Origin of the sequence: Pseudonocardia benzenivorans CB1190 (genome assembly GCF_000196675.2) — a bacterium.
Classification (GTDB): Bacteria; Actinomycetota; Actinomycetes; order Mycobacteriales; family Pseudonocardiaceae; genus Pseudonocardia; species Pseudonocardia benzenivorans.
Genome location: NC_015312.1, coordinates 1,709,015 through 1,822,705, shown reverse-complemented (window position 1 = coordinate 1,822,705; position 113,691 = coordinate 1,709,015). Strand labels below are relative to the sequence as shown.

Sequence of the window (113,691 nt, the reverse complement as noted above, 5' to 3'; positions counted from 1 at the left end):
CGTTGCCGATCGAGGGACTCGACGTCGACCACGTGGTCGCCGAGGTCGAGTTCACCGACGGCGGGCCCGCCGCGCACTTCCAGGTACTGGCCGCCTACCGCACCGACGTCGGCGGCGAGCTGGAGCACGCCACCATCGGGGCGCTCGGCGGCCGCATCGTCTACGACGGGCTGTGGGACCCGGCGGTCACGAAGTGGCTGTACGAGGCGGTCCGGAACGGATGCACGGTCGGCGACCTGCGCTTCGTGCCGGAGCCCGGCGTCGAGCTGGCGCCGGGGCCGCCGGGGCGGGTCCTCGGGGTCGAGCAGTCCAACACCTCCGTCGTCTACGGCGAGCGGTCGATCCTCAAGCTGTTCCGGCGCGTCGCCGCCGGCGGCAACCCCGACCTCGAGCTGCACCGCGCGCTGCGGGCCGCGGGCGGGACCGAGGTCGCGACGCTGCAGGGGGCGGTCGAGGGAGTGCTGCACGGCGAGGTGGCCGTGCTCGGGATGCTGCAGGACTACGCGTCGAACTCCGCGGAGGGGTGGGCGATGGCGCTGGCGAGCGTCCGCGACCTGCTCGCGGAGGCGGACCTGCGCGCCGACGAGGTCGGTGGGGACTTCGCCGCGGAGGCCAACCGGCTCGGTCAGACGATCGCCGTGCTGCACGGCGATCTCGCCCGTGCGCTCGGGACGGCCGAGCGCGACACCGCCGAGGTCGCCGCCGCGATGAGGGCACGGCTGACCGTCGCCGCCACCGACGTCCCGGCGCTGGCGCCGCACACCGCCGCCATCCGGGCCGTCTACGACGAGTTCGCGGCACTGCCCGGTCCCCTGCCCGCCCAGCGCGTCCACGGCGACCTGCATCTCGGGCAGGTGCTGCGCACCCCGCTCGGCTGGCTCGTCATCGACTTCGAGGGCGAGCCCGCGACACCGCTGGAGCTGCGGGTGCGGCCGGACTCGCCCCTGCGCGACGTCGCCGGGATGCTCCGGTCCTTCGACTACGCCGCGAACCACCAGCTGCTCGACGCCGACGCGACCGAGCCCGACCCGCAGCGCCAGTGGCGCGCGGCGGAGTGGGCCGAGCGCAACCGGTCCGCCTTTCTCGACGGCTACGCGGTCCGCTCCGAGACCGACCCACGGGCGCAGGCGCTGGTGCTGCGCGCGTACGAGCTGGACAAGGCGGTCTACGAGGTGGTGTACGAGACGCGCAACCGCCCGACGTGGGCGCCCATCCCGCTGAACGCGATCGTGCGCATCCTTGCGCCGTCGACGCCGCGGATTGATTCCGTTCCGTAGCGGATCTCGGCTGTTCGTCACTCTTACGGCAGTGCCGCACACCTATCTCCGCAAGGGGTGTAACACTGCGTGGGCCTTCGGCGCTGAAGGGCCCGGATGTCCGGACGGAGCTCCCCACCGTCCGGCCGCCATGCAGTAGGAGGACGTGTGCACGCTGTTGCCGCCGACGTCGTCGGCGCCGACGTCGCGCTGCCGCACGCCCGCGCGCCGCAGCCCGCCGCCGGGGCGGACGGCTCCCCATCGGGTCGCCACGGCGACCTGACCGACGCCCTGGCGGCGGCCCGCGCGGGCGACGAGAGCGGCTTCGTGACGCTGTACCGCGACCTGCAGCCGCGGCTGCTGCGTTACGCGACGGCGTTGGTCGGCAACGACGCCGAGGACGTCACCGCCGAGACCTGGCTGCAGATCGCCCGCGACCTCCCGCGCTTCACCGGCGACGTCGACGGGTTCCGCGGCTGGGCCAGCGCCATCTGCCGCAACCGCGCGATGGACGTGGCACGGTCACGGTCGCGACGACCGGTGACCCCGACCGACATCGACGTCCTCGCCGAGCGGGCCGGCCCGGACGACGCCGCCGGCTCCGCGCTCGAGGCCATGTCCACCCGTGAGGCCATCGCGCTGATCAGCGAGCTCCCCCAGGACCAGGCCGAGGCGGTGCTGCTGCGCACCGTCGTCGGACTCGACGCGCCCTCCGTCGCGATGGTGCTCGGCAAGCGCCCCGGCGCGGTGCGCGTCGCCGCCCACCGCGGCCTGCGCCGGCTGGCCCGGATGCTCGACGACGGGCAGTCGCCGCGTCGCCTCGACGACGGGCGGGTGTCGCGTGGTTGACCAGCTGAGCCGGTACCCGGGCGGCAGGGACGGCCGGCACGCGGTGCGCGGGAGTAACACTTCCCGCGGCGGCGGCGCTGAACGCCCCGCCATGCCCGAGACGACACCCCTGCTGCCCCCCGACGTGGCCGAGCTGCTCCTCGACGGAGAGCCGGTCGCGCACCCCCTCGCGCCCCTGCTCGCCGCCGCCCGACGCCCGGGCACCGCTCGTGAGCTGGCCGGCGAGGCCGCGGCCCGGCGCGCGTTCGCCGACGCGTCCCCGATCGCGACGCCCGTCGCCCTGCACGACCCGACCCGTCCCGGCCGGCACCGGCGGGCACGGCTCCGCACCATGGTGACCGCCAAGCTCGTCGGCGTCGCGGCGCTGACCCTGACCGCGGGCGGGGTGGCCGTCGCCGCCACCGGGCCGTCCGGAGGCTGGGCCGGTGACGACGACGCCTACGCCGCCGCACCCGCGGACGCGCCACCGAGCCCGCAGGCGGCCGGACGCCCGCCGGCCGCGGGACACGGTGGCCCGACCGTCCCCGACGCCGCCTGCCGGCCCGTGACGGGCGCGGCCATCGCGGAGCTCGGCCCCGGCTGCGCCGACCCCTCCGTGGGCGACGACCACGACGGGCCGGGTGACGCGGGCGACGACGGCGTCGACTCCCCCGGCATCGACCTGCGAGCCTGGACACCCGAGCGGGCGGGCGGCGTGCCGCCGGCCGCGGCCCGCCCCGGCACGCCGGGGACACCGCCGTCGACCGCACCGCCGGCCACCCGGCCGCCGTCGACCCCGCCCCCCTCGACCACGGCGCCGCCCACCCCGCCGACGTCGACCGACCCGTCCGCGCCCACGCCCCGCAGCGGTTCCGGCACCTCAGGTGGGCACGGCAACGGCAACGGCAACGGCAACGGCAAGTCGAAGCCCGAAGGCGCGCAGTCGTCGACGGGTGGGGCCGGTGCCACCTCCGACAACCGCACGACCTCCTCCCGACCGGCGGGCGCACCGCACAACGCGCCCGCCGCACCGGCCACGGGACAGCAGGCGCAGCACTCCTCGTGACCCCTCGATCGCACGGGCGCCCCCGGACCCCTTCCCGGTGGGACCTACCCCGTGCCGGTCGCCGTCCGTGCCTGGACGGCGAGACGTGGCCGTACCACGGACGCCCCCCGACCGCGGTACGGCCACCCGAACGGCGGCCCCTCCCCGGCCAGCGTGACCGCCCGTGGGGCACTACGGTTCACGGGTGGATCGCGAGGACACCAACACCCGGACGATCGGCGCCGGCACCGCCGACTCCCACGCCCCGGACCCCCGCACCGTCGACCGCCTGCTCGGCGGCGCCCACCACAACCCGCACGGCGTGCTCGGCGCGCACCAGGGTCGCGACGGCACCATCGTGCGCACCCTGCGCCCGCACGCCGACGAGGTGTCCGTGCTCCTGCACGGCGACACCGACCGGTCCTTCCCGCTGACCAGGGTCCACGAGGCCGGGCTCTTCTCCGGCATCGTGCCCGGCGAACCCGACGACTACCGCCTCGCCGTCCGCTACGGCGAGGACACCCACGTCGTCGACGAGCCGTACCGCTGGCTCCCCACCCTCGGCGAGGTCGACCTGCACCTCATCGCCGAGGGCCGGCACGAGCGCCTCTGGGACGTCCTGGGCTCGCACGTGCGCACCTACGACACCGCGTCGGGCCAGGTCACCGGCACCAGCTTCGCCGTGTGGGCGCCGACGGCGCAGGGCGTGCGCGTCACCGGCGACTTCGACGGCTGGGCCGGCTGGGCGCATCCCATGCGCTCGCTGGGCAGCTCCGGGGTCTGGGAGCTGTTCGTCCCGGACGTCGGGGTCGGGACCCGGTACAAGTACCGCATCCTCGGCCAGGACGGCCGCTGGCGCGACAAGGCCGACCCGATGGCCTTCGCCACCGAGATCCCGCCGGCGACCGCGTCCGTCGTCACCGCCACGACGCACGAGTGGGGCGACACCGACTGGATGACCGCGCGCGCAGGTCGGCGCCCGCACGCCGAGCCGATGAGCGTCTACGAGATGCACCTCGGTTCCTGGCGGCCCGGGCTCGGCTACCGCGAGCTGGCCCAGGAGCTCGTCGAGTACCTGTCCGAGACGGGCTTCACCCACGTCGAGCTGCTGCCCGTCGCCGAGCACCCGTTCGGCGGGTCGTGGGGCTACCAGGTGACGTCGTACTACGCGCCGACCGCGCGCTTCGGCAGCCCCGACGACTTCCGCTACTTCGTCGACACGCTGCACCAGGCCGGCTACGGCGTCATCGTCGACTGGGTGCCCGCCCACTTCCCGCGCGACGAGTGGGCGCTCGCCCGGTTCGACGGCGGTCCCCTCTACGAGCACGCCGACCCGCGCCGCGGCGAGCAGCCCGACTGGGGCACGCTCGTGTTCGACTTCGGGCGCCGCGAGGTCCGCAACTTCCTCGTCGCCAACGCGCTGTTCTGGTGCGAGGAGTTCCACATCGACGGCCTGCGCGTCGACGCCGTCGCCTCGATGCTCTACCTCGACTACTCCCGCGCCGACGGCCAGTGGCTGCCCAACATCCACGGCGGCCGGGAGAACCTCGACGCCGTCGCGTTCCTGCAGGAGATGAACGCGACGGTCTACCGCAACCACCCGGGCGTCGTCACCATCGCCGAGGAGTCGACGGCGTGGCCCGGCGTCACCCGCCCCACCCACCTCGGCGGCCTGGGATTCGGGTTCAAGTGGAACATGGGCTGGATGCACGACACGCTCGACTACACGGGGCGCGATCCGATACACCGCAGCTACCACCACAACCAGATGACGTTCTCGCTGATGTACGCCTTCAGCGAGAACTACGTGCTCCCGCTCAGCCACGACGAGGTCGTGCACGGCAAGGGATCGCTGTGGACGCGGATGCCCGGTGACGACTGGAACAAGGCCGCGGGCGTGCGCGCGCTGCTGGCGTTCATGTGGGCCCACCCCGGCAAGCAGCTGCTGTTCATGGGCGGGGAGTTCGGGCAGGTCCGGGAATGGTCGGAGCAGCGGCCGCTCGACTGGCACCTGCTCGAGGACCCGCTGCACGGCGGCATCCGCACGCTCCTGGGCGACCTCAACCGCGCCTACCGCAGCCAGCCCGCGCTGTGGGCACTCGACACCACGCCCGCCGGGTTCTCCTGGATCGACGCCAACGACGCCTCCGGCAACGTCCTGAGCTTCCTGCGGATGAGCGGCACCGAGACCGGCGACGACGGCACCCCCAACGTGCTGGCCTGCATCGCCAACTTCTCGGGCACGCCCAACGAGAACTACCGCGTCGGGCTGCCGTTCGCAGGCCGCTGGCGGGAGCTCGTCAACACCGACGCCGAGGCCTACGGCGGGTCCGGCGTGGGCAACCTGGGGTTCGTCGAGGCGGAGCAGCGCAGCTGGCACGGCCGACCCGCCTCCGCGGTGCTGCGGCTGCCCCCGTCCGGCGTGCTCTGGCTCGTCCCCGACAACTCCGGCGGCCCCGTGCACCGGGGGTCGCTCACGGCCGGGGCCCCGCCCGCGCCGACACCGGTCCGCGAGCCCGCGGTCGTCGCGCCGCCGTCCTCCAGCCGTCCGGCCCCGCTGCCCGCCGCCGATCCCGAGGCGGTCAGCGAGGCCCGCGACATCGAGCCTCCGGCACCCGGCCCGGCCGATGCGAACGGCGGACGCGCGGGCACCGGCGCGTCCGGCCCACCCCCGCAGGGGTAGTCCGACCCGACGGCACGGCGTGGCCGGCGGGCGCGGGCCGATCGCGCGCGAGGGCCGTCCCGGCCGGAACCCGCGCGCGCAGGGACAGCCGACCGGGCAGGGTCGCCTGGCGGGCGCAGGCGCGCCGGCACCCGGCCGACCGCACGAGGGCCGCGCAACGGCACGTCCGGCCGGGACCGGCGCCTCCTGCCCACCGCGCGACGACGGCGACCCGACAGCGCCATGTGGCCGGTGGGCGCGCCGCGCCGGCCCCCGGCCGACCGCACGAGGGCCGCGCACCGGCTGCACAACCGTGCGCCCCGGGCACCCGCACTCGCACGCGGACCCCCGGCAGCCGGCGCGGACTGTCGCGTACGCGGGCGGGGTGCCCGGCGGCCGGACCGCAGGAGCTCGGCTCCGACGGGAATCGAGCCAGGGGCGGATCAGCTCGTCGGCGAGGCGGAGGACCGCTCGGCGGGATCGGGCGCCGGTGCGACGGCGTCCGGCGGCGGTACCACTGCTGCGGGGTTCGCCGCGCCCCCGGGAGGCAGGGATGTGTGCGCGCGCCGGGCCGGGGACGCCGACGACCCGGCGAGCAGCGCCACCCAGTAGCTCAGCAGGATCGCGCAATAGAGGGAGCGGCCGAGCGGGGACCACGGGTCGTCGTCGGCCCACAGCGCGCCCCAGGAGACCGGGATGATCGGGAACGCGAGGAGCACCGCCGACACCGGCCGCGTCCACGCCCGCTCACGGCCGAGCGCGATCAGGACGAGCAGGCCCGGCCACAGCAGCAGCAGGTAGTTGTGCCAGGCGATCGGCGCGGTCAGCAGACCCGCGGCGACCACCGCCCAGGGCGCCGTGCCCGCCGGATCCGCGGCGCCGCGCCCGGCCCGGCGCGCGAGCACGACGAGCGTGAGGACCAGTACCAGGACCCCGGCGAGGGTGCCGACCTCGGACGGCACGCCCATCCGCACCGCGACCCCGGGCAGCGCGGCGTTGTCGACGACGTCGGGCACGGGGGCGGTCAGGCCGATCCGCAGCCACTCCAGGCCGCTCGACCAGCCCGCCGGCACGACCCCGATCAGCGTCGCGACGCCCGCACCGACGATCCCGGCGACGCCCGGCCGCCAGCGTCGCTGCACGAAGGGCAACAGCAGGATCGGCGCCAGCGAGGGCTTGAACGCGACCGCCACGCCGTACAGCACGCCCGCGAGCAGCGGGTGTCCACGGCGCTCGGCGATCCAGCCCGCCACGAGCGCGACCAGCAGCAGCCCGTAGATCTGCCCCAGCACCAGGGTTCCGTGCAGCGGCGAGGACAGCAGCAGCGCGACGACCGCGACCGCGGTCCAGCCCTTTCCCAGCCGCAGCTCGCGAGCCACGGCGAGCACCGCCGCGACGATCATCAGCAACGTCAGCAGCGCCCACAGCCGGTACGCGGTCAGCGCCTCGAGCAGCGCGAACGGCGCGAGCAGCACCGACAACACCGGCGGGTTGAGGTTCGTGAGCTTCGCCGGGGTGTGGTAGATGTCGCTGCCCTGCAACAGCGCGACGGCGGAATGCCAGAACGTGTCGAAGTCCGGGTGCAGCTCGCGCATGTCCGGTGACGGGACGAGCCGCAGCAGCACGTCGGGATGGATGACGGTCAGCGCGATCGCGGTGCCCAGCGCCACGAGCACGAGGACGGCCGCCACCGCACGGCCCAGGGGGATCCGGCCGCGAAGGGGCGACGCCGCCGGGGTGCGGCGGGAGCTGACGTCCGACACGACTCCCGACGGTAGCGGGGCACCGGGACGACCTCGCGCACCACTCCCCCACGACGCCTCGTCGACGATCACAATGAACGGGTGGACCGGGCACGGTGGGGGGCACCCGCGCGGATCGAGCGCTGGGGAGCAGCCGTCCGTGCCCCTCGCCGCCGGACCCCCGCGGAGGGCGCGCGGCGAGGCGCGCGCCGAGGCGTGCAGGTCGTCGCGGGGCTGGCGCTGCTGCTGGCAGCGGGCTCGTGCGTCGGTCCCGCGCCGCCCACCACGGCTGCGGTGTCGACGCCGTCGCCCGCACCCGCCACGTCGGTCGATCCCGCGCTCCCGGGCCTCGGTGCCGACGACGTGACCCGCCTGACGGTCGACGCCCTGCAGGACTACTGGCGCCAGGAGTTCCCACGGGCGTTCGGCACGTCGTGGCAGGACGTGCGGACCATCGCCCCCGTCCACGTCGACGCCGCGGACGCGCCACCGCCCCCCTGCGTGGCCAAGGCCTCCGACCTGCGGGGAAACGCCTTCTATTGCCCAGGCGCCGACGCGATCGTCTGGGACGACGACGTCCTCGTGCCCGGCCTGCGGGACAGGTTCGGGCCGGCCGGGGTCGTCGTCGTGCTCGCGCACGAGTTCGGGCACGCCGTCGAGACCCGCCTCGGTGTCGACGCGCTCCAGCGGTCCGACCCCGCCGGTCACCCGACGATCCTGCTCGAGGCCATGGCCGACTGCTTTGCGGGAGCTGCGATCCGGCACTTCGTGGACGCGACCGCCGCCGGCGGCTCCGCGCTGCCACTGGGCACCGTCGAGCGCGACGCGGCCCTGCGTGCGTTGATGACCTTCCGCGACCCGCTCGGCACCCTGGCCGCGGACACCAGCGCGCACGGCAACTCCTTCGACCGGATCTCCGCCGTCGAGGACGGGTACTCCGGCGGGCCGTCGCTGTGTGCGCGGATGACCGTCGAGAACCGCCAGTTCACCCAGCGGCGCTTCGGATCGGCCGCCGACCGGGCCCGCGGTGGCAACCTCCCGCTGAACCGTCTCGTCGCGGCGGTCTCCGGCGACGCGCGCGGCTGGTACGAGCAGCTCGTGGCGGCCCGCGGGGTGCAGGGCTGGCGCGCGCCGGAGCCGCGGTCGGCCCCGCCCTGCCCGGGTGGTGGGGGCGACCAGGGTCCCGTGACGTTCTGCGCCGACGGCGCGATCGTCACCGACCTGAGCCGGCTCGCCGATCTGGAGGACACGTCGGGCGACTTCGCCGGCGCGACGTTGCTCGCCTCCCGGTACGCGCTCGCGGCGCGGGCCGGCGCGGGCCTGTCGACGACGGGATTCGACGCGGGACGATCCGCGCTGTGCCTGACCGGCGCCTACACCGCCCGGCTGGTCGACCCGACCGGCGGGTTCGGTCTCTCCCCCGGCGACCTCGACGAGGCCGTCGGCATCCTCCTCGACCAGGACTGGGCCGAGACCGACGGTGCCGGCACGGTCGATCCCGCGGACCACGGGTTCGACCGCGTCGCCCGCTTCCGCCAGGGGTTCACTGGCGGCCCGGCAACCTGTGGGCTCTGACGCCACGCCCGGGCGGCGACGGCCGGGCCCGACCCCGCCCCCGGCACCGAATTCCGGGGGCGTTCGACCGTCAGAACAGGACGCGGGCCAGTGCGCGACGTGCCGCGGAGACCCGTGCGTCGTCGGCCGGGTACAGCTCGAAGAGCCCGACCAGGTGCTCACGCACCCGGTCGCGGTCCTCACCGAAGGAGCGCCCGGCCGTCTTCACCAGCCGGTCGAACGCCGCCTCGACCCGGTCGGCCGCGACCTCTGCGTCCGCCGCGGCCAGCTGCGCGTCGACGTCGTCGGGCGCCGCGTCGGCCCGCTCGATCGAGGACGGGTCGGCCGCCTCGGCGCGGGCCAGGAAGCGCACCTGGGCCAGCGCCGCAGCTGCCTGCTCGTTGGCGGGCTCGACGTTGAGGATCGCGAGGTAGGCGGCCTCGGCGGCCGGGTAGTCGCCCGCCTCGAGTGCCTCCTCCGCGGCCGTGAACCGCGGGTCCTCGGGCTCCTCCTCGACGACCTCGCCGTCGCCCTCCTGCCCGGCCCGCTCCTCCGCCTGGCGGATGCCGGGCATCTGCGGCCGGAGAGCCTCGAGCAGCGCCGTGATCCACTGGCTGACCTGCGGCTCGGGCAAGGCGCCGTTGAAGCCGTCGATCGGCTGGCCGCCCGCGAGGGCGATGACCATGGGAATCGACTGGACACCGAAGGCCTGCGCGATCCGCGGGTTCGCGTCGACGTCGACCTTCGCGAGGATCCAGGCTCCCTTGCCCTTCGCCGCGAGCCGCTCGAGAACCGGCGAGAGCTGCTTGCAGGGCTGACACCACGAGGCCCACAGATCGACGACGACCGGCACCTGCGTGGACCGGTCGAGCACCTCGGTCTGGAACGTCTGCTCCGTGACGTCGACGACCCAGGCGCCACCACCACCGGCGCCCCCCTGGGTGTCGGCACCCGTGGAGGCAGCCGAGGCCTGGGCCCGGGCGGCCGCTTCGGAGCGTGCCTTCAGAACGGACAGATCGACGGCGCCGGCCATCGCCGACGACATCGCCGCCGACTGGGCCACCTGACGGGGATCGGGACGTGACACGCCTTTCATCCTGGCACGTCCATACCGACGCGGGGGCGCCCGCCCCGGCTCCCGACCTGCGCGGCCGCCACCGCCGGCCCGGCGCGACCTCATCCGCGGGCCCGCGGCCCGTCCACCACACCGCCTCGGCACCACCCGACCGGCCGGCACGTCGGCCAGCGCACGGCTCGCGCACCGGCCGACGGAGCAACACTGCGCCGCGACGCTCGTTGAGCAGACGGGGAGTGCCGACAGTGACGACGTCGCGACGCCGCGTCGTCGTCAGCCGGCGCCGCCACCCGTGGCCGACACCGACCGGAGGATCAGCATGAGCGAGAGCAACGTCGCCGACCGTCTGCTCAGCGAGGCCCGGAAGCGGACCGCGCAGCAGGAGCGGACCGCTGCGGGCCGCGGGAAGCTCGTCCTGGTCGTCGGCATCATCGCCTTCGTCGCGAGCCCGATCTCGCTCGCGGGCTACGTGCTGGGCGTCATCACGATCGGCCTCGGCATCGCGACCATCCGCAAGCCCGAGCACGCGAAGAACGCGAAGATCGCTCTCGCGCTCGGCGTGGCCGCCATCCTCGTGGCGACGTTCTTCTTCACCCTGCGCATCTCCATGCACTGACGCCGGCAGCACCGAGACCGGCAGCACCGAGACCGGCTGCGGACACTCCCGGGCCGGGTGCACCGGTCCGGGATGCGACCGTGGCCGGGAGCGCGCCGTGCCCCGGCGCGTCAGGTCCCGCCGCCGGCCGCTCCGCCGAGCGCCTGCTCGATCCGGTCGACCTTCGCCGTCAGCTGGCCGGAATAGCCGGGACGGATATCGGCCTGGTGGTTTCTACGGAGCGTCGCAACACTCCCATGATCGTTTAGGGGTTGTGTTGTCTTCGACGCGTCGTGTCAAGAAGGGGCCCGGACGGCGGCCTCAGTCGGCCAAGCGCCAGCGCTTCATGGAGCTGCGCGCCCGCGGCTGGAGCATCCAGGCCGCGGCACGGGAGGTCGGCACGTCCCGCACGTCCGGGGCGAACTGGGCCCGCGGCTACAAGACCTACCGCGACGGGCGGGTGGTCGGGTTCGTGGCGCCACTGGATCGCCTCGCCGTGCGCGAGATCAGCTCGCGCTACTTATCCCAGGACGAGCGTTTCCAGATCGCCGACCTGCGCCGGATGGGCTGGAGCATCCGACGCATAGCCGCCCACCTCGGACGCTCACCCTCGACCATCTCCCGCGAGCTGCGCCGCAACGCACGCAACGACGGCGGCTACCGCCCGTTCGACGCCCACCGCCGGGCCGTGGCCCGCCGAGCCCGCCAGCACCGACGCCGTCTGGACACCAACCACGAGCTGCGAGCCCTCGTTGGAGAGCTACTCGCACAGCGGTGGAGCCCTCAGCAGATCTCCCGTCACCTGCGGGCCCGCTTCCCGGAACTCCCGGGCATGCGTCTGTGTCACGAAAGCATCTACCAGGCGATCTATGAGCCCGGGTCCTCTCTCGTCCGGCCCTCAAGGGTGCCGTCGGTGCATCGATCGCCGCTGCGGACCGGGCGCGATCATCGCCGAGCGCACCAGAAGGTCGAGCGGCGCAGGCCCCGCTTCGCGCAGCCGATGCTGACCATCCACCAGCGCCCGTTCCGACCCGAGGACCGGTCCGAGGCCGGGCACTGGGAGGGCGACCTGATCGTGGGCAAGGACCACGGTTCGGCGATCGGCACCCTGGTCGAGCGCACGACTCGCCTGGTCCGGCTGCTACACCTTCCTCAGCGTGACGCACACACGCTGCACCGCGTCCTCGCGATGAGGATGGGCGACCTGCCACCGTCGCTGCTGCGCTCGATCACCTGGGACCAGGGCACCGAGATGGCGAGACACACCGACATCACCGCCACCCTCGCGGTCCCCGTCTACTTCTGCGACGCCCACGCGCCCTGGCAGCGGGGATCGAACGAGAACACCAACGGGCTGCTGCGTCAGTACTTCCCTAAGCGGACCGACCTGAGCATCCACAGCCCGCGGCACCTCAAGGCCGTCGAGAACGAGCTCAACACCCGCCCTCGAATGGTTCTCGCCGACCGCGCTCCCGCCGAGCTGTTCGCTGCGTTGCTAGCCTCTTCGTCCGAGCCATCGTTGCGACGTTGACTGGAACCCGCCCCTTCAGCACGAGGCTCACCCGCGACGACCGCGCCTGCACCGCCTCGACGGCGCGCTTCACCACGTCCATGGCCTCGTCCCAGGTCTCTGCCTCGATCGTCGTGAACATCGAGGTGGTCTCGTGCGGGAGGCCGGACTCCCGGACCACCCGCACCGCCTCCGCCACCACGTCCGCGACGCTGTCCGATCCACCACCGGCCGGGGCCACACTGAATGCGACGAGCATGGCCGCAGCTTGCCGCAGGGGCCCGGCGCGGGCGAGCGCTGCGGCCGCGCCTCACACCCACGAGACGCCCACGGCGCTCGTCCGCCCACCTGGTCGACGCCCCGGCACGCGTGATCGACGCCCTCGCGGGGATCACACTGCTAGCGTCATCCGTCATGGTGGCGCGCGATCGCCTGCCGTTCGACCCGATCGAGCGCGCGGCGGAACTGTGGGAGCAGCGCATCGGTCCGTCGGGGACGATGGCGGCGGTGACCAGCGTCATGCGGGTCCAACAGATCCTCCTCTCGGCGGTCGACGCCGCGCTGCGTCCCCACGGTCTGACCTTCGCCCGGTACGAGGCGCTCGTGCTGCTGTCCTTCGCCAGGCGGCGGAGCCTGCCGATGCGCGTCATGGGTGAGCGCCTGCAGCTGCACCCCACGAGCGTCACCAACATCGTCGACCGGCTGCAGGCCGACGGCCTCGTACGCCGGGTCCCGCACCCGACAGACCGCCGCGCGACTCTCGTCGAGATCACCGAGGACGGCCTGAACCGCCTGGCCGACGCCACGAAGGCGGTCACCGACGACGACTTCGGCCTCCGTGGCCTCGACGCCGACGAGAGCGCCCAGCTCACCCGCCTGCTCGGCCAGGTCCGCCGGGCCGTCGGCGACTTCGACTGACGAGCCCCGACCGCGCTCCTCATCGCCGCCCCCGCCTGGTCCCGTCCGACCGCCGGGCCTGCACATCGTGCGGTCGGGTGTGCCCGGGACCGAGGCCGGGCCACGCGCGCATCGTGCGGCGCCTCCCCCGTCTGCGCCGAGCGGCGTGGGCCCGACCCGCGCCGTAGCCCGCGACACCGCCCCCGACCGATCCGGCGACAACACACAACGAACACGTCGTCACATCCACGGCAACTCCTCGCCCCCACCAGCACTGCGACCACGACCGAACAGGCTCGTGAACACCTGTCGACTCAACGCTGTTGACACTAGCCCCGGGCACCGACAAGATCGGCGTCGTGGACGTCGAACGGATCGCCGGCACGCTGCGGTCGGAGCGGCTCGCCCGCAGCTGGTCGCTGTCGGACGCGGCGCGCGAGCTGGGAGCGGTCGCCGCCCGGCAGGGCCGGGTCGCGGGGTCGCCCGCCAGCCTGCGGACGCAGCTCTCGCGCTGGGAGAACGGCCGCGTGGCGCCGGACGCCTCGTCGCTCGCCCTGCTCGCCGAGCTGTTCGAACGGCCGGACCTCGCGGCGACGCAGGCCGGGCACGAGGAGGAAGGCTCGGGAGCGGCGCGGCTGCGCTCCGCGGTCGCCCGCGCGGCTGCCGTGGACGACGACGCGGTCGAGGCGCTGCGGGCGCAGATCGTCGCACACACCGGCCTGGACGGGACGCTGGGGGCCGCCGGGGCGGGCGCCGTCGTCGCGGCACAGCTCGAGCACCTCGCCGACACGGTCGCCCACACGTGTGACCCCGCCCGACGGCGGGTGGTCACCGGTCTGCTGTGCGAGGTCGCCCTGCTGGGCGGCTGGCAGGCCTTCGACCAGGACGCACTCGACGTCGCCCACCGCCGGCACCGCACGGCCCACGACGCGGCCCGCCTCGCGGGCGACGACGTCTCGGCGGGTCAGGCCCTCGCGGGCCAGTCGGCGGCGTTGCTCGCCGCGGGCCTTCCGCAGGAGGCCGAAGCGGTCCTGCGCGACGGCCCCGCCGGCGGTCCGGGAGCGGCCTGGGTCCGGATCGCGCGAGCGCAGCTGCGAGCCGCGACCGGGGATTCGGCCGGCGCAGCGACGCTGTTCGACGCGGCCGCCGACGCGGCGGGCGCCCACCGCGGCGCCGTCACCGACGTCGTCTGGCCACCCGTTGCGAGGATCCGCGACGCGACCCTGGCCGCGCACGACGACCGGGCCCTGGACGGCTTGCGCGAGACGGTCGAGGATCCCGACCTGCCCGCGCGCGACCGGGCACGGCTACGTGCGCAGCTCGCGCTCGCCCTGCTCGCCAGGGGGGCCCGCGACGAGGCCGCGGAGCAGGCCCGGCGGGCCCGGGCACTGGCCGACGGGATCGGGTCGCACCGGGTCGGACGGCTGCTCACGCAGGACACCCGATGACCGGCGCACCGAGGTCGAGCAGCCGTCGTCAGCCGGGCTGCGAGCCCAGCGCCTCGATGAGCCGGTCGGCCGCCGCGTACGGGTCGAGCTCACCCCGCCCGACCTGCTCGGCCAGTCGCGGCAGCATCTCCGATCCGCCGAGGTCGCCGATCCGGTCCTGGATCGTCCGGAGGGCGACGGCCTGGATCTCGGCCTCCGCCCGACGCCTGCGGCGGCGAGCACCCTCGCCGCTGCGTTCCAGCCATTCGGCGTGGGCGTCGATGGCGTCGAGCAGTTCGTCGACGCCCTCGCCCCGCGCGGCGACCGTCCGCACGATGGGCCGGGTCCAGGCCTCCTCGCCGGAGCCACCGTCCCGCGCCGCGAGCGAGGCCATGTACCGCAGGTCGCGGACCGTCTGGGCGGCGCCGTCACGATCGGCCTTGTTCACCACGAGGACGTCGGCGATCTCGAGGATCCCCGCCTTAGCGGCCTGGATGCCGTCGCCCATCCCGGGTGCGAGCAGGACGACGGTCGTGTCCGCCAGCGAGACGACCTCGATCTCGGACTGGCCGACGCCGACGGTCTCGATGAGCACCACGTCGCAACCCGCGGCGTCCAGCACCCGCAGCGCCTGCGGGGTCGACCAGGCGAGACCGCCGAGCTTCCCGCGGGTGGCCATCGACCGGATGAACACGCCGTCGTCCGTGGCGTGCTCGCTCATGCGGACGCGGTCGCCGAGCAGCGCACCGCCGGAGAAGGGCGACGACGGATCGACGGCGAGCACGCCGACGCGGCGGTCCTTGGCCCGCAGCGCCGCGACGAGCGCCGACGTCGATGTGGACTTGCCGACGCCGGGGGCGCCCGTCAGCCCGACGATCTGCGCCCGCCCGGTGTACGGGGTCAGCGCCTCGACGACCTCACGCAGCTGTGGCCCGTCGTTCTCGACCATCGAGATCAGCAGGGCGACGGCCCGCGCCTCGCCGCGCCGTGCGCGCGTGACGAGGTCCGCGGGGTCGTGTCGTGGACTCATGGGGCTTGCCGTGAACGCGGCCGCCGGCGGGCCGGAGCGGTCCGGACGGTCAGGAGGCCGCCGGAACGCGCAGGATCAGGGCGTCGCCCTGGCCGCCGCCACCGCACAGCGCCGCGGCACCCACACCGCCTCCACGGCGGCGCAGCTCCAGCGCCAGGTGGAGTGCGATGCGAGCGCCCGACATGCCGATCGGGTGGCCCAGCGCGATCGCTCCGCCGTTGACGTTGACGATGTCCTCGGACACGCCGAGCTTGCGGGTCGAGACGACGCCCACCGCCGCGAACGCCTCGTTGATCTCGATGAGGTCGAGGTCCGTCGGCTCGATGCCGTCCTTGTCGCAGGCCTTCGCAATGGCGTTCGCGGGCTGCTCGTGGAGGCTGGCGTCGGGGCCGGCGACGACACCGTGCGCGCCGATCTCGGCGAGCCAGGCCAGGCCCAGCTCCTCGGCCTTGGCCTTGCTCATCACCACGACGGCGGCGGCACCGTCGGAGATCTGCGACGACGAACCCGCCGTGATCGTCCCGTCGGAGGAGAACGCGGGGCGCAGCTTTCCGAGGCTCTCGACCGTCGTCTCGGCGCGAATGCCCTCGTCCGTGGTGAACGAGACGGGGTCACCCTTGCGCTGCGGGATCTGGACGGGCGTGATCTCCTCGGCGAAGATCCCGTCCATGGTCGCCTTGGCCGCGCGCTGGTGCGACCGCGCGGCGAACTCGTCCTGGTCGGCGCGGGAGAGCTCGTAGCGCGCGTTGTACTTCTCGGTCGACGCGCCCATGGCGACCTGGTCGAACGCGCAGAACAGACCGTCGAGCGACATGTGGTCCTGCATGGTGACGTCGCCGAAGCGGAAGCCCTCGCGCGACTTGGGGAGCAGGTGCGGCGCCTGGGTCATCGACTCCTGGCCGCCGGCGACGACCACGTCGAACTCCCCGGCCCGGATGAGCTGGTCGGCGAGTGCGATGGCATCGATCCCGGAGAGGCAGACCTTGTTGATCGTCAGCGCCGGGACATCCATCGGAATGCCTGCGGCGGCCGCGGCCTGGCGCGCCGGGATCTGCCCGGCACCCGCGGTCAAGACCTGGCCCATGATCACGTAGTCGACGGCGTCCGGGGCGACCCCGGCACGCTCCAGGGCGGCCTTGATCGCGATGCCGCCCAGTTGGGCGCCAGAGAAGCCCTTGAGCGAACCGAGCATGCGCCCCATCGGGGTGCGGGCACCGGCGACGATCACGGATCCGGACACGAAGACCTCCAGCGACAGCGGCGAAGTTTCCCGGGGGACGACGGCCGAGCGACCGGCCACTTGCGCGCCGCCCGGCGCGGACGACCCCCGCCCCCGGCGACCGGACCGGGGCGCGACCAGCAGCCCGGCGACAGAGACTCCGCTCGACAATACCTGCGTCGCACCGAGTCCGTACCTGACGAACAGGAGGATCCGATGAGACCCCCGACACGCGGGTGCGGCGGTTACATTCCCAGGTCATGACAGCAGACAACGCCGGTCTGGGCGCCCTGGTGACCGCGGTCGACCACGTCGGTATCGCCGTCGCGGACCTCGACGAAGCGATCGCCTGGTACCGCGACACGCTGGGCCTGGAGGCCGTCCACGTCGAGACGAACGAGGAGCAGGGCGTCCGCGAGGCGATGCTCGCGGCTCCGGGCGATTCCGGTGCGCAGGTCCAGCTCCTGGCGCCGCTCGACGAGACGTCGACGATCGCGAAGTTCATCGACCGCAACGGTCCCGGCATCCAGCAGTTGGCCTACCGGGTGTCCGACATCGACGCGGCAGGCGCCGCGCTGCGCGCGAAGGGGCTTCGCCTGCTCTACGACGAGCCCCGCAACGGGACCGCGGGATCCCGCGTGAACTTCGTGCATCCCAAGGACGCGGGCGGCGTCCTCGTCGAGCTCGTCGAGCCCGCGGCGGACGCGCACCACTGAGCCTGGCCGGCGGCCGACCGGTTGACGCCGGGACCGTCGACGCCGGCACGCACATTCACGCGGCCCCGTGAGCCTCCCCGGCCGGCCACACCGCCCCGCGACGACCTCCGCCGTCGCGGGGCGCGCTGCACAGCGGTCTCGGGTAGGCCTGCGCAACGGTCGACGTGGCGTGGACCACCTCTGGGGGCCGTCTCTGCCCGGCCCGGTTGTCGATTGGCATAGTTAACAGTAGCTTCGGGATATCAAGCGGCGGACGCATGCCGTCCGACGGACACGACTCAGCCAGCGGAGGCAGGCCGTGGAGCAGATTCTCGAGGCGGTTCTCGCCGAGCAGTACGACGCCGTGGGCGCGCTGCCGGTGCCGGACCACTACCGCGCCGTGACCGTCCACAAGGACGAGCAGACGATGTTCGAGGGCATCGCCACCCGCGACAAGGACCCTCGCAAGAGCCTGCACGTCGAGAACGTCGCGACCCCGGAGCTCGGTCCGGGGGAGGCACTCGTCGCCGTCATGGCCAGCGCGATCAACTACAACACGGTCTGGACCTCGATCTTCGAACCGGTTCCGACCTTCGGCTTCCTCGAGCGCTACGGGCGCACCTCGCCGCTGGCCGCCCGGCACGACCTGCCCTACCACGTCGTCGGCTCCGACCTCGCCGGCGTCGTCGTGCGCACGGGCCCGGGGGTGAACGCCTGGAAGCCCGGCGACCGCGTCGTCGCGCACTGTCTGTCGGTCGAGCTGGAGAGCCCCGACGGCCACAGCGACACGATGATGGACCCCGAGCAGCGCATCTGGGGTTTCGAGACCAACTTCGGCGGCCTCGCCGACCTGGCGCTCGTGAAGTCCAACCAGCTCATGCCGATGCCCGACCATCTGAGCTGGGAGGAGGCGGCGAGCCCCGGCCTGGTCAACTCCACGGCCTACCGGCAGCTCGTCTCGCGCAACGGCGCGGACATGAAGCAGGGCGACACCGTCCTGATCTGGGGCGCCTCGGGTGGCCTCGGCTCCTACGCGACGCAGTTCGCGCTCAACGGCGGCGCCACCCCGGTGTGCGTGGTCTCCTCACCGGAGAAGGCGGAGATCTGCCGGCGTATGGGCGCGGAGCTGGTCATCGACCGCAACGCCGAGGGCTACCGCTTCTGGAAGGACGAGCACTCCCAGGACCAGAAGGAGTGGCGTCGCTTCGGGAAGAAGATCCGTGAGCTCACCGGCGGCGACGACCCCGACATCGTGTTCGAGCACCCCGGCCGCGAGACCTTCGGCGCCAGTGTCTACGTCGCACGCAAGGGCGGGACGATCGTCACGTGCGCCTCGACGTCGGGCTATGAGCACCAGTACGACAACCGCTACCTGTGGATGAACCTCAAGCGCATCGTCGGCTCGCACTTCGCGAACTACCGCGAGGCGTGGGAGGCGAACCGGCTGGTCGCGAAGGGCCTCGTGCACCCGACGGTCTCGCGCGTGTACCCGCTCGCCGAGACCGGGCAGGCCGCGCTCGACGTCCATCACAACCTGCACCAGGGCAAGGTCGGGGTGCTGTGCCTCGCGCCCGAGGAGGGCCTGGGTGTCGTGAACCACGAGAAGCGCGCCCAGCACATCGACGCGATCAACCGCTTCCGCGGCATCTGACACGCGGGCGGCGGCTCAGCGGTAGCGGGCCACCGATCGGCCCGGCGGCCCGGGGCACCGCAGCCGGTCGGACGGCCCGACCCCGCCGGCAACCAGCCCGGCAGCCCGACCCCGCCGGCAACCAGCCCGGCAGCCCGAACCAACGGCCCCGCCGACGACCCGGCTACCGCCCCGCCGGCGACCGCCGGCCGTCGGCGTCGCCGCGCTGATGGGCACGGGCGAGGTCGGCCTGCCGGACACCGCTGCGCGCGGATGACGCCGTGGCTCCCCCAGCCGCTCGGCCCGGCGGAACCCGACACACCACCAACCGGGTACGGGGCCCGGAACAGCGGCCGACGGCTCGGTTCGGGGCGCTCGGCGCGAGGACCACCTCGAAGGGCTGTCGCCCGGTACGGTGACGCCCATGGTCGGTGCCACGGACTCTCCCCGAACCACCACCGCCGGTTTCCGCATCGCCCGTCGCGGATACGACCAGGCCGAGGTCGACGCGCACCTGCAGCGGGTCGAGGCGGACCTGCGCATGCTCGTCGCCGACCGCGATGCGGCAGCCTCCGGCATCCACGAGATCACCCGCGAGCTCGACGTCGTGCGCTCGGAGAACGAGGCGCTGCGCCTGCAGGTGCGCAAGCTCTCCGGTCCCCCGCAGGACGTCCAGGGCATGAGCGAGCGCCTGCGGTCCATGCTGCGGCTGGCGCAGGACGAGGTCGCCGAGATGCGGGCGCGCGCCGAGGCCGAGATCGCCCAGAGCCGTGCCGACATGGAGCGCGACGCCGGGCGCCTGCTCGCCGACGCCCGCGCCGAGGCCGATCACATCCTGGAGCAGGCACGCGCCGCGCATGCGGCGGCGGAGGCGCACCGGGCCGCGGTCGAGGACGACCTCGCCCGCCGGATCGCCACGGCGGAGGCGGAGCTGCGGGCCGCCGACGAGCAGGCCCGGCAGGAGCGGGAGACGCTGTTCGCGGAGTCGGAAGCCCGGCGCAACCTCGTCGAGGAGGACTTCCGGATCGCCATGAACCAGCGTCGGGCCGAGGCCCTCGCCGCATTGACGGCCGAGCGCACGGCCGCGCAGCAGGAGATCGCGCAGCGCCGGGCTGAGTCCCAGGAGCAGGCGGCGACGACCATCGCCGACGCCCAGCGCCGCGCCAAGGGGATCGTCGCCGACGCCGAGGCGCACCTCGTCGAGCTGGTCGGGCTGCGTGGCCGGATCGCCGAACAGCTCAGCGGTGCCCGCGGCCGGATCGACCAACTGCTCGCCATGATCGGTCCGCTGGAGGACGAGCAGGCCACCCTCTCCCGCCCCGCCGGCCCCCTGCTCTGACCAGTTCCCCCGGGGCCGGCGGACGGCAGCCCGGCCGGCCCGACGGCACGCCGAGCTCGACGCCGCGGCCCCGACAGCATGCCGACATCCGCGGCCACGGCCCGACCACACGCCGACCTACGCCGCCACGACCCACCCGCACACCGACCTCGACGGCGCCAGGCCACCGGACTCAACGGCGGCCCGACAACACGCAGAACTCAGCTGCGGCGGCCCGAGAACAACACGCCGAACTCGACACCCGGCGACCCGGCAACACGCCGAACTCGACGGCGGCGCACCAGCGCACCGAGCTCAGCGGCGGCGGCCCGGGCGGCGCCGGTCACGAGCGTTCCAGCACGGCAGGTGCCAGTGCCGACGCTCCCCCACCGAGCCGTACTCCCCCGCCGGCCAGGTGACGACGTGCGGCGTCCCGGGCGGCAGGGTCTGGTCGCAACCGGGGCAGCGGTACTCCTTGACCGAGGCCCCACCGGGGATGTGCCGGACGTGCCAGTCCCCGTCGGTACCCGTCTCCGTCCGGCTGAGCAGCGCCGACCCCAGGGGCCGGTGCGGGACGGCCCACTTCGAGGAGGCCGTCGACGCGGCCCGGCGGGGTCGGTTCGCGCGCGGCACGCCCCCAGGTTACGGGCGCGCCCCCGGCCGCCGGCCGTGACGGGTGCTCAGCGCCGCGCGTAGTCGCGGAACCCGTGACCGGTCTTGCGGCCCAGGCGCCCGGCCGTCACGAGGTGCTCCAGCAGCGGCGCGGGCGCGAACCCGCTCTGCCGGAACTCCTGGAACAGCGACTTCTCGATGGCGAGCGACACGTCGAGCCCGACGACGTCGAGCAGCTCGAACGGCCCCATCGGCAGCGCGCAGCCCGTCTTCATCGCCGCGTCGATGTCGTCGGCCGTCGCGTAGTGCGCCTCGAGCATCTTGACGGCGTCGTTGAGGTACGGGAACAGCAGCGCGTTGACGATGAACCCGGCGCGGTCGCCGCAGGAGACGGGGACCTTGTCGAGCTTCTCGCAGAGCGCGAGCGCAGTGGCGGTGACGTCGGGCGAGGTGGTGATCGTGGAGACCACCTCGACGAGCTTCATCACCGGTGCGGGGTTGAAGAAGTGGAGGCCGACGACGTCGCCGGGCCGCGTGGTCGCGGCGGCGCACTCGACGACCGGCAGCGAGGAGGTCGTCGTCGCGAGGATCACGCCGGGCTTGCAGATCTCGTCGAGCGCGCCGAAGACGGCCCGCTTGACGTCGAGCTCCTCGGCGATCGCCTCGACGACGAGGTCGACGTCGGCCATGTCCTCCAGCCGCGTCGTGGGGGTGATGCGGGCCAGCGCGGCGTCGCGCTCGGCCTCGCCGATCTTGCCGCGCACCACGGCCTTGTCCAGCGACTTGCGCACGGTGGCGACGGCCGCCTCGGCCTTGGAGTCGCTGCGCCCGCGGACGACGACGTCGTACCCGGCCTTCGCGAACACCTCGACGATGCCGGTGGCCATCGTCCCGGTGCCGACGACGCCGACCCGGGCGATCTCGCGCAGGTTCGCGTCGGCGGGGACGGTGCCGGCGGGGGTGTCGGCGTCGGGGACGACCTTGGAGCTGTGCGGCTTGGCGTAGGTGTAGAAGCCGCGGCCGCTCTTGCGGCCCAGGAGGCCGGCGGTGATCATCTGCTTGAGCACCGGCGCGGGAGCGTGCATCAGGTTCCGCGACTCGTGGTACATCGTGTCGAGGATCTCGTAGGCCGTGTCGAGGCCGATGAGGTCGAGCAGCGCGAGGGGGCCCATCGGGTAGCCGCAGCCGTAGCGCATCGCGGCGTCCAGACCCTCACGCGTCGCGTAGCGCGCCTCGTACATGCGGGCGGCGTGGTTGAGGTAGCCGAAGAGCAAGGCGTTCGCGATGAACCCCGCGCGGTCGCCGATGACGACCGGCACCTTGTCCAGCGTCGCGGCGAACGCCCGGGCGTCCTCGATCACGTCGGGCTCGGTGACGACAGTGCGCACCAGCTCGACGAGTTTCTGCACCGGGGCGGGGTTGAAGAAGTGCATCCCCACGACCTTGCCGGGCCGGCTGGTCCGCACGGCGAGCTCGGTGACCGACAGCGACGACGTGTTGGACGCCAGGATCGCCTCCGGGCGCATCACCTTGTCGAGCTCGGCGAGGACGCCCGCCTTGAGGTCGAGGTGCTCGGGCACCGCCTCGACGACGAGGTCGCAGTCCGCGAGATCGGCGAGGGCCGTCGTCGTCGTGATGCGGCCGAGCAGCTCGTCGGCGTCCTCGCGGCTGAGCTTGCCACGCTCGATCGCGCGCGTCGTCGAGGTCTCGAGATGGCTGCGCCCGCGGGCGACGGCCTCGTCGTTGATCTCTGCCGCGATGACCTGCAGGCCGTTGCGGGCGAACACCTCCACGATGCCGGCGCCCATCGTGCCCAGCCCGACGACCCCGACCGTCCGGAACTCCCGTGTCACGCCTGCAACCTCCCACATCGACGAGGGACATGGCTGTCCGGCGCCGATCCTCCCATCCCGGCTGCTCGGGATACCACGCATGTCGCCAGGAACACCCGGCCGGGAGGGTCGCGCACGGGTGCCGGGGTCAGCGCCCCATCCGCAGCCGCGTCATCCTGACCAGGCCCTTCATCGCCGACGCGGGGCGTCGGAAGCTGGTCAGCGGAACGGGCAGCGCGAACCGCTGGCGGGCCACGGCCTGCGGCCGGGTGAACTCGCGCAGGCCGTCGTCGCCGTGGATGCGGCCGAACCCCGAGTCGCCGACGCCCCCGAAGGGCAGCGCGGGGATGCCCGCGAACGAGATGACCCCGTTGACCGCGACCATGCCGCAGCGCAGCCGGCCGGCGATCTCCTCGCCGCGCGCCCCGGAGAACACCGAGGCGCCGAGCCCGTAGCCGGTGGCGTTGGCGCGGCGCACCGCGTCGTCGACGTCCTGCACGCGGTTGACGACGAGCACCGGCCCGAACGTCTCCTCGGTCACCGCGACGCTGTCCTCGGGCACGTCGGCGATGACGACCGGATCGACGAGTCCGTCGTGCACCGGGTCGGGGCCCCCGACCAGCGCGGTCCCGCCCGCGGCGAGTGCGTCGGCGACGTGCCGGGCGACCACGTCGGCCTGCGCGGGCATGGTCATCGGCCCGAAGGACTCGCCCGCCCGCAGCGCCAGGGCACGCTTGGTCACCTCCGCGGCGAAGGCGTCGGCGACCGTCCCGAGCACGTACACGCGCTCGACGCCCACGCACGTCTGCCCCGCGTTGGACATCCCGCCCCAGACGGCGGCGTCGGCGGCCGCGGCCAGATCGGCGTCGGAGTCGACGATCATCGCGTCCTTGCCGCCGCACTCGATCAGCACGGGCACGAGGTTCTCCGCGCAGGCGGCCATGACGCGCTTGCCGGTGGCCGTCGAGCCCGTGAACGCGATCTTGCCGACGCCCCGCGCCCGGCACAGCGCGGCACCCGTCTCGCCGTAACCCGTCACGACCTGCAGCAACGGCGCGTCGGGCACCGCTTCGGCCAGCGTGTCGGCCAGGGCGCGCCCGACACCGGGGGTCAGCTCGCTCGGCTTGAAGACGACGGTGTTCCCGGCGGCGAGCGCGTAGGCGATCGAGCCCATCGGGGTGAACACCGGGTAGTTCCACGGTCCGATCACGCCGACGACGCCGAGCGGCGGGTAGGAGACCGACGCGGCCTGGTTGGCGCCGAGCAGCCCGGCCCGCACGGAACGACGTCCGAGCACACGCTTGGCGTTGCGGGCGGCCCAGTCGAGGTGGTCGACGGCGAGCACGAGCTCCAGCCGGGCGTCGTCGAGCGGCTTGCCGGTCTCGGTGACGATCACGCCCGCGAGGTCGTCGATCCGGTTGGCCAGCAGCGAGCGCCAGGCCGCGAGCCGGGGGAGGCGCCCGTCGAACCCGAGCCCGCGCCACCAGTCCGCCGCGACCGCCGCCTTGTCGACGGCGGCCTGCACGGCCGCGGCGTCGTGCACGGGATGGGTGCCCACGACGTCGCCGGTGCGCGGGTCCAGCGACTCGAAGGTCCGCGGCGCGGCGTCGGTGGCGGTCATTACCCAAGGGTAACCGGATCGCCGCCGGCCGCGCGGGCCGACGACGACCCGCGCGGCCGCGGACGGGAGCCGTCAGCCGAAGGTGATGAGCGGCTTGATGATCCCGTCCTCCTTCGACGTCATCATCTCGAAGGCGCGGGAGATGTCGTCGAAGGCGAAGGTGTGGGTGGTCATCGGCGTCGGGTCGATGCGGCCGGACATCATCAGCTGGAAGAGCCGGCCCATCCGCTCGTTGCCACCCGGGCACAGACCTGTGTGGATGGCCTTGTCGTTCATGCCGAGCCCGAAGGCGTCGAGGGGCAGCTGCAGCGGGGCGGGGTTCTCGCCGTGGTAGCCGATGTTCGACACCCGGCCGCCGGCCTTGGTCACCCGCAGGCACGCCTCGAACGTCTGCGGGAAGCCGAACGCCTCGATCGCGGCGTCGACGCCCTCGCCGTCGGTCATGTCCATGATCTGCTCGACCGGGTCACCCTGGGTGAAGTCGACGATGTCGTCGGCACCGAAGCGCTTCGCGAGCGCCTGCCGTTCGGGCCGCGACTCGACCGCGATGATCCGGCCCGCGCCCATGAGGTTGGCGCCCATCGTGGCGCAGAGCCCGACGGGTCCCTGCGCGAACACCGCGACCGTCTCGCCGAAGTTCAGCCGCGCGTGCTCGGCGCCCATGAACCCGGTGGAGAGCATGTCGCAGCTGTAGACCGCCCAGTCGTCGGACAGCCGGTCCGGGATCGGGGTCAGGTTGGCCTGCGCCGCCGGCACGACGAAGTACTCGGCCATGTTGCCGTCCATCTGCGTCGTGTACTTGTAGCCGCCGAGCGCACCGCCGCACTGGCTGGTGAAGCCGCGCTGGCAGTACGAGCAGCGGTAGCAGGGCGTGACGGCGTTGACCGCGACCCGCTGGCCCTCGGTGAACCCGGTGACGGCCGAGCCGAGGGAGTGGACGACACCGACGGACTCGTGGCCGAGGGTGCGGCCCGGTTCGACCGGCAGCGCGCCCTTCACGGTGTGGACGTCGGAGGTGCAGATCAGCGCGGCGGTGGTCCGGACGATCGCCTCCTCGGGCCCGGGTTCCGGGATCGGCTTCTCGACGACGGCGGTCTCGCCGACCTGCTTGATCACGAACGCGCGCATGGTCTCGGTCATGAGTAGCTCCCTCGTCCCGCCCACCCCGCTGTGGGCGTCGCCACACCACCATCGTGCAGACGGCGCGTGAGGGCGACGCTCCGGCGAGCGATTCCCGGGGGCCGAGAAAACCCGTGGGACCGACGCGCACGACGTCCGCGACGGTCACTCACAGGGCTCAGAACAGGCGGAGATCGTCGGACTCGACGCCGCGCAGCGCGTCGTAGTCGACGACGACGCAGCGGATCCCGCGGTCCTCTGCCAGCGTGCGGGCCTGCGGCTTGATCTGCTGCGCGGCGAACACCCCGGCGACGGGCGCCAGCAGCGGGTCGCGGTTCATCAGTTCGAGGTAGCGCGTCAGCTGCTCGACGCCGTCGATCTCACCGCGCCGCTTGACCTCGACGGCGACGCTCGCCCCGGCCGGGTCGCGCAGCAGCAGGTCGACGGGCCCGATGGCCGTCATGTACTCGCGGCGCACCAGCGTGTGGCCCTCACCGAACACCTCCGGGTGCGCCGCGAGCAGCTCCTGCAGGTGCGCCTCGACCCCGTCCTTGACCAGGCCGGGGTCGACACCGAGCTCGTGCTTCGAGTCGTGCAGGACCTCGTCGATCGTGATGACGAGCGACTCGTCGGCCTTGTTGCGGACGGTCCACACACCCGGCTGCTCCTCGAGCCAGCACGGCGGACTCATCCAGTTGAGCGGCTTGTAGGCGCGGTCGTCGGCGTGGACCGAGACCGACCCGTCTGCCTTGACCAGCAGCAGCCGCGGCGCCATCGGCAGGTGGGCGGTCAGCCGGCCGACGTAGTCCACCTGGCAGCGGGCGATGACGAGGCGCACCGGGCAGACCTTAGTGGGACCGCGCGACGACCCAGGCGGCGATCTGGGTCCGCCGCGAGAACCCCAGCTTGGCCAGGATGTGCGCGACGTGCGACTCGACGGTGCGCTCGGAGATGTGCACGGCCGCCGCGATGTCGCGGTTGCTCAGCCCGTCCGCGACGAGGCCGGCGATCTCGGTCTCGCGCGGGGAGAGCACGCCGCCGTCGCGCAGCGCGTCGTCGAGCTCGGTGAGCTTGCGCCGCAACGGTTCCATGCCGAGGCGAGCGGCGGTCGCGGCGGCCCGGTCGGCGTGCGCGCGAGCGGCCTCGGCGTCGCCGGGACGGCCGCGACGGCGCAGCTCGACGGCCAGCCGGTGCCGTGCGGTCGCGGCGAACGGGGCGAGCCCGCGCGCCTCGTCGGCCTCGACCGACGCGGTGAGGTGGCGGATCGCGACGGCACCGCGGCCGAGCCCGGCCGCCGCGATCCCGAGGTACTGGTGCACGGAGCCGTGGGTGGCCGTGGCCCCGGCACCGCCCGCGACGAACAGGTTCGCGTAGTGCGCGAGGAAGCGGTAGCAGGCCTCCAGCGGTGCCGTGTCGCCCAGCTCGAGGGCGATCTGCACACGCAACGCCTCGACGATCAGCGACATGAACCGCGGGATCCGTGGCGACCCGGGCGGTGCCAGGTCGCGGTACCAGCGGGCGGCCTCCTCGGGCCGGCAGAGGGCCAGATGCCAGCGGGCCATCGTCGTGCTCATCACCGCGAACACCGGCGACTCGCGGTGGACGGCGAGCTCGGCCGGCAGCGACCCGTCGAGGCCGTCGCGGCCGATCAGCAGCGCGACCTGCCATTCGACGGCCTGCGCGGTCATCGCGGCGCCGACGTGCCGTCCGCGCACCGCCAGCGCCGCGGCCTCGTCGTTGAGTGCGCGGACCTCGTCGAACGCACCCCGGCCGAATGCGAGCGCCGCCCGGCTGCGCAGCACGTGCAGCCGGGCGAGGGGCTGGCCGGACCGGGCGGCGACCGGGGCCAGCTCGTCGAGCTCGCGCTCGGCGTCGGCGATCCGGCCGGCCTGCAGCAGCGCGTCGAAGCGCCACAGGTGCCCCCAGAGCACGGCATCGGAGCCGCCGACGGCGAGCATCCGATCGCCCAGGTGCAGCCGCTCGGCGTTGCCCTCGGGGCCGCTCGCGGCGAGCTGGCGGGCCCGCAGCGCCGCCGCCAGCGCCGCGGGCTCGCCGACCCGCTCCGCGATCTCCAGCGCCCGGGTGCTGCAGGCGTCGACCTGGTCGGGACGGCCGACGAACAGCAACGTGTGCGCGAGCTGCGCGAGCAGCCGGGCCCGCACCGGCGTGTCCCCCGGCTCCAGCGCGGCCAGTGCTTCCTCGCACCAGTCCCGCTGCGCGGTCAGCACCTCGGCATCGGAGATGCCCTGCACGACCAGCGCGGCCTCGGCGAGCGTCGCCGCATCGCCTGCGTGCCGGGCGAGGTCGACCGCCGCGACACAGGACGCCACGGCGTCGGACACGGCGTGCGCACGCAGCTGCGCCCTGGCCAGCTCGATCAGGTCCCGGGCGCGCTGCACCGGGGTCAGGAACGGCCGGCCGGCCTCCAGCACCCGCGCCCATCGGCGGGCCGACTCGGCGAAGGCCAGCCGCTCCCCGGCCAGCGCGGCGGCCGCGCGGCCCCGTTCCAGCGCCGCCTCGGGGTCCCCGGACGGCAGCGCGGCCAGTGCGTGTCGGGCCAGCTCGGGGAGGACGTCGGGATCGTCCGCCCGCGGCTCCAGGACCTCGGCGAGCCGGGCGTGCAGCCGGGCCCGTTCGGTGTCGCCCAGCACCTCCAGCAGCGCCTCCCGGACGATGTCGTGGGCGAACCGCGGCGCAGTCCGGCCGGGCGGGCGTACCAGCACGCCGTCGTCGAGTGCCGGGCGCAGCGCGTCGGTGACGGGCCCGCCGACGACGGCGCCGAGCAGCGGCTCGTCCAGCTCGCCGCCCGCGACGGCCGCGAGGTCGAGCAGCGCCCGGCACCCGGCGGGCAACCGGCCCAGCCGCAGTCGGACCACGTCGCGCACTGCGGCCGGCACCGGCCCGGCGCGGCCGTCGGCCAGCATCCTGGCCAGCTCGCCGACGAAGAACGGGTTACCGCCGGAGCGGACCCGTACCTCGGCGACGGTCTCGGGCGGCGGCGCGACGCCCAGCCGCTCGGTGAGCGCGCCGCCGACGTCGGCGTCGGTGAGCCCGCCGAGGTCGATCCGGGCGGCCGTGGGCCGAGCCGCGAGCCGGGCCACGTGCCCGGCACGTTCCGGGTCGGCGGCCAGCTCGGCGGGCCGGGCGGTGCCGACTACCAGCAGCCGCGCGGTCGGCGCCTCCCGTGCCAGGTGCACCAGCAGCGCGAGCGAGTCGGGATCGGCCCACTGCAGGTCGTCGAGGGCGACGAGGAGCCCGGTCCGCGCGGCGGCCGCGGTGAGGACCCGGGCGGCCGCGTCGAACAGCACGAGCCGCGCCTCCGCCCCGGCCCCGGCCGAATCGCCGCCCGCCGAACCCAGCAGCGGCGCGAGCGCGGCGAGGTCGTCGGGATCGGCGGCGGCGGGCCCGTCCGGGTCGGCGGCCCGCCAGGCCCGCAGCACCTGCCGCCACGGCCGGTAGGCCGGCGCGCCGTCGTCGTCGGTACAGCGGCCCCACAGCACGGGCGTCCCGTGCGCGCCGGCCAGCCGGCCCAGCTCGGCGACGAGACCGGTCTTGCCGATGCCCGGTTCGCCCGCGACGAGCACGACCGACGCCTCGCCCGCCAGCGCGGCGTCGAACCGCCGGGCGAGCTCGCCCAGCTCCGCCGTCCGGCCGACGAACCGTCCCGCCACGGCGGAACCGTAGCGCGAGTCGGTGTTTCCACCGATGGCAGCGCACCGGGCCCCGACTACCAATCATGCCCATGACCAGCCGATACGCCGTCCGCGCCGCCGCACTGTTCGACGGCGTCGCCACCGCAACGCAGCCGCTCGTCGTCGTCGAGGACGGGCGGATCGTGAGCGTCGAGACCGGCGGCGGGGAGGCACCGCCGCCGGATGCCGAGCTCGTCGACCTGCCGGGCGCGACGCTGCTGCCCGGGCTCGTCGACACGCACGTGCACCTCGGGTTCGACGCGGGCCTCGACCCGGTCGCCACGCTCGCCGCCCGCGAGCCCGCCGAGGTGCTCGAGCAGATGGCCGCGGCCGGGGCCGCACAGCTGCGTGCCGGTGTCACGACCGTGCGCGACCTGGGCGACCGCGACTACCTGACGCTGGAGCTGCGCGAGCGCGACCTGCCGCTGCCGACGATCGTCGCGGCCGGCCCACCGATCACCTCGCCCGGCGGGCACTGCCACTTCCTGGGTGGGGTGACCAGCGGTGTCGACGGGGTCCGGGCGGCGGTGCGCGAGCACGCCGAGCGGGGTGTCGACGTCATCAAGGTGATGGCTTCCGGCGGCCAGATGACGCCCGGGACCAGCTGGGACGCCACGCAGTTCCCGCCCGAGGTGCTGGCCGCACTCGTCGACGAGGCGCACCGGCACGGGCTGCCGGTCACCGCGCACGCGCACGCCGTCACCGCGATCCACGACGCCGTCGCCGCCGGGGTCGACGGCATCGAGCACTGCACGTTCATGACCGCGGACGGTTGCCGCCCCGACGACGGGCTGATGGCGCAGCTGGTGGCGCGCCGGATCGCGATCGGGCTGACGGTCGGGATGGAGCCGGTGCCCGGGCTGGCGCCGCCGCCGGAGCTGCTGCGCCACATGCCCGACATCCTGGCCATGGTGGCCCGGATCTGCGCGTCCGGCGCACTCGTCGTCGCGGGGACCGACGCCGGGATCGCCCCGATCAAGCCGCACGGAGTCCTGCCGCGCGGGCTGCTGCACCTCGTCGAGCTGGGGCTGACGCCCCTGCAGGCGCTGACCGCGGGGACGTCGGTCGCCGCGACCGTGTGCGGGCTGGGCGAACGCAAGGGCCGGGTCGCCCCCGGGTACGACGCCGATCTGCTGGCCGTCGCGGGCGATCCGCTGGCCGATCCGGCGGTCCTGCTGAGCCCGCTGCACGTGATGGCCGCGGGCCGCCCGGTCACGCTCCCGGCCCCGGCCGCATGACCCGTGAGTGAGGGCGCTCAGGCGTTGTTCTCCTGCAGCCGCCGACCGTGGGCGGCGAGCAGGGCTCGCAGGCCCGGTTCCAGTGCCTCCACCTCACCCGCGAGCGCGACGAGCTGACCGGCGGCGACCTCCACCGACTCGACCTCCAGCGTCACCTCGCGGCGTCCCTCCTCGTCGGGCGGGCCCGCCGTGGCGACGGCGGCGGTGGCCGCGTCGGCGTCGGTGACGTGCGGCAACGCCCTGAGCCCGCGCGGGGTGAGCCGGAGGCGGACCGTCTCGCGCAGCATCGACGCGGCGAAGCGGGCCGCGGACTCGGCCCACCAGCCGGGGAGGTCGAACTCCGCGGGACGGGTGAACGACTCCCCCGTCGGGTCCACGGTCACCACCTTCGCCGCGCGATAGGTGCGGACGTCGCCCCCGACACCCGCGACGAGGTACCAGACCCCTGCCTTGAGGACGAGCCCCAGCGGCTCGACGACGCGCTCGACCGTCGAGGCGTCGTCGCCGAACCCGCGCCGATAGCCGATCCGCACCCGCTGCTCCGACCAGACGGCACGGGCGAGCGTCGCGAGGTGCGGCGGGTCGCCCGGGTCCTGGAACCATCCGGGGGCGTCGAGATGGACCCGCTCGGCGATCCGCCGGGCATGTTCGCCGAGGTCGGGAGGCAGCGTCGCGAGCACCTTCGACTGGGCGGCGAGCAGCGCGGAACCCATCCCCAGCGCGGAGAGCAGCTGCGGGGCTAGCACGGCCGCGGCCTCCTGCGCGGTCAGCCCGTCGAGCCGGGTCCGCCAGCCCTCGACGAGCCTGATGCCGCCGCCGTGCCCGCCCTCGGTCCACAGCGGCACGCCGGCCTCGACCAGGGCGGCCACGTCGCGGTAGATCGTGCGCTCGGAGACCGCCAGCTCGGCGGCGAGCTCCGCGGCGGTGGCCGACCGCCGCCGTTGCAGGACGAACAGCATGGCGATCAACCGGGACGCGCGCACCGCGCCATCATCGCGGCAGACTCGGGTGCGTGGAGCAGGTGAGCACTCGGCAGGTGTACGCGAACAGCTGGATGACCGTCCGCGAGGACGCCATCCGTCGTCCCGACGGCAGCGCCGGCGTGTACGGCGTCATCGACAAACCGACCTACGCGCTGGTCGTCCCGCGCGACGACGCGGGCAGGCTGCACCTGGTCGAACAGTTCCGCTACCCCGTCGGCGCGCGGCGCTGGGAGTTCCCCGCCGGCACCGCGCCCGACCGCGCGACCCCGCACCCGGACGACCTGGCCGTACAGGAGCTCGTCGAGGAGACCGGCCTGGTCGCCGGGCGGATGGAACTGCTGGGGACGATCGACGTCGCCCCGGGGATGTCGAGCCAGCGCGGACACGTCTACCTCGCGACGGAGCTGACGCAGGGCGAGGCGCGCCGGGAGGCGACCGAGGCCGACATGCGCGCCGAGTGGTTCACCCCGGCGGAGTTCGAGGCCATGATCGGCGAGGGCGTCGTCGCCGACGCCCAGACTCTGGCCGCGTACGCGTTGCTGATGCTCCGCGACCGGGCCGCGAACGGGGGACGACGTGGACCTGCGTGAGACCGACGAGCAGCAGCTGCTGCGGGAGTCCGTGGCGGCGCTGGCCGGCCGCTTCGGCAGCGAGTACTTCCTCGCCAAGGCGAAGTCAGGTGAGAAGACGACCGAGCTGTGGGCCGAGGCGGGCAAGGCCGGCTACCTGGGCGTCGCGGTGCCGCCGGAGTACGGCGGGGGCGGTGCGGGGATGGTCGAGCTCGCGATCGTCGCCGAGGAGATCGCGACGGCCGGCTGCCCGCTGCTGCTGATCGTCGTGTCCCCTGCGATCGTCGCGACCGTCATCGCCACCAGCGGCACGCCCGCCCAGAAGGAGCGCTGGCTGCCCGGTTTCGCCGACGGCTCGCTGCGGATGTCGTTCGCGATCACCGAGCCCGACGCCGGCTCCAACTCCCACCGCATCACCACCACCGCGCGCCGCGACCCCGACGGCGGCTGGCGCCTGTCCGGGCACAAGTACTACATCTCCGGCGTCGACGAGACCGATGCGACGCTCGTCGTCGCGCGGATGGAGGACGCCGCGTCCGGGACGCTGCGCCCCGCGATGTTCGTCGTGCCCCGCGACACCCCGGGCGTCAGCTACCAGCCCATCGACATGGCGATCGTCAGCCCCGAGCGCCAGTTCACGCTGTTCTTCGACGACGCACCCCTGCCCGCCGACGCTCTGGTCGGGGGCGAGGAGGCGGGCCTGTCGGCGCTGTTCGCGGGGCTGAACCCCGAGCGCATCACCGTCGCCGCCTACTCCAACGGGCTCGCCCGCTACGCCCTGGGTCGCGGCGTGGCCTACGCGAAGGACCGCGACGTGTGGGGCACCCCCATCGGCGCGCACCAGGCCATCGCGCACCCGCTGGCCGCCGCCCACATCGACGTCGAGCTGGCGAGGATGGCCACCACCCGCGCCGCGTTCCTCTACGACGCGGGCGACCGCGGCGCCGGCGACGCCGCCAACATCGCGAAGTACGCCGCGGCGGAGGCCGCGATCAAGGCCGTCGACGCGGCGGTGCAGGCCCACGGCGGCAACGGGATGTCGCTGGAGTACGGCGTCGGCGCGCTGATCGGGGCGGTGCGTGCGGCGCGGATCGCGCCGGTGAGCCGGGAGATGGTGCTCAACCACGTCGCGCAGCACGCGCTGGGGCTGCCGAAGTCCTACTGAGCGCGCAGGTCGGTGCGGGTGATCTCCGAGCGCAGTGGGACGTCGATCTCCGCGGCGCCCGGGAAGTGCCGTTCGAGGACCCCGCGCGCCGCCGCCAGCCAGGCGGCACGGTCGTCGGGATCGGCGGTGATGGCGCCGCTGTAGGTGGCGAGCGAGGCGAGCACGTCGTCGACGGGCATCCGCCGCACCGTCGTGAACTCCGCGTACTCCGGCGGCCCGAACGGCGTGCCCTCCGGGAGGACGACCTCGTGGGACCGGGGCCGACGACGCTCGACGGACCGCCGCAACCGCTGCAGCTCCTGCGTCCACCCGACGTGGCGGTCCCGTCCGGTGCGCGCCACCGCGAACCGGCCGCCCGGCCGCAGGACGCGGGCGATCTCGGGGAGCGCCCGGTCGGCGTCCATCCAGTGCCAGGCCGAGGAGACCGTCACCAGGTCCGCGCTCGCGTCCGGCAGCGGGATCGCCTCCCCCGTGCCCTCCAGCGCGCGCAGCCCCGGCGAGCGCTCGAGGAACACCTCCCGCATCCGCGCGTCGGGTTCGACGCCCACGACCTCCGGCACCGCCGCCGCCAGCGCGCGGGTGAACAGCCCCGTCCCCGCCGCGAGGTCGACCGCGACGGTGCACCCGGCCGGGACGACCCACGCGATCGCCGCTGCCGGCGGGGCGGGCCGCAACCGGTCGTACTCACGGGCGATGGACCCGAAGGACGTCGCGAGATCGTCGGCCACGTCGCGAGCCTAGCCCGCCCGGATCGGCGACGGCAGCAAAACCGTTGCGCCCGTTGAGGTCTGCGTGCCCCCGCGCGCCCGATGTCCGGTCCCCCGCGCGCGGACCGCGACCGTGACGTTGCGCCCGACGACGCGCGCAACCTCACCGCCGTCCGGCAGCCGAAACGCGACCGTGAGGTTGCGCCCGACGGCGAGCGCGCAACCTCACGGTCCTCCCTCGGCCGGATCGCGACAGTGGGGTTGCGCCCGGGTCGCGGCGCCGGACCCCTGCGCCGCGCTTCGGCCGCGGGGCGCGGGCCGGGTCACCGGCCGAGGCCCTCCGGGGTGGCAGGGCGGGGCAGCCCCGCTCGGGGCCGGAAACCTCAGCCGACCCGGATCGGGACGGTCTCGAGCCTGCGCATCCCCGGGACCGGCTGCCAGACGAGCTCGGCCGGGTCGACGGCCAGCGCCAGGTCGGGGAAGCGTTCGACGAGCGCGCGCAGCGCGACCTCCCCCTCCTGGCGCGCCAGCGCCGCGCCCAGGCAGTAGTGCGGCCCGTACCCGAACCCGACGTGGCCCTCCCCGCGCTCGGCGGTGCGGCGGGCGACGTCGAGCCGCTCGGGGTCGGTGAACTCCCGCGGGTCGGAGTTGGCGGCCACCAGCGCGGGCTGCACGCCGTCGCCCGCCCGGATCTGCGCGCCGCCCAGCTCGGTGTCGGCCAGCGCGTAGCGCGTCGAGGCGAACTGCACCGGACCGATGCGCCGCAGCAGCTCGGCGACCGCGTTCGGCCACAGACCCGGGTCGGCGCGCAGGGCGGCGAGCTGGTCGGGCCGGGTCAGCAACGCGACGACCGCGTTGGAGATCAGGTGCGCCGTCGTCTCGTGCCCGGCGATGACCAGCGACAGGACCATCGTCACCAGCTCGCTGTCGGAGAGCCGGTCGCCGTCCTCGTCGTGGGCACGCACGAGTGCGGTGAGCAGATCGTCGGCAGGTTCGGCGCGGCGGTGCGCGATCAGCCCGATGATGTTGCCGACCATGTCGCGCAGCGCGGTCGGGATGCGGTCGCGGTCCATGGTCGCCAGGTCGCGGCTCCAGACGTGCCACGACGCCCGATCGGCCTCCGGAATGCCGACGAGCTCGCAGATGACGGTGATCGGCAGCGGGTAGGCGAACTCCTCGACGAGGTCGACGGGCCGGCCGCCGGCGCCGAGCGCGGCCAGCCGATCGAGCAGCCCGGCGGTGAGCTCCTCGACGCGCGGGCGCAGCTGCGCGACCCGGCGGACGGTGAACGCGCGCGAGACCAGCTTGCGCAGCCGCGTGTGGTGAGCGCCGTCCGCGCTGATGATGCTGTCGGTCAGGTAGTGCATGAGGTCGGGCGGGATGCCGATGCGTTCCATGGCGACGCGCCGCACGTCGTTCGTGTCGTTGCCCGGCACCGACGCCGGGTCGTTCACGAAGCGCGTCCCGTCGCCGAGAACGGCGCGGACGTCGTCGTAGCGGGTGACGATCCAGATCGGCGCCCCGCCGTAGAAGGTCCCGCGCAGGACGGGTGCCTCCTCGCGGATGCGCCCGTAGGCGGTGTACGGGTCGGTCACGAACTCCGTGGCCGTCAGGTCGACGCTCATGGTTCCCCCACTTGTTCCCCGACTGTTCGGCGCCCCGGCCTCACCGGACGCGCCGTCTCCATTCCTGGTCCATCTCGGCGGCGAGCCCGCGGAACATCGCGACCGCCTGCGGTGCGACTCCCGCGGCCCTGGCCTCGGCGCCCGGCTCCTCGATCGCGGCGGCGATCGTGTGGGCGATCAGCGCGGCCCGCCGGCCGTGGTCGGCCGGGGCGTCGGACGCGGGCAGCGAGTCGACGAACAGGAACCCGGACGCGACGGCCTGCAGGAGGTACTGCTGCTCGTCGAGCGAGAGGTCGGTGCGCAGCGCCCCGGCCTCGCGCAGCAGCCCGAACAGCCGCCGGGCCGCCGCGTCGCGTGTCGCGCTCAGCGCGCCCAGCGAGTCCGCCGCCTCGTGGGCGAGCCTGCCGAGCACCTCCGGGTCGCCCAGGTACAGCGGCCGCACCACCGGATCGGCGACGAGGTCCAGGTACACCGCTGCCGTCATCCTGCTGGGCAGCACCTCCGCCGGGTCGGCGGCCATCCGGTCGGCCATCCGCGACACCACGTGGTGGTGGCTGCGCAGCAGGACCGTCAGGAACAGCGCGTCCTTGGAGCGGAAGTGCAGGTAGACGGTGCCCTTGCCGATCCGGGCGTGCCGCGCGACGTCCTCGACCGTGACCCGCTGGTACCCCCAGCGCACGAGCAGGTCGGCAGCGGCGTCGAGCACCCGCTCGAGCCGACCGTCTGACTCGGTGACTGGATTCGCGCTTCCGGTCATACGGTCACCGTAGGGCTGGATCGGACCCCCCGCAACCACGTACCGTCCCTGTATGGCGGACTACGAGTACCTGCTCGTCAAGCACGACGGCGACACCGTGCGCATCACCATGAACCGGCCCGAGCGGCGCAACGCCCTGTCCGAGCCGCACCTGCGCGAGCTGCTGCGCGCGTTCGAGGAGGCGGGGGCCTCCGACGCGACGGGCATCGTGCTGGGCGCCGAGGGCAAGGTCTTCTCCGCCGGGCACGACTTCGCCGACGTCGCGGCCCGCGACCTCGGCGGCGTCCGTGACCTGCTGCAACTGTGCACGCGCCTGATGCGGACGATCGAGTCGGTGCCGCAGGTCGTGGTCGCCCGGGTGCACGCGCTGGCCACGGCCGCGGGCTGCCAACTCGTCGCCACCTGCGATCTCGCCGTCGCCGCCGAGTCCGCGGGCTTCGCCCTGCCCGGCGGCAAGGGCGGCTGGTTCTGCCACACGCCGGCGGTCCCGGTGGCCCGCAACGTCGGACGCAAGAGGCTGATGGAGATGGCGCTGACCGGCGACGTCGTCGACGCCACCACCGCCGCAGAGTGGGGCCTGGTCAACTACGCGGTGCCCGATGCGGAGCTCGACGCCCGGGTCGACGACCTGCTCGCCCGCGCCACCCGGGGTAGCCGGTTCGGCAAGGGCGTCGGCAAGCAGACGCTCTACAGCCAGCTCGACCGCCCGGAGTCCGACGCGTACGGGATCGCCGTGGAGGTCATGGCGTCGATGTCGCAGTCGGCAGGGGCGAAGGAGGGCATGGCCGCGTTCCTGGAGAAGCGTCACCCGGTCTGGTCCGACTAGCCCGGGCCCCGCCGCCTGTGAGCGGCGACAGTCGCCATAGCGACCATCGCCGCTCACGACCCCGGTCCCGCACGACACCCGCGCAGACCGCAGCCGGAGCGGGCGGAGGACGCGGGAGTCGCCTAGGGTCGCCCGCGATGCTGACCCGACGCCGGCTGCTGGTGGCCCTCGGCGCCGCGGGGGCCTGCGCCCTTGCGGCCGCCTGCGACCGGTCCGGCGCGACCACGCTGCGACGGATCCGCGAGTCGGGCGTCGCGCGCGTCGCGATCGCGGGCGAGCAACCCTACGGCTTCTCCGACGCCGCGGGCCGCGTCACCGGCGAAGGCCCGGAGGTCGCCCGGCTGGTGTTGCGAGCGGTCGGCGTCGACGGGATCGAGGCCGTCCAGGTGCCGTTCGACAAGCTGATCGACACGCTCGTCGCCGGGGATGCGGACCTCGTCACCGCGGGGCTGACCATCAGCCCGGAGAGGTGCGCGCGGGTCGCGTTCTCGCGTCCCGACTTCGTCGTCCGCCCGGCGTTCCTGGTCCGCCGCGGCAATCCCGCGGGGCTGCGCTCGTTCGCCGACGTCGTCCGCACCCGGGTCCGCCTCGGCGTCCTGGCGGGGTCCGCGGAGCAGGCCTGGGCGCGGGCCTCCGGGGTTCCCGACCACGCGGTCACCACCTACGACGGGCAGAGCTCACTGGTGGCCGCGGTCGCCGACCAGCACGTCGACGCCGGGGCGCTCACCCGCATCTCGCTGCTCGACGCGCTGCGCCGCAACCCCGGGCTCCGGTTGGAGGTGACGCCGGGGTTCCGGGTCACGATCGCGGGCCGGGAGGTCGTGCCCGCGGGGGGATTCGCCTTCCGGCGCGAGGACGCCGACCTCGTCGCCGCGTTCGACGACGCCCTCGCCGCGGCGCAGGCCTCCGGCGACTGGCTGCGCGTGGCGTCGCCGTTCGGGTTCACCGCCGCGAACCTGCCGCCCGCGGACGTGACGACGGCGGCCCTGTGCGCGGGCGCGGTCTGACCGCGCGCGCTACCGCTCCACCACCGCCTGCAGGAACGCCTGCGTCCGCTCGTGTCCCGGCTCGGTGAACAGCTTCTCCGGGGCGGCGTCCTCGATGACGCGGCCGCCGTCGAACATCATCACGCGGTCGGAGAAGTCGCGGGCGAAGCCCATCTCGTGGGTCACGCACAGGAACGTGATGTCGGTGGTGGACCCGATGTCGCGCAGCAACTTCAGCACCCCCGCGACGAGCTCGGGGTCGAGCGCGGAGGTCACCTCGTCGAGGAGGAGGACGTCGGGGCGCATGGCCAGCGCCCGGGCGATCGCGACGCGCTGCTGCCCGCCGGAGAGCTGGGTGGGGTGGGCGTCCATCCGGTCGCCGAGGCCGACGAGGTCGAGCAGCTCCTGCGCGCGGGCGGTCGCCTCCTCCTTCGACAGCCCCAGTACGCGGGTGGGCGCCTCGATCAGGTTTCCGCGCACCGTCATGTTGGGGAAAAGGTTGAACTGCTGGAACACCATCCCGATGTGTTTGCGCACCTCACGGCAGTGCTTGTCGTCGGCGGGCACGAGCTTCCCGCCCTTTTCCATGTGCGACAACGACTTCCCGCCGACGGAGATCGAGCCGCGGTCGACCTTCTCCAGCGTCATGAGCAGCCGCAGGATCGTGGTCTTGCCCGAGCCCGACGGCCCGATCAGGCAGACGTGCTCCCCCGGCGCGACGGTGAAGTTCAGCTCGGAGAGCACTACGTTGTCCCCGAAGCGCTTCTCGACGCCGTCGAAGACGATCATCGGCTCCCCGGAGGGCAGGTCAGCGGACGGCACGGCGACGCTCCAATCTACGGACGGCCATCGACGCCGGGTAGCTCAGCAGCAGGAACAGCAGACCCGCCAGCGTGTAGGCCTCGACGTAGCGGAACGACTGCCCGCCGACCTCCCGCGCCTGCCCGACGATGTCGAGCACACCGATGCCGATCAGCAGCGGGGTCTCCTTGAACATCGAGATGACGTAGTTGCCCAACGCGGGCAGCACCCTCGGGATCGCCTGCGGCAGCACGACCCCCGTCCAGACACGTGTGGTCGGCAGGCTCAGCGCGGTCGCGGCCTCCCACTGCCCGCGCGGCACCGCGTCGATGCCGGCGCGGTAGACCTCGGAGGTGTAGGTCGCGTAGTGCACGCCCAGCGCCAGGATGCCGACCGTGAGGGCGCTCAGCACGACGCCGAAGGCCGGGAGCACGAAGAACAGGAAGTAGACCTGCACCAGCAGGGGGGTGCTGCGGACGAACTCCACGATCGCCCGCACGACGATCCGCACCGGCCGCGGTCCCCGCCCGAGCACGGCCAGCACGAGGCCGAGCGCGAACGCGATGATCGAGCCCAGGACGGTGGCGATCAGCGTGACCCGCAGGCCGTTGAGCAGCGCCGGGATGATCTCGCCCGCGAAGTTCCAGTCCCACAGCGGCGTCATGCGACCCCCGCTCCCGTCGCGGCCTGCTGGCGCGCCCGCACCGACGGCCTGCGCCCGACCCGGGCCGCGGCCAGCCGCTCCAGCGTCCGCATGACCGCCGTGATCACCAGTGCGAGGATCAGGTACATCACGAGCAGGAGCAGGAAGATCTGGAACGCCTGCGCGTTGAACCGCGGCACGAGTACCTGCTGCGCCTGCCGGGTGATCTCGTTGACCGACACGAACGAGAGCAGCGCCGTGCTCTTGAGCAGCTGGATGAACAGGTTGTTGAACGGCGGGATCATCTCGACGACGGCCTGCGGCAGGATCACCCGCCGCATCCGCTGCGCGGGCGACAGGCTCAGCGCGATCGCGCCCTCGACCTGCGCACGCGGCACCGACTGGACGGCGCCGCGCACGATCTCGGCCCCGTACGCCCCGTGGTTGAGGCCGAGGACCAGGATGCCGGCCCAGATCGGAACGAGCTGGAACCCGACGAGCACGGGCAGCGCGAAGTAGATCCAGAACAGCTGGACGACCTCCGACGTGCCGCGCAGTCCCTCGACGTAGACGCGTGCGATCACGCGCACGGTGCGCGAGGGCGACAGCAGCGCAAGGCCGGCGCCGAACGACAGCACGATCGTGAGCACGATGCCGCCGATCGTCGCAATCAGCGTCTCCGGCAGCCCCTGCGACAGGACCGACAGGAACGTTCCGAAGTTCTCCACCGACGTCCGCCGGACTCAGGCGGCGCAGAGCTTCTGGGTCGTCAGGTCGGCTGCCGGGAGGTTGTCCTTCGTGAACCCGAACGGCTCGGCGATCTGCACCCACTGCCCGTTCTGGTGGAGCGTGCCGAGGGCGCCGTTGAACGCGTCGACGAGTGTCGTGTCGGCCTTGCGGAACACGAACCCGCCCGCGGAGACGACGGGCTGGCCGTTCTGCACGGGATCGAAGCCCGGGGTGACCTCCACGTCGGCCTGGGGGTTCTTGCTCGCCAGCCACTTCAGCGAGATGTCGGTGAGCGCCGCCGCGGCCGCCCGGCCGGCGGTGACCGCCTGCAGCAGCGCGTTCTGGTCGGGGAAGGCCGCCACGTTGCTGTCGGGCACCCCGGCGTCCTTGGCGTAGCCCTGCTCGACGGCCGCGCTCAGCACGGCGAGCTGCAGGTTCTTCGAGGCGATGTCCTGGAACGTGGCGATCCCCTGGGGGTTGCCCTTGGGCACCAGGAACGCGGTCTTCGCCGAGTAGTCGGGGATGGAGAACGTCGCCTGCTGGCAGCGGGCCGCCGTGATGTTCATGCCCGCGCACACCATGTCGTACTGGTTGGCGTTCAGGGCCGGGATCAGCTGGTCGAAGCTGACCTGCTGGGCGTTGACGTCGGCGATCCCGATCGCCTTGAGCACCGCACGCGCAACCTCGGGGGCCTCGCCCGTGACCTTCCCGCTGGTGTCGGTGAAGCCGTAGGGCTCCTCGCCCGCAATCCCGATCTTGATCGTGCCTGCGCTGCGCGCGTTGGCCAGCGTGTCACCGCCGCCGCTCTGACTGGTGCTGGTGCACGCCGAGATCAGTGCCGGTCCGCCCAGCACGACCGCACCGGCGACGGCACTCCTCCGGAAGAACTCCCGCCTGCTCCACGTCTGGCCGGTCATCCTCGACTCCTCGGGCTCGCTCGCATCTGTCGTCGACACAGGGCACCCCGCCGGTGCCCGCACCGCCGGATTCCGAACGTAGGGGCTGATCGCGATGCGCACCGGATGAGGCGATGGCCGTTACCGGACCGATACGGCTCCGCACGAATCATCGGATTCTTCACCCGTTCGGAGGCCATGCACGAGCGCAGAGGGGGTACTCGACGAGCGGAGTGTGTCATCGATCAGCCGCTGCTCCGGCCCGTGATGCGACATGATGCGTTCATGGTCATGCGCATCGCGGGACTCCCGCTCCCCGGACCGTCCGACGTCGTCGCGGGCGCCCGGGCGCTGGCGGGGTGGACCGAGGAGGCCGTCGAGCTCGCGGGTGGCCTCCCCGAACGGGCGTCCCGGCTGCTCGACGGCGCCGACGAGCTCGTCGGACGCATCGCGGGCCTGGCCGACCGAGTCGACGGGCTGCTGAGCCGGGTCGACGGGACGCTGGGGCGCGCCGACGAGGCGGTCGCCCGCGTCGACATCGTGCTCCGCGAGGTCGAGGGTGCCGTGGCCCGCACGACCACGGTGCTCGCGTCGGCGGAGAAGCTGGTCGAGTCGGCGTCGGGCGTGGCGACCCACGCCGAGACCCTCGTGCGGACCGCCGGGTCGGTGGCGACCGACGCGGCGACGGTGGTCGGCGCGGCACAGGGGATCACGCAGCAGGCCGGCACGATCGTCGACGGCGCCGCGGCGGTCGCCCGGCGCGCGGACGAGGTCGTCGGGTCGGCGGCGTCGACGTCGGACGAGGCGAAGGTGCTGCTCGAGACGTGGGTTCCCGTGTCGCGGCGCGCGGCGCCGATCGCGCGGACGTTCGTCGACCAGCTCAGCGAGGAGGAGGTGCGTGCGGCGATCCGGCTGGTCGACCACCTGCCCCAGCTCACCGAGCACCTCGAGGAGGACATCATGCCGATCCTCGCCACGCTCGACCGCGTCGGACCCGACGTCCACGAACTGCTCGACGTCCTCAAGGAGGTCCGGCAGGCCATCCTCGGCATCCCCGGCTTCGCGTTCTTCCGGCGCCGGGGCGAGGAGAAGATCGACGACGAGTCGTGAGCGGCGGTGGTCGCCCTGGCGACCATCGCCGGTCACAGGCCGTGGGCCTGCCGCACCAGCGTCACGATCGCGTCCATCATCGCGGTGAGCTTGAAGTCCTTCGGCGTGAAGACGGCGGCGACCCCCTTGTCCCGCAGGGCTTTCGCGTCGCCCTCGGGGATGATCCCCCCGACGACGACGGGGACGTCGTCGGCACCGGCGGCGCGCAGCCCGTCGACCACCGCGGGCACGACCTCCAGGTGCGACCCCGACAGCACCGACAGCCCGACGACGTGCACGCCCTCCTGGACCGCGGCCGCCACGATCTCCGACGGCGTCAGCCGGATGCCCTGGTAGACGACCTCGAACCCGACGTCGCGCGCCCGCACCGCCACCTGCTCGGCACCGTTGGAGTGCCCGTCGAGCCCCGGCTTGCCGACCAGCATGCGCAGCCGCTCGCCCAGCTCCTCGCCGGTCTGCTGGACGCGCGCGCGGACCTCGCCGAGCTCCGTGGCGGCCTCCCCGGACGCGACGGCCGCCGACACCCCGGTCGGCGCCCGGTACTCGCCGAACACGGCGCGCAGGGCGCCGGCCCACTCGCCGGTGGTCACGCCGGCCTTGGCGCAGGCGATGGACGCGTCCATCAGGTTGGCGTCGGTCTTCGCGGTGTCCCGCAACGCGGCGAGCGCCTCCTCCACCGCGGCCTGGTCGCGCTGCCGGCGCCAGTCGCGGACCGCCTCGACCGCGGCGGCCTCCGTGGCCGGGTCGACGGTCTCGATCGCCGCGGCGCCCTCGGCCTGCAGCGGGCTGGGTTCGGTCGTGTCGAACCGGTTGACGCCGACGACGACGTCCTCGCCGGACTCGATGCGCCTGCGCCGCTCGGCCAGCGACCGGACGAGCTCGCCCTTCATGTAGCCGTTCTCGACGGCGGCGACCGCTCCCCCCATCTCGGCGACCCGGTCGATCTCGGCGCGGGCACCCTCGATCAGCTCGGCGACCTTCGCCTCGACGACGCGGCTGCCGTCGAAGATGTCCTCGTACTCGAGCAGGTCTGTCTCGTAGGCCAGCACCTGCTGCATGCGCAGTGCCCACTGCTGGTCCCACGGGCGCGGCAGGCCGAGCGCCTCGTTCCACGCGGGCAGCTGGACGGCGCGGGCGCGCGCGTCGCGCGAGAGCGTCACCGCGAGCATCTCCAGCACGATCCGCTGGACGTTGTTCTCCGGCTGGGCCTCGGTGAGTCCCAGCGAGTTGACCTGGACGCCGTAGCGCAGCCGCCGGTGCTTGGGGTTCTCGACGCCGTAGCGCTCCAGCGTGATCTCGTCCCACAGCCGGCCGAGCGCCCGGAGTTTGCACATCTCCTCGACGAAGCGCAGCCCCGCGTTGACGAAGAACGAGATGCGGCCGACGACGTCGCCGAACTTCTCGGCCGGGACCTGCCCGGAGTCGCGCACCGCGTCGAGCACGGCGATGGCCGTCGACAGCGAGAACGCGAGCTCCTGCGCGGGCGTCGCCCCCGCCTCCTGCAGGTGGTAGCTGCAGATGTTGATCGGGTTCCATTTGGGGATGTTGGCGACCGACCACGCGATGGTGTCGGCGATCAGCCGCATGCTCGGCGCGGGCGGGAACACGTACGTCCCGCGCGAGAGGTACTCCTTGACGATGTCGTTCTGTGTGGTGCCGGCGAGCGTGGCACGCGGGGCCTCGTGCTCGTCGGCGACCGCGACGTAGAGGGCGAGCAGCCACATCGCGGGCGCGTTGATGGTCATCGAGGTGTTCGCCTCGGCCATCGGGATGCCGTCGAAGAGGGTGCGCATGTCGCCGATGTGGCTCACCGGGACCCCCACCTTGCCGACCTCGCCCTTCGCGAGCTCGTCGTCGGGGTCGTAGCCGGTCTGGGTGGGCAGGTCGAAGGCGACGGACAGACCCGTCTGGCCCTTGGCCAGGTTCCGGCGGTACAGCGCGTTGGACTTCTCCGCCGACGAGTGTCCGGCGTAGGTGCGGATCACCCAGGGGCGATCACGCTCGTTGTCGCTCGGGTACGGCACCGGACACCTCCATCACGGCGTTGTGAGCGAAATAGTACGCAACTGCGCGGGAAACCGATCGGTGAGCCGTCACACCCGGTGGTAGCGCGCGTCGAACGCGCAGAACACGCCGAACGCGACGAGCCCCACCGCGGTCGCCACCAGCAGGACCACCCCGAACGGCTGCGCGGCCAGGGTCTTCAGCGCCGCGTCCAGGCCGTTGGCCCGCTGCGGCTCGAACTGGACCGCCGCGACCACGACCAGCACCCCGACGAGGACGGTGACCAGGCCCTTCGCCACCTTCCCGAGCTGTCCGGTGCGCACCGCGACGGCCCTGGCCCGCGGGTCGACGGGCAGGCTCATGTCGTCGGTGAAGGTGCAGCGGAAGCCGTTGACCGTGATGAACCCCGCCACGACGACGATGCCGACGCCGACGGCCCCGACGATCCACTGCCCGCCCGGGATCCCGAGCAGGCCCGCGGCCGCCGCCTGGCTGCCCTCGCCACCCGAGCCGCTCACCGCCGTCCGCACGGCCAGCACCGTCAGCGCGGCGAAGACCACCGCCATGCCCGCGCTCTCGAGCCGCCCGCGCGCGTCCTTCACCCGGCCGCCGGCCCGCCCGAGTGCCTCCCCGACCCGCCACAGCGCGACGGCGACGAACCCCAGCGCGAGCACCCACAGCAGCACCCGACCCGCCGTGGTCTGCGCGATCGCCTGGAACGCGCCGGACTGGTCGGCCCGGCTACCGCGGTCGCCGAAGGCCACCCGCAGCACCAGCCACGCCAGGAGCAGGTGCGTCAGGCCGTAGGCCAGGATCCCGACGCGCACCACGATCCGGGCCCCCCGGCCGGCCTCGCGCGCGGCGTCCTCCGTCCCGCCCACGGTGCCCACGGCGTCGGACATGCGTTCTCCCCCGTCCGACCGGGCCCGCGCCGGTCCCCGGGACCGTGACACGTCACGAGCCGGCCCGCGACCGGGACTGCGCCGACCGGCGTAGCCCACGCCGGGCGCGGTCCTCCCCCGCTACCCGCGGGAGCGGGTCAGCGCTCGGCGTCGACCGTCACCCGGGAGATGTCCGCACCCAGCCCGGCGAGGTTCTCGACGAACCGCGGATAGCCGCGGTCGATGTGCTCGACGTCCCAGACGACGGTCTCGCCGTCGGCGCACAGGCCCGCGAGGACCAGGCCCGCGCCCGCGCGGATGTCGCTGGCCCACACCGGCGCGCTCGACAGCCGCGGCACCCCCCGCACGACGGCGTGGTGGCCGTCGGTGCGGGCGTCGGCGCCGAGCCGGACCATCTCCTCGACGAACCGGAAGCGGGCCTCGAACACGTTCTCCGTGATCATCGACGTGCCCTCGGCGACGGCCGACAGGGCGATCGCCATCGGCTGCAGGTCGGTGGCGAAGCCCGGGTAGGGCAGCGTCACGAAGTCGACGGCCGTGGGGCGGCCGTCCATCGCGATCGTGAAGCCGTCGGCCGCGAGCTCGGTCTCCGCGCCGGCCGAGCGCAGCTTGTCGAGCACCAGCTCCAGGTGCCGCGGGTCGACCCCGCGGACGTCGACGCGGCCGCCGGTCATCGTCGCGGCGAACGCCCAGGTGGCCCCGACGATCCGGTCGCCGATGACCCGGTGCTCGGTCGGGGTGAGGCTGGTGACGCCGTGGACGGTCAGTGTCGAGGAGCCGGCGCCGTCGATCTTCGCGCCCATCCGCTGCAGCATCGTGCAGAGGTCGACGATCTCCGGTTCGCGCGCGGCGTTGTCGATGATCGTCGTGCCCTCGGCCAGGACCGACGCCATGAGGATGTTCTCGGTGGCCCCGACGCTCGGGAAGTCGAGCCAGATCTGGGCCCCGCGCAGCTCGTCGGCCTGGGCGACGACGCGACCGTGCTCGATCTCGGTCGTCGCGCCGAGCTTGCGCAGCCCAGAGGCGTGCATGTCGAGCGGCCGGGAGCCGATCGCGTCGCCACCGGGCAGCGGCACCACCGCACGCCGGCAGCGGGCCACCAGCGGGCCCAGCACGCAGACCGACGCCCGCAGCCGGGACACCGAGCGGTAGTCGGCGGCCGCGCCGGGCTCCGCGGGGACCTCGATGGTGACCGTCGAGCCGTCGACGACGACCGTGCAGCCCAGGCTGCGCAGCACGTCGGCCATCAGCGGGACGTCGAGGATCTCCGGACAGTTGGTGAGCGTCGTGGTGCCCTCGGCCAGCAGCGCCGCCGCCATCAGCTTGAGCACGCTGTTCTTCGCACCGACGACGTCGACGGCGCCGTCGAGACGGGCGCCTCCGCGGACCGCGAAATGCTCCACCACGGGCAACGACGCTAGCGTTCCGCGACGCCCGGCCCGGTGCCCACCCCGGGGCGTGTCGCGCCCGGGAGGGGGTGTAGCGCGCGGCGCGCGGGGCCCGACGGCTACCGTCGTCCCATGGCCGTGCACCTGACCAGGATCTACACCCGCACCGGCGACGACGGGACGACCGCGCTCGGCGACTTCAGCCGGGTGCGCAAGACCGACCCGAGGCTCGCGGCCTACGCCGACACCGACGAGGCCAACGCCGCGATCGGTGTCGCCGTCACCGTCGGCGGGCTCGCCGAGCGCGTCCTGGTGCCGCTGCGCCAGATCCAGAACGACCTGTTCGACGTCGGGGCCGACCTCTGCGCGCCGATCGTCGAGAACCCGGAGTACCCGCCGCTGCGGGTGACCGACGCCTACGTCGAGCGCCTCGAGGGCTGGTGCGACGAGTTCAACGAGGGCCTGCCCAAGCTCGCGTCGTTCATCCTGCCCGGCGGTACCCCGGGCGCGGCGTACCTGCACGCCGCCCGCACGGTGACGCGCCGCGCCGAGCGGTCGGTGTGGGCGCTGCTGGAGGCCGACGCCGAGCGGACCAACCCGCTCACGGCGCGCTACCTCAACCGGCTCTCGGACCTGTTGTTCATCCTCGGCCGGGTCGCCAACCCGGGTGGCGACGTGCTGTGGCAGCCCGGCGGGCCCCAGGGCTCGGCGCAGGCCGCCCCGCAGGAGGGCTGAGCAGGCCCGTCAGGACGCCTGCCGGTACCCCGTCGTGCGTCCGGGCGGGGCCGCCTCCAACCACGACAGGAAGCCCGTCAGGACGCCGGGCGACATCGCCAGTTCCAGGTCCTCGCCGTGCGTGCGCAGCCGCAGCACGGCCGACGCGTGCGGGATCGCGTAGGTCTCGACCGCTCCCGGCGCCCGCCTGTCGACGATCCGCAGGTCGGTGCGGTCCATCCGCAGCGTCGGGCCGAACCTGACGCTGGTCAGGCGGTGCCAGGCGAACTCGTCGCCGTGGTAGCGCCCCACGCCGAAGTGCCAGCCCGCGACGTCGTCGGCGCCGACGAACGAGGCGGGGCGGCGGCGCAGACACAGGTCCACGCCACCGCCCCGCATGAGACGTACACGCCGCACGGCGAACCAGCCGAGCAGCAGACAGGCACACACGAGAACGATCCCGACCACGGACGCAACCGTTCCCACAGTGCTGCCTTGCTTCCTGCTACTGCGCCCCGGCCGCCTTGAGCCGCGCTTCGGCTCGGGCCCTGGCCGCGGCTCCTTCCGGATCGGACTCGTCCGCCCGGTCGAGCGCCGCGCGTGCCCGGTTCACGTCGATCTCCTCGGAGAGCTCCGCGAACTCGGCGAGGATCGACACGTGGTCGGGCGTGACCGACAGGAAGCCGCCGTGCACGGCCACGGTCAGCGACTGGCCGTCGGTGGTGTCGATGCGCACGACACCTGCGTCCTCCAGCTGAGCCAGGGTCGGCTCGTGGCCGGGCAGCACGCCGATCTCGCCGACCGTGGTCCGGGCCAGCACGAACGTCGCCTGCCCCGTCCAGATCTTCCGCTCGACCGACACGAGGTCGACCGTCATCTCCGCCATGATGCCCTTTCCGGCCCGATCAGCCCTGCAGCCGCTTGCGGTTCTTCTCGAGGTCCTCGAGACCACCGCAGAGGAAGAACGCCTGCTCGGGAACGTCGTCGAACTCGCCCTTGGCGATCTTGTCGAAGGACTCGATCGTCTCCTTGAGCGGGACCGTCGAGCCCGGCTGGCCGGTGAACTGCTCGGCGACCAGCAGGTTCTGCGACAGGAAGCGCTCGATGCGCCGCGCGCGACCGACGAGCTGCTTGTCCTCCTCGGACAGCTCGTCGATACCGAGGATGGCGATGATGTCCTGCAGGTCGGAGTAGCGCTGCAGGATCCGCTTGACCTCGTTGGCGACGCGGAAGTGCTCGTCGCCGATGTACTGCGGGTCGAGGATCCGCGAGGTCGAGGTCAGCGGGTCGACCGCCGGGTAGATGCCCTTCTGCGAGATGGGGCGGGAGAGCTCCGTCGTCGCGTCCAGGTGGGCGAACGTGGTCGCCGGGGCGGGGTCGGTGTAGTCGTCCGCGGGGACGTAGATCGCCTGCATCGAGGTGATCGACCGGCCACGCGTCGAGGTGATGCGCTCCTGCAGCTCGCCCATCTCGTCGGCCAGCGTCGGCTGGTAACCGACGGCGCTCGGCATACGGCCGAGCAGCGTGGAGACCTCCGAGCCGGCCTGGGTGAACCGGAAGATGTTGTCGATGAAGAGCAGCACGTCCTGGTTCTGCTCGTCACGGAAGTACTCGGCCATGGTCAGGGCCGACAGCGCGACGCGCATACGCGTGCCGGGCGGCTCGTCCATCTGACCGAAGACCAGCGCGGTGTCGGCGATGACGCCCGACTCCGTCATCTCCGTGATGAGGTCGTTGCCCTCGCGGGTGCGCTCACCGACACCGGCGAACACCGACGTACCACCGAAGTTCTTGGCGACACGGGTGATCATCTCCTGGATGAGCACCGTCTTGCCGACGCCGGCGCCGCCGAACAGGCCGATCTTGCCGCCCTGCACGTACGGGGTGAGCAGGTCGATGACCTTGATGCCGGTCTCCAGCATCTCGGTACGGCCCTCGAGCTGGTCGAACGACGGCGCCTTGCGGTGGATGCCCCACAGCTCGCCGGTGATCTCCAGGTCGGGCTTGTCGAGGCACTCGCCGAGCGCGTTGAACACGTGGCCCTTGACCTGGTCGCCGACGGGCACCGAGATCGGCCGGTTCAGGTCGGTGACCGCCTGGCCACGGACCAGGCCGTCGGTCGGCTGCATCGAGATGGCGCGGACCAGGTTGTCGCCCAGGTGCTGGGCGACCTCGAGGGTCAGCGTCTTGGCCAGGTCGCCGAACTCCACCTCGACGGTGAGCGCGTTGTAGAGGTCCGGCACGTTGTTGCGCGGGAACTCCACGTCGACGACCGGGCCGGTGACCCGGACGACCCGGCCGGTTGTGGTCGCAGTGTCAGCGGTCGCGGTCATCAGCTCTCACTTCCTGAACTCACGAGAGCGTCGGCCCCACCGACGATCTCACTGATCTCCTGGGTGATCTGTGCCTGACGTGCCTGGTTGGCTTCCAGTGTCAGGGTACGGATCAACTCGTTCGCGTTGTCGGTCGCGGCCTTCATCGCGCGCTGCCGGTTGGCCGACTCCGACGCGGCGGAGTCGAGGAGGGCGGCGAACAGCCGGGCGCCGATGTACTTCGGCAGCAGCGCGTCGAAGAGCGCATCCGCGTCGGGCTCGAACTCGTAGAGCGCCTTCGGGCCCGACGACTGCTCACGGACGTCGGCGGGCGTCACACCGGTGGCCCCGCCGGTCGCGGTCTCGGAGGTCGCGTCGAGCGCCGACTCGCCCCCGACGTACTCGACCTCCATCGGCGCCATCCGCCGCGCCTGCGGCGTCTGGCTGACCATGTTGCGGAACTGCGTGTAGACCAGGTGCAGCTCGTCGACGCCCTTGACGCCGTCCTCGTCGATCTCGCCGTCGCTGCCGACCATGAAGGCGTTGACGAGCGTGCGCGCGACCTCCGCCGCGTGCACGTACTCCGGCTGCTCCGAGAAGCCGGTCCAGGATGCCTGGACGGGCTGCCGGCGGAACCGGTAGTAGTTGACGCCCTTGCGGCCGATCACGTAGAGGACCGGCTCCTTGCCCTGCTCACGCAGGAGCGAGCGGAGCTGCTCGGTCTCCTTGAGCACGTTCGCGTTGTAGCCACCGGCCTGACCGCGGTCGCTGGTGACCACCAGCACCGCGGCCCGCTTGGCCTCCGGCCGCTCGACGAGCAGCGGATGGTCGAGCGCCGCGTTGGACGCCAGCTCGCTGAGGACCGAGGTCATCAGCTCGGCGTACGGCCGCGACTGCTCGACCCGCGCACGGGCCTTCGCGATCCGCGACGTCGCGATGAGCTCCATCGCCCGCGTGATCTTCTTGATGGACTGCGTCGACCTGATCCGCCGCCGCAGCACCCGGATCTGTGCCGCCATCGGTCCCTACCCGTCAGCTCGAAGCCGGAGCCGGCTTGTTGACCTTCACGGTCTCCTGCTCGACCTCGTCCTCGTCGAGCGCCTTCTCGTCCTTGACGACGACCGAGGAGCCGTCGGAGGCCGTGAAGTCGCGCTTGAAGGCGTCGACGATGCCCTGGAGCCGCTCGACGTTCTCGTCGGAGAGCTTGCCGGTCTCGACGATCTCGTCGATCGCCGCCGCGTGGTTGCGGTGCACGTGGGCGAGGAACTCGCTCTCGAAGCGGCCGACGTCGGCGACCGGGACGGAGTCGAGCTGGCCCGAGGTGCCCAGCCAGATCGCGACGACCTCGTCCTCGACCGAGAACGGCGAGTACTGGGCCTGCTTGAGCAGCTCGACCAGGCGCTCACCGCGGCCGAGGGCCCGCGCCGACGCGTCGTCGAGGTCCGAGCCGAACGCCGCGAAGGCCTCCAGCTCGCGGTACTGCGACAGGTCCAGACGCAGCGAGCCCGACACCGTGCGCATCGCGCGGACCTGCGCGGAGCCACCGACCCGGGAGACCGAGATACCGACGTTGATCGCCGGCCGGACGCCCTGGTTGAACAGGTCGGACTCGAGGAAGACCTGGCCGTCGGTGATCGAGATGACGTTGGTCGGGATGTACGCCGAGACGTCGTTGGCCTTGGTCTCGATGATCGGCAGGCCGGTCATCGAGCCGCCGCCGAGCTCGTCGGACAGCTTCGCGCAGCGCTCCAGCAGGCGCGAGTGCAGGTAGAAGACGTCGCCCGGGTAGGCCTCGCGGCCCGGCGGGCGGCGCAGCAGCAGCGAGATCGCGCGGTACGCCTCGGCCTGCTTGGACAGGTCGTCGAAGACGATCAGGACGTGCTTGCCCTGGTACATCCAGTGCTGGCCCAGCGCCGAGCCGGTGTAGGGCGCGAGCCACTTGAAGCCGGCCGGGTCGGACGCGGGGGCCGCGACGATCGTCGTGTACTCCAGGGCACCCGCGTCCTCGAGGGCCTGGCGGACGCCGGCGATCGTGGAGCCCTTCTGGCCGATCGCGACGTAGATGCAGCGGACCTGCTTGGCGGGGTCGCCGCTGGCCCAGTTGTCCTTCTGGTTGATGATCGTGTCGACGCAGACCGCGGTCTTGCCGGTCTTGCGGTCGCCGATGATCAGCTGGCGCTGGCCGCGGCCGATCGGCGTCATGGCGTCGATCGCCTTGATGCCGGTCTGCAGCGGCTCCTTCACCGACTGCCGCTCGACCACGGACGCGGCCTGCAGCTCGAGGACGCGCTGCTCCTCCGCCTCGATGTCGCCGAGGCCGTCGATCGCGTTGCCCAGCGGGTCGATGACCCGGCCGAGGAACCCGTCGCCGACCGGCACCGAGAGGATGCTGTTGGTGCGGCGGACCGGCTGGCCCTCCTCGATCCCGGCGTAGTCGCCGAGGACGACCGCACCGATCACGCGCTGGTCGAGGTTGAGGGCAACCCCACGGACGCCGCCCTCGAACTCGAGCAGCTCGTTGGTCATCGCCGAGGGCAGGCCCTCGACGTGGGCGATGCCGTCACCGGTGTCGACGACGGCGCCCACCTCCTCGCGGGAGGTCTGGCTCTCCAGCGACGAGACGTAGCTGGAGATCGCACTCCGGATCTCCTCCGGGGAGATCGTCAGCTCTGCCATGGCTCTCGTCTTTCCTTCTGTCGGTCGCGCTGTGCGCGTCGCGTGGGGGTGTGTCGGCCGGTGCTCAGGTCGGCAGCCCGCGGCGGGCGGCGGCCAGCCGGCCGGCCACACTGCCGTCGATCAGCTCGCCACCGACCTGGACGACGAGCCCGCCGAGGATCTCGGGATCGTGCTCGACCTGCAGCGAGATCGGGCGGCCGTACAGCCTGCCCAGCGACTCGGTCAGGCGCTGCTCCTGCTGGTCGGTCAGCGCGACGGCCGACCGCACGTGCGCGACGTAGCGGTCCCGGCGGGCTGCGGCCAGCTCGGCGAGCTGCCCGGCGACGATGTCGAGCGCCAGCCCGCGCGGCGACCGCACGGCCTGTTCGAGCAGCGTCGTCGTGACCGTCGACGCCTTGCCGCGCAACAGCTCCGAGAGCAGACCGACGCGCTTGTCGGCCGGCGTCGAGCGGTCGGCGAGCAGGCGGGCCAGTTGCGGCTCACGGTCGAGGATGCGACCGAAGCGGAAGAGCTGGTCCTCGACCTCGTCGAGTGACCCGTCCTTCTCGGCCACGCCGAGCACCGCCCGGCGGGCGAGCGCCTCCAGGGCGTCCAGCAGGTCGATCGAGCGCGACCAGCGTGCCGACACAAGTGTGCTGACCAGGTCGAGCGCCGCAGCGCCGATCTTGCCCTCGAGCAGCCGGCGGGCGAGCTCGGTGCGGGCCTCCGGGGCCACGGCCGGGTCGGCGAGGTGCCGGCGCAGGGCGGGCTCGGACTCCAGCAGCCGCTCGACGGCGAACAGGTCGTCGCCCAGGATCGCGAGGTCCGCGCCGGCCGAGGAGTCGACCACGGCGTCGAGCCGCCGCACCGCGTCGGCCAGCGACTCACGGCTGGCCGACTGCAGCTGCGTCTCGGTCGAGGCGGCCATCAGGCTCCTCCCCCTGCGGTCGCGGGAGCATCGGCGGACGTGGCCGCGCGGGCCTCCACGAGCCGGTCGATGTCGTCGAGGAAGTCGTCGACCGACGCGCGGCGGGCGCTCTCGTCGGCCAGCGACTCGACGACCAGCTTCTCGGCCAGGCCGTAGGACTGGGCGCCCAGCTCGGCGCGCATCTGGCGGACCACCTGGTCGCGCTGCGCGGCGAGCTGCTCGCCGCCGCGCGCCTTGGTGCGCTCGATCTCGCGCTTCGCCTGCTCCACGAGCTCGTCGTGGATGCGGGTGGCGTCGGCACGGGCGTCGTCGCGGATGCGCGCCGCCTCCTGGCGCGCCTCCTCGACGGCGGACTCGAGCTTGGCCTGCGCCTCGTTCAGCTTGCGCGTGGCCTCCTCGGCCTCGTCGACCTGCTGCTGAACGGTGTCCTGCCGGGCCGTGACCATCTTCTTGAGCACCGGCACGACGAAGCGCCAGATGACCAGGATGACGATCACGAACGCGACGAGTTCGGCGATGATCTCCATCAGCGGACTCCCTCGGCGTCCTTGGCCGAGCCCCGCTCGAGGTCGGCCAGGAAGCTCTCGACGGTCGAACGGTGCCGGCCGTCGTCGATCGGACGGCCCAGTACCCGGGACGCCAGGTCGCTCGACAGGCCCCCGATCTCGGCGCGCAGCGACCGAGCCGTCTCGGCGCGCTGGGCGGCGAGCTCGGCCTCGCCCTGCTCACGCAGCCGGGCGACCTCGCGGTCGGTCTCGGCCCGCATGGTCTCGCGGATCTGCTGGGCGTCGGCGCGGGCCTCGTCGCGGATCGCCGTGGCCTCGCCACGGGCCTCCGCGAGCGAGGCGGCATAGCGCTCCTCGGCCTCGCGCAGCGTGCGCACCGCCCGGTCGCGCTCCTCCACCTGCTTGCGGACCATCTCGTCGCGCTCACGCATGGCCTTGGTCAGCGGCGGCACGACGAACCGGTAGAAGAAGAACAGGACCAGAAGGAAGATCACGATCTCGACGACGATCGTGAAGTTGGGCAGCAGGAAGTTGGTGGTCTCGCCACCCCCCTGCGCCAGCACCGCGGTCGTCATGGCGTGATCACGCCAGGACGAAGACGAACAGCGCCATGAACGCCAGGTTGATGAAGTACATGCCCTCGACCAGACCGATGATCAGGAACATGGTCGTGTTGAGGCGGCCGGCCGCCTCCGGCTGGCGGGCGACACCCTGGATGACCGACGCACCGGCGAGACCGTCACCGATCGCCGCGCCGATGGCGCCACCGGCGAGGGCGATGCCACCACCGATCATCGCGAGGCCGAGCGTGCTCGACCCACCGCTGGCAGCTTCCTGGGCCAGGTAGGAAATGCTCATGACTGACTCTCCTCGTGCTTTCTCGTACCGCGCCGTCGCGTGGCGCGAGTCGTGCGTCGGGGTGGGTTCTTCGGTTGTGCGTGAGGGGTGGGCCTGACGATGCCCGGCTAGTGCGCGTGCTCGTCGGCCTCGCTGCCGACCGCCTCGGTGAAGTAGATGAGGGTGAGCAGCGTGAAGATCAGCGCCTGGATCGCGCCGATGAACATGTCGAACAGCTTCCAGGCCGCCATCGGGACCCACAGCACGTAGGCCGACATCAGCCCGATCACCGCGACCATGATCCCGCCGGCGAAGATGTTGCCGAAGAGCCGCAGCGCGAGCGACAGCGGGCGGGAGAAGTACTGGGTCACGAACTCGATCGGCGCGAGGAACGCGTAGGGCTTCGTGAAGTGCCCGAAGTAGCTCTTCGCGCCCTTGGCCCGGATGCCCGCGACGTTGACCCACACGATGACGAGCAGCGCCATCGGGTAGACGAGGTTCACGTCGGACGTGGGCGGCGGGATCCAGTGCTCGCTGGGCAGCGCGGCGAGCCAGTTGCAGATGAGGATGAAGGCGAACAGCGTGATGCAGAGCCCGACGACACCGCGCGGTGCGCGCAGACCCATCCCGTCACGAATCTGGCCCTGGACCCACCCGGCGAGCGCCTCGAACGCGACCTGCAACCCCGAGGGGCGGCCCTTGGTCGCACGGCGGGCCATGTAGAAGCCGGCACCACAGACGATCACCGCGGCGATCAGCGTGCCGATGATCGTGTCGAGGTTCACGGTCAGGCCGAAAAGCGACCCCGTCCAGTGCTCACCGGGCTTGATCTCTCCCCCGGCCGCGAGGACCTCGGCATTCATTTCTGTCGGATCTCCTTGATCAACGGCAGGATCGAACTCACGGTGGCCAGCAGCTGGAAGACCGCGAGACCCACGAACACGGCGACCCCCTGGGGGCGCACGAGGAACGCGCAGCCGAACGCGACGACCGTGATGACGGCGAGACGGACCAGCACGCCGCCGGAGAACTTGGCCTTGGACGGGGCGGCGGCGCCGTGCGAGAACCGCACGACCGACCCCATCGCGAAGGCGGAGTTGAGAATCCCGAGGGCGATGCCGACGCATCCGAAGAGCGCGAACAGCCCGTAGCCCAACGGGACGAGAACCGCGACGGCCACGAGCGCCACTGCGGCGCCGATGATCGCCGTGCGGCGGAACGTGGCCCGGGTGACGGGCGGGACGTAGCCCGGAACTGCGGTCACGGAGCCGTCACCCCGTCTCGGTCACTCACCGCGAAACCCCGTTTCGTCACTGAAACCTCTTGAACATCCGGTAGACGAACCCGCCGGCCGCGATCACTCCGAGGAGCAGACCTACGAGCGCGAACACCGGGAACGTTCCGAAGGGAAGGTCGACCAACCATCCCAAACCGAAACCGGCCATCACGCAGAGCGCGATGGTCAAGCCCATGGAGAGGAGGTCGCCCAGTTCGGGACCCTGGGGGCCACCGCGACTGTTGCTGTCCACCTGCTCCTCGCCTCGACGCCGCCGGGTCCGCCACGAGCTTGTGGATACTTTCACAAGCTCGGACGCACCCGGCCGACGACCGGTCTCGAAAACGGACGCTATCACAGCAAATTTCACCGACCACGCCCCCCTGACCTGTGCGGACGAGGCGTACGCCACGTCCGGGGGCGTCGATCACCTGCGGAGCCCGCGGGTCAGGAACGCCCTGGTGAGCCGCGTCTCATCGCCGCGAGGGCGCGGTCGCGCGGCACGACGGTCGCGACGATCGCGACCACGATCCCGGCCCCGACGGCCCACAGCACGGCGGTCGGGTCGTCGACGAGGGCCAACGCCACGGCACCGAAGGCCAGCACCGCGGCCCACAGGTAGATCAGCAGCACCGCGCGACGATGGCTGTGGCCGATCTCGAGCAGCCGGTGGTGCAGGTGCATCTTGTCCGGGGAGAGCGGGCTCGTCCCGGCGCGGGTCCGCCGGATCACCGCCATCAGCAGGTCCAGCAGCGGGACGAACATCACGGCCGCGACGACGATCACCGGCGCGAACAACGCCAGCACGTCGGTCCCGTCGGTCGTCACGCTGATCGGCAACCTGCCCGACGCCCCGGTGGTCGCCGCGGCGAGCAGCACACCGATCAGCATCGACCCCGAGTCGCCCATGAAGATGCGTGCCGGGTTGAAGTTGTGCGGCAGGAAGCCCAGGCAGGCACCGGCCAGCACCGCCGCGAGCAGGGCGGGCGAGTACGCCGACGGGTCGTTGCCGTTCTGGCGTACCAGCCCGATGGCGAACAGCCCGGTCGCGGCGGCCGCGATGAGGCCGACGCCGGCCGCGAGCCCGTCGAGCCCGTCGATGAAGTTCATCGCGTTCACCAGCGCGACGGTGAGCAGCACGGTGAGCAGCACGCCCTGGCTCTGCCCGAGGATCAGCAACGAACCGGAGCTCTGCCCGCCGCCGCCCCACGGCACCCAGAAGACCGCCCACTGGATGCCGAAGAGCACGAGGACGCCCGCCGCCGTGATCTGCCCCGCCAGCTTGGTCAGGGCGTCGAGCTCCCAGCGGTCGTCCAGTACCCCGACCCCGCACAGCAGCGCGGCCGCGATGACGACGCCGAGCACGTCGTCGGAGTAGTCGAACGCCAGCCGCAGTGCCGGCAGCTGCAGCGCGAGGCCGATGCCGGCGAGCACGCCGCCGAACATCGCCAGCCCGCCCCAGCGCGGCGTCGGCGTGGTGTGGACGTCGCGGTTGCGCGGCCACGCCACCGCCCCCGCCTTCAGCGCCAGCACCCGGACCAGGCCGGTGAGCAGGAACGTGACGACGGCAGCGGTCAACCCCGCGAGCAGGTACTCACGGATCGGCAGCCCGAGTCCGACGGGTGCCAGGCCTGGTGCGGCCGCGGCGAGCACGGACCGGGCCGGTCAGCCGCGCGGGTAGGCCGGGACCCGCGCGACGAGGGTCGAGACCGCGTCGGCGACCTCGCGCAGCTCGGCGTCGCCCGCCGGGGTGCCCTGGGGCGCCTTGACCGCCCGCGCCAGCAGCGACGCGACCTCGGCCATGTCCGTCTCGACCATGCCCTGGGTCGTCGAGGCCGGCGAGCCGACCCGGATGCCGGAGGGCTTCATCGGCGGGGCCGGGTCGTACGGGATCGCGTTCTTGTTGAGCGTGATCCGGGCCGCGTCGCACCGCGCCTCGGCCTCGGCGCCGGTGACCCCGATCGGACGGAGGTCGATCAGCGCGAGGTGGGTGTCGGTACCGCCGGAGACGGCCCGCATGCCCTCGGCCTCCAGGCCCTTCGCGAGCGCCTGCGCGTTCGCGATGACCTGCGTCGCGTACTTCTGGTACTCCGGCTGCGCCGCCTCGCGCATCGCGACGGCCTTGGCCGCCACCGCGTGCATCAGCGGGCCGCCCTGGGAGAACGGGAAGACGGCCTTGTCGATGGCCTTGGCGTGCTCCGCCCGGCACAGCACCATGCCGCCGCGCGGGCCGCGCAGCACCTTGTGCGTCGTCGCGGTGACGACGTCGGCGAACGGCACCGGCGACGGGATCGCCTTGCCCGCGACCAGGCCGATGAAGTGCGCGGCGTCGACCATGAGCTTGGCGTCGACCTCGTCGGCGATCTCGCGGAACAGCGCGAAGTCGATCAGGCGCGGGTAGGCCGTCGCACCGCAGATGATGATCTTCGGCCGGTGCTGCAGCGCGAGGTCGCGCACCTGGTCGTAGTCGATCAGCTCGGTGTCCTGGCGGACGGTGTAGGAGACCGCGTCGAACCACAGGCCCGAGAAGTTGACCTTGGAGCCGTGGGTGAGGTGGCCGCCCTGCTTGAGGTCCATGGCCAGCACCGTGTCGCCCGGCTTGGCGAACGCCGCGTAGGCGGCGAGGTTCGCGCTCGCGCCCGAGTGCGGCTGGAGGTTGGCGTGCTCCGCGCCGAACAGCTCCTTGGTGCGGGCGTTGCCGATCTCCTCGGCGACGTCGACGACCTGGCAGCCGCCGTAGTACCGGCGGCCGGGGTAGCCCTCGGCGTACTTGTTCGAGAGCGTCGAGCCCAGCGCGGCCAGGACGGCGGGGCTGGTGAGGTTCTCGCTCGCGATGAGCTGCAGTCCGCCCCGCAGCCGTTCGAGCTCGTCCAGCACGACTCCCGCGATCTCGGGATCCTGCTGCTGCAGTGCGTCGAAGTCCGGGCCCCAGAACGGTGTGCTCACGTCGGTCGAGGTTACCTGCGGCGGTCCTGATCACCGCACCCGGAGGGGCAGGCCTCACAGAGCGATGCTCTCGTCGGTTTCCAATGCTCTCGCAGTGAGGCAGAATCCGTCGCATGTCCGCACCCCGCACCGCCCGCGCCCGCGTCCGCGCGCAGCTGACGGCCGAGATCGCCGACGTCGCCCGCGCGCACCTGGCAACCGACGGCGCCGCCGCGCTCTCACTGCGTGCCGTGGCCCGGGAGCTGGGCATGGCGTCGTCGGCGGTGTACCGCTACTTCCCCAGCCGTGACGACCTGCTGACGACGCTGATCGTCGACGCCTACGACGCGCTCGGCACCGCGGCGGAGCGGGCCGAGGCGGCGGTCCCGCGCGAGGACCTGCGCGGCCGCCTGCACGCCGCCTGCGGCGCCGCCCGCGACTGGGCGCTCGCCCACCCGCACGAGTACTCGCTGCTCTACGGGTCGCCCGTCCCCGGTTACGCCGCCCCCGAGACCACGATCGGGCCCGCCGCCCGCGTCGGCACGCTCGTGGTCGCGATCATCACCGACGGGCTCGCGAGCGGCGTGCTCACCCCGCTGCCCGGTGTGGCCGACATGCTCGAACCCCGGGTGCTCGCCGACCTCGGCCTCACCGACGACCCCGTCCGTGCCGCACTCACCGTCACCGCCTGGTCGGGGCTCTTCGGCGCGATCGGCTGGGAGCTGCACGGTCACACGCACAACATCGTCCGCGACCACGCCGCGTGGTTCCGCTCGGTCGTCGACACCCACGCCGACGCGCTCGGCCTGCCCCGACTCTGAGGCCGGAGTTCCACCCCCGGCACCCTCCGCGCAACCCCGGTGCGCCAGCCGGCGGGATCCGCGACCGAGAGGTTGCGCCCGGAACCCGCGCGCAACGTCAGCGCTGCCGGGCGCGGCGGCACGACGCCGAGCTGCCGCGAGGTGCTGCTCCGGAGGAACTTCGCACGCCTGCTTCCCGAGGAGATCACGCTCGTCGACGGCTGCCGGGTCACGACGCCACTGCGGACCGCGTGGGACATCGCCCGCCGGGAGCCCGGACCGACGCCGTCGTCGCCATCGACGCCCTCGCCCGGGTCGGCGGCTTCCCCCGGAGGCATTGGCGGACATGGCCTCCCGCCCCCGACGAACACCCGGTACGAGCTGGTCGTCGACGGCCGGTCGTCGCCCGGTTCGATCTCGCCCGCCCGGACGCCCGACTGGCGATCGAGTACGACGGCGCGGGGCACGACGACCGCCTCGACCGGCGTCGCGACATCCGGACCGGCGCGCTCGGCCGGCAGACCATTCGCCTGGTGTCGGCCGGAAGAGGACGCTCCGGTTGCGCTCGGGGTGCCGAGCGCAACCCCAGCGCTGCGCGCCGGCCGGCCCACAACCGTCAGGTTGCGCTCGGGGTACCGCGTCCGCCCTCCGCGCCGCGGATCAGTCGGGGCGGGGTTCAGGCGGAGGCGACCTCACGGCCCAGGACCTCGGAGATCGCCGCCACCGACACGGCGCCCTCGCGCAGCACCCGAGGGGCGTCCGCGGTGAGGTCGACGACGGTCGACGGGACGTTCTCCTCGGTCGGGCCGCCGTCGAGGTAGACCGCGACGTGCTCGCCGAGCTGCGCGACCGCGTCGGCGGCGTCGACGGCCGGGGCGTGCCCGGAGCGGTTGGCGCTGGACACGGCCATCGGCCCGACGTCGCGCAGCAGCTCGAGCGCCACCGGATGCAGCGGCATCCGCAGCATGACGGTGCCGCGCGTCGTCCCGAGGTCCCAGGCCAGCGAGGGGGCGTGCTGCAGCACCAGCGACAGCCCGCCGGGCCAGAACGCCTCGATGAGCTCGCGCGCCGCCGTGGGGACACCGATGACCAGGCCGTCGATCGTCGACCACGAACCGACGAGGACCGGGACGGGCATGTCGGGCCCACGGCCCTTGGCGGCCAGCAGCGAGCGCACCGCGGTGGCGGAGAAGGCGTCGCAGCCGATTCCGTAGACGGTGTCGGTGGGCAGCACCACCAGGTTGCCGGCCCGGACGGCACGTGCCGCGGCGGCGAGGCCCTCGGCCCGGGCGTCCGGGTCGGCGCAGTCGAACGTCGTCACCCGCGCGAGCCTACGGCCGCCGCCGATCGGCCCCCGGGCGGGTCAGCCGCGCAGCGGGCTGCGTCGTGCGGTGACGAACCGGGGGCGGCCCGCGAGGTCGGCATGGTCGGCGACGTCGGAGAACACCTTGCGCCGGGCCAACAACCCGGGCGCGGACTCGCCCTGGGTGTCGTCGTGCTCGATGGCGAGCCACCCGCCGTGGCGCAGCAGCCCCGCCGCCGTCGAGACGACCGCGCGGACGATCTCGAGGCCGTCGGGCCCGCCGAAGACCGCGCCGGGCGGGTCCCAGTCGGCGACCTCCGGCGGCACCGGTGTCCCGTCGGGCACGTACGGCGGGTTGCAGACGACGAGGTCGACCTTCGCCTCGAGCTCGACGAGCAGGTCGGTCCAGCGGACGTCGGCGGCGTGCAGGGTCACCGGCGTCGCCCCGGCGGCGGCCTGCGCGGCGATGTTGCGCTGGGCCCACACCAGCGCGCCCGGATCGGCCTCGACGGCGTGCACCTGCGCGTCGGGCCGCGCCGCGGCGATCGCGAGGGCCAGTGCGCCGGACCCGGTGCACAGGTCGACGACGAGCGGGTGGGCCACGTCGGCGATCCGCGCGAGCCCCCACTCGAGCAGCAGCTCGGTCTCCGGGCGCGGGGTGAACACCCCGGGGCCGACGGCGACCTCGACGGGCCCGAGGACCGCGGTGCCCAGTACGTGCTGCAACGGCTCGCGCGCGGCGCGCCGGGACACGAGCACCCGGTAGGTCTCGACGACGTCGCGGTCGACGAGCGGGACCATCGGCAGCCGGCCCCTGTCGACGCCGACGACGTGCGCGGCGAGCAGCTCGGCGTCGACCCGCGGGCTCGCCACACCCGCGGCCGTGAGGATCCGCTCGGCCTCCAGCACCGCGACGCGCAGCGGCTGGCGCGTCACCGCAGGTCCTCGCGGCGAGAGCCCGGACACGGGGTCACGACCCGCTGTCCCCGATCGCGACGGTCTCGGCCCGGTCGGCCGCGACGAGCGCGGCGATGACGTCGCCGAGGTCACCGTCGAGCACCGCGGAGAGGTTGTGCGCCTTGTAGCCGACGCGGTGGTCGGCGATGCGGTTCTCGGGGAAGTTGTAGGTCCGGATCCGCTCCGAACGGTCGACGGTGCGCACCTGCGACCGGCGCGCGTCGGACGCCCTGGCCGCGGCCTCCTCCTCGGCGAGGGCCTGCAGCCGCGACCGCAGGACCTCCATCGCCCTGGCCCTGTTCTGCAGCTGCGAGCGCTCGTTCTGGCAGCTCACGACGATGCCCGTCGGCAGGTGCGTGATGCGCACGGCCGAGTCGGTCGTGTTGACGCTCTGCCCGCCGTGCCCGGACGACCGGAACACGTCGACCCGCAGGTCGTTGTCGTCGATCTCGATGCCCGCGTCGTCGGCGCCGGTGTCGGGGTAGACGAGCACGCCGGCGGCGGACGTGTGGATGCGCCCCTGCGACTCGGTGACGGGCACCCGCTGGACGCGGTGCACCCCGCCCTCGAACTTGAGCGCGGACCAGACGCCGTCGGCGGCCGGGACCCGGGCGCGCACCGAGAGCGTGACGTCCTTGTAGCCACCCAGGTCCGACGTCGTGGCGTCGAGGATCTCGGTGCTCCAGCCGCGGGACTCGGCGAATCGGGTGTACATCCGGACGAGGTCGCCCGCGAACAGCGCGGACTCCTCGCCACCCTCACCCGACTTCACCTCGAGGACGACGTCGTCGGCGTCGTGCGGGTCGCGCGGGACGAGCAGCTCCGCGAGCCGGGCCTCGAGCGCGGGCACGCGGGCCGCGAGGTCGTCGGCCTCGGCGCCGAACGTGGGGTCGTCGGCGGCCAGCTCCCGGGCGGCGGCCAGGTCGTCGCGGACCGACGCCAACTCCTTGGCGACGGCGACGACCGGCCCGATCTCGGCGTAGCGACGGCCGAGCCTGCGCGCCCTGGCGGGGTCGGCGTGGACCGCGGGATCGGCGAGCATGAGCTCGAGGTCGGCGTGCTCGGCCAGCAGCGCGTCGGCGGTCTGCGGGGCCGTTGTGGACGTCTCGGTCATGGTCACCTCCTGCGCAGGGTCCGGACAGACGGACGGCGCCCACCACGAGACCGTGGTGGGCGCCGTCGGTGCAGCTACTTGCCGGAGCGGGCGCGCTTGCCGTAGCGGGCCTCGAAGCGGGCCACGCGGCCGCCGGAGTCGAGGATGCGCTGCTTGCCCGTGTAGAACGGGTGGCACTGCGAGCAGGTCTCGGCGTGGATCGAGCCGCTGGTCTTGGTGCTGCGGGTGGTGAACGTGTTCCCGCAACCGCAGGTGACCGTGGTCTCGACGTACTCGGGGTGGATGCCCGACTTCATGGAAGTTCCTCTCCAGGGAGGGCCGCCGGGTCCCCTGCTGTGCCGACGGGATCGCCGACAGGGGTGAACCGGAGCCACTGCGTGACGCTCAATTGAACCACCACGGGCCACCGGCTGTTCCCGGTGGCCCCGTGGCGGACTCCCGTGCGGGAGGTCAGTCGTTGTCCGGGCCCGGCGTCGACTTCGCCACCGTCATCAGGAACTCGATGTTGGTGCGCGTCTTGCGGAGCCGGTCGAGGACGAGGTCGATGGCCTGCTGGTCGTCGAGCGCGGCGAGCACCCGGCGGAGCTTGACGGTCACCGCGAACTCGTCGGGCGACATCAGCAGCTCCTCCTTGCGCGTGCCGGAGGCGTCGACGTCGATGGCCGGGAAGACCCGCTTGTCGGCGATCTTGCGGTCGAGCTTGAGCTCGGCGTTGCCGGTGCCCTTGAACTCCTCGAAGATCACCGTGTCCATCGTCGACCCGGTCTCGACCAGCGCCGTCGCGAAGATCGTGAGCGAGCCGCCGTCCTCGATGTTGCGCGCCGCGCCCAGGAACCGCTTGGGCGGGTAGAGCGCGGTCGAGTCGACACCACCGGAGAGGATCCGGCCCGACGCGGGCGCGGCCAGGTTGTAGGCGCGGCCGAGCCGGGTGATCGAGTCGAGCAGCACGACGACGTCGTGGCCCATCTCCACCAGGCGCTTCGCCCGCTCGATGGCGAGCTCGGCGACGGCGGTGTGGTCCGACGGCGGGCGGTCGAAGGTGGAGGCGATGACCTCGCCCTTCACCGACCGCTGCATGTCGGTGACCTCCTCCGGCCGCTCGTCGACGAGCACGACCATGAGGTGGACCTCGGGGTTGTTCGTGGTGATCGCGTTGGCGATCGACTGCAGCACCATCGTCTTGCCGGCCTTCGGCGGGCTGACGATGAGGGCGCGCTGTCCCTTGCCGACCGGCATCACCAGGTCGATGACGCGGGTGGTCAGCTTCGACGGCTCGGTCTCCAGGCGCAGCCGCTCGTTCGGGTAGAGCGGGGTGAGCTTGGTGAACTCCGGGCGCGCCTTGGCGGCCTCGGGATCGCGGCCGTTGACGGTGTCGACGCGCACCAGCGGGTTGAACTTCTGCCGCTGCTGCTCGCCCTCGCGCGGCTGCCGGACCGCACCGGTGATCGCGTCACCACGGCGCAGGCCGTACTTGCGCACCATCGACAGCGACACGTAGACGTCGTTCGGCCCCGACAGGTATCCGGTCGTCCGGACGAACGCGTAGTTGTCCAGGATGTCGACGATGCCGGCGACGGGCAGCAGGACGTCGTCGTCACGCACCTCGGTGTCGACGTTGCCCTGGCCACCACCCTGGCGGTCCCGGCCGCGGCGGCGGTCGCGGAACCGGCGACCGCGGCGGCCCCGGCCGTCGCCGTCGTCGTCGCCGTCGTCGTCGCGGGAGTCGTTGCCGCGGGTGTCGACCCCACGCTGGTCGTTGCCGCGGCCGTCGTTGTTGCGGCCGTCGTTGTTGCGGCCGTCGCCGGCACGCGAGTCGTTGCCCCGGGAATCGTTGCCGCGCTGGCTGTTCCGCCCGCCGCGGTCGTCCCCGCGGTCGTTGTCACGACGGTCGTCGCGCCGGTCGTCGTCGCGCCGGTCGCGCCGGTCGTTGTCGCGGCCCCGGCGCTCGCCCCGGCCGTCGCCCGCCCCGGCGCGCTCGACGCCGTTGGTGCGCTCGGCGGCGCGGTCGCGGACGTCCGTGCCGGCGTCGGCGGCCTGGCCGCCGTCGGCCTGGTCGCCGCCACGGCGACGGGTCTGCCGGCGCCGGCCCGTGGTCTCGGGCTCGGCGTCGGCGGCGTCGGCCGACGGAGCGGCGGCACGCGCGGGCTCAGCGGCGGCAGCGGTCTCGGTGATGGCCGCGATCTCGGTGACCGCCGCGGTCTCACCGACAGCGGTGCTCCCGGCGGCGCTGTTCCCCGCGGAGGTGCTCCCGGCGGAGGTGCTTCCGGCGGCCGGGGCCTCGGCGGCCGGGGCCTCGGCGACGGAGGCCGCATCCGCGCCGGTCGCGGCCTCGGCGACCGACGGGGCCTCGACGGCCGGCGTCCGGGCGGGCGCCCCCGCCGGACGGCTCGCGGCCCGGCGACGGGTGCGCACCGGCTTCTCGGCGGGCGGCGCCTCGGTCACCGGCGCAGTGGCTCCGGCAGCCGGCGTCTCGGCCGCCGTAGTCTCAGGGGTCGCGGTCTCAGAGGCCTGAGCGGCGGCGGGCGACTCCGCGGCCGGGACGGCGGGCGCGTCGGCGGCCGCCGCAGCGGACCCGCGGCCCCGTGCGGGGCGCGAGCCACTGGTGGCGCCGGCCGTGTCATCGGTCGCGCCGTCGCCGAGCGCGAGCTGCGGCGACGCGGGGCCGCCGGCCTGGCGCTCCTTGATGGCGGCGATCAGATCGCCCTTGCGCATCCCGGCGGTGCCGGGGATGTCGAGCTCGCCCGCCAGCTGGCGCAGCTCCGCCAGCACCATTCCGGACAGGCCCTTGCGCTTGGCGGGGGCGGCGGTGCTGACGAGATCGGTCTCGCTCACGAAGGTCCTTCCTGACCGGCCCGGGTCGTCCGGCCCGGACCAGCGGATTCACACGCTCGTCCGAACGGTTGGCCGGACGAGAATCGGAGACGGGGCCGCGTGGCCGGCAACCGTCCCGACGTCAAGGGGGTGGCGATTCAATGCGACGGTCGCGGGGAAGAGGCCCCTCTGGCCGGATGTACGCCTGCTGCCTCCCCTGGAGACCGAGGGCGAGGGTTCCGGCTCGAGAGACCACGCGGATGACGCGTGTATCGCCGTGCGACGCCGAGGGTAGACGGTCCGCCCTGGTCCGGGCAACCAACCCCGGCATCGGCGCGCCGCGGGAACTGCCCTGCGACGTGCCGCCGGGCGGTCAGCCGATCTCGACGCGCGGGCCTGCGGTGTCGACAGGCAGCACCATCGCGGTGAAGCCGGTGGTGTCGACGTCGTCGGGGATGCGCGCGTCCGAGGTCAGGGCCAGGACCGACGGTCCGGCGCCGGAGATCGCCGCGGGCACACCACGGGCCCGCAACGCGTCGACCAGATCGGCCGACTCCGGGTAGGCGGGTCGCCGGTAGCCCTGGTGCAGCCGGTCCTCGGTGGCCGCGAGCAGCAGGTCGGGCCGTTGGGTGAACGCGAGCACCGACAGTGCCGTGCGGCTCCCGGTGAACGCCGCGTCGGCCAGCGGGACCCGTTCGGGAAGCAGGCCGCGGGTCGTCTTGGTCGACGACTCGACCTGCGGGACGAGCGCCACGGGACGGATGTCCGCGTGGGCCTCGAGGCGTACAGCGTTGAACCGCTGCGCGGTATTCCCCGGCGTCTCCCAGGCGACGACGAACCCGCCCATCAGGCTCGCCGCCGCGTTGTCGGCGTGCCCCTCCATACCCGCGGTGACCTGCAGCAACGCCGTGTGCTCCAGCTCCAGGTCACGGCCGGTGAGCACCGCGGCGGCCAGTGCCCCGGCGACGGCAGCGGCCGCGGAGCTGCCCAGCCCGCGCGAGTGCGGGATCGCGTTGCGGCACCGCATGCGCAGCCCGGCGGGCGGCTCCTCGCCCAGCAGCGCCCACGTCGCGTGCATCGCGGACACGACCAGGTGCGTTTCGTCACACGGCACCTGGCCGGCGCCCTCGCCCGTGACCTCGACGAGCACGTCGTCGTACCCGTCGACGCAGACCTCGACGTCGTCGTAGAGGGCGAGCGCGAGCCCGAGCGAGTCGAAGCCCGGGCCGAGGTTGGCCGACGACCCGGGCACCCTGACCCGCACCTCCGTCGGCCGACCCATCAGGCCAGCTCCAGAGCGGCCGCGACGGCCGCGGGGTCGATCGGGACGATCTCCGGGTCCGGCGCGGTGAGCAGCGCGGTGTCGGGGTCCTTGAGCCCGTGCCCGGTGACGGTGCACACGACGAGCGAGCCGCGCGGCAGCGTCCCCCCGGCCGACGACTTGAGCAGGCCCGCGACGCTGGCCGCCGACGCGGGCTCGACGAACACCGCCTCGCGGGCCGACAGCAGCCGGTACGCGGCGAGGATCTCGTCGTCGGTGACGGCGGCGAACAGCCCGCCCGACTCGTCGCGTGCGGCGACGGCGGTCCCCCACGACGCCGGGGCGCCGATGCGGATGGCCGTCGCGATCGTCTCGGGGTTCTTCACCGGCGCACCGTGGACGAGAGGCGCGGCGCCCGCGGCCTGGAAGCCGAACATGCGCGGCAGCTCCGGGATGACCCCGTCGGCGTGGTAGGCGCGGAAACCCTTCCAGTAGGCGGTGATGTTGCCGGCGTTGCCGACGGGCAGGCAGTGCACGTCGGGCGCGCGGCCCAGGTCGTCGCAGATCTCGTAGGCGGCGCTGGCCTGGCCGGCGATCCGCGTCGGGTTGACGGAGTTCACCAGCGCGATCGACGGGTAGTCCGACGTCGTCTTGCGGGCGAGCTCGAGGCAGTCGTCGAAGTTCCCGTCGATCTGCAGGATCCGCGCACCGTGCGCGACGGCCTGGGCGAGCTTGCCCAGCGCGATCTTGCCGCGGGGGACGAGCACCGCGCACGTCATGCCCGCCCGCGTGGCGTAGGCCGCGGCCGACGCCGAGGTGTTGCCCGTCGACGCGCACAGCACGCTCTGCTTGCCCTCGGCGAGCGCGGCGGTGACGGCCATCGTCATGCCGCGGTCCTTGAACGACCCCGTCGGGTTGGCGCCGTCGACCTTGAGGTGCACCTCGCAGCCGGTGAGCTCCGAGAGGACCGGCGCGGGCAGCAGCGGCGTGCCGCCCTCGCCGAGGGTGACGATCGTCCAGTCGTCCTGGACCGGCATCCGGTTGCGGTAGGCCTCGATCACACCGGGCCAGCGCACCGCCCCGGTCCGCGACGGCGTCGCCGCGCTCATCGCGCACCCCCGTCGGCGCCCGGCCGGCGCTGCGCGCCCGCGCCGTGTCGTCCGCTCACTCGCTGTGGCTCGCTCACCCGGTCACCCCCAGGGCGCTCACCGAGCGGCCCAGATCCTCGACGCGCAGCACGCTCTCGACGCCGCGCACGGCGTCGAGACCCTCCAGCGCCTCCACGGTGGACGCGAGCGCCGAGTCCGGCGCCGCGTGTGTGACGACGACGAGCCGCACGGCAGCGCTGCCGCCGGCCGATCCTCCGTTGCGGCCGCCCCCGTACTGGCGGACGGCGGCGATGCTGACGTCGTGCTGGGCGAACTCGCGCGCGACGGCGGCCAGCACACCGGCGCGGTCGGCGACCTCCAGGCTGACGTGGTAGCGCGTCGACACCGCGCCCATCGGCAGCACCGGCAGGCTCGCGTAGGTCGACTCGCGCGGCCCGCGCCCACCGACGACGAGGTTGCGCCCGACCGCGACGAGGTCGCCCAGCACCGCGCTCGCCGTCGGGGCACCGCCCGCGCCCTGGCCGTAGAACATGAGCTGGCCGGCGGCCTCGGCCTCGACGAACACCGCGTTGAACGCGCCGTCGACCGACGCGAGCGGGTGCGCGGACGGGATCATCGCCGGGTACACGCGCGCGGACACCGCGTCGGCGGCGCCGTCCTCGCTCGGGACGCGTTCGCAGATCGCGAGCAGCTTGATCGTGCAGTCGAGGCTCGCGGCCGCGGCGATGTCGGCGGCGCTGACGGTGCGGATGCCCTCGCAGTGCACGTCGGCGGCGGTGACGCGGGTGTGGAACGCCAGCGACGCGAGGATCGCGGCCTTCGAGGCGGCGTCGTACCCGTCGACGTCGGCGCTCGGGTCGGCCTCGGCGTACCCGAGGCGGGTCGCCTCCTCCAGCGCGTCGGTGTACCCGGCCCCCGAGGACGCCATCGAGGACAGGATGAAGTTGGTCGTGCCGTTGACGATCCCCGCGACCCGGGTGATCCGGTCGCCGACGAGCGACTCGCGCAGCGGGCGCAGCAGCGGGATCGCCCCGGCGACGGCCGCCTCGTAGTAGAGGTCGGCCCCCGAGGCGTCGGCCGCCTCGGCGAGCACCGCGCCGTCCTCGGCGAGCAGCGCCTTGTTCGCGGTGACGACGGACTTGCCCGCCTTGAGCGCCTCGAGCAGCAGCGTGCGGACCGGTTCGATGCCGCCGACCACCTCGACGACGATGTCGACGTCGTCGCGGGTGACCAGGCCCGCGGCGTCGGCCGTGACGAGCCCGGCCGGGAGCTCGGGATGCTTGTGCGGGCGGCGCACCGCCACGCCGACGAGCTCGACCGGCGCGCCGACGCGCGCCGCGAGGTCGTCGGCCTGGTCGGTCAGCAGCCGGACGATCTCGCCGCCGACCGTGCCGCAGCCGAGCAGCGCCACCCTGATGGGTGCGCCCTGGGCCCTGTCAGTCACGAAGTCGTCTCCCCTGCACCTGGTGTCGTCACCGGCTCTCGCTCCCCGCGGCCGACGGCGTCGTCGACGCGGGTGGCACCGGCCGGACGGCGCCGACGGGCCGCCTGCCGGCCGGTCCCGGGCGTGCCCCGCGGCCCGCCCGGAGTCGCGGCGACCCGTCAGATCATCCCTGTTCGCGGTACGTCACGGTACGGCCCGTCGCCCGGGTCACTGCGAACCCGGTCTCACGAGCCACCCCCACGGGTGGCCGCGGACGGTGCCGTCGCCTCGGCCCCCGGGTCGACCTCGAGCCGGAACTGGTCGTCGACCGTCTCGCGGCGCAGGATCAGCCGGGCCCGCCCGTCGCGGACCGCGACGACCGCGGGGCGGGGCAGCCGGTTGTACGAGCTGGCCATCGAGTAGCAGTAGGCGCCGGTCGCCGCGACGGCGAGCAGGTCGCCGGGCCCGAGGTCGGCGGGCAGCCAGCAGTCGCGCACGACGATGTCGCCGGACTCGCAGTGCTTGCCGACGACCCGCGAGAGCGCGGCGTCGGCGGAGCCGTCGGGGCTGTCCGCGGCCGAGGACCGCGAGACCAGCCGGCAGTCGTACACCGCGTCGTAGAGCGCGGTCCGGATGTTGTCGCTCATCCCGCCGTCGACGCTGACGTAGCGGCGCGCGCCGCTGCCCAGCGGGACGTCCTTGAGCGTGCCGACCTCGTAGAGGGTCACCGTGCCGGGCCCGGCGATCGCCCGGCCGGGCTCGACCGCGATGGCCGGGACGTCGAGGTCCTCGGCGTGGCACTCCCGCTTGACGATGTCGCGCAACTGCGCGGCCAGCTCGGCGACGTCGAGCGGTGACTCCTCGGCGCGGTAGGCGATGCCGAAGCCGCCGCCGAGGTCGAGCGTCGTGAGGTCCTCGAGCGCGTCGGCGCCGTGCTCGGCGTGCAGCCGGGCGAGGAACCGCACGACGCGGTGCGCCGCGACCTCGAACCCCTCGGTGTCGAAGATCTGGCTGCCGATGTGGCTGTGCAGGCCGACGAGACGCAGCCCGCGCGCGGCCAGCACCCGGCGGGCGGCCTCGGCGGCCGGGCTCGTGTCGCCGCCGGAGATCGAGAAGCCGAACTTCTGGTCCTCGTGCGCCGTCGCGATGAACTCGTGGGTGTGCGCCTCGACGCCGACCGTCACCCGGATCATCACCGGGACGACGACGTCGCGCGCACGGGCGACCGCGTCGAGCCGGGCGATCTCGTGGAAGGAGTCGACGACGATCCGTCCCACCCCGGCCGCCACCGCCTCGTCGAGCTCCGTCGCGGACTTGTTGTTGCCGTGCACCGCGATCCGCTCCGCCGGGAAGCCCGCGCGCAGGGCCACGGCCAGCTCCCCGCCGCTCGCGACGTCCATGCTGAGGCCCTCGTCGGCGACCCAGCGGGCGATCTCGGTGCTCAGGAACGCCTTCGCCGCGTAGTGCACCGCCTCGGCCCCGAACGACGCGGCGAACTCCGCCGCCCGTGACCGGAAGTCGGCCTCGTCGACGACGAACAGCGGCGTCCCGTAGGTCTGCGCGAGATCGCGGACGTCGACGTCCGCGATCCGTACGACCCCGTCGGCGCCGCGCACCGCGTTGCGCGGCCAGACCGCGGTGGCGAGCCCGTCGAGCTCCGCGGCGCCGCCCGGCCGGGGGCCGGCCGTCTCGGGCGGGACGGTGACGCCCGCGTGCAAGGGGCCCGCGGGATGGGCGTTGATCACATCCGCTCCGGCGCGCTCACGCCCAGCAGCTCCAGTCCGTTGGCGAGCACCTGGCGCGCGGCGACGCACAGCGCCAGCCGGGCCCGGTGCAGCTCGGTGATCTCCTCGTCGCCCAGCGGCAGGACCCGGCAGGCGTCGTAGAACTTGTGGTACGCGCTGGCCAGCGACTCGAGGTAGCGGGCGACGCGGTGCGGCTCGCGCAGCTCGGCGGCCGCCCGCACCACCTCGGGGAACTCGCCGATCGTGCGGATGAGGTCGCCCTCGCGCGGGTGCTCGAGCAGCCCGAACTCCACGCCGGGAGTGAGCCCGACGTCGGCGGCGTTGCGCGCGAGTGACGCCAGCCGCGCGTGCGCGTACTGCACGTAGAAGACCGGGTTGTCGTTGCTGCGCCGGACGAGCAGGTCGAGGTCGACGTCGAGGACCGAGTCGACGGAGCTGCGGATCAGCGAGTACCGCGCCGCGTCGACGCCGACGGCCTCGACCAGGTCGTTCATCGTGACGACGGTGCCCGCCCGCTTGCTCATCCGGACCGGTGTGCCGTCCTTGACCAGGTTGACCATCTGCCCGATCAGCACCTCGACGACGGCAGGGTCGTCGCCGAACGCGGCGGCCGCCGCCTTGAGCCTGCCGATGTAGCCGTGGTGGTCGGCGCCCAGCATGTAGATGAGCAGGTCGAAGCCGCGGGCGCGCTTGTCGCGGAAGTAGGCGATGTCGCCGGCGATGTAGGCGGGCCGCCCGTCGCTCTTGATGACGACGCGGTCCTTGTCGTCGCCGTGCTCGGTGGAGCGCAGCCACCAGGCGCCGTCCTTCTCGTACAGCGCGCCGGAGTTCTTGAGCTCCTGCACCGACCGCTCGACCGCACCCGACTTGTGCAGCGAGTCCTCGTGGAACCAGACGTCGAAGTCGGTGCCGAAGTCGTGCAGGTCGGACTTGATCTCGTCGAACATGAAGCCGACCCCGACCCGGCGGAACACCTCGTCGCGCTCCGGGGAGTCCAGCGCGCCCGGCTCGGCCGCGACGACCCGCGCCGCGATGTCGGCGATGTAGGCCCCGCCGTACCCGTTCTCCGGCGCGGGCTCGCCCTTGGCCGCCGCGACCAGCGACGCGACGAACCTGTCGATCTGGCCGCCCGCGTCGTTGAAGTAGTACTCGCGCGTGACGGCCGCCCCGCGCGCCGACAGGATCCGGCCCAGCGCGTCGCCGACCGCGGCCCAGCGGGTCCCGCCCAGGTGCAGCGGGCCCGTCGGGTTGGCCGACACGAACTCGAGGTTGACGCTGCGTCCCGCCAGCTCGTCGCCGGTGCCGTAGGCCGCGCCCGCCGCGAGGACCTGCCCGACCATGGCGCCCTGGGCGTCGGACGCCAGCCGCAGGTTGATGAAGCCGGGCCCGGCGATCTCGGCGGAGGCGATGCCGTCGCGCGCGGCGAGGGCCTCGGCGAGCCAGGTCGCGAGGTCGCGCGGGTTGACGCCCGCCTTCTTGGCGGTGCGCAGCGCGACGTTGGTGGCGTAGTCGCCGTGCTCGGGGTTGCGAGGGCGTTCGACGCCGACGTCGTCGGGCAGCGCCGCCGCGTCGAGGCCTCGGTCGGCCAGCACGTCCAGCGCGGCGACACGGACCAGGTCGGCGAGCACGTCGGGAGTCACCGTTGCGAGTCTAGGAGGTGCTGCTCAGGTGGGTCTCAGGTGGCACTTCTACACTGCGGCACCGCGCGGGCTGTGGTGCGCGCGACGATTCCCAGGGTGGTCGGAAGAGGTCAGCGGTTCGATGGTCAGCGGCAAGAGCAGCAAGTCGGCGCGCAATCCGCAGGCGGGGCGGGGTGCGCAGCCGACCCGTGGCGACCGGTCGAGCCGGGGCGGCCGGTCGACCGGGGCCGGCCAGGGCTCCCGCTCTCCCCGCAACGCGTCGTCGGGCCGCGGCTCGAGGTCGGCGGTGAGCGGGGCCCGCAAGTCGTCGGCCGTCCGCGGCCGGTCGACGCCGTGGGGCATGATCTCGCTGATCCTCGTCGTGGTGCTCTTCGCGGGCGGGCTGGGGTGGTACCTGGTCGCCAAGGCCAACGCCCCGTCGTACACGCCGTCCGAGCGCAACCAGGACCCGTCGACACAGATCGCGGGCGTCCAGGTGATCAAGTACACCGGCGGCAACCACGTGCTGCCCGACCAGCGTGTCGCCTACACCCACAGCCCGCCCTTCGGCGGCGCGCACGACGGGTTCTGGGCGGCGTGCAACGGCGTCGTCTACCCGACGCCCGTGCGCCAGGAGAACCTCGTGCACGACCTCGAGCACGGCGCGGTGTGGATCGCCTACAACCCCGACACCGTCAGCAGCGAGGGCGTCGCGACGCTCGCGTCGAAGGTGCAGGGCCAGACCTACATGGTGATGGCCCCCTACCCCGGGCTCGACCAGCCGATCTCGCTGCAGTCGTGGGGCCACCAGCTCAAGGTGTCGGACCCGAACGACCCGCGGATCGACCAGTTCATCCAGGCCCTGCGGCTCAACCGGTACCAGTACCCGGAGGTCGGGGCGACCTGCGCCGCGCTCGGCCCGGGCCAGTTCGACCAGGACAACCCGCCCCCGTTCGTGCCGACGCCGCCGACGAGCCAGATCGACGGCAAGACCGTCGTGGACGAGAACGCCGCGGGCAACCCCGCGGCCACCACGGACCAGAGCGGGATGGGCGGCGCCGTCCCGAACACGGGCGGCCAGTGACCGCCGCGGACGTGACGCACCCCGACCCGGCGGGACCCGTGGACCCGGTCGAGGCCGAGGTCTCGCCCCCCGTGCCCCCGCTCGACGACCCGCCCGCCGAGGACGAGCACGACGGCGGTGGCGGCGGTGGCGAGCCGCGCTGGGTGCGCCCCGCCGTGATCATCGGCGCCGTCCTCGCGCTGTTGCTGCTCGGCGGCGCAGGCGGCCTGCTCGTCGGGCTGCACAACGCCCCGGGTGACCTGTCGGTCCCGCAGGCCGACTCGGTCGACGTCGGGTTCGCGCAGGACATGACCGTGCACCACCAGCAGGCCGTCGACATGGCGAACTGGGAGCGCGACCACACGAGCGACCCCGCCCTGCGCCAGCTCGCGTTCGACATCGAGTCGACGCAGACCGCGCAGATCGGCCGGATGCAGGGCTGGCTCGCGCTCTGGGGCCAGCCGGCGCAGCACAGCGGCGCCTACATGCAGTGGATGGTCGGCGCGCCCGCGCACGACCACGGCCCCACCGTCGCCGCCGCCGGGATGGCCGCGATGCCGGGCATGGCCACCGACGACGACCTGCGCAGGCTGCGGGCGTCGACGGGCAAGGAGCTCGACGTGCTGTTCCTGCAGCTCATGCTCCGCCACCACGAGGGCGGAGCAGGGATGCTCGAGTACGGCGCCAAGTACGCGCAGGTGCCCGACGTGCGCAACCTCGCCGCGCAGATGCTCAGCTCGCAGACGTCGGAGGCCCAATACATGACGCAGCTGCTGGCCGAGCGCGGGGCCCAGCCGTTGCCGGTGAACGCGGTGCGCTAGGGTTGCTCGCGTACGGCCCCCGTAGCTCAGGGGATAGAGCACCGCCCTCCGGAGGCGGGAGCGTAGGTTCGAATCCTACCGGGGGCACTCCGAGTGCCTACAGCCGAAACGGCCCCTCACCTGCTGAAACAGGGCGAGGGGCTGTTCTGTGTTGCCTGGGCGTCTCGACACCGAGGTCGCGTGCCGTCTGACTGGCCGAGTTCGCGAAAGACATCGAGGCGGCTGTGCACGCTCCCCCGCTACCTCGTGAACCTGGCGACGCCGCCGAAGGGCCGGTCTGCCGGCCGGACGCGCCGCCGTCCCCGCGGACGCGCTGACGCATTCTCGGCTCCACGGGCACCGGGAATCCGTGGATGCGTCTCCGCAGGTCGAAGCACCCGATCGACCGGATGCGCGCACCCCGCGCCGCGGCGTAGCGTCGGCCACCAGCCATGGAAATCACCACGATCGACACGGCGTCGGTGGCCGAGCGCGACCGGCTCGACTTCTGGCGTTCGACGGTGTGCGACCAGTTCGTGACGCTCGACGTGCGGCCCGCCGCCGGGTCCGACGTCCGGGGCCGTGTCACCGCGGTGTCCATGGCCGACACCCAGCTGCGCAAGATCGCCGCCGGGGCGCACCACTTCGAGCGCACGACCCGGCAGGTCCGGACGGCCGACGAGGACTACTTCCAGATAGCCCTGGCCCGCAAGGGCCGCACGCTCGTCGCGCAGGACGGCCGCGAGGCGGTGATCGGTCCCGGCGACTTCGTGCTCTACGACAGCGCCCGGCCGTTCCGCTTCGTCACCGCGGGCGACTTCGAGTACTCGGTCTGCCTGTTCCCGACGCGGCTGCTGCCGCTGACCCGCGCCGAGCTGACGGCGGCCACGGCCGTCCGCTTCGACGGCCGGTCCGGCGTCGGCGCGATGGTCCCGCCGCTGCTGGCCGCGCTGCACCGGCTCGACGCGGAGAGCCTGCCGCCGGCCAGCCGCACCGCGATCATGCAGTCGATCGGCGACGTGTACGTCGCACTCGTCCGCAGCCGGGTGGACCCGGCGTCGTCGCCCAACCTGCACCTGCTGCGCGCCCAGGCCTACATCGACGAGCACCTGTCCGACCCGGCGCTGACGCCCGCGCAGATCGCCGCCGCCTGCGCCATCTCGGTGAGCTACCTGCACAAGCTGTTCTCGGAGACGGACACGAGCGTCGGCGCCTACGTCCGGGAGCGGCGGCTGCAGGCGTGTTTCGCCGATCTGGCCCGCCCGGATTGCGCCGCGCTGACGGTGGGCGCGATCGGCGCGCGGTGGGGGCTGCCCGACTCGGCACATTTCAGCCGCGCCTTCCGGGCCCGGTTCGGGGTCTCCCCCAGCGCACACCGGGCCAGGAGCGTCGGTTAGGCGATCTCCACCTCGACGAGGGTGTCGGAGAACGTCGGAGCGTTGCCGAGGTCGGCGAACTGCGTCGAGTTCACCGCGGCCAGCGTGGCCGTCGCCTTCGAGTGCTTGCGCCATCCGCCCAGGCTCGACACGACGACCCCTGGCATGACGGCGTCGTCGAGCTTGGCCAGGACGGTGAACTCGCCGCGGTCGTTGAACACCCGCACCGGGTCCTGGTCGGAGATCCCGCGGGCGGCGGCGTCGTCGGGATGCATGATCACGTTGGGCTCCTTCTGCACCCGCCGGTGGAACGCGTGGCTGGCGAAGCTGGAGTTGATGTACGCGTGCGACTTCGGCGTCAACAGGTTCAGCGGGTAGCGCGCGGCCCGCTCGGGATCGGTGTGCGCGGCCTCGCGCGGCGGGATGTAGTGCGGCAACGGGTCGACGGGCTGGCCGGGCTGGAACTCGTTGGAACCCTGCCGGAACAGCGGGACGACGAAGTTGCCGCCCGCGGCCGCGGACGCGGCGAGCTCGGTCCTGCCCGACGCCGTCGGGAAGTTCCCCTCCGCGTGCGGGGCGTACTCGTCGGGCGGCGGGACGGTGAGCCGCTGCCAGCCCTTGTCCTTCAACGACTCCACGGTGATGCCCTGCATGTGCGGGTGGGACCAGTCGAACGCCTCGGCGATCATGTCGTCGTCGGAGCGCCGGAAGACGGGGTCGTCGAAGCCCATCCGGGCGGCGAGGCGTCGGAACATCTCGGTGTTGGGAACGGCCTCACCGAGCGGTTCGATGGCCCGGTGGTTGTAGGTCACGTAGAGGTGACCCCAGGAGAACATGATGTCGTCCTGCTCGAGCTGCGTCGTGGCGGGCAGGACGATGTCGGCGTAGTCGGCGGTGTCGGTCATGAACTGTTCGCTCACGACGGTGAACAGGTCCTCCCGCTGCAGGCCCTCGATGAGCTTGTCCTGGTCGGGACACACGACGACGGGGTTCGAGTTGTAGACCATCAGCCCCTTGATCGGCGGGTCGAGCGCGAGCCCGCCGGTGAGGGCCTCGCCGAGCAGGAACTGGTTCACGATCCGGGTGCCCGGCGTCAACATGTCCGGGCGCATGAACGCGCCCCAGTTGACGGGGAACGCCCACAAGGGCAGCTGCAGGATGCCGCCACCGGGCTTGCGCCAGGCCCCGACGAGCGCGGGCAGACACGCCAGCGCGCGGACGGTCTGGCCGCCGCCGGCGTGGCGTTCGACGGCCACCCCGATCCGGATGACCGACGGCTGGCCGCCCGCGTACTCGCGCGCCAGCGTGCGGATGGTGTCGGCCGGGACGCCGGTCTCGGCCGCCGCCCACTCCGGCGTGTACTGCGCGACCCGTTCCGCGAACTCCGGGAAACCGACGGTGTGGGCGTCGACGTAGGCCTGGTCGGTGAGGCCCTCGGAGATGATCACGTGGGCCATCGCGAGCGCGAGCGCGGCGTCGGTGCCCGGGCGCAGCGGGATGTGCTGGTCGGCGGCCGCGGCCGTGCGGGTGCGCACCGGGTCCACGACGACGACCTTCGCGCCGCGTTTGCGGGCCTCGGCGATGTAGGGCCACAGGTGCAGGTTCGTGGACATGACGTTGCACGCCCAGATCAGGATGAACTTCGAGTGCACGAGGCTCTCGGGGTCGACGCCCGCGGTGTCGCCGATGGTCATGGCGTAGGCGGTACAGGAGCCGGAGTCGCAGTAGGTGCGCTCGGAGATCGTGGCGCCGAGCTTCGCGAAGAACGGGTCGCCGACGTTGAGCCCGTTGAGGATGCCCTGGGTCCCGAGGTAGCTGACGGGCATGATCGCCTCGCCGCCGTGCTCGTCGACGATGCCGCGGAAGCGGGTGGCGATCTCGTCGAGCGCGTCGTCCCACGTGATCCGCTCGAACCGGCCACTGCCCTTGGGTCCGGTGCGGCGCAACGGGAACAGCACGCGTCCGGGGTCGTACACGCGGTCGAGGTAGTTGTTGACCTTCACGCACAGCCCGCCCGCGGTGTACGGGTGCTCGGGGTCGCCCCGCACCTCGACGGCGCGACCGGCGTCGTCGACGGTCACGACCATCGCGCACGTGTCGGGGCAGTCCTGCGGGCAGGCGGCCCGCACGGTCCGGGGCGCGCTCGGGTCGGTGGCTCTCGTGGTGGGCTCGGCAGCCGCGGTCATGGCTCTCCCCGTCACTGCGTGGTGGTGGTCCGGGACGTGTGGTGAGGATCTCCGCCCGCGCCCGCGCGCGCTTGGCCGGCAGAGCACAGTCCTTGTCGCAGCGGGCAGAACTCGTCGGCGACACGGACCCGCGGGCACGGGACGGCTGTACCGGACGACTCACGCTATCCGCGTAACTACGCAGCTAGAGGCGGTATCCGAAGACTGGGACGGACCTTGACTTTCGGTCGAGGGCACCTCACCCTCTCATCTGTCGATTCGTTCAGATGACTCCCGGCCGCTCGCTCGCGAGCCCCGTACCCAGGAGGTCTTTCATGGCTCAGGGCGCGTCCCTCCCCGTCGCCTCGGTGCCCGTCGTCCCCGTCCGCGAGCTGGTGCCGTGGGCGGTCTTCGCGGGCGTCATCCTGCTGGCGCTGCTCTACCTCGTCGGCCTGGACCAGGGTGCGACCTCGGTGTTCTCCGGCTCGATGCTGCACGAGTTCGTGCACGACGGCCGCCACCTGCTCGGCTTCCCCTGCCACTAGGAGCAACCGCCCATGGTCAGGACCCTCCTGGTCCGCGGCATGATCGCGGGCGTCGTCGCGGCGGTGCTCGCGTTCGCGTTCGCGTGGCTGTTCGGTGAGCCCGCGCTCGACGGCGGCATCGCGTACGAGGGCGCCCTCGCCGCGGCCGCCGGCGAGACCGGCGGTGAGGAGCTGGTGTCGCGCGGCGTGCAGTCGACCGTCGGACTGCTCGTCGCGCTGCTGATCTACGGCATCGTCGTCGGTGGCGTCCTGGCGCTCGTCTACGCGGGCGTGCAGGGGCGGCTGCTGCGGCTCGCACCACGCGCGACGGCGGGCGTGCTGGCGCTCATCGGCTACGTCGTCGTCGTGCTCGTGCCGTTCCTCAAGTACCCGTCCAACCCACCGGCGTCGAGCGCCGACGACACGATCGGGCTGCGCAGCGGGACCTTCGTGTTCATGCTGCTGCTGTCGGTCGTCGCCGCGGTCGTGGCGGTAGCCGTCGGACGGCGGCTGGTCGAACGGTTCGGCACGTGGAACGGGGTGCTCGCGGGCGCGGCGGTCTACGTCGTCCTCGTGGGCGTCGTCGCCGCGCTGCTGCCCGTGGTGTCGGAGACGCCCGCCGACTTCCCGGCGGTCGTGCTCTACAACTTCCGGGTCGCGACGCTGGGCATCCACGCCGTCCTCTGGACCGCGGTCGGGCTGCTCTTCGGCCTGTTCGTCACGCGCGGTCTCCGCAGCTCCGAGCGCCCGTCCGCGGGCGCGGGCGTCGGCTGAGGCCGCACGCCGGGCACCGTCCGACGACGGGCCACGTCGCGGCGTCCCGCCGCGGGGTGGCCCGTCGTCCGCTGTGCGCATCCACCGCCCTGTCCGCATCCACCGCCCTGTCCGCATCGACCCGGGAACCTCGCTCATGACCAGCTGGCCACGTCGTCTGTGCGGCGTGTTCGTCCTCGCGGTGGTGCTGCTGCCCGCCGGGGCGGTGGCCGCGTCGGCGCACAGCGGTGGGCTCGAGCCGCAGCCGGTGCTGCCGCAGGTCGTCGCCGTCGAGCCGGCGGTGCCCGGGTTGCAGGTCAGCGTCGTCGAGTACGGCGCGCGGCTGCGGATCGACAACGGCACCGGCTCACCCGTCGACGTGGCCCCCGCCGGCAGCGCGCGGACCGTCGAGCCGGTCGTCGCGCCGGGGACCACCGCGCGCTGGGCCGATCCGCGGGTCGCCGGGGCCGACGGCGGCGCCGGGCCGGAACCGGTCGGGTGGAGCGTGCCGCTGACCGTCGGCGACACCGCCGTCGTGGTGCGCGGGGAGACGGTCCGCCCGCCCGCGCCGTCGCCCGGCCCGTGGTGGCTGCTCACCGCGGCCGTCGCCGCGGCCGCCACCGTGCTCGGGTCGCTCGCGGTGCGCCGCCGGGCGGCGGCGATCGCGACGGCGGCGCTGTCGGTCGGGATGGTCGCGTCCTACGTGGTGCACGTGCTGGGCTCGGCGCTCGCCCCCGACGACGTCGACTACTGGCCGACGGTGTGGCGCACGGCGGGCGTCGTCGGCACGGTGGCCGTGGTGGCGGCGCTGGCCGGGGCGGTGCTCGTCGTCGCGGGCAGACGGTTCGGGCTGCTGCTCTGCGCGCTCTCCGGTGCGCTGCTGGTGCTGCTCACCGGCGCCGACGTCGGGAGCTTCGGCAACGCGGTGCTCCCGTTCGGCTGGGCCCCCGACCTCGACCGGGTCACGACCGCGCTGACCTTCGGCGGCGGGCTCGGCCTGTTCCTCACGGGGTTCGCGGTGCTGCGCGCGCTGACCCCCGCTCCCCCGCCCGACCCCCCGACGGCCCCCGATGCCGCCGAGGATCTCGACCCCGCCGAGGAGTCCCGATGACCCCCCGTCCCGCCCGTGCGGCCCGCGCCGCGACGGGATCCCTGCTGCTGGTGCTCGTCGCGGGGTGCGCGTCCGGCACAGGGTCGCCGGCCACGACCGCGGCGCCGGCCGCCGCGGCGAGCGCCGTCGCCCCGAGCAGCGCCGTCCCACCGAGCACCGCCGTCCCGCCGAGCACCGCCGTCCCGCCGGCCTCCGTCTCCCCGGCTGCCGCGACGCCTGCGCCCGACGCCACGCGCCGGCTCGCCGTCGCCTGGGCGGGCGGCCGGGCGACCGGAGACACCGGCAAGGTCGCGGTCGCCGTGGGGACGCCCGTCGAGATCACCGTGACCAGCGACCGGGCCGACGAGCTGCACCTGCACGGGTACGACCTGTCCGCCGCGCTGACCGCGGGGGGCTCGGCGACGCTGAGGTTCACCGCGTCGCTCGCCGGGGTGTTCGAGCTGGAGCTGCACGGTGCCGACCGGGAGCTCCTGCGGCTGCAGGTGGGGTGATGCTGCTCGCCCACGGCGTCGGCACCCGTGGCGACCTGCCGGTGCCGGTCGAGCTCGCCGCGACGGCGGCGGGCGCCGTGCTCGTGGGCACGTTCGTCGCGCTCGGGCTGCTGTGGAGGTCCCCGCGGCTGCGCGGGGGCGAGGCGGGCCGGCCCGTGCCCGCGCCGGTGGCCCGGCTCGTCGGGTCCCCCGTGCTCCGCGGGGTGCTGCGCGGCCTGGTGCTCGTCGCCGCGGTGCTCGTCGTCGTGGTCGGGTTCGCCGGTCCGGCGCAGACCCCGCGCAACCTCGCGCCGTGGGTCTTCTACGTGACGTTCTGGGTCGGCCTGGTGCCGGCCTCGCTGCTCCTCGGGCCGGTGTGGCGAGTGCTCAACCCGCTGCGGTCGGTGCACGCCGGGCTCGCCGCGGTGGCGCGGATCGACCCCGAGCAGGGCGTCCGGGACCTGCCCGCGCGGGTCGGGCTGTGGCCCGCGGCGGTGTCGCTCGCCGCGTTCGCGTGGCTGGAGCTGGTGTCCCCCGAACCGGCGGACCCGCGCGTCGTCGCGGGTGTCCTGGTCGGGTACGCGCTCGTGCACGTCGGCGCCGCGCTGGTGTTCGGGCGGCGCTGGTTCGCCCACGGGGACGGGTTCGAGGTGTGGTCGACGCTGCTCGGCTCGCTCGCCCCGATCGGCCGTCGTGACGACGGGACGCTGGTGTGGCGCAACCCCGCCGACGGGCTCGACGCCGTCCGCGGGCGGCCGGGCCTCGTCGCCGTCGTGCTCGTGCTCGTCGGCTCGACGGCCTTCGACGGGCTCTCGCGCTCGAGCCTGTGGGCCGACAACGCGCCGCGCGGCCCGCTGGCCGCGACCCTGGGCCTCGTGGTGGTGACGGGCGTCGTCACCGGGCTGTACCTGCTGGGCACGTGGCGGCCCGACCCGGTCCGGCGCGCCGAGCCGGTCCGGCTGCCGACGGCGTTCGCGCACACGATCGTCCCGATCGCGGCGGGCTACGCGGTCGCGCACTACTTCTCACTGTTCCTCTTCGACGGCCAGCTGCCGTTCGTGCTGGCGAGCGACCCGTTCGGGACGGGCGCCGATCTCCTGGGCACGGCGGGCCGCGCGGTCGACTACACGCTCGTCGGCACCGTGACGATCGCGGCCGTGCAGGTGGGGGCGATCGTCGTCGGGCATGTGCTGGCGGCGGTCTGCGCACACGACCGCGCGGTGCAGCTGTTCCCGCCCGCGATCGCCGTGCGCATCCAGTACCCGCTGCTCGCCGCCATGGTCGTGCTCACGTGCGGGGCCGTCGCGCTGGTCCTCGCGCCCTGAGCCGCGCCCGGCCGGGGGCGCAGCACCCGGCCCGTCGCCCGGCCGGGGCGCCGACGCGTGATGATGGCGGTGTCCGATGCGGACCCCTCGACGATCGGAGATCCCGGTGCGCCGGTTCCTCGCCCCCGCAGCGCTGCTCGCGGCGCTGGTGGTCGCGTTGCTCACGATGTCGGCAGGCCTCGCGTCGGCCGACGCGCCGCTACGGGCGGCCGACCGGATCACCGACCGGGCGAACGCGCTCGACGCCTCCGGGCGCGCCCAGGTCACCGACGCCATCGCCCGGCTGCGCACCGACACCGGCTACGACCTGTTCGTCGTCTACGTCCGCTCGTTCGACGGCCGCAGCGGCGAGGACTGGGCGCACGCCACCGCCGTGCAGTCCCAGCTGGGGGCGCGCGACGTCCTGCTCGCCGTCGCGACCGACGACGGCGCCTACGGCTACTCGGTCGAGGACGGCTTCCCGGTACCCGTCGACACGATCGCCGCCGAGCAGGTCGAGCCGAAGCTCGCCGCCCGCGACTGGTCGGGCGCGGCGGTCGCGATGGCCAACGGGCTACGGACCGGGGGCAGCAGCGGCACCGGAGCGTTGCCGCTGGTCATCGGCGGGGTGGTGATCGTCGGCGGCGGGGCGTGGCTGCTCACCCGGCGGCGCCGCTCGGCTGCCACCACGTCGGAGGCCACCACCCCGGCCGGTGCCCCGCAGCAGCCGGCCGGGCCGCCCGACCCCTTCCCCGGCGAGTCGACCGAGGACCTCGGCTACCGCTCCAGCCAGGCGCTCATCGCCGTCGACGACGCGGTCCGCACCTCCGAACAGGAGCTCTCCGCGGCGCGGGCACACTTCGGTGAGGAGCCCGTCGCACCGTTCGCCGCCGCGCTCGACGCGTCCCGTGCGGACATGCTGGCGGCATTCGAGATCCGCCAGCAGCTCGACGACGACGTGCCCGAGGACGAGCCCACGCAGCGCCGGATGCACGCAGAAATCCTGCGGCTGGCCACCGCGGCCGACGAACGGCTCGACGCCCAGGTCGAGGCGTTCGACCGGCTGCGCGGCCTCGAGGCCGACGCCCCCGGCTACGTCGAGGGCGTCGCGTCGCGGGTCGCCGCCGCGACGGGCAGCGTGGCCACCGTCGAGGCCGCCTGGGACGAGCTGCGCCGCCGATGGGCCGCGACGAGCCTGGAACCCGTCGCCGGCAACCTGGACCAGGCGAAGGCGCTGCTCGCCGACGCCGCCACCGAGATCGCCGAGGCCCGGGCCCGGCTCGCGACACCGCCGCAGGCCGTCGTCGACGGGCGGGCCGCGGAGGACGCCGTCACTCAGGCCGAGACGCTGCTCGCCGGCGTCGAGCGCCGCGATCGCGAGCTCGTCGAGGCCGCCGGACGCATCCCTGCCGCACGCGCCGAGGTCGAGCAGGACCTCGCCGAGGCCGCGACGCTGCCGTCGGCGGACCGGGCCGTCGTCGCCAGGGCCCGGGCCGCACTGGACGCCGCCGCAGCAGCCGCCGACGCCCCCCTGCCCGACCCCGTCGCCGCGCTGCACCTGCTGGAGGAGGCCGACGCCGCTCTCGACCGGACGATCGCCGACGCCCGCGAGCAGCAGGACCGCGACCGGCGCACCGCCGCGGCCCTCGACCAGGTCCTCGTCACCGCGCGCTCGGCCGTCGCCGCCGCCGAGGACTTCGTCACGACCCGGCGCGGCGCCATCGGCGCGCAGGCCCGGACCCGGCTCGCGGAGGCGCAGCGGCACCTGCAGGCCGCGACCGCCGGCGGCGACCCCGCCGTCGCGCTCCGCTCGGCGCAGCAGGCGGAGTCGATGGCCCAGCAGGCGTTGCAGCTCGCGCAGGCCGACGTCGCGCGCTGGTCGGGGCCCTCCGGCGGGGGCGGCGGCGCGGCCGTCGAGCTGGGCAGCCTGGTCCTCGGGGGCATCCTGTCCGGCGCCTTGCGCGGCGGCGGGGGCTACCGCGGCGGGGGTTACGGCGGCGGGGGTTACGGCGGCGGTTTCGGGGGCGGCGGCCACGGCGGCCGGTCGCCCGGCAGCTTCGGCGGCTCCGCCTCCCGCGGCCGCCGCGGCGGTGGCGGCCGCTTCTGACGACCCCTGTGAAGGGGGTGGCGGCCGCTACCGACGACCGGCCGGCGGAGGTCGCAGCGGTCGAGCTCGCCCGCCGTCCCGGGGCGCCCGTCCTCGGCGCTGCACATCGACCGGACGGGGACGCCCAGGTTGCGCTCGACCCACCGCGCGCAACCCCAGCGCTGCACATCAGCCGCACAAGGACGCCCAGGTTGCGCTCGACGCACCGGCGGGTCGGGCGCGGCGAACCCGTCAGGCCGGGACGACGCCCGCGACCTGCCGGGTCGCGACGTTGAGCCGGTTCCAGACGTTGACGGCCGCGATCGAGACCAGCAGCGCGGAGAGCGCCTCCTCGTCGAAGTGGCGCGCCGCCTCGGCCCAGACGTCGTCGGGAACGGGGTCCGGGCTGTCGGCGAGCCGCGTCACGGCCTCGGTCAGCGCGAGCGCGGCCCGCTCCGCGGCGGTGAACCACGGGGCGTCGCGCCAGGCGGCGACCGTCATGAGCCGCGCGGCGTCCTCCCCACCGCCGCGAAGGTCGCGGGCGTGCATGTCGACGCAGACGCTGCAGCCGTTGATCTGGCTGGCCCGCAGGTGGACCAGCTCGCGCAGCTCCTTCGGGATGCCGTGCCCCTCGGTCGAGCCGCTGAGCGCCAGCAGCGCCTTCATGGTGGCCGGCAGGACCATCACGGGGTGGGTCATCCGGGCGGTGAGCGCGGAGGTCTCGGTCGTCGTCATCGGTCTCGTCTCCTCGGTGCGCAACTCGGTGGGCAACTCTGGGGCAACGACGGTCACACCGGCCGTTCCGGCGCCGTCACTGCTATGACGGACCCCGACGGAGGCATGTGACCGATGAGCCCGAACGCCCTGCACGACGACACCGCCGGCGACGGCCTCGCCCGCCGGTTCGAGGAGCACCGGCCTCGGCTGCGCGCCGTGGCCTACCGGATGCTCGGCTCGGTCGCCGAGGCCGACGACGCCGTGCAGGAGGCCTGGCTGCGCCTGCAGCGCACCGGGTCCGACGGCATCGACGAGCTGGGGGCATGGCTGCGGACGGTCGTGTCGCGGGTGTGCCTCGACATGCTGCGCAGCCGCAGTTCGCGGCGCGAGGAACCGCAGGGCGTGCACGTCCCCGACCCGGTCGTCGGACCGGCGGAGGAGCCCGGCCCGGAGCAGGAGGCGCTGCTGGCCGACTCGGTCGGGCTCGCGCTGCTCGTCGTCCTCGACGCGCTCGACCCGGCGGAGCGGCTCGCGTTCGTGCTGCACGACATGTTCGCCGTCCCGTTCGACGAGATCGCCGCGCTCACCGACCGGTCCCCCGCCGCCGCGCGTCAGCTCGCGAGCCGCGCCCGGCGCCGGGTCCAGGGCTCCGCGCCGCGGCCCGACTCCGACCCCGCCGCGCGGCGACGGATCGTCGACGCCTTCTTCGCCGCGGCCCGCGACGGCGACGTCGAGGCGTTGGTGGCGGTGCTCGCGCCGGACGTCGTGCTGCGGTCCGACGGCGGCACCCGCCGCCCCGCGGCGACGGTCGAGGTGCGGGGCGCCCGGACGGTCGCGTCGCGGGCGATCATGTTCTCGCACATGGGACCGTGGACGCGGCGCGTGCTGGTCAACGGGATGCCGGGCGTCGTCGTCGCCCCGGACGGCGTCCCCGAGACGATCATGGCGTTCACCGTGTCGGACGGGCTGATCGTCGCGATCGACGCGCTCTCGGACCCCGACCGCGTCGCGCGACTCGTACCGTCCCTGGACACGATCCGCTCGGATACCGACAGCTGACCGCGCGAGCCGGGCGACCCCCACGCAGCACCGACGACGCGCGGGCCCCGCGTCCACCGCCCACGACCCCCACGACCCCCGCGGGCCCCGCGCCCACCGCCCACGACGCGCGGCCCCGCACTCAGCGCCGGTGGCGCGCGGCCCGGCGGCCGCCGTCGCGACCGCGGGGAGCCGTCCAGTGCGCCGGGCGGTCGAGCACCGCGGGCAGGCGCGTCGCGGCGTCGCCGACCGCTGCGTGCACCTGGAACCGCGTGAGGAACAGCGCCTGCGCGAGATCCGCGCCGGAGACGTCGGCTCCGCGCAGGTCCGCGCCGATCATCTCGGCGCCGCGCAGGTCGGCACCCCGCAGGTCGGCCCCGAGCAGCAGGGCGCCGCGCAGGTTCGCCCCGCGCAGGTCGGCCCCGCGCAGCCGGGCCCCGACGAGGTCGGAGCCGCGCCGGTCCGGCCGCGGCCCCGGCGACGCGGCCCGGACCCGTTCCCCGACCTGCACCAGCACCTCGTTCACCTGCACGCGCCGGGCCGCCACGTCGACGGCCGCGAGCGCGTCGGCGGGCAGGCCTGCGATCCGCTCGGTGTCGGCGAGGAGCTCGCGGGCACGCCCGTGCAGGTCGGCCGCGGCGGGCGTCGCCAGCGTCTCGGCGAGGTACCACCGCAGCTCGTGCAGGAGCCGCATCGCGTCGAAGGCGGCGAACATCGGCCGGGCGAGCTCCGGTTCGGTGCGCCAGTCGCGCCCGCCGAAGGTCACCTGCACGACCTGCTGGCCCGCGCCGAAGCAGTCGAACACCGTGCAGCCGACGTAGCCGGTGTCGCGCAGGCGGTCGTGGATCCCGCACCGGAAGTCGTCGCGCAGGTTGGTGCAGGCCGTCCCGGCCGGTTTGTCGACGGGGAAGTCCGACGACCGCGCGAACGCCGGTGCGACGCAGCACAGCCCGGCACACGCGGCGCAGTCGGCGCGCAGCGCCCCCCGCGGGTCGCCGGGCGCCTCTCGCCCGCCGGGCACGGTCGGCCCGGGAACCGAGACACCGGGAACCGAGACACCGGGAACCGGGGCCCCAGTGCCCGATGCGCCAGGGCCCGATGCGCCAGGGCCCGATGCGCCGGGAACCGAGACACCGGGAGCCGAGGCACGGGCCCCCGCGGCGGCGGGAACCGCGGCGTCGGGAACCGGGGCGCTGTCGGGCACTGCACTCCTCCACCGGTCGGCCGTACGGGCGGCCGCGACCCTACGCGCGCGCCGTCGGTCCCGGCCGCCCGACCGTCGGCCGACAGCGGCACCGGGACGTCGCGACGAGCGAGCCCCGATGTGACCGCCGCGACTCGCCGTCACGTGGAAAGTGATCCGTCTCACGGCAACGCAGCCGCTCGTCGCGCGTCTGCGGCGACTCGGCTTTTGCGTCCGGTCGCCGGACGCGGTCGCGCCGAACCCGACCTAACGTCGGCCCGGATCACGAAACGGTCACGCAGGGCACGGAGACTCCCCACTCCGCCGGCACCCCCGAGCCGGACGCCCGCCGTCGACGTGATCAGGAAGGTTCGTCGTGGCACGGCATCGCTCCCCCGAGGGCCGGCCCGCACGACCGGAGCTGGAGGCCGCGCTGGCGGCCGCCCGACAACGCTCCGGCGGTGCGACCCGCCCTCGTCATGCCCTCACCCCCGAGACGCTCGCCCGCGTCACCGCGTCCGGCGGCCCGGTCGCGGTGGCCGACCGACCGGTGACCCGGTCCGGCGCCGCCCTGATCCCGGCGCCGCGCGATTCCGACGATGTCGCCGCCGACACCGCGGTCGACATCTGGGCGCCCGAATTCTGGACCCCCGGTGTGCACACGCCGCCGTTCGGCATCTCGACCGCGCGCGAGACCCCCGACGCCATCGATGCGCAGGACCGGGACGACGACGCACCGACGTCGTTGTTCACCGCGTTCGACGACCGCCCCGATCGGGACGACGACGGCGACCCCGCGGACGACACGGCCTGGGCCGACCGCGACTCCGGGCCGGGCGTCGCAGGCCTCGGCGCCGACGGGCTGCGCCCCACAGGCCTGCGGCGCATCCCGCCGCGGGTGCGAAAGGTGGCCGCCGTCGTGGTGGCCGCCGGCAGCGCGCTCACCCTCGCGGGCGCCGTCGCGACGCTCCCGCAGTCCCCCGAGGACAGCGCGGCCGCACTGCAGCTCGACGACGGCGCCCCCGGCACCACACCCGCCGGGACCACGACGACCGGCACGACGACGACCGGCACGACGACCGGCACCACCGCGCAGGAACCGCCGCCCGCGTTCGACACGACCGCCGTCGTCACCGCGGTGCAGCAGGCGCAGCAGCACGCCGACGCCGTCGCCGCCACCCAGCGCGCCGACGCCGAGCGCAAGGCCGCCGAGGCCGCCGCGAAGGCGAAGGCCGCCGCCGACGCCGAGGCCGCCGCCGAGGCGAAGGCCGCGGCCGACCGCAAGGCCGCCGAGACGCAGGCCGCCGCCGCCCGCGCGGGCTGCGGGCTGAGCACGTCGGGCCTCGGCGGGGTCAAGCCGTGGGTCGCGAACGCCGCGGAGTTCCTCGGCTGCCTGTTCGGCAAGCCGACGATGCTGGGTGTCGGCGGCCGCGGCAACGCCTCCGACCACCCCGGCGGGCTCGCCGTCGACTTCATGGTGTCGAAGTCGGTCGGCGACCGGCTCGCCGCGTGCGCGCTGCGCAACAAGGACGCGCTGGGCATCACCTACGTCATCTGGCAGCAGCGGATCAACTACGGCAGCGGCTGGAAGGGCATGGAGGACCGCGGCAGCGCGACGGCCAACCACATGGACCACGTCCACGTCTCCTTTGCGAAGTCGGCGCCCGGCGGGACGCCCGTCGCCTGCTGACCGAGGCCACGCCCGTCGGGGTGCCGGTTGTGACCTGCTGTGACCGATCCGCTACATTTCGGCCGGATCACGGCGGTCGGCTCCCCGACGGACGAGGACACCGGTCCACCCGGCTCCCCAGGCCGGGCGTCCGGCCGGCGCGTGGTCGGAAGGCAGGTCCGTGTCCCGGCACCGCTCCCCCGCAGGCCGGCGCGCGCGACGTGACCTCGACCCGGCCCCGGCCGGGACCCCGGTCGCGGTCCGCCGCACGGCGACGGCTCCCGCGCGCGCCCGCACGTCCGTGGCCTCGGCGCCCACCCGGACCTCGTCGCCGGGCCGCGCGCGGCCGACCCCGCCCCCCGCGGCGCCCCGGCGGCAGGCGATCACCGCGGCGGCCCTCGCCGGCGGCACCCTGGCCGTCACGGTTCCCCTCACGGCGCTGACCGGGACCGGCCCACCGGAGGTCGCCGACACGGGCACGGCGCTGCGTCTGGCCGCGGGCGACGCGACCCCGGCCGGCCCCGTCGCGGCCGCGGCGCGGTCACGCTCGTTCACCCCGGTCGCCGCGACGGTCCCCGGCGAGCCCGGCCCCGGGTCCGCCGACGCCGAGTCCCTGATCAAGGCGGCCGGGCTGGCCGACGTCGCACGGAAGGCGGCAGAGGCCCGGGCGCGCGTCGAGTGCGCGGTGGACCTGTCGGACCTGGGCCGGGTCCGGCCGTGGGTGTCGGCGGCCGCGCGGTTCCTGTCCTGCCTGTACGACCAGCCCGACCTCATCGGTGTGGCGGGTCGCGGGCGCGTCTCCGACCATCCGCTCGGCCTCGCGCTCGACCTGATGGTGACCGGTTCCAGGGGCGACCGGATCGCCGAGTGCGCGCTGCGCAACCGCGAGGCGCTCGGGATCAGCTACGTGATCTGGGAGCAGCGCATCAACTACGGCTCCGGGTGGGTGCGCATGGCCAACCGCGGGAGCACGACCGAGAACCACTTCGACCACGTGCACATCTCGTTCGAGCGCTCGCCGGGCGCGGGGGCACCCGATCCGGCGGTGTGCGGCTGACCGTCGGGGCCGCCACTCAGGGCGTCGGGTCCTGGGCGGGTCCGCCGGGGGTGATCCGGCGGCGCTTCATCTCCGCCTCGAACACGTGCCGGCGACCCTTCATGGTCGCGTCCCGCACCCCGCGCTCGATGTCCTGCCAGGTGCGGAAGTACCCGTCGTCGAACTCCTCGACGACCTGGAACGTCCACCGGCCGGGCAGGACGTTGCGGCCCACGAGCTCGGTCTCGATCCGCTCGGCCCAGTCGGCGTGCCCGGTCGTGCGCAGGCCCTCGATGACGTCGTCGAGCATCCCGTCGGCACCGCCGATGAGCTGGTGCGCCTCGTAGAGCGCGCCGCGGGCGCGTTCGATGCGCTCGAAGGCCTCGGACAGCTTCCCGACGGCCGCGACCAGCTCGTCGGAGGCGCCGTCGGGGCGGGCATGCGCGTCGTCCAGGGGTTCGGCCACGCGCCCCGGTACCCGGGAGGGCGGCGCCGGAAACCTCGGCGCCCGCCGTCCGCCACGAGCGAACGCCGTGCGGCCCAGGGCGAACACACCCCCGAAGAGCCCCCGTGAGCGCCGATAGTCGCTCACGCGACCATCGCCACTCACGAGGGGACAGCACCGTGCCGCGTACCGACACCCCGACCGGGACCGAGACCGAGACCGCCACGGAGCCGCCGCGCCCGGCACCGCTCCCGCTGCCCGTGCCGCCGAGACCGGTTCCGCCCACCCGCCCGACGCAGCCCCTGGCCCCGCCGACCGCGGGCGCGGTGCTGCAGCACGTCGGCGTCGGGATGGGCGGCGACCCCGTCTTCGACCGGCTGCTCGAAGAGCGGATCGTCTTCCTGGGCAAGGAGGTCGACGACGAGATCGCCAACCGGATCACCGGGCAGCTGCTGCTGCTCGCCGCCGCGGATCCGGCGGCCGACATCACCTTCTACATCAACTCGCCCGGCGGATCGGTGACCGCGGGGATGGCCATCTACGACACGATGCAGGTCATCGCGCCCGACGTCGCGACCTACGCCGTGGGCTTCGCCGCGTCGATGGGCCAGTTCCTGCTCACCGCGGGCGCGCCCGGGAAGCGGCACGCCTTGGCGCACACCAGAATCCTGATGCACCAGCCGTCGGCCTCGCTCGGCGGCACCCACACCGACATCGCGATCCGGGCGGGCGCCTCCGCGGGGATGAAGCGCGAGATCGCGCGGCTGACCGCGCGGCACAGCGGCCGCGACGTCGAGACGATCATCGCCGACGCCGACCGCGACCACTGGTTCACCGCGGAGGAGGCGCGCGACTACGGGCTCGTCGACACGGTGATCGGCGAGGTCTGACCGGCGCCGGCCGAGACCCGCCGGGCCCGCCCGCGACACCCGTCCGGGCGGGGCCAGGCGTGCCCGCCACCCGGGGCCGCGCGGCCGGTGACCCGACCGGATAGCGTTCTGCTCGCGAACCTTCTGCATCGATGGAGAGGAAGCGACCAGAATGCGCGTGGGCGTCCTGACCGGCGGCGGCGACTGCCCGGGTCTCAACGCGGTCATCCGGGCCATCGTCCGGCGCGGCGTGCCCGAGTACGGCTACAGCTTCCTCGGCTTCCGCGACGGCTGGCGCGGCCCTCTGGAGGCACTGACCAAGCCGCTCGACATCCCCGCGGTGCGCGGGCTGCTCCCGCGCGGCGGCACGATCCTCGGCTCGTCGCGGACCAACCCGTTCGCGCTGGAGGACGGCGTCGCCCGGATCAAGCACAACCTGCAGAACCTGGGCGTCGACGCGCTCATCGCGATCGGTGGCGAGGACACCCTCGGCGTCGCGACGAAGCTGCACGAGATGGGCGTCAACGTCGTCGGGGTGCCGAAGACGATCGACAACGACCTGGCCGGCACCGACTACACGTTCGGCTTCGACACGGCCGTGACGATCGCGACCGAGGCCATCGACCGGCTGCACACGACGGCCGAGTCGCACCACCGGACGCTGATCGTCGAGGTCATGGGCCGGCACGCCGGCTGGATCGCGCTGCACTCGGGGATGGCGGGCGGGGCCAACGCGATCCTCATCCCCGAGGTGCGCTTCGACATCGACCAGGTGTGCGACTGGGTCGAGAGCCGCTTCCGGCTCGAGTACGCGCCGATCATCGTCGTGTCCGAGGGCGCGATGCCCAAGGACGGCGACGAGGTGCTGCTCAGCGGCGAGAAGGACGCGTTCGGTCACGTCCGGCTCGGCGGCATCGGCGACTGGCTGGGCCGCGAGATCGAGTCGCGCACCGGCAAGGAGGCCCGCACGACGGTGCTGGGCCACGTCCAGCGCGGCGGCACCCCGACGTCGCGCGACCGCTGGCTCGCCACCCGCTTCGGCCTGCACGCGATCGACGCGGTCGCGGCGGAGAAGTGGGGCCAGATGACGGCGCTGCGCGGCACCGACATCGTGACCGTGCCGCTGCAGGAGGCCACCGCGCAGCTCAAGCTCGTCGATCCCGCGCTCTACGCCGAGGCCGCCGTCTTCTTCGGCTGACGCAGCCGGGTCGCCACCGCCGGGCCGCCGCCGGCGGTGGCCGCGGCTCCACGTCGACGACGTCGTCGAGACCGCAGGCGACCAGCAGGTCGGTCAGCCGTTGCGGGACGCCGACGAACCGCAGCCTGCCCCGGTGGCCGCGGGCGGCGAGCACCAGCCGCAGCAGGCCGTCGAGCGCGCGGGCGTCTGGCGCGGCGAGGGCCGCGAGGTCGCATTCCACGTCGGCGCCCGCACCGAGGAGTGCACGGACCCGGGCGCTCACGGCGTCGTCGGGGCCGCCCGCATCGAACACGACGGTCGCCACAGCGATGTGACGACGCGACCGCCCCGGACTCATCGGTACGGCCGGGTGCACCCGACGGGCGGCCCGGCGGCCGACGCGCGGGTGCCGCCACGCCGTCGCGCGCGACGGCACCCGCGTCCGTCTGCGGTGGGCTCGGGATCAGCCGAGCCCACCGAGGAGGTCGAACACCGGCGGCAGCACGGCGCCCAGGCCGAGGGTGGGGTCGGGAACGGGCAACGGCGGCAACGGCTGGAGCACCTGCACCGGCACTGCTCCGCCCCCGGACGGCTCGGCGGCCGCCGGGACGCCGGCGGCACCGGCCTCCTCGGCCTGGGCGAGACCGGCACCGGCGAACGCCAGCGCCCCCGCACCGACCGTCACGGCCGCGATCCTGCGGACGATCATGATGGTTCCTTCCTGTGGGTGTCCCCGACGGTCAGCAGATCGAGTCGCCGGGCTTGGGGTTGGTGAGGCCGAACAACGGGCGCAGCCGCAGCCCCGCGAACGTCCCGAGCAGCGCAGCCGCGCCCCAGATCCAGCCGTGCAGGCTGAACGACGCGATTCCGGAGAAGTAGGCACCGATGTTGCAGCCGCCCGCGAGCCGGGCGCCGTAGCCCATCGCGACGCCGCCCAGTACCGAGCCGAGCGCCGGCCTCCACGGCACGCGCCGGTGCAGCACGAACGCGCCGCCGAGCGCGGACGCGACGAGCGCGCCGATCATGACGCCGAAGTCGAGCACCGAGATGCGGTCGGCGAAGACCGAGTTGTGCAGGGCCTTCGAGTTCGCGGGCACCTGCCAATACGCCCAGCTCGCGACGTCGACACCCAGCCCCGAGAGGACCTTGCCGCCCCACAGACCGAACGCCGACGTCACGCCCCACGCGCCGCCGGAGACGAACAGCACGCCGGCGTTGAGGACGGCCAGCGCGACCGCGCCGACCCAGAACGGCCACGATCCGCGCAGCACGCGGGCGATGCCGCGCGCCGACGCCGGCCGCTGGACGGGTGGCGGTGTGCGGCGCCAGGCCACCACGTAGGTCACCGCGACGACCACCGCCATCACCGCCAGCGACAACGCGAGCGCGCCCGGATAGCCGAACGTCCGCGCCAGCGAGATCGACGGCCCGGCAGGGATCGTCACCGTCCAGAACGTGAACGTCGCCGCCGCGAGCACCGAGCCGACGACGAACCCGAACAGGGTCAGGACGACCGACGTCTGCCCGCTGCCGACGGCGAACAGCGTCCCCGACGCGCACGAGCCGCCGACCTGCATACCAGCGCCGAACAGGAACGCACCGACCAGCAGCGGGACGCCGACCCCGGCCAGTGCCGGCTTCGGCGTCCCGGCCAGCGAGAACCCGCCCGCGAGCAGGATCGAGAACAGCACACAGGCCACGGCGAGCATCAGCATGTGCGCGCGCACGGCCGCGCCCTGTCCCACCGCGGCCAGCTGGCGCCAGCCGGAGGTGAACCCGAAGCGGGAGTGGAACAACGTGAAGCCCAGCGCGAGGCCGAGCGCCGACGTGCCGGCCATGATCGGCCCGGCCACCTCGGCGACGACCCCGACGAGCGCGACGGCGAGCACCAGGCCCACCACGACGACGGTCCGGTTCGCGGGCGGGGCCTGCGGCGCGCTCGGGGTGAACGCGACGCGCTCGGCCTCCGGGACGAACCGCAGCGCCCGTCCGACGGCACCGCCTTCTTCGATGACAGCCATGGGTCCTCTCCGGGGTCAGGTACCGGCCAGCGGGCCGGTGACCGGGACGACGGTGCCGCCGGGGAACCAGGCGGCGGGGTTGACGCCGTGCATGCCGGCCATGTCGTCGTCACCCGACATCGGCACGTCGACGGGGGCGGCGCCGTAGAGCCGGGGCCGCGCGTCGAGGGTGGAACGCGTCGCGTCGACCCAGGCCAGGTAGCCCGATGCCGACGGGGCCGCCCCCGGGAACGTGGCCGCCAGCGTCGCGGCGTACTGCTGCGGGCCCGCGTCCTGCGGGGTGAACTCGAGCGCCAGCACCGACGACTGCGCCTTCGTCACCACCGACGGGGTGAGCAGCCACGGCGCCAGGAACGTGCCGCCGAGGTACGTCGGTGCCTCGCCGGCGAGCCGCGTCGCCTCCTGCAGGGCGGACACTGCCTGCTCCCAGCCGCTGACGACGACCAGGGCGACGTCGGTTCCCGGGGCGTCGACGAGCCGGAGGTGGTGGCGGGCCGCCTCGTCGCGCACGACCGCCGCGGCGGCGCGCGAGCGCGGCGAGTCGTCGGAGACCAGCCGAAGGGCCCCGACGCCGTGCTCGCCGACGAAGTTGGTCATGGCGCTCAAGGAGGTCGCGTCGCCGGGAGCGAGCGCGTCGGAGGGACACGCGGGCATCGGGACGTCGGTGGCCCCGGTCCGGCGGGCGACGAACCCGCCGAGCAGGGCGCTCGCGCACTCGGGCCCGTCGGGACCGCCGAGCGCCGACGTGGGCGCGGCGACCCCGGCGTCGCCGACGTCCACGGGGACGACCACGTCGAGCGGACCCGAGCGCAGCGCCAGCTCACGCGTACCGGCGGGGATGTCGACGACGGCCCAGCCCCCCGGCGCGCCAGGACGGCTCGTGAAAGCCACGGGCCCGCCACCCGCGTCGACGGTGAGCCCGGCGGGACCGGAGAGATCGGCGTGCTGGTGGCCGACCGGTTCCGCGGGCGCCGCGACACCCGGACCGGTACCGGCGTCCGGATAGCCGGTGCCGCTGACCTGCACGAGGTTGGGTCCCGGCCGCATCGGGGCGACGAGCACGGCGAGCGGGGTGGCCCCGAGGGCGACCGCCCGCAGCAGGGGCGTGCCCGGTGTCGCGGCGGGTGCGGGCGTCGGCAGTCCGGCGAGCGCGGCCGTGGCCACCACCCCGAGGACCGCCGTGACGACGGCGAAGCGCTGCAGCTCGACCGCCCGGTCCCGGCCCGGGCGCAGCCCGACGAGCACCCAGAGTCCGGTCGCGGCGGTGGGGAGCACCGTCGCGCCCAGGGAGGCGAGCCCGTACGGCGTCGCGACGAGGTCGGCCGTCGTGGCCGGGCCGGTCAGGACGAGCTGCACCAGCGCCGCCACCGTCGCGACGACGCCCGCCGCGATCGCGACCCGCCGCACGAGTGGCGCGGTCCGGCCACCGTCGTCGGGCTCGGCCACGGCAGCGCGCCTGCCGGTGCTGCGGCGACGCTGCGCCGGGGACGCGCCTGCGAGCTCGCGACGGGCCGCGTGCCTGGTCCGCGGCGCGTCGACCGCGGCGGCAGACCCGGCTGCAGGTTCGCGGACGGGCGCACGCCGAGCGACATCTCCGGGGACGGCGACGTCGAGGGGGGCGGCCGTGTCCGCGGACACCCCTGGTGACCGACGTGCCGGCGGCGCATCGAGCACCGTCGCGCCACCGCGGGGTGCTGACGCCCGTGACCGCGCGCCGGGCGCCGCCGACGGCCGGGCTGTGGCCGCGATGCCACGTCGCGGCCCCGCGACCCCGTCCCGGCGTGCCGCCACGGCTCGCGCACGGGCCCCGGCGACCGGTTCGTGCCCGATGGCCACGGTTCCCCCCGCGCCCGCCCGACGGTCGCCCGCGGGGCCGTCACCCGCAGGCGCACCGCCCGCACGACCACCGCCGGCGCCGTGGGCCGCGCCGCCGACACCCGCCGCCGGCTGGTCCGCGGCACCGGAGCCGCGGCGGGCGAACGCGCCGGCCGGCCGGTCCACTGCGCCGGACCCGCTCCGGGCGACAGCGGCGGGCGGGCGCGCGGCACCAGAGCAGGCACCGGCGGACGCATCGGCCCCCACCGGTGTGGCGGAGGGGGTGACCGAACCTGTGCGGCGGCGAGGACCGTCCGACGCGAGGGCGTGGCCGCGCGCCGCCACGGGGCCCGCGGCGCGGCCGGTGAGCAGCCCCCACAGCGACGCCCCGACCAGAACGACGGCCGCGACGGCGTACGTCGCGTCGAGCACCGCCGCGAACCCGCTGTGGGGCGAGCCGAGCCCGAGCGCGAGCAGGGCCGTGAGCAGCACGACGGCCACGGCGACGAGCCGCGTCGTCAGCAGCACGGGGACCGCGAGCGCCACCAGCGCCTGCACCAGGGTGCCGGTCATCGTGCTCTCGCCCGTCAGGTACGCGGCCTCGGCACCGGCCGCGACCACGATCGCGGCCGTCCACGCCAGCACGGGCAGCGCCCGTGGCAGCGCGCCCCGCACCCCTACCGCCGCGAGGCCGGAGCCGGCGGCGAGGACCATCCCCACCAGGAGCAGCAACCGCAGCGCGACCGCACCCGCGCCGTGTCCCGGTCCGAGCTGGGCCGCGACGCGCAGCGCGTCGGAGGGGTCCGCGTGGGCCGGTCCGGCGGCGACGACGAGCAGCACCGGCGGCGCGGCGAGGGCCGCCGCCCGGCGGCGCCACCCCGAGAGGTGCCGCCGCCGGACGGGCCGGACGCGCGTCCTACTTGATGTCGTCATCGGCGGTGACGAACAGCATCGAATGCGGCTTGGCGTTCCCGAAGGCGCCGTGCGGCCACGTCGTGCGGTTGAAGTTGATGCAGGGCCGGCCGGAGATCTCGTCGCGGAAGGTCGTGTCGAGGTTCAGCGAGCCGTCCTCGTCCTGGTCGATGATGCAGACTCGGTGGTCACCGTCGAGGCCGGTGCGCGCGACGAAGTAGTCCGCCGTCGCGAGCCGGGCCGGCCGGTCGGTGACGTGGTAGTAGCCGTCGTCACCGATGGCGAGGTTGTCCAGCGCGCCCCAGTGCGGGCCCGCGGCCTTCGACCCCGGGTTGATCGCGACGTGGCCCGCGACGGTCGGGCAGTCGGCGCCCGCGCCGCCGTCGGCGATCTCGGCCGTCGTCTCGATCGAGCAGTCGAAGTCGTCACCGGCCTCGACCAACTTCGAGATGTCGAGGCTGAACACGCCGCCCGCGGTGCCGGGGTCGTCCTTGCCCAGCGCGCCGGGCTTGCGCCCGATCACGGCGTGGTAGAGCTTCGTGTCGTCGGGGCTGGTCTGCAGCCAGCCACCGTTGTCGCTCGGACCGCCGTTGGTCACCGCCGGGTCGATGAGCCGCATCGCGGCGGTGTTGTCGAAGACCTCCTTCCACACCGGGTTCGTCGCCGTGATGTCGGCGGTGTAGAAGATCGCCCCGCCCTGCATCGTCATCGCGAAGGCACCCTTGTGGCCGGGCAGGTTGGTGACCGTGGTCTCCATGACCGCGCGGTTCTCGTTGTGCAGCGGGTCGGTGTCGGTGGACCGGGGGCCCTCCGGCAGGTAGGACACCGACTTCACCTTCGGGTGGTTGAGGTCGCTGATGTCCCAGGTGCGGACGGTCGGCCTGCGCAGGTACGGCGACGGCGCCTTGACCGGGTCCAGGATGATCGTCCGGGGCTCGGCGTAGTCGCTGGTCACCATCGCGTCCAGGTCCTCGCGGACCTGGATCCCGTGCGGGTTCGCGCAGCTCGGCACGGACAGCGCGGGCATGTCCAGGCACTGCTTCGGGTCCTCGGCCGTGGTGGTCGCGGCGGGTGCCTCGACGAGGTTCTTCCCGTCGGGGGCGAAGCGCACGACCTCGCCGGGCGTGCCCGCGAACCCGTTGCCGGTGCGGACCTCGCCGTGGCTGTAGGTGCACGGACCGGGGACGACCGGGCCGCCCATGTACGTGCCGTAGGCGGTGCCGTCGTCGAGCACCCAGTAGGCGTCGGGGACCGAGCCGCACAGGGTCTGCGACGGGAGGCTGATGCCCGACAGGCTCAGCGCGGGCAGCTTCGCCACGTCGAAGACGTACGTCGCGGCGCTGAACAACCCGCCCGCGTAGATCTTGTCGCCCTTGCGCCACGAGTACTGCATGTGGTGCGGCTCGTTCTCGACGAGCGGGCCCACCGTCGCGGTGTTGACGACCTTGCCGTAGGTCGGTGACCCCTCGGTGGCGTCGACGACGGCCATGAAGTCGGGGCCCGGCAGCGCGTTGCGCACCTTCTCGGTGGTGTTGGCCAGCGAACCGGGCAGGTTCTTGACGTCGGGCACCGCGGTGTCGGCGACGTTCTCGTCACCGGCCCAGACGATCAGGTACTCGGGCCGCTTGCCCTGGTCGGCGAGCGCCTCCCGGGACGCGTCGACGGCCGCGGTGTCGACGTGGTTCTCGACCCAGTAGTCCTTGCCGTCGGAACCGATGATCGACGACCGGACGGCCTGGATGTCGGCGTAGGCGGTGTCGGACGTCGCAGGGATCGCGACGACGCCGGCCACGACGGCGAGCGCCAGGCCGCCGAGCAGCAGCTTGCGGCGCAGCGGGACGGCCCGCAGTGAGGTGACCATCGTCAACGCCCCGGAATGATCTTGGTGGCGCCGACGACGGACTGCGCGAGCCCGCTCAGCGGCAGCCCCGCCGGGGCGACGTCGCTGAACCGGTTGAGCACGTCGCCCGAGGGATGGGTCTCGGCCGACGGGGCGATCTCCGGCGCGGTCGGCGCGGGCGCCGGGCCGTCGGGGTCGATGGTTCCGGTACCCGGGATGCCGCCGGGGAGCCCACCCGGGGCCGGGACGAGGTCCGCCGCGAACGCGGGTACGGACGCTCCGATCGTGGCCGCGGCGGCGAGCGCGAGCCCGCCGATCGCGATGCGTGCTGTCCTGTGGAGTGACACGGTTGTGCCTTTCGATGGTCGTGCGGGGAGCGGACGGTCCGCATGCGACGACCCGGCGCACCCGGGGTGCGCCGGAGGGAGGTGTCGTCGGCGGTACGTACGGACGGCAGGGACTCCGGCCCGTGTGCACGCCCGCGTCGTCGGGGCGGGCCGGGGAAAGGCCGGACGGCGGTGGACACCGCGCGGTGGGGGCCCTGCCGTGCGGCGGCGTACGCCGCGGCGTCGACATGACGACATCACGGCGGCCGCGGACAGCGGCCGGGGCGGGACCCGCGCAGGGTCAGGCGTCCACCGGACACAGCGCGCTGGCCTGCCGACGGAGGTCGACGTGCCGCCGGTAGGCGGCGGAAAGGGCCCGAACGTGCATGCCGGAAGGATCGTCGCGGCGCGGTCCGGAGGTCAAACCCACCCGTGCGCGCCCTCGTGCCCCGCGCGTGCATCACGGCGGGTCCCACCCCGGGCCGAATGTCCGGTCATCACCCTGACCTGTGCGAACGTCCTCCCGACCCACCGACGTCGCTGTCGCGGGAGTCCACGCCGACGATCACCCGATCGTGTGGCCGAGCCCGGGAACTCGTGCCGGCCTGCGGCGGTGACCTGCGTCGTCGTGACGTGGGCCGCACGCGACCGAGATCATCGGGCCGGAGGCGCTCGCCGCACCGCGTCACCCTCCGTGAGGACCGGCGCCGTGTCGCCGCCGACGGGACCGTCCGGACATTCGACGCGACCCGGACCCACCCCCGGCCGCGCCGGACGAGGCACGCCGACAGACCCGGCGGCGTGCGACGGTGTGTGCGGCACGGCCGCCGTGGCCGTCGCGAGGGAGGGACCTACGACGATGCCCGAGGGGAACGACCCCGAGGAGAACGACGTCGTCCGCAGCGAGCTCTTCGCGCGCGAGCCGCTGTTCCACCGGCCCGAGTGGGGCACGGGGCGCGCCGACCTCGAGGCGATGACCGCACCGGACTACTGGGAGGTCGGCGCGTCGGGCCGGACCTACGACCGGGAGTTCGTGATCGGGGTACTGCTCGAGCGCTACGCCCGCGACGAGCCCGACCCCTGGTCGGCCGACGGTTTCGCGTGCCGCGCCCTCGGCCCGGGCACCTACCTGGTGACCTACACCCTCACCCAGGGCGAGCGGGTCACCCGGCGGGCGACGGTGTGGGAGCGGACCTCAGGCGGCTGGCGGGCGCTGTACCACCAGGGGACGGTCGTGGCCCCGTGACGATCGCGCGGGGCCTCGGTCCTCGCCGCCCGCGGTCACGTGCGGGCGGCGGCGAGCAGGTCGGCAGCCGAACGGCCACCGGGCTGTTCGCGCGCCGCGGCCATCTCCTCCGCGACGCGCAGCAGCAGCGAGTTCACCGGCGTCGCGACACCGTGGCGCTCGCCGAGGGCGATGATCTCCCCGTTGAGGTAGGACGCCTCGATGCTGCCCGTCCCGCGGCGCAGGCTCTGCCACGACGAGCCGCCGCCCCGGGTGCGGCCCGCGATCGTGCCCGCGGCGACGCGTCCGTTGCGCCGGGCCCGGTCCTCCTCGTCCGTGGCGACGTCGATCCCCGCGACGGCCAGTGCACGCACGCCCTCGACGCGGGCCGCACCGGACAGGTCCGCGAGCGCGGGGTCGTCGGAGCCGCAGGCGGCCTCGGCGGCGTTGCCCAGGTTCGACAGCAGCTTGCGGTACTTCCAGCGCATGATGTCGGCTCGCGCCTGCGCGCTGAACCCGGCGGCGACGAGATCGGCCGCGACGCGTCCGGCGAGCGTGGCGGCGGCGGGGTCGCCCTCCGGGTAGCCACCGACGTCGAGCACGCCCGGGTGCGGCTCCATGTACGCGGCGACGACGCCGGGCTCCAGATGGTCGGCCATCAGGATCACGACCATCGCGACGACGGTCTCGAAGCGCGCCCGGGCCATCCGCTCGCCCGCCACGCCGTTCTGCGCGCACAGCACGCCGACGCCGGGCGCGAGCTCCCTGGCCTGGTCGAGGACGGGTTCGGCGTCCTGCAGCTTCGTCGCGACGACGAGCAGGTCGGGATCGTCGCCGTCGCGCAGCCCCGCCTCGGCGAGCGTGCCCGCCACCGGCACCCGCAGCGTCGTCGTCCCGGACGGCCGGTCCAGTGTGAGGCCGTCGCGACGCAGCGCGTCGAGGTGCGCGCCGCGGGCGACGAGCACGACGTCGTTGCCCGCCTGGTGCAGGAGACCTCCGACGGTGCCGCCGATCGCGCCGGCACCCACGATCACATAGCGCATCAGCCGTGCAGGTACCACCACGCGACGCTCGCCGCGCGACGGCCGGGGTTGTGCCAGCTGTGCGGCCGGTCGGCCGGGAACTGCAGCGAGTCGCCCTGTTCGAGCCGATAGATCTCGTTGGAGACCTCGACGGTCAGCGTGCCCTCGAGGACCAGGACGAGCTCCTCGCCCGACCGCACCGAGCGCGGCTCGCCGCTGGTGCCACCGGGCTCGACGCGCGCGACGACCGCGCCGGCGCGCAACCGGTCGGTGGGCAGCGCGATCGCCCGGGCGTCGACGCCGGTGGCCGAGGGCGCCCAGTCGGCGGGGGCGACGGGGCGCTCGGCCGCGCGAACGTGAACGGCGACCGGACCGGCCCATTCGGCGTCGTCGACGAAGAAGCCGATCGGGCGGCCGAGCGCGGCGGCGAGCTTGAGCAAGGTCGTGATGGTCGGGACCATGTCGCCGCGCTCGACCTTGTGGATCGCGGCGGCCGAGACCTCCGAGCGGCCTGCGAGCTGCTGCAACGACAGCCCGAGCAGCTGGCGGACCTCACGGACCTTGGGCCCGATCGCGCCGACGATGTTCTCCCACGCAGCCGCGGGAGCCGCAGGAGCTGCGGGCTCGGCGACCACGGCGCCCGTGGCGTCGGCGGCCGGGTCGGGGGTCACGGCCTCGTCGGCCGACGAGGTGGGCGCGGTGGTCCGGGCCGTACGTCGCCGCTGTGTGGTGGCCATGGCCTCGTAGCCTGCTCCCTCGCGTCCCCCGGTCCGGCGGCCGCCGGACCCGCGTCACCTCACGATCGTGCGGATCACGGTGACACACCCGGGAACCGCCGACAACGCGGCGGCACCGGAGCACCGTTCGGGACGAGCCTCCCACCCGGCCGGTCGCGACGGGACGCGGGCTTGCTCACACCATCCCTTGGCGGGTCGCCGTGTAGACGATCTCCGTGCGGCGGCGGACGTCGAGCTTCTCGCGCAGGTTGCGGACGTGGAACTTCACGGTGGCCTCGGAGATGAGCAGCCGGACGGCGATCTCGCGGTTGCTCATGCCGACGGCGAGCAGCTTGAGCACCTGGTTCTCGCGCTCGGTGAGCATCTGGCCGCGGGGGCGGGCGCCGCCGTCCTCGTCGCGCAGCACGTCGACGACGACCGACGTCGTCCGCGAGTCGAAGACGCTCTCCCCGCGCAGCAGCGCCCGCACCGAGCGGACGATCTCGGAGGTCTCGACGCCCTTGCGCAGGTAGCCGTGGACCCCGCTGCGGACGGTCCTGAGCATCACGTCGCGGTCGCGGCAATTGGTGAGCACCAGCACGCGGACCCCACGGCGGCGCTGCAGCAGCGTGCGCGCCACCTCGACCCCGACGCGCTCCGCCCCGCCCGCGCCGGCGCCGCTGCCCAGCTCGACGTCGATGATGACGAGGTCGGGCCGGCACCGGTCGGCGATCAGCAGGGCGTCGCGCGCGGTGGCGGCCTCGCCGACCACGGCCAGGTCCGGTTCGGCGGCGAACAGCTGCCGCAGCCCGAACCGAACGATCCCCTCGCCGTCGACCACGAGGATGCGGGCGGTGCGCTGCGCCAGCCCGGCGGCGGGGTCGGTGTCGCGGCCGTTCGCGGTCCGGGTGAGTACGGCGTCGACGGTCATCGGCGGTGCCTCCTCGTGCTGTCGGTCACCGGCCCACGTGCTGCTCCGGGCCGGTGCCGGCACCGTAGCGAGCGCCACGTTGCGCGTTCGTTGCACTGACCAGTAGGGGAGGTCACCCCTTGCCTTGCCTGCCCTCGGCGGCGTGGGCGATGATGCGGACGGGGCCCTGCGCACGCGTACCGCCCCTCGTCGATGGGGGGAAGGGGGCACGTGAGCAGTCCGTCGCCCGACCGCAAGGTGTCCGCGGACCCGTTGGCGCGCGCCCGCGCCCTGTCCAAGGTGTTCGACGAGGTCATCGGTGCGGGTGGCCCGTCGCTGCGCGGTCGCGACGAGGGCCCGGGACCCCGCCCGATCATCTCGGAGTCCTGGCAGCGCAGCCTCGCCGCGCGCGTCGACCCGGAGAGTGTCGCGCCGCCGCTGGTCTACAGCTCCGACGACCTGCCGACGCTACGGGCCGACCACCCGCTGAACACGGTCATGCCGCTGCTGCGCAGCACGCTCGTGAGCATCGCCGACGAGGCCATGCACGTCATGCTGGTGACCGATGCCGAGGGCCACATCCTCTGGCGCGACGGGGCGTCCAGCCTGCTCTCCGACGCCGACCGCGTCGGCCTCTACCCCGGCACGCAGGTGTCGGAGGAGACGATCGGCACGAACGCGATGGGCACCACGCTCGCCGTCGACGCGCCGGTCCAGATCCACTCCGCCGAGCACCTGGTCCGCGCGTTCCACGCCTGGACCTGCGTCGCCGCCCCGGTGCACGACCCGGACACGGGCGCGATCCTGGGCGCGGTCGACATCAGCGGCCCGCTGCACACCGCGCACCCCGCGCTCGTCCAGCTCGTGTCGACGACGGCGACGCTCGCGGAGAACCAGCTGCGGGTGCGCGTCGCGATCGCCGACGAGCGGCTGCGGATGCGCAACATGCCGCACCTGGCCAGCCTGCGCGGCGCCGCGGGTGCCCTCGTGACGCCGACGGGTCGGATCATCGCGGGCGAGCCGTACGGGCGATGGCCCGAACGCGTCGCCATCGCCGAGGGCGCCGACCGGGTCGTGCTCGCCGACGGCCGGGAGATGCTCGTCGAGCCGCTCGCGGAGGGCTACCTGCTGCGGGCCGCGACGCGGACGACCCGCAGCGCACCGCGGACCGCGCTGTCGATGCGCTTCATGGGCGACGGGGCGCCGCGGCTGCTGCTCAACGGCAGGCCCGTCCCGTTGACGTTGCGGCCCGCCGAGGTGCTGGCGATGCTCGCCCTGCACCCCGACGGCGTCTCCGGCGAGCGGCTGGCACAGCTGCTCTACGGCGAGGACGGGAACCCCACGACGGTGCGCGGGGAGATCCACCGGCTGCGTGCGCTCATCGGTGCCGACGTGCTGCGCACCCGGCCCTACCGGCTCGACGCGACCGTCGAGACCGACTTCGGCTCGGTCCGGGCGGCGTTGCAGGCAGGGCGGGTCGAAGCGGCGCTCTCGGCGTGCGGCGGCCCGCTGCTGCCGCGCTCGGACTCCCCCGAGATCCGCGAGCTGCGCGACGAGCTGGAGGCCGGGCTACGGCGGGCGGTGCTCGACACCGACGACGTCGACCTGCTGCACACCTTCGCCGGGCACCCGCTCGGGCGCGACGACCTCGAGGTGCACGACCGCCTCGTCACCCTGCTCGCGCCCGGGGACACCCGGCTCACCGCCGTCGCGATGCGCCGGGCGCGGCTGCTGCGCGACTGAGCGCGCGGCCGGCGGCAGCAGGCCGATGCGGGGCCGTCAGCCGGGCGGGAGCTCGTTCGGCGGTGGGGTCTCGGTGCGCCATCGCTGGTTGTAGCGCTCGCGATCGGCCGCGAGCTCCTCGGCACGGTCCTCGTTGCGCACGCCTGCCGCGGTGCCCAGCGGCCAGCCCGCCTTCACCGCGCGGTGCTCGGCCGTCTCGTACATGTAGGCCACGGAGTAGAAGAACCCGAGGATCAGCCCGGCGAGCACGGCGAGCGCGCGGACCCAGGCCTGGCCGGGGATGAGGACGAAGAGCAGCACCGCGACCGGTGCGATCTGGATCGCGGTGCGGCCCAGGTGGCGCAGCTGCCACGTGCGCGCCGTGACGTCGTGCAGCACCCAGTCCCGGTACTCCGGCGGCAGGCCGGCACCGAAGGTGTAGAGGAGCCAGCGGAAGGGTCCCGGCCGGCGCGGCTTCCCACTCATTTTCCACCCCAATGATTTGTGTACCAATCAACGGTACACTCACGACCATGTCCACCGCATACCGGAGTGACCGAGGCGACGCGGGCATCGCCCCGGTCCAGACCGCCGACCCCGCCGGCGCCGCCGCCGGGGAGCCCACCGATCTACTCAGGCTCGACCGGCAGGTCTGTTTCGCACTGGCGGTGGCCGCGCGCAACGTCATCGCGCTCTACCGGCCCGTGCTGGAGCCGATGGGCCTCACCCACCCGCAGTACCTGGTCATGCTGGCGCTGTGGGAGCGCGCGCCGCTGTCGGTCAAGGAGCTCGCCGGACTGCTGGCACTCGATCCCGGGACGCTCTCGCCGCTGCTCAAGCGCCTGGAGGCAGCCGGGCTCGTGGTGCGCAGGCGGTCGGCCGAGGACGAGCGCGTACTGGCGGTCTCGCTCACCGAGGCCGGGGCGGCACTGCGGCAGCAGGCCGAGAAGGTACCGCCGGCGATCATCGCGCGGCTGGGCATGCCGCTGTCGGAACTCGAGTCGCTGCACGCCGCGCTCACCTCCGTCATCGCCGCCTCCGCACCCTGACCGGACCCGCACCGGGACCCGTTCGGGACCCGTTCGCGTCGCGGCATGGCCACCTGCCGCCGTATCCAATAGTGTGCGCAGGTCTACTATGTGACGCGGACTGCACCGGCTCCCGAGCGGGCCGCGCGGACCACAAGCGGTGATCGACACCGGGCGACCGGGTGTGCGTGAGAGAGGTGTGGTGTTGATGGAGAGCGTTGCCGACATCGGCGGTGCCACCGGCTGGGGGAAGGTCGACCCGCCCACCCCGCAGGACAAGGACGCGGTGTTCCACGAGCCCTGGGAGGGCCGGGCGTTCGCGCTCACGCTGCTCACCATGGGCCGCGTGTCCGGGCAGAACCTCGACGCGTTCCGCTACGCGCTGGGCCGGCTGGACCCGAAGTCCTACTTCGACGACACCTACTACGGCCGCTGGCTCAACGCCTCCGAGCTGATGCTCGTCGAGTCCGGGATCCTCGCGCCCGGTGCGGTCGACGCGCGCGCCCGCAACAACGCCGGCGAGGACGTCGAGGAGCCGCCGGTCCCCGAGCCGAACAAGCCCGACTACGCGCCGACCGCCGCCGGCTCGCTGCGCCAGATCGACGAGGCGCCCCGCTTCGCGGTCGGCGACACCGTCACCGTGGCGTCCGAGGTCGAGAGCGACGCCAACAAGCTGCCCGCCTACGTCCGGGGCCACCGTGGCGTCGTCGAGGCCGTGCAGCCCGCGCACGTCTTCCCCGAGACCCACGCCCGGTTCCTGGGGGAGAACGCCCAGCACGTGTACTCGGTGCGGTTCACCTCGACCGAGCTCTACGGCGCCGACGCCGAGCCCTTCGAACTGACCATCGAGATCTTCGACAGCTACCTGCAGGACAAGGAGACCGCCGCGTGAGCACCGCCCTGAACCCCGACGAGCACCTCGACGGCTCCGGCAACCGCATCAGCCCCGCCCTGCGCACCGAGGCGCTCGAACAACTCCTCACCGAACGCGGCCTCGTCGACCCCGCCGTGATGGACAAGTTCATCGCCACCTACGAGACCGCCGTCGGCCCCCTCAACGGAGCCAAGGTCGTCGCCAAGGCCTGGACCGACCCCGAGTACAAGGCCCGCCTGCTCGCCGAGGGCACCGCCGCCATCAAGGAGCTCGGCTTCGCCGGCCCCCAGGGCGAACACATCGTGGTCGTCGAGAACACCGACACCGTCCACAACGTCGTCGTCTGCACCCTCTGCTCCTGCTACCCGTGGCCCGTCCTCGGCCTGCCTCCCGCCTGGTACAAGGACCCCGCCTACCGCGCCCGCGTCGTCCGCGAGCCCCGCAAGGTCCTCGCCGAGATGGGCTGCGAACTCGGCGACGACGTCGAGATCATCGTCCGCGACTCCTCCGCCGAGGTCCGCTGGCTCGTCCTGCCCCAGCGCCCCGCCGGCACCGAGGACTACACCGAGGAGCAGCTCACCGCCCTCGTCACCCGCGACGCCATGGTCGGCGTCGCCCACGTCACCAAGTAGCCGTCACCCTCGCCCGGAGCAGCATCCGATGTCCGCAACACCGAGCCTGATCGACCTCGACGCCGACGCCCAGTCCGCACCGCCGCGGGCCAACGGCGAGCTCGTCTTCGCCGAACCGTGGGAGTCCCGCGCCTTCGGCATGGCCGTCTCGCTGCACGACGCCGGCCTGTTCGCCTGGTCCCAGTTCCAGGCCGCCCTCATCGCGCGTATCGCCGCCTGGGAGAACCACCACCCCGAGGGCGAGTGCTACTCCTACTACACCCAGTGGCTGGGCGCCCTCGAGGACGTCCTCGCCGGCGACGGCACCGTCTTCACCGACGAGATCGTCCAGCGCGCCGAGGAGCTCGCCGCCCGTCCCGCCGGCTACGACCACCGGCACGACGACGGGGACGAGCACGGCCACGGACACGGCCACGGGCACGGGCACTGACCGCCCCGCCCCGCCCCGCGCGACGACACGACGGCCGCACCCGGCAGGGGTGCGGCCGTCGTGCGCACGGGCCTGCCGCGCGGCCCGCGAGACCCTGTCGTCCACGATCGTGTTCGATCGTGTCATTTAGGAAACGTGCTGTTGAGACGGCGTTACGGACTCGTCCCGGCCGCCGATCGGAGTACCGGATCCGGGTAGAGTCCTACCGGTGACGACGGCCTTGCGGATTCGCCTGCTGGGCCCCTTCACGGTCGAAGGAGAGCTCTCGGCGCCGGTCCCGACGGGCAAGGCGCGGCGCGCGCTCGCGGTCCTCGCCGAGCGTCGCGGGGAGTTCGTCTCCGTGGGCACGCTGGTCGACGCGCTGTGGGACAACGACGAACCCCCCGAACGCGCCGACCGCAACGTCGCCGCGCTCGTGAGCAGGCTCCGCAGGGCCATCGGCCGCGAACGGATCGACGGCTCGGCGGCCGGCTACCGGCTCGTCGCCGACGACGTCGCCGTCGACCTGCACGAGGCCGTCGAGCTCGTCGAGACCGCGGAGTACGAACTCTCGCACGGGCGCAGCGCGCTCGCCTCCACCAGCGCCGAGCACGCCGCCAAGCTCCTCGACGCCGACGTCCCGCTCGCGGGCGAGCACGACGGTCCGTGGGTCGACGGGCTGCGCCGCTCGGTCACCCGGCTGCTGCGCCGGGCCCGGATCTGCTGGAGCGCGGCCGCGGTCGAGCTGGGTGCGTACGACGCCGCGGTCGAGGTCGCCTCCACCGCGCTGCGCGACGACCCGTTCGACGAGGAGGCCTGCCGCACCGTCATGCTCGGCCACCAGCGGGCGGGCCGGTCGAGCGCGGCGCTCGTCGCGTACCGGACGTTGCGGGTGGCGATGTCCGAGCACCTCGGCAGCGACCCCTCGCCCGCGACGCAGGCGCTGTTCCTGTCGGTGCTGCGCTCGGAGAGCCCCAACGCCGTCGACCACCCCACGCGTCAACCCGTCGTCGGGGTGCCCGACCGGGTGGAGCCCGTGGTCGGACGCGACGCCGAGCTGGCCGTGCTGCGCGAGCTGTGGGAGGGCGCCGCGGCCGGGCGGCCCGCGCTCACCGTCGTCGCCGGCGAGGCGGGGATCGGCAAGAGTGCGCTGGTCACGGCATTCGCTGCCGAGCCGCGCCGGACCGGCGGGCTCGTCCTGCGGGTCGACTGCTTCGAGGCCGAACGCTCGCTGTACCTGCAGCCGCTCGTCGAGGCGCTGCGGACCGTCGTGCACCGAATGACACCCGCCGACGTCCGCGAGCTCGCGGGCGGCAGGCTGGGCACGCTCACCGAGCTGCTGCCCGAGCTGACCGCCCTCGTCGGCGAGACGCCCTACATCCGCGCCGCTCCCGAGCTCGAGCACCGCCGCAGCCTCGACGCGCTCACCGGCTTCCTGGTGCGGCTCTCCGCCCGCCAGCCCGTGCTGCTCGTCATCGAGGACATGCAGCACGCCGGCAGCTCGACGGTCGAGGCGCTGCACCTGCTCGCCGGGCACTGGGAGGGCAGCCGGGCGATGGTCCTGCTCACCGAGCGCACGTCGGAGGACCAGCCGGTCACCGACATGCTGCGCGACGTCGCCCGCCGCATCGACCTCGGCCCGCTCACCCGGGCCGACGTCGCCACCCTCGTCGAGCGGTCCGGTTCCGGGCACGACGCCGACCAGCTGTACGAGTGGACCGGCGGCTCGCCGCTGTTCCTCACCGAGCTGCTGCGCCAGCCGCCGTCGCCGCGGGGCGGGGTGCAGGTGCCCCCGTCCTTGCACGACTCGGTGGCCGAGCGGATCGAGCACGCCGGCGAGCCGGTGGCGGTGCTGCTCGCCCAGGGTGCCGTACTGGGCCTGACGTTCTCCCTCGACGACGTGGCGGAGCTCAGCGGGCTCGACGTCGAGGACTGCGCGCGGCGGGCCGGACGGGCGTTGCGGGCCGGGCTGATCGTCACCCAGGGCGAGAGCTTCCGGTTCAGCAACGACATCGTGCGCCAGGTCGCCTACGCGTCGATGCCCGAGCCGGTGCGGATCTCCCGGCACCGGCGCGCGGCGCGGATGCTGCGGGCCCGTCCCGAGGCCGCGGCGCGACACCTGGCCGAGGCCCGCGACTGGGCGGGCGCGGCCAACGCGTGGCTGGCAGCCGCGCACGTCGCCCACCTCGGGTTCGCCCACACCGACGCCGAGCAGCTGATCGCGCAGGCCGTGGAGGCGGCGCGGACGGTCGGCGACCCGGAGCGGCTCGCCGAGGCGCTGATGCGGCACGGGCGCGCCCGCGGCGAGCTCGGCCGCTACGACCAGGCCCGCGCGGACCTCGAGGAGGCCCTCGCGCTGGCCCGCGACATCGGCGACTCCGAGCTCGAGGCGCGCATCCTCGAACAGCTGGGTTGGACGGCGCTCTACGCCCGCGACGCGATGGCCGCCGTCGACCTCGCCGAACAGGCCACCGAGCTCGCCGAGTCCGCCGCCGCCGCCCCCGGCGCCCTGCCCAGCGCCACCCTGCTCCTCGGCCGCGTCCGGCACTGGGACGGCGACTACGCCGGCGCCGGCACCGCCTACGAGCAGGTGCTGGGCTCCTCCCCCGGCGACCCCACCACCGCGGTGGCGCTCGCGTACCGCGGTGCGCTGCTGCAGCACATGGACCGCTTCACCGAGGCCAAGACCGTCCTCGCCCGCGCCGCCGCCCTCTGCCGCCGCACCGGCGAGTTCCGCCCCCTGCTCCAAACCCTCTTCTTCACCGCACTCGCCCGCGGCGACTCCGGCGACTTCGCCGGCGCCCTCCGCGCCCTCGACAACGCCCGCCGCCTCATCGACGCCGAGAAAGTCGGCTTCTACCGCGCCGGCATCGAAACCGCCACCAGCTGGCTCTGGCAAGAACTCGGCCAGGTCCACCGCGCCCGCGACCACGCCGAACACGCCGTCGAACTCGCCCGCCGCGGCGGCGGCGCACTCGAACTCGAACAAGAACTCCACGCCCTGCTCGCCCTCGCCGACTGCGACCTGCTCCTGGGCCACGACGACGCCGCCGCCGACCTCGTCACCGCCGCCGCCCCCACCCTCGACCGCTCCCTGCCCTTCAAACCCCGCGCCGTCATGCGCTACCTCGAAATGCGCTCCCGCTGGGAACCCGAACACGCCGAAGCCCTGCTCGTCGAAGCCCGCCTCTACGCCTCACCCAAGTACGAAGCCCTCGCCCTCGCCGCACTCGACCGCCCCGACGAAGCCGCCCGCGTCGCCGCGACCACCCGCTCCGACCTCGTCATCGGGCAGCTCGGCGCCTCCGCCGACCGCAGCGCGGCGCTGGGGCGGATCGCCGAGTCGCTGCCGACGGAGCTGCGCGAGACGTTCGGGGCGTCTGGCCGGCTGGTGTCGGAGCGGCGCCGGACGCACTGATCCGCCGGGCCCCCCGGGCTCGCTGCGCCACCGGGCCGCGCTGCATCGCCGACCGCCGGAGTCCACGGCATCGCCGACCACCGGGCTCCGCGGGCCGCGCCGAGCCGCCGGGGGGTCCGCGGCATCGCCGGACCGCCAGGGGCCCGCGGGCCGCGCCGGACCGCCGGGTTCCGCGCGTGTCCCTTGAGCCGTCCGTCCCGCCTGGGCCGCCCGTCCCGCGGGCCTCAGCAGGCCGCGCGGGCGGCCTGCAGGTCGATGTCCATCCGCAGGTGCGGCCGGCCCACGTACAGCTCGGGAGCGCCGAGGCGGCGCCAGCCGAGCCGCAGGAAGAACGCCTCGTTGGCCAGCTGGACCATCGCCTGCATCCGGCGGCCGCCGCGCGCGCCCGCGGTGGCGACGGCGAAGCGCACGAGCGGCCCGCCGAGCCCGGACGCACGGAACTCGGGCAGGACGGCGAGCCGGTCGCCCTTCCAGTCGCCCGTCGGGTCGGCCGGGTCGAGGGGGAACAGCCGCACGGTGCCGGCCGGTGCCCCGCCGACGGTGCCCAGCACGTCGATCGTCGCGGGGTCGGCGTCGTGCTCGTCGAGGTCCGAGCCGTCGAACAGCCGCTGCTCGGTGACGAACACCGCCCGCCGGATGTCGTGCACCAGGCCGGTCTCGGCGGCCCCGACGGCGATGCGGCAGGCCGCGACGAGCGTGTCGGCGGTACCGGGGCACGCGGTGGGGCTCATCCCCCGACCGTCCCGTCCTCGACGGCCGCGCGCTGGCGCGCGATCTCGGCGAGCCACTCGTCGCGGTCGACGAACGAGCCGGTGACGAGGACGGTGCCCGTCCCGCCCTCGGTGACCTGCAGCTGGAAGGGGTCCTCGCCGGACCACGGGTCGACAGCGGCCTCGACGAGGATGCCGGAGGCGAGGTGCAGCTCGGGGCGACGGCCGTCGGTGAGCTCCTCGATCGCCTCCGGTCCCGCGACGACGACCCACGCGCGGCCGGCGGCGCGTGCCTCCTCGATCGCTGCCTCCCGGCGCCGCCGCTCGGTGTCGGCGGCGATCTCGCGGTCGGCCATCCCGCAGGCGACGCCGACGAGCAGATCGACGGGGATGACGCTACCGCCGGGCAGCGCGGTGGCGATCAGCTCGTCGGGGGCGGCCTCGGCCGCGATGATGTCGTCGACCCCGGTGCACCGCTTGCGCAGCTCCGTCACCACGGCCTGGATCGCGTTGATCGAGCGCTGGTAGGAGCCCGGGTCGGCGATCAGCGTGGGGTAGAGCCGGTCCTCGGCGGCGCGCCAGCGGTTGCGGGCCATGGCGACGGTGGGCGAGAACGTGCCGGCGTCCGGCATGGGGTGCTCCCGGGAGTGCTCGTACGGAAGGTCAGGAGTTCGGGCGGGAACGGCGACGGGCGGGCCGGGTCGCGATGACCCGGCCCGCCCGTCACCTGGGGGCGCCGACGATGTCAGAGCGTCCAGGTCTGCATGACCAGCGCGCCCTCGCGGCGGGCGGTCAGCGTGCAGTCCAGGATGTCCAGCGGGTGGATCGGCTGCACGCCCTCGATCAGGTCGGTCTCGCGCATGCCGTACAGCGCGGCCATGGCGAAGCGGCAGGCCAGGACCTTGCCGCCCTCCTTCATGAAGGTCTGCAGCTGGTTGTTGTAGGCGAGGTGGCCGGGGAAGGCCTCCGAGCCGACGGTCGGGAAACCACGGGTCGCCGACGCCATGAGCACGCCGGGGCCGTACAGCACGAGGCTGGTGTCGAAGCCCTTACGGTTGATGCGGGTACAGGTCAGCATGTTGACCAGACCGACCGAGCCCTCGTAGGGCACGGTGTGCATGAAGATGTAGGCCTTCTCACCGGCTTCGGCCTGGATGTCGTCGAACAGCTTCTGGTCGTAGTCGACGATCGCGTCGCCTGCCTGAGCCCGAGTACCGACGATCTGAGCCACAGTGCTCTCCTTCTTCTGAGGTGTGTTCCCGTTCGGCGTGCTCACGGTCGGAGTCACGAACTCGAACTTGTCGAGGGCCGACGACGCACCCTGCGGTGTCGGCGGCGCGGC

Annotated in this window: 104 protein-coding genes and 1 tRNA gene (2 of these 105 only partly in view); 42 read left to right on the top strand and 63 right to left on the bottom strand. The window is 73.9% G+C overall.

The features are described 5' to 3' along the window. The 4 genes from PSED_RS08785 to glgB all read left to right on the top strand — a co-directional run. Nucleotides 1-1,277, top strand: partial view of a maltokinase N-terminal cap-like domain-containing protein gene (locus tag PSED_RS08785; RefSeq protein WP_013673894.1) — the 3' portion only. Its footprint begins 127 nt before the window's first position; 1,277 of the gene's 1,404 nt are visible here — the last part of the coding sequence; its start codon lies beyond the left edge, outside the window; the stop codon is at nucleotides 1,275-1,277. A 147-nt stretch (nucleotides 1,278-1,424) separates the two neighbouring features. Next, a complete protein-coding gene (locus PSED_RS08780; RefSeq protein WP_013673893.1) occupies nucleotides 1,425-2,105 on the top strand; it encodes an RNA polymerase sigma factor in 681 nt (226 codons plus the stop codon). 91 nt (nucleotides 2,106-2,196) lie between these two features. Then, the gene (locus tag PSED_RS08775) at nucleotides 2,197-3,150 is read left to right on the top strand and encodes a hypothetical protein (RefSeq protein WP_013673892.1); all 954 of its coding nucleotides are present in this window, start codon (nucleotides 2,197-2,199) and stop codon (nucleotides 3,148-3,150) included. A 184-nt stretch (nucleotides 3,151-3,334) separates the two neighbouring features. Next, complete coding sequence (gene glgB, locus PSED_RS08770; protein ID WP_407692845.1) at nucleotides 3,335-5,812, top strand: 1,4-alpha-glucan branching protein GlgB; 2,478 nt, start codon at nucleotides 3,335-3,337, stop codon at nucleotides 5,810-5,812. 422 nt (nucleotides 5,813-6,234) lie between these two features. Here glgB and PSED_RS08765 read toward each other — a convergent pair whose 3' ends face one another. Then, nucleotides 6,235-7,554, bottom strand: coding sequence for a glycosyltransferase family 87 protein (locus PSED_RS08765; protein WP_013673890.1), 1,320 nt, complete (start codon nucleotides 7,552-7,554; stop codon nucleotides 6,235-6,237). A gap of 195 nt (nucleotides 7,555-7,749) precedes the next feature. Between PSED_RS08765 and PSED_RS08760 the strand changes: the two genes are divergently transcribed. Then, nucleotides 7,750-9,108 carry a neutral zinc metallopeptidase gene (locus PSED_RS08760; RefSeq protein ID WP_013673889.1) on the top strand — a complete coding sequence of 453 codons (1,359 nt, stop codon included), beginning with the start codon at nucleotides 7,750-7,752 and terminating at the stop codon, nucleotides 9,106-9,108. 70 nt (nucleotides 9,109-9,178) lie between these two features. On the opposite strand, the gene PSED_RS08755 is transcribed toward PSED_RS08760, so the two are convergent. Then, a complete protein-coding gene (locus PSED_RS08755) occupies nucleotides 9,179-10,183 on the bottom strand; it encodes a tetratricopeptide repeat protein (protein ID WP_233899360.1) in 1,005 nt (334 codons plus the stop codon). A gap of 298 nt (nucleotides 10,184-10,481) precedes the next feature. On the opposite strand from PSED_RS08755, the gene PSED_RS08750 reads away from it, so the two are divergent. Then, complete coding sequence (locus PSED_RS08750; RefSeq protein ID WP_013673887.1) at nucleotides 10,482-10,778, top strand: hypothetical protein; 297 nt, start codon at nucleotides 10,482-10,484, stop codon at nucleotides 10,776-10,778. Nucleotides 10,779-11,103: 325 nt separating this feature from the next. Continuing rightward, nucleotides 11,104-12,288 carry an IS30 family transposase gene (locus tag PSED_RS08745; RefSeq protein WP_013672281.1) on the top strand — a complete coding sequence of 395 codons (1,185 nt, stop codon included), beginning with the start codon at nucleotides 11,104-11,106 and terminating at the stop codon, nucleotides 12,286-12,288. Here the strand turns inward: PSED_RS08745 and PSED_RS08740 are convergent. After that, nucleotides 12,191-12,526, bottom strand: a complete 336-nt coding sequence (locus tag PSED_RS08740; RefSeq protein WP_013673886.1) for a thiamine-binding protein — start codon at nucleotides 12,524-12,526, stop codon at nucleotides 12,191-12,193. The two genes, PSED_RS08745 and PSED_RS08740, sit on opposite strands and share 98 nt — an antisense overlap. Nucleotides 12,527-12,681: 155 nt before the next feature. Here PSED_RS08740 and PSED_RS08735 point away from each other — a divergent pair, with 155 nt between their 5' ends. Together PSED_RS08735 and PSED_RS08730 are read left to right on the top strand one after the other, a co-directional pair. Further along, entirely contained in the window at nucleotides 12,682-13,185 is a 504-nt protein-coding gene (locus tag PSED_RS08735; RefSeq protein ID WP_041760758.1) for a MarR family winged helix-turn-helix transcriptional regulator, read from the top strand. Nucleotides 13,186-13,487: 302 nt separating this feature from the next. Then, nucleotides 13,488-14,612 (top strand): helix-turn-helix domain-containing protein, encoded by a 1,125-nt coding sequence (locus PSED_RS08730; protein ID WP_013673884.1) that lies wholly within the window; start codon nucleotides 13,488-13,490, stop codon nucleotides 14,610-14,612. A gap of 28 nt (nucleotides 14,613-14,640) precedes the next feature. On the opposite strand, the gene meaB is transcribed toward PSED_RS08730, so the two are convergent. Both meaB and PSED_RS08720 read right to left on the bottom strand, forming a co-directional pair. Further along, nucleotides 14,641-15,621, bottom strand: a complete 981-nt coding sequence (meaB, locus tag PSED_RS08725) for a methylmalonyl Co-A mutase-associated GTPase MeaB (protein ID WP_013673883.1) — start codon at nucleotides 15,619-15,621, stop codon at nucleotides 14,641-14,643. 49 nt (nucleotides 15,622-15,670) lie between these two features. Then, complete coding sequence (locus PSED_RS08720) at nucleotides 15,671-16,861, bottom strand: acetyl-CoA C-acetyltransferase (protein ID WP_013673882.1); 1,191 nt, start codon at nucleotides 16,859-16,861, stop codon at nucleotides 15,671-15,673. Nucleotides 16,862-17,100: 239 nt separating this feature from the next. Here PSED_RS08720 and mce point away from each other — a divergent pair, with 239 nt between their 5' ends. The 3 genes from mce (at nucleotide 17,101) to PSED_RS08705 (ending at nucleotide 20,504) form a co-directional block, all read left to right on the top strand. Further along, a complete protein-coding gene (mce, locus tag PSED_RS08715) occupies nucleotides 17,101-17,556 on the top strand; it encodes a methylmalonyl-CoA epimerase (RefSeq protein ID WP_013673881.1) in 456 nt (151 codons plus the stop codon). A 298-nt stretch (nucleotides 17,557-17,854) separates the two neighbouring features. Beyond that, on the top strand, nucleotides 17,855-19,186 hold the full coding sequence (ccrA, locus tag PSED_RS08710; RefSeq protein WP_013673880.1) for a crotonyl-CoA carboxylase/reductase: 1,332 nt from the start codon (nucleotides 17,855-17,857) through the stop codon (nucleotides 19,184-19,186). Between the two features lie 403 nt (nucleotides 19,187-19,589). Beyond that, nucleotides 19,590-20,504 (top strand): DivIVA domain-containing protein, encoded by a 915-nt coding sequence (locus tag PSED_RS08705; RefSeq protein ID WP_013673879.1) that lies wholly within the window; start codon nucleotides 19,590-19,592, stop codon nucleotides 20,502-20,504. 294 nt (nucleotides 20,505-20,798) lie between these two features. Here PSED_RS08705 and PSED_RS08700 read toward each other — a convergent pair whose 3' ends face one another. From PSED_RS08700 to PSED_RS08675, 6 genes are all read right to left on the bottom strand, one after another. Further along, on the bottom strand, nucleotides 20,799-21,116 hold the full coding sequence (locus PSED_RS08700; protein WP_013673878.1) for a hypothetical protein: 318 nt from the start codon (nucleotides 21,114-21,116) through the stop codon (nucleotides 20,799-20,801). 47 nt (nucleotides 21,117-21,163) lie between these two features. Continuing rightward, a complete protein-coding gene (locus PSED_RS08695) occupies nucleotides 21,164-22,948 on the bottom strand; it encodes a 3-hydroxyacyl-CoA dehydrogenase family protein (RefSeq protein WP_013673877.1) in 1,785 nt (594 codons plus the stop codon). A 127-nt stretch (nucleotides 22,949-23,075) separates the two neighbouring features. Next, a complete protein-coding gene (locus PSED_RS08690) occupies nucleotides 23,076-24,548 on the bottom strand; it encodes an aldehyde dehydrogenase family protein (RefSeq protein WP_013673876.1) in 1,473 nt (490 codons plus the stop codon). A 72-nt stretch (nucleotides 24,549-24,620) separates the two neighbouring features. Continuing rightward, on the bottom strand, nucleotides 24,621-25,688 hold the full coding sequence (locus tag PSED_RS08685) for an NAD(P)-dependent alcohol dehydrogenase (protein WP_013673875.1): 1,068 nt from the start codon (nucleotides 25,686-25,688) through the stop codon (nucleotides 24,621-24,623). A 157-nt stretch (nucleotides 25,689-25,845) separates the two neighbouring features. After that, nucleotides 25,846-26,505: an endonuclease NucS gene (nucS, locus tag PSED_RS08680; RefSeq protein WP_013673874.1), complete on the bottom strand. Its 660-nt coding sequence runs from the start codon at nucleotides 26,503-26,505 to the stop codon at nucleotides 25,846-25,848. 10 nt (nucleotides 26,506-26,515) lie between these two features. Beyond that, nucleotides 26,516-29,338 (bottom strand): ATP-binding protein, encoded by a 2,823-nt coding sequence (locus tag PSED_RS08675; RefSeq protein WP_013673873.1) that lies wholly within the window; start codon nucleotides 29,336-29,338, stop codon nucleotides 26,516-26,518. A gap of 71 nt (nucleotides 29,339-29,409) precedes the next feature. On the opposite strand from PSED_RS08675, the gene PSED_RS08670 reads away from it, so the two are divergent. Beyond that, nucleotides 29,410-30,597: an amidohydrolase family protein gene (locus PSED_RS08670; RefSeq protein ID WP_041759416.1), complete on the top strand. Its 1,188-nt coding sequence runs from the start codon at nucleotides 29,410-29,412 to the stop codon at nucleotides 30,595-30,597. Nucleotides 30,598-30,614: 17 nt separating this feature from the next. Here the strand turns inward: PSED_RS08670 and PSED_RS08665 are convergent, their stop codons facing one another. After that, nucleotides 30,615-31,580: a helix-turn-helix transcriptional regulator gene (locus PSED_RS08665; RefSeq protein WP_013673871.1), complete on the bottom strand. Its 966-nt coding sequence runs from the start codon at nucleotides 31,578-31,580 to the stop codon at nucleotides 30,615-30,617. 29 nt (nucleotides 31,581-31,609) lie between these two features. On the opposite strand from PSED_RS08665, the gene PSED_RS08660 reads away from it, so the two are divergent. Together PSED_RS08660 and PSED_RS08655 are read left to right on the top strand one after the other, a co-directional pair. Then, the gene (locus PSED_RS08660; RefSeq protein WP_013673870.1) at nucleotides 31,610-32,170 is read left to right on the top strand and encodes an NUDIX domain-containing protein; all 561 of its coding nucleotides are present in this window, start codon (nucleotides 31,610-31,612) and stop codon (nucleotides 32,168-32,170) included. Then, nucleotides 32,157-33,314 carry an acyl-CoA dehydrogenase family protein gene (locus PSED_RS08655; protein WP_013673869.1) on the top strand — a complete coding sequence of 386 codons (1,158 nt, stop codon included), beginning with the start codon at nucleotides 32,157-32,159 and terminating at the stop codon, nucleotides 33,312-33,314. The genes PSED_RS08660 and PSED_RS08655 overlap by 14 nt, the downstream gene beginning before the upstream one ends. On the opposite strand, the gene PSED_RS08650 is transcribed toward PSED_RS08655, so the two are convergent. The 3 genes from PSED_RS08650 to PSED_RS08640 all read right to left on the bottom strand — a co-directional run bounded on the left by PSED_RS08650 (nucleotide 33,308) and on the right by PSED_RS08640 (nucleotide 36,403). Continuing rightward, nucleotides 33,308-34,042: a class I SAM-dependent methyltransferase gene (locus PSED_RS08650; protein WP_013673868.1), complete on the bottom strand. Its 735-nt coding sequence runs from the start codon at nucleotides 34,040-34,042 to the stop codon at nucleotides 33,308-33,310. The genes PSED_RS08655 and PSED_RS08650 overlap by 7 nt on opposite strands. 362 nt (nucleotides 34,043-34,404) lie before the next feature. Then, complete coding sequence (locus tag PSED_RS08645) at nucleotides 34,405-35,646, bottom strand: cytochrome P450 family protein (protein WP_013673867.1); 1,242 nt, start codon at nucleotides 35,644-35,646, stop codon at nucleotides 34,405-34,407. 40 nt (nucleotides 35,647-35,686) lie between these two features. Then, on the bottom strand, nucleotides 35,687-36,403 hold the full coding sequence (locus PSED_RS08640) for a TetR/AcrR family transcriptional regulator (protein ID WP_041759415.1): 717 nt from the start codon (nucleotides 36,401-36,403) through the stop codon (nucleotides 35,687-35,689). A 52-nt stretch (nucleotides 36,404-36,455) separates the two neighbouring features. Here PSED_RS08640 and PSED_RS08635 point away from each other — a divergent pair, with 52 nt between their 5' ends. Together PSED_RS08635 and PSED_RS08630 are read left to right on the top strand one after the other, a co-directional pair. Continuing rightward, nucleotides 36,456-37,229 (top strand): enoyl-CoA hydratase-related protein, encoded by a 774-nt coding sequence (locus PSED_RS08635; RefSeq protein ID WP_013673865.1) that lies wholly within the window; start codon nucleotides 36,456-36,458, stop codon nucleotides 37,227-37,229. 137 nt (nucleotides 37,230-37,366) lie between these two features. Next, nucleotides 37,367-38,236, top strand: a complete 870-nt coding sequence (locus tag PSED_RS08630) for a transporter substrate-binding domain-containing protein (protein WP_013673864.1) — start codon at nucleotides 37,367-37,369, stop codon at nucleotides 38,234-38,236. Between the two features lie 9 nt (nucleotides 38,237-38,245). Here the strand turns inward: PSED_RS08630 and ehuA are convergent, their stop codons facing one another. Genes ehuA through ehuB form a run of 4 tightly spaced genes read right to left on the bottom strand, consistent with a single transcriptional unit; the run spans nucleotide 38,246 to nucleotide 41,305 of the window. Beyond that, nucleotides 38,246-39,004, bottom strand: coding sequence for an ectoine/hydroxyectoine ABC transporter ATP-binding protein EhuA (gene ehuA, locus PSED_RS08625; RefSeq protein WP_041760756.1), 759 nt, complete (start codon nucleotides 39,002-39,004; stop codon nucleotides 38,246-38,248). Nucleotides 39,005-39,023: 19 nt separating this feature from the next. Beyond that, complete coding sequence (ehuD, locus tag PSED_RS08620; protein WP_013673862.1) at nucleotides 39,024-39,680, bottom strand: ectoine/hydroxyectoine ABC transporter permease subunit EhuD; 657 nt, start codon at nucleotides 39,678-39,680, stop codon at nucleotides 39,024-39,026. Then, nucleotides 39,677-40,387 carry an ectoine/hydroxyectoine ABC transporter permease subunit EhuC gene (gene ehuC, locus PSED_RS08615; protein ID WP_013673861.1) on the bottom strand — a complete coding sequence of 237 codons (711 nt, stop codon included), beginning with the start codon at nucleotides 40,385-40,387 and terminating at the stop codon, nucleotides 39,677-39,679. The genes ehuD and ehuC overlap by 4 nt, the downstream gene beginning before the upstream one ends. Before the next feature lie 15 nt (nucleotides 40,388-40,402). Beyond that, nucleotides 40,403-41,305: an ectoine/hydroxyectoine ABC transporter substrate-binding protein EhuB gene (ehuB, locus tag PSED_RS08610; protein ID WP_013673860.1), complete on the bottom strand. Its 903-nt coding sequence runs from the start codon at nucleotides 41,303-41,305 to the stop codon at nucleotides 40,403-40,405. 264 nt (nucleotides 41,306-41,569) lie between these two features. On the opposite strand from ehuB, the gene PSED_RS08605 reads away from it, so the two are divergent. After that, nucleotides 41,570-42,394 (top strand): ribulose bisphosphate carboxylase large chain, encoded by an 825-nt coding sequence (locus tag PSED_RS08605; RefSeq protein WP_013673859.1) that lies wholly within the window; start codon nucleotides 41,570-41,572, stop codon nucleotides 42,392-42,394. Between the two features lie 32 nt (nucleotides 42,395-42,426). Here the strand turns inward: PSED_RS08605 and PSED_RS08600 are convergent, their stop codons facing one another. The 3 genes from PSED_RS08600 to murA form a co-directional block, all read right to left on the bottom strand. After that, nucleotides 42,427-44,418, bottom strand: a complete 1,992-nt coding sequence (locus PSED_RS08600; RefSeq protein ID WP_013673858.1) for a protein meaA — start codon at nucleotides 44,416-44,418, stop codon at nucleotides 42,427-42,429. A 69-nt stretch (nucleotides 44,419-44,487) separates the two neighbouring features. Then, nucleotides 44,488-45,300, bottom strand: coding sequence for a DUF1206 domain-containing protein (locus tag PSED_RS08595; RefSeq protein WP_013673857.1), 813 nt, complete (start codon nucleotides 45,298-45,300; stop codon nucleotides 44,488-44,490). 137 nt (nucleotides 45,301-45,437) lie between these two features. Then, nucleotides 45,438-46,706 (bottom strand): UDP-N-acetylglucosamine 1-carboxyvinyltransferase, encoded by a 1,269-nt coding sequence (murA, locus tag PSED_RS08590; RefSeq protein ID WP_013673856.1) that lies wholly within the window; start codon nucleotides 46,704-46,706, stop codon nucleotides 45,438-45,440. A 114-nt stretch (nucleotides 46,707-46,820) separates the two neighbouring features. Here murA and PSED_RS08585 point away from each other — a divergent pair, with 114 nt between their 5' ends. Continuing rightward, nucleotides 46,821-47,423, top strand: a complete 603-nt coding sequence (locus PSED_RS08585) for a cob(I)yrinic acid a,c-diamide adenosyltransferase (protein ID WP_013673855.1) — start codon at nucleotides 46,821-46,823, stop codon at nucleotides 47,421-47,423. 9 nt (nucleotides 47,424-47,432) lie between these two features. Here the strand turns inward: PSED_RS08585 and PSED_RS08580 are convergent, their stop codons facing one another. From PSED_RS08580 to PSED_RS08515, 14 genes are all read right to left on the bottom strand, one after another. Further along, nucleotides 47,433-47,870 (bottom strand): DUF2550 domain-containing protein, encoded by a 438-nt coding sequence (locus tag PSED_RS08580; RefSeq protein WP_013673854.1) that lies wholly within the window; start codon nucleotides 47,868-47,870, stop codon nucleotides 47,433-47,435. A gap of 37 nt (nucleotides 47,871-47,907) precedes the next feature. Beyond that, nucleotides 47,908-48,288 carry a F0F1 ATP synthase subunit epsilon gene (locus PSED_RS08575; RefSeq protein ID WP_013673853.1) on the bottom strand — a complete coding sequence of 127 codons (381 nt, stop codon included), beginning with the start codon at nucleotides 48,286-48,288 and terminating at the stop codon, nucleotides 47,908-47,910. A gap of 19 nt (nucleotides 48,289-48,307) precedes the next feature. Further along, nucleotides 48,308-49,735, bottom strand: coding sequence for a F0F1 ATP synthase subunit beta (gene atpD / locus PSED_RS08570; RefSeq protein WP_013673852.1), 1,428 nt, complete (start codon nucleotides 49,733-49,735; stop codon nucleotides 48,308-48,310). Next, nucleotides 49,735-50,733, bottom strand: a complete 999-nt coding sequence (locus PSED_RS08565) for a F0F1 ATP synthase subunit gamma (RefSeq protein WP_013673851.1) — start codon at nucleotides 50,731-50,733, stop codon at nucleotides 49,735-49,737. The genes atpD and PSED_RS08565 overlap by 1 nt, the downstream gene beginning before the upstream one ends. 13 nt (nucleotides 50,734-50,746) lie before the next feature. Continuing rightward, nucleotides 50,747-52,390, bottom strand: a complete 1,644-nt coding sequence (gene atpA, locus PSED_RS08560; protein ID WP_013673850.1) for a F0F1 ATP synthase subunit alpha — start codon at nucleotides 52,388-52,390, stop codon at nucleotides 50,747-50,749. 64 nt (nucleotides 52,391-52,454) lie between these two features. Then, the gene (locus PSED_RS08555) at nucleotides 52,455-53,297 is read right to left on the bottom strand and encodes a F0F1 ATP synthase subunit delta (protein ID WP_013673849.1); all 843 of its coding nucleotides are present in this window, start codon (nucleotides 53,295-53,297) and stop codon (nucleotides 52,455-52,457) included. Further along, on the bottom strand, nucleotides 53,297-53,824 hold the full coding sequence (gene atpF, locus PSED_RS08550; RefSeq protein ID WP_013673848.1) for a F0F1 ATP synthase subunit B: 528 nt from the start codon (nucleotides 53,822-53,824) through the stop codon (nucleotides 53,297-53,299). Before atpF ends, PSED_RS08555 begins: the two co-directional genes overlap by 1 nt. Next, entirely contained in the window at nucleotides 53,824-54,378 is a 555-nt protein-coding gene (locus PSED_RS08545) for a F0F1 ATP synthase subunit B (protein ID WP_013673847.1), read from the bottom strand. Before PSED_RS08545 ends, atpF begins: the two co-directional genes overlap by 1 nt. Before the next feature lie 7 nt (nucleotides 54,379-54,385). Beyond that, on the bottom strand, nucleotides 54,386-54,661 hold the full coding sequence (atpE, locus tag PSED_RS08540; RefSeq protein ID WP_013673846.1) for an ATP synthase F0 subunit C: 276 nt from the start codon (nucleotides 54,659-54,661) through the stop codon (nucleotides 54,386-54,388). Between the two features lie 107 nt (nucleotides 54,662-54,768). Continuing rightward, entirely contained in the window at nucleotides 54,769-55,503 is a 735-nt protein-coding gene (atpB, locus tag PSED_RS08535; protein ID WP_013673845.1) for a F0F1 ATP synthase subunit A, read from the bottom strand. Then, nucleotides 55,500-55,904, bottom strand: coding sequence for a hypothetical protein (locus tag PSED_RS08530; protein WP_013673844.1), 405 nt, complete (start codon nucleotides 55,902-55,904; stop codon nucleotides 55,500-55,502). The genes atpB and PSED_RS08530 overlap by 4 nt, the downstream gene beginning before the upstream one ends. A 46-nt stretch (nucleotides 55,905-55,950) precedes the next feature. Next, on the bottom strand, nucleotides 55,951-56,169 hold the full coding sequence (locus PSED_RS08525; protein WP_013673843.1) for an AtpZ/AtpI family protein: 219 nt from the start codon (nucleotides 56,167-56,169) through the stop codon (nucleotides 55,951-55,953). Between the two features lie 194 nt (nucleotides 56,170-56,363). Further along, a complete protein-coding gene (locus PSED_RS08520; RefSeq protein WP_041760752.1) occupies nucleotides 56,364-57,545 on the bottom strand; it encodes a glycosyltransferase family 4 protein in 1,182 nt (393 codons plus the stop codon). Nucleotides 57,546-57,581: 36 nt separating this feature from the next. Further along, on the bottom strand, nucleotides 57,582-58,862 hold the full coding sequence (locus PSED_RS08515; RefSeq protein WP_013673841.1) for a serine hydroxymethyltransferase: 1,281 nt from the start codon (nucleotides 58,860-58,862) through the stop codon (nucleotides 57,582-57,584). Between the two features lie 113 nt (nucleotides 58,863-58,975). Here PSED_RS08515 and PSED_RS08510 point away from each other — a divergent pair, with 113 nt between their 5' ends. After that, nucleotides 58,976-59,662, top strand: a complete 687-nt coding sequence (locus tag PSED_RS08510; RefSeq protein WP_013673840.1) for a TetR/AcrR family transcriptional regulator — start codon at nucleotides 58,976-58,978, stop codon at nucleotides 59,660-59,662. A gap of 655 nt (nucleotides 59,663-60,317) precedes the next feature. Here PSED_RS08510 and PSED_RS08505 read toward each other — a convergent pair. The 10 genes from PSED_RS08505 to argS all read right to left on the bottom strand — a co-directional run bounded on the left by PSED_RS08505 (nucleotide 60,318) and on the right by argS (nucleotide 73,004). Further along, a complete protein-coding gene (locus PSED_RS08505) occupies nucleotides 60,318-60,962 on the bottom strand; it encodes an L-threonylcarbamoyladenylate synthase (RefSeq protein ID WP_013673839.1) in 645 nt (214 codons plus the stop codon). 42 nt (nucleotides 60,963-61,004) lie between these two features. Next, a complete protein-coding gene (gene prmC / locus PSED_RS08500) occupies nucleotides 61,005-61,880 on the bottom strand; it encodes a peptide chain release factor N(5)-glutamine methyltransferase (protein ID WP_013673838.1) in 876 nt (291 codons plus the stop codon). A 34-nt stretch (nucleotides 61,881-61,914) separates the two neighbouring features. Next, on the bottom strand, nucleotides 61,915-63,015 hold the full coding sequence (gene prfA / locus PSED_RS08495; RefSeq protein WP_013673837.1) for a peptide chain release factor 1: 1,101 nt from the start codon (nucleotides 63,013-63,015) through the stop codon (nucleotides 61,915-61,917). 74 nt (nucleotides 63,016-63,089) lie between these two features. Then, the gene (gene rpmE / locus PSED_RS08490; RefSeq protein ID WP_013673836.1) at nucleotides 63,090-63,311 is read right to left on the bottom strand and encodes a 50S ribosomal protein L31; all 222 of its coding nucleotides are present in this window, start codon (nucleotides 63,309-63,311) and stop codon (nucleotides 63,090-63,092) included. A gap of 154 nt (nucleotides 63,312-63,465) precedes the next feature. Then, entirely contained in the window at nucleotides 63,466-65,847 is a 2,382-nt protein-coding gene (gene rho, locus PSED_RS08485) for a transcription termination factor Rho (protein ID WP_013673835.1), read from the bottom strand. A 352-nt stretch (nucleotides 65,848-66,199) separates the two neighbouring features. Next, on the bottom strand, nucleotides 66,200-67,108 hold the full coding sequence (thrB, locus tag PSED_RS08480; protein WP_013673834.1) for a homoserine kinase: 909 nt from the start codon (nucleotides 67,106-67,108) through the stop codon (nucleotides 66,200-66,202). Further along, nucleotides 67,108-68,196 carry a threonine synthase gene (gene thrC / locus PSED_RS08475; RefSeq protein ID WP_013673833.1) on the bottom strand — a complete coding sequence of 363 codons (1,089 nt, stop codon included), beginning with the start codon at nucleotides 68,194-68,196 and terminating at the stop codon, nucleotides 67,108-67,110. The genes thrB and thrC overlap by 1 nt, the downstream gene beginning before the upstream one ends. A gap of 73 nt (nucleotides 68,197-68,269) precedes the next feature. Beyond that, nucleotides 68,270-69,640, bottom strand: coding sequence for a homoserine dehydrogenase (locus PSED_RS08470; protein ID WP_013673832.1), 1,371 nt, complete (start codon nucleotides 69,638-69,640; stop codon nucleotides 68,270-68,272). A 224-nt stretch (nucleotides 69,641-69,864) separates the two neighbouring features. Beyond that, nucleotides 69,865-71,361: a diaminopimelate decarboxylase gene (gene lysA, locus PSED_RS08465; protein WP_049803634.1), complete on the bottom strand. Its 1,497-nt coding sequence runs from the start codon at nucleotides 71,359-71,361 to the stop codon at nucleotides 69,865-69,867. Next, nucleotides 71,361-73,004, bottom strand: a complete 1,644-nt coding sequence (gene argS, locus PSED_RS08460; protein ID WP_013673830.1) for an arginine--tRNA ligase — start codon at nucleotides 73,002-73,004, stop codon at nucleotides 71,361-71,363. Before argS ends, lysA begins: the two co-directional genes overlap by 1 nt. 286 nt (nucleotides 73,005-73,290) lie before the next feature. On the opposite strand from argS, the gene PSED_RS08455 reads away from it, so the two are divergent. From PSED_RS08455 to PSED_RS08440, 4 genes are all read left to right on the top strand, one after another. Next, on the top strand, nucleotides 73,291-74,067 hold the full coding sequence (locus PSED_RS08455; RefSeq protein WP_049803633.1) for a thioredoxin-like domain-containing protein: 777 nt from the start codon (nucleotides 73,291-73,293) through the stop codon (nucleotides 74,065-74,067). Further along, complete coding sequence (locus PSED_RS08450) at nucleotides 74,064-74,867, top strand: DUF305 domain-containing protein (protein WP_013673828.1); 804 nt, start codon at nucleotides 74,064-74,066, stop codon at nucleotides 74,865-74,867. The genes PSED_RS08455 and PSED_RS08450 overlap by 4 nt, the downstream gene beginning before the upstream one ends. 15 nt (nucleotides 74,868-74,882) lie before the next feature. Next, nucleotides 74,883-74,954, top strand: a tRNA-Arg gene (locus PSED_RS08445). 344 nt (nucleotides 74,955-75,298) lie between these two features. Then, nucleotides 75,299-76,243 carry an AraC-like ligand-binding domain-containing protein gene (locus PSED_RS08440; RefSeq protein ID WP_013673827.1) on the top strand — a complete coding sequence of 315 codons (945 nt, stop codon included), beginning with the start codon at nucleotides 75,299-75,301 and terminating at the stop codon, nucleotides 76,241-76,243. On the opposite strand, the gene PSED_RS08435 is transcribed toward PSED_RS08440, so the two are convergent. After that, nucleotides 76,240-78,408: a molybdopterin-containing oxidoreductase family protein gene (locus PSED_RS08435; protein ID WP_013673826.1), complete on the bottom strand. Its 2,169-nt coding sequence runs from the start codon at nucleotides 78,406-78,408 to the stop codon at nucleotides 76,240-76,242. The genes PSED_RS08440 and PSED_RS08435 overlap by 4 nt on opposite strands. A gap of 314 nt (nucleotides 78,409-78,722) precedes the next feature. Between PSED_RS08435 and PSED_RS08430 the strand changes: the two genes are divergently transcribed. From PSED_RS08430 to PSED_RS08405, 6 genes are all read left to right on the top strand, one after another. Then, a complete protein-coding gene (locus tag PSED_RS08430; protein WP_013673825.1) occupies nucleotides 78,723-78,932 on the top strand; it encodes a CbtB domain-containing protein in 210 nt (69 codons plus the stop codon). Between the two features lie 12 nt (nucleotides 78,933-78,944). Next, nucleotides 78,945-79,685, top strand: a complete 741-nt coding sequence (locus tag PSED_RS08425) for a CbtA family protein (RefSeq protein ID WP_013673824.1) — start codon at nucleotides 78,945-78,947, stop codon at nucleotides 79,683-79,685. Nucleotides 79,686-79,821: 136 nt separating this feature from the next. Continuing rightward, entirely contained in the window at nucleotides 79,822-80,775 is a 954-nt protein-coding gene (locus PSED_RS08420; RefSeq protein ID WP_013673823.1) for a hypothetical protein, read from the top strand. Next, the gene (locus PSED_RS08415; RefSeq protein ID WP_013673822.1) at nucleotides 80,772-81,266 is read left to right on the top strand and encodes a hypothetical protein; all 495 of its coding nucleotides are present in this window, start codon (nucleotides 80,772-80,774) and stop codon (nucleotides 81,264-81,266) included. The genes PSED_RS08420 and PSED_RS08415 overlap by 4 nt, the downstream gene beginning before the upstream one ends. Then, nucleotides 81,266-82,570, top strand: coding sequence for a hypothetical protein (locus PSED_RS08410; RefSeq protein ID WP_013673821.1), 1,305 nt, complete (start codon nucleotides 81,266-81,268; stop codon nucleotides 82,568-82,570). The genes PSED_RS08415 and PSED_RS08410 overlap by 1 nt, the downstream gene beginning before the upstream one ends. A gap of 76 nt (nucleotides 82,571-82,646) precedes the next feature. Next, on the top strand, nucleotides 82,647-84,656 hold the full coding sequence (locus PSED_RS08405; protein WP_063821890.1) for a TPM domain-containing protein: 2,010 nt from the start codon (nucleotides 82,647-82,649) through the stop codon (nucleotides 84,654-84,656). A 231-nt stretch (nucleotides 84,657-84,887) separates the two neighbouring features. Here the strand turns inward: PSED_RS08405 and PSED_RS08400 are convergent, their stop codons facing one another. Continuing rightward, nucleotides 84,888-85,370: a carboxymuconolactone decarboxylase family protein gene (locus PSED_RS08400; RefSeq protein ID WP_013673819.1), complete on the bottom strand. Its 483-nt coding sequence runs from the start codon at nucleotides 85,368-85,370 to the stop codon at nucleotides 84,888-84,890. A 114-nt stretch (nucleotides 85,371-85,484) separates the two neighbouring features. Between PSED_RS08400 and sigJ the strand changes: the two genes are divergently transcribed. Beyond that, the gene (gene sigJ, locus PSED_RS08395; protein WP_013673818.1) at nucleotides 85,485-86,411 is read left to right on the top strand and encodes an RNA polymerase sigma factor SigJ; all 927 of its coding nucleotides are present in this window, start codon (nucleotides 85,485-85,487) and stop codon (nucleotides 86,409-86,411) included. A 121-nt stretch (nucleotides 86,412-86,532) separates the two neighbouring features. Here the strand turns inward: sigJ and PSED_RS08390 are convergent, their stop codons facing one another. After that, entirely contained in the window at nucleotides 86,533-87,411 is an 879-nt protein-coding gene (locus PSED_RS08390; protein ID WP_013673817.1) for a pentapeptide repeat-containing protein, read from the bottom strand. 538 nt (nucleotides 87,412-87,949) lie between these two features. On the opposite strand from PSED_RS08390, the gene PSED_RS35485 reads away from it, so the two are divergent. Both PSED_RS35485 and PSED_RS08380 read left to right on the top strand, forming a co-directional pair. After that, nucleotides 87,950-89,263 carry a VldE C-terminal domain-containing protein gene (locus PSED_RS35485; protein ID WP_013673816.1) on the top strand — a complete coding sequence of 438 codons (1,314 nt, stop codon included), beginning with the start codon at nucleotides 87,950-87,952 and terminating at the stop codon, nucleotides 89,261-89,263. 160 nt (nucleotides 89,264-89,423) lie between these two features. Next, nucleotides 89,424-90,299 carry a VldE C-terminal domain-containing protein gene (locus PSED_RS08380; RefSeq protein WP_013673815.1) on the top strand — a complete coding sequence of 292 codons (876 nt, stop codon included), beginning with the start codon at nucleotides 89,424-89,426 and terminating at the stop codon, nucleotides 90,297-90,299. Between the two features lie 16 nt (nucleotides 90,300-90,315). Here the strand turns inward: PSED_RS08380 and PSED_RS08375 are convergent, their stop codons facing one another. Beyond that, nucleotides 90,316-90,744 (bottom strand): hypothetical protein, encoded by a 429-nt coding sequence (locus tag PSED_RS08375; RefSeq protein ID WP_013673814.1) that lies wholly within the window; start codon nucleotides 90,742-90,744, stop codon nucleotides 90,316-90,318. Between the two features lie 329 nt (nucleotides 90,745-91,073). On the opposite strand from PSED_RS08375, the gene PSED_RS08370 reads away from it, so the two are divergent. Together PSED_RS08370 and PSED_RS08365 are read left to right on the top strand one after the other, a co-directional pair. Next, on the top strand, nucleotides 91,074-91,613 hold the full coding sequence (locus PSED_RS08370; protein WP_041760737.1) for an ATP-dependent Clp protease proteolytic subunit: 540 nt from the start codon (nucleotides 91,074-91,076) through the stop codon (nucleotides 91,611-91,613). Between the two features lie 151 nt (nucleotides 91,614-91,764). Further along, a complete protein-coding gene (locus PSED_RS08365) occupies nucleotides 91,765-92,790 on the top strand; it encodes a 6-phosphofructokinase (protein WP_013673812.1) in 1,026 nt (341 codons plus the stop codon). Here PSED_RS08365 and PSED_RS08360 read toward each other — a convergent pair. The 6 genes from PSED_RS08360 to PSED_RS08335 form a co-directional block, all read right to left on the bottom strand. Beyond that, nucleotides 92,738-93,094: an STAS domain-containing protein gene (locus tag PSED_RS08360; RefSeq protein ID WP_041759410.1), complete on the bottom strand. Its 357-nt coding sequence runs from the start codon at nucleotides 93,092-93,094 to the stop codon at nucleotides 92,738-92,740. The genes PSED_RS08365 and PSED_RS08360 overlap by 53 nt on opposite strands. A 138-nt stretch (nucleotides 93,095-93,232) precedes the next feature. After that, the gene (locus PSED_RS08355; protein ID WP_013673811.1) at nucleotides 93,233-93,478 is read right to left on the bottom strand and encodes a hypothetical protein; all 246 of its coding nucleotides are present in this window, start codon (nucleotides 93,476-93,478) and stop codon (nucleotides 93,233-93,235) included. A gap of 31 nt (nucleotides 93,479-93,509) precedes the next feature. Next, nucleotides 93,510-94,790 carry a YeeE/YedE family protein gene (locus PSED_RS08350; RefSeq protein WP_013673810.1) on the bottom strand — a complete coding sequence of 427 codons (1,281 nt, stop codon included), beginning with the start codon at nucleotides 94,788-94,790 and terminating at the stop codon, nucleotides 93,510-93,512. A gap of 15 nt (nucleotides 94,791-94,805) precedes the next feature. Next, a complete protein-coding gene (locus PSED_RS08345) occupies nucleotides 94,806-97,538 on the bottom strand; it encodes a hypothetical protein (protein WP_013673809.1) in 2,733 nt (910 codons plus the stop codon). Then, entirely contained in the window at nucleotides 97,522-99,378 is a 1,857-nt protein-coding gene (locus tag PSED_RS08340) for a hypothetical protein (protein ID WP_013673808.1), read from the bottom strand. Before PSED_RS08340 ends, PSED_RS08345 begins: the two co-directional genes overlap by 17 nt. 2 nt (nucleotides 99,379-99,380) lie before the next feature. Beyond that, nucleotides 99,381-99,704, bottom strand: coding sequence for a hypothetical protein (locus PSED_RS08335; protein ID WP_013673807.1), 324 nt, complete (start codon nucleotides 99,702-99,704; stop codon nucleotides 99,381-99,383). Between the two features lie 838 nt (nucleotides 99,705-100,542). Here PSED_RS08335 and PSED_RS08330 point away from each other — a divergent pair. After that, nucleotides 100,543-100,929, top strand: a complete 387-nt coding sequence (locus tag PSED_RS08330; protein ID WP_013673806.1) for a nuclear transport factor 2 family protein — start codon at nucleotides 100,543-100,545, stop codon at nucleotides 100,927-100,929. Nucleotides 100,930-100,964: 35 nt separating this feature from the next. Here the strand turns inward: PSED_RS08330 and PSED_RS08325 are convergent, their stop codons facing one another. From PSED_RS08325 to PSED_RS08315, 3 genes are all read right to left on the bottom strand, one after another. Beyond that, nucleotides 100,965-101,972 (bottom strand): ketopantoate reductase family protein, encoded by a 1,008-nt coding sequence (locus PSED_RS08325; RefSeq protein WP_233899357.1) that lies wholly within the window; start codon nucleotides 101,970-101,972, stop codon nucleotides 100,965-100,967. Next, nucleotides 101,951-102,667: a cupin domain-containing protein gene (locus tag PSED_RS08320; RefSeq protein ID WP_013673804.1), complete on the bottom strand. Its 717-nt coding sequence runs from the start codon at nucleotides 102,665-102,667 to the stop codon at nucleotides 101,951-101,953. Before PSED_RS08320 ends, PSED_RS08325 begins: the two co-directional genes overlap by 22 nt. Nucleotides 102,668-102,842: 175 nt before the next feature. Next, nucleotides 102,843-103,577 (bottom strand): LuxR C-terminal-related transcriptional regulator, encoded by a 735-nt coding sequence (locus PSED_RS08315; protein WP_013673803.1) that lies wholly within the window; start codon nucleotides 103,575-103,577, stop codon nucleotides 102,843-102,845. A gap of 192 nt (nucleotides 103,578-103,769) precedes the next feature. On the opposite strand from PSED_RS08315, the gene PSED_RS08310 reads away from it, so the two are divergent. Beyond that, nucleotides 103,770-105,299: a helix-turn-helix domain-containing protein gene (locus PSED_RS08310; RefSeq protein ID WP_013673802.1), complete on the top strand. Its 1,530-nt coding sequence runs from the start codon at nucleotides 103,770-103,772 to the stop codon at nucleotides 105,297-105,299. A 36-nt stretch (nucleotides 105,300-105,335) separates the two neighbouring features. On the opposite strand, the gene PSED_RS08305 is transcribed toward PSED_RS08310, so the two are convergent. Then, complete coding sequence (locus PSED_RS08305) at nucleotides 105,336-105,764, bottom strand: DUF5313 family protein (protein WP_013673801.1); 429 nt, start codon at nucleotides 105,762-105,764, stop codon at nucleotides 105,336-105,338. Nucleotides 105,765-105,811: 47 nt separating this feature from the next. Between PSED_RS08305 and PSED_RS08300 the strand changes: the two genes are divergently transcribed. The 5 genes from PSED_RS08300 to PSED_RS08280 all read left to right on the top strand — a co-directional run bounded on the left by PSED_RS08300 (nucleotide 105,812) and on the right by PSED_RS08280 (nucleotide 111,639). Next, the gene (locus PSED_RS08300; protein WP_013673800.1) at nucleotides 105,812-106,327 is read left to right on the top strand and encodes a MarR family winged helix-turn-helix transcriptional regulator; all 516 of its coding nucleotides are present in this window, start codon (nucleotides 105,812-105,814) and stop codon (nucleotides 106,325-106,327) included. A gap of 187 nt (nucleotides 106,328-106,514) precedes the next feature. Beyond that, nucleotides 106,515-107,198, top strand: coding sequence for a nitrile hydratase subunit beta (nthB, locus tag PSED_RS08295; RefSeq protein WP_013673799.1), 684 nt, complete (start codon nucleotides 106,515-106,517; stop codon nucleotides 107,196-107,198). Beyond that, nucleotides 107,195-107,812, top strand: a complete 618-nt coding sequence (nthA, locus tag PSED_RS08290; protein WP_013673798.1) for a nitrile hydratase subunit alpha — start codon at nucleotides 107,195-107,197, stop codon at nucleotides 107,810-107,812. The genes nthB and nthA overlap by 4 nt, the downstream gene beginning before the upstream one ends. 28 nt (nucleotides 107,813-107,840) lie before the next feature. After that, entirely contained in the window at nucleotides 107,841-108,242 is a 402-nt protein-coding gene (locus PSED_RS08285; RefSeq protein ID WP_013673797.1) for a nitrile hydratase accessory protein, read from the top strand. A gap of 208 nt (nucleotides 108,243-108,450) precedes the next feature. Further along, nucleotides 108,451-111,639 (top strand): ATP-binding protein, encoded by a 3,189-nt coding sequence (locus tag PSED_RS08280; RefSeq protein ID WP_013673796.1) that lies wholly within the window; start codon nucleotides 108,451-108,453, stop codon nucleotides 111,637-111,639. Nucleotides 111,640-111,863: 224 nt separating this feature from the next. Here PSED_RS08280 and PSED_RS08275 read toward each other — a convergent pair whose 3' ends face one another. From PSED_RS08275 to PSED_RS08265, 3 genes are all read right to left on the bottom strand, one after another. Continuing rightward, complete coding sequence (locus PSED_RS08275; protein ID WP_013673795.1) at nucleotides 111,864-112,370, bottom strand: MSMEG_0567/Sll0786 family nitrogen starvation N-acetyltransferase; 507 nt, start codon at nucleotides 112,368-112,370, stop codon at nucleotides 111,864-111,866. Then, nucleotides 112,367-112,981, bottom strand: a complete 615-nt coding sequence (locus PSED_RS08270) for a hypothetical protein (RefSeq protein WP_013673794.1) — start codon at nucleotides 112,979-112,981, stop codon at nucleotides 112,367-112,369. The genes PSED_RS08275 and PSED_RS08270 overlap by 4 nt, the downstream gene beginning before the upstream one ends. 113 nt (nucleotides 112,982-113,094) lie before the next feature. Further along, nucleotides 113,095-113,691, bottom strand: partial view of an MSMEG_0572/Sll0783 family nitrogen starvation response protein gene (locus PSED_RS08265; RefSeq protein WP_013673793.1) — the 3' portion only. It continues 231 nt past the right edge of the window; 597 of the gene's 828 nt are visible here — the last part of the coding sequence; the start codon falls outside the window, past its right edge; its stop codon occupies nucleotides 113,095-113,097.

What these genes read in the sequence shown, in the direction of transcription:
- PSED_RS08775 (WP_013673892.1), top strand. Translation starts at nt 2,197, where the DNA reads ATGCCCGAGACGACACCCCTGCTGCCCCCCGACGTGGCCGAGCTGCTC.
- PSED_RS08755 (WP_233899360.1), bottom strand. Translation starts at nt 10,183, where the DNA reads ATGAAAGGCGTGTCACGTCCCGATCCCCGTCAGGTGGCCCAGTCGGCG.
- PSED_RS08750 (WP_013673887.1), top strand. Translation starts at nt 10,482, where the DNA reads ATGAGCGAGAGCAACGTCGCCGACCGTCTGCTCAGCGAGGCCCGGAAG.
- PSED_RS08745 (WP_013672281.1), top strand. Translation starts at nt 11,104, where the DNA reads ATGGAGCTGCGCGCCCGCGGCTGGAGCATCCAGGCCGCGGCACGGGAG.
- PSED_RS08740 (WP_013673886.1), bottom strand. Translation starts at nt 12,526, where the DNA reads ATGCTCGTCGCATTCAGTGTGGCCCCGGCCGGTGGTGGATCGGACAGC.
- PSED_RS08735 (WP_041760758.1), top strand. Translation starts at nt 12,682, where the DNA reads ATGGTGGCGCGCGATCGCCTGCCGTTCGACCCGATCGAGCGCGCGGCG.
- meaB (WP_013673883.1), bottom strand. Translation starts at nt 15,621, where the DNA reads ATGAGTCCACGACACGACCCCGCGGACCTCGTCACGCGCGCACGGCGC.
- mce (WP_013673881.1), top strand. Translation starts at nt 17,101, where the DNA reads ATGACAGCAGACAACGCCGGTCTGGGCGCCCTGGTGACCGCGGTCGAC.
- PSED_RS08705 (WP_013673879.1), top strand. Translation starts at nt 19,590, where the DNA reads ATGGTCGGTGCCACGGACTCTCCCCGAACCACCACCGCCGGTTTCCGC.
- PSED_RS08690 (WP_013673876.1), bottom strand. Translation starts at nt 24,548, where the DNA reads ATGACCGCCACCGACGCCGCGCCGCGGACCTTCGAGTCGCTGGACCCG.
- PSED_RS08685 (WP_013673875.1), bottom strand. Translation starts at nt 25,688, where the DNA reads ATGACCGAGACCATGCGCGCGTTCGTGATCAAGCAGGTCGGCGAGACC.
- PSED_RS08670 (WP_041759416.1), top strand. Translation starts at nt 29,410, where the DNA reads ATGACCAGCCGATACGCCGTCCGCGCCGCCGCACTGTTCGACGGCGTC.
- PSED_RS08645 (WP_013673867.1), bottom strand. Translation starts at nt 35,646, where the DNA reads ATGAGCGTCGACCTGACGGCCACGGAGTTCGTGACCGACCCGTACACC.
- PSED_RS08640 (WP_041759415.1), bottom strand. Translation starts at nt 36,403, where the DNA reads ATGACCGGAAGCGCGAATCCAGTCACCGAGTCAGACGGTCGGCTCGAG.
- PSED_RS08635 (WP_013673865.1), top strand. Translation starts at nt 36,456, where the DNA reads ATGGCGGACTACGAGTACCTGCTCGTCAAGCACGACGGCGACACCGTG.
- PSED_RS08630 (WP_013673864.1), top strand. Translation starts at nt 37,367, where the DNA reads ATGCTGACCCGACGCCGGCTGCTGGTGGCCCTCGGCGCCGCGGGGGCC.
- ehuA (WP_041760756.1), bottom strand. Translation starts at nt 39,004, where the DNA reads ATGATCGTCTTCGACGGCGTCGAGAAGCGCTTCGGGGACAACGTAGTG.
- ehuD (WP_013673862.1), bottom strand. Translation starts at nt 39,680, where the DNA reads ATGACGCCGCTGTGGGACTGGAACTTCGCGGGCGAGATCATCCCGGCG.
- ehuB (WP_013673860.1), bottom strand. Translation starts at nt 41,305, where the DNA reads ATGACCGGCCAGACGTGGAGCAGGCGGGAGTTCTTCCGGAGGAGTGCC.
- PSED_RS08605 (WP_013673859.1), top strand. Translation starts at nt 41,570, where the DNA reads ATGGTCATGCGCATCGCGGGACTCCCGCTCCCCGGACCGTCCGACGTC.
- PSED_RS08595 (WP_013673857.1), bottom strand. Translation starts at nt 45,300, where the DNA reads ATGTCCGACGCCGTGGGCACCGTGGGCGGGACGGAGGACGCCGCGCGC.
- PSED_RS08585 (WP_013673855.1), top strand. Translation starts at nt 46,821, where the DNA reads ATGGCCGTGCACCTGACCAGGATCTACACCCGCACCGGCGACGACGGG.
- PSED_RS08575 (WP_013673853.1), bottom strand. Translation starts at nt 48,288, where the DNA reads ATGGCGGAGATGACGGTCGACCTCGTGTCGGTCGAGCGGAAGATCTGG.
- atpD (WP_013673852.1), bottom strand. Translation starts at nt 49,735, where the DNA reads ATGACCGCGACCGCTGACACTGCGACCACAACCGGCCGGGTCGTCCGG.
- PSED_RS08565 (WP_013673851.1), bottom strand. Translation starts at nt 50,733, where the DNA reads ATGGCGGCACAGATCCGGGTGCTGCGGCGGCGGATCAGGTCGACGCAG.
- atpA (WP_013673850.1), bottom strand. Translation starts at nt 52,390, where the DNA reads ATGGCAGAGCTGACGATCTCCCCGGAGGAGATCCGGAGTGCGATCTCC.
- PSED_RS08555 (WP_013673849.1), bottom strand. Translation starts at nt 53,297, where the DNA reads ATGGCCGCCTCGACCGAGACGCAGCTGCAGTCGGCCAGCCGTGAGTCG.
- atpF (WP_013673848.1), bottom strand. Translation starts at nt 53,824, where the DNA reads ATGGAGATCATCGCCGAACTCGTCGCGTTCGTGATCGTCATCCTGGTC.
- PSED_RS08545 (WP_013673847.1), bottom strand. Translation starts at nt 54,378, where the DNA reads ATGACGACCGCGGTGCTGGCGCAGGGGGGTGGCGAGACCACCAACTTC.
- atpE (WP_013673846.1), bottom strand. Translation starts at nt 54,661, where the DNA reads ATGAGCATTTCCTACCTGGCCCAGGAAGCTGCCAGCGGTGGGTCGAGC.
- atpB (WP_013673845.1), bottom strand. Translation starts at nt 55,503, where the DNA reads ATGAATGCCGAGGTCCTCGCGGCCGGGGGAGAGATCAAGCCCGGTGAG.
- PSED_RS08510 (WP_013673840.1), top strand. Translation starts at nt 58,976, where the DNA reads ATGTCCGCACCCCGCACCGCCCGCGCCCGCGTCCGCGCGCAGCTGACG.
- prfA (WP_013673837.1), bottom strand. Translation starts at nt 63,015, where the DNA reads ATGACCGAGACGTCCACAACGGCCCCGCAGACCGCCGACGCGCTGCTG.
- rpmE (WP_013673836.1), bottom strand. Translation starts at nt 63,311, where the DNA reads ATGAAGTCGGGCATCCACCCCGAGTACGTCGAGACCACGGTCACCTGC.
- thrB (WP_013673834.1), bottom strand. Translation starts at nt 67,108, where the DNA reads ATGGGTCGGCCGACGGAGGTGCGGGTCAGGGTGCCCGGGTCGTCGGCC.
- thrC (WP_013673833.1), bottom strand. Translation starts at nt 68,196, where the DNA reads ATGAGCGCGGCGACGCCGTCGCGGACCGGGGCGGTGCGCTGGCCCGGT.
- PSED_RS08440 (WP_013673827.1), top strand. Translation starts at nt 75,299, where the DNA reads ATGGAAATCACCACGATCGACACGGCGTCGGTGGCCGAGCGCGACCGG.
- PSED_RS08435 (WP_013673826.1), bottom strand. Translation starts at nt 78,408, where the DNA reads ATGACCGCGGCTGCCGAGCCCACCACGAGAGCCACCGACCCGAGCGCG.
- PSED_RS08430 (WP_013673825.1), top strand. Translation starts at nt 78,723, where the DNA reads ATGGCTCAGGGCGCGTCCCTCCCCGTCGCCTCGGTGCCCGTCGTCCCC.
- PSED_RS08425 (WP_013673824.1), top strand. Translation starts at nt 78,945, where the DNA reads ATGGTCAGGACCCTCCTGGTCCGCGGCATGATCGCGGGCGTCGTCGCG.
- PSED_RS08420 (WP_013673823.1), top strand. Translation starts at nt 79,822, where the DNA reads ATGACCAGCTGGCCACGTCGTCTGTGCGGCGTGTTCGTCCTCGCGGTG.
- PSED_RS08415 (WP_013673822.1), top strand. Translation starts at nt 80,772, where the DNA reads ATGACCCCCCGTCCCGCCCGTGCGGCCCGCGCCGCGACGGGATCCCTG.
- PSED_RS08410 (WP_013673821.1), top strand. Translation starts at nt 81,266, where the DNA reads ATGCTGCTCGCCCACGGCGTCGGCACCCGTGGCGACCTGCCGGTGCCG.
- PSED_RS08405 (WP_063821890.1), top strand. Translation starts at nt 82,647, where the DNA reads ATGCGGACCCCTCGACGATCGGAGATCCCGGTGCGCCGGTTCCTCGCC.
- PSED_RS08400 (WP_013673819.1), bottom strand. Translation starts at nt 85,370, where the DNA reads ATGACGACGACCGAGACCTCCGCGCTCACCGCCCGGATGACCCACCCC.
- sigJ (WP_013673818.1), top strand. Translation starts at nt 85,485, where the DNA reads ATGAGCCCGAACGCCCTGCACGACGACACCGCCGGCGACGGCCTCGCC.
- PSED_RS08370 (WP_041760737.1), top strand. Translation starts at nt 91,074, where the DNA reads ATGGGCGGCGACCCCGTCTTCGACCGGCTGCTCGAAGAGCGGATCGTC.
- PSED_RS08365 (WP_013673812.1), top strand. Translation starts at nt 91,765, where the DNA reads ATGCGCGTGGGCGTCCTGACCGGCGGCGGCGACTGCCCGGGTCTCAAC.
- PSED_RS08355 (WP_013673811.1), bottom strand. Translation starts at nt 93,478, where the DNA reads ATGATCGTCCGCAGGATCGCGGCCGTGACGGTCGGTGCGGGGGCGCTG.
- PSED_RS08350 (WP_013673810.1), bottom strand. Translation starts at nt 94,790, where the DNA reads ATGGCTGTCATCGAAGAAGGCGGTGCCGTCGGACGGGCGCTGCGGTTC.
- PSED_RS08345 (WP_013673809.1), bottom strand. Translation starts at nt 97,538, where the DNA reads ATGACGACATCAAGTAGGACGCGCGTCCGGCCCGTCCGGCGGCGGCAC.
- PSED_RS08340 (WP_013673808.1), bottom strand. Translation starts at nt 99,378, where the DNA reads ATGGTCACCTCACTGCGGGCCGTCCCGCTGCGCCGCAAGCTGCTGCTC.
- PSED_RS08330 (WP_013673806.1), top strand. Translation starts at nt 100,543, where the DNA reads ATGCCCGAGGGGAACGACCCCGAGGAGAACGACGTCGTCCGCAGCGAG.
- PSED_RS08320 (WP_013673804.1), bottom strand. Translation starts at nt 102,667, where the DNA reads ATGGCCACCACACAGCGGCGACGTACGGCCCGGACCACCGCGCCCACC.
- PSED_RS08315 (WP_013673803.1), bottom strand. Translation starts at nt 103,577, where the DNA reads ATGACCGTCGACGCCGTACTCACCCGGACCGCGAACGGCCGCGACACC.
- PSED_RS08310 (WP_013673802.1), top strand. Translation starts at nt 103,770, where the DNA reads ATGGGGGGAAGGGGGCACGTGAGCAGTCCGTCGCCCGACCGCAAGGTG.
- PSED_RS08305 (WP_013673801.1), bottom strand. Translation starts at nt 105,764, where the DNA reads ATGAGTGGGAAGCCGCGCCGGCCGGGACCCTTCCGCTGGCTCCTCTAC.
- PSED_RS08300 (WP_013673800.1), top strand. Translation starts at nt 105,812, where the DNA reads ATGTCCACCGCATACCGGAGTGACCGAGGCGACGCGGGCATCGCCCCG.
- nthB (WP_013673799.1), top strand. Translation starts at nt 106,515, where the DNA reads ATGGAGAGCGTTGCCGACATCGGCGGTGCCACCGGCTGGGGGAAGGTC.
- PSED_RS08285 (WP_013673797.1), top strand. Translation starts at nt 107,841, where the DNA reads ATGTCCGCAACACCGAGCCTGATCGACCTCGACGCCGACGCCCAGTCC.
- PSED_RS08275 (WP_013673795.1), bottom strand. Translation starts at nt 112,370, where the DNA reads ATGAGCCCCACCGCGTGCCCCGGTACCGCCGACACGCTCGTCGCGGCC.
- PSED_RS08270 (WP_013673794.1), bottom strand. Translation starts at nt 112,981, where the DNA reads ATGCCGGACGCCGGCACGTTCTCGCCCACCGTCGCCATGGCCCGCAAC.